Here is a 108,982-nt window from a genome sequence, read left to right on the forward strand (position 1 = left end):
CCGGGCTCATGGAACGGCTGGTGACCGAGATCACCGGGCGTGGGCTCACGGTGTCGACGGTGAAGCACGCGCATCACGTCTTCGACGTCGACCAGCCGGGCAAGGACAGCCATCGCCATCGGGAGGCCGGGGCCACCGAGGTGCTGCTTGCCTCGCGGAAACGCTTTGCCCTGATGCATGAGCTGCGCGGAGCAGAGGAGCCCACGCTGGAGACGCTGCTGGCCAAGCTGAGCCCGGTCGATCTGGTGCTGGTCGAGGGCTACAAGCGCGATGCGCACCCCAAGATCGAGGCGTTCCGGGCCGAGACCCGGAACCCGCTGATCGCTGCGGAAGACCCGACGGTCCGGGCCGTGGCGAGCGACAGTGCGGTCGAGATCGACAGGCCGGTCTTTGACCTCAATGACACGGTGGCCATTGCAGATTTCATCCTCGCCGAGGTGGGGTTGTGAAGGCGTTCGAGACGGTGGTGATGGTCGATTGGTCGGGTGGCAATGACACCGGGCCCGCGCCGCGCGCCGATGCGATCTGGGCATGCGTAGCGCGGGAGGGACGCGCCGAGGAGCCGGTCTATCTGCGCAATCGCGGGGTGGCCGAAGACTGGCTCACGGCGCTGTTTGAGACCGAGCGGGCGGCCGGGCGCCGGGTGCTGGCCGGGTTTGATTTCCCCTTTGGATATCCCGCCGGGTTTGCCGCGGCCATCACCGGGCAGGCCGACCCTTTTGCGCTGTGGGACTGGCTGGAGGCGCGGATCGAGGACAGCCCCAAGGCCAACAACCGCTTTGACCTTGCGGCTGAGATCAATCTGGGGTTCGGCGGGCGCGGGCCCTTCTGGTTCAACGGGTTGAAGCGCGAGATTGACGGGCTACCACGCCGCAAGACGGATTATCACAACCCGTTTCCCGAGCGGCGCGCGGCGGAGGAGCAGGCCAAGGGTGCGTTTTCGTGCTGGCAGCTGGGGGGCACGGGGGCCGTCGGGTCGCAGGTGCTCATGGGGCTGCCGGTTCTGGCGCGGTTGCGCAAGCGGTTTGACGCCGCCATCTGGCCGTTTGAGCCTCTGGATAAGTCGATTGCGCTTGTTGAGATTTGGCCATCCCTGACACTTGGGGTGGCGCCCAAAGATCGCATTAAGGATGCCTGGCAAGTTCAAGAGATTGCGCGAACTGTGTCGGCTCTCGATGTTGAGGTGCTGCACCGCATGCTTGCTGTGGAGGAGCGGGACGAAGGTTGGATATTTGGTATCGGCCATGAAGACGTGTTGCGCGAAGCCGCTCGGCAACCACCGCGGTTGTCCAACAGCTGCTTCGCGCTGCCACCGGGCGTGCATTGGACGCCGGTGCGCGAGGCACTGGATCTGCTGAACGCAAGGCTTGCGCCGATCACCAAGATCTCCCGGTGCCCGGTGACGGATGCCGCAGGCCAGGTGTTGGCTGAGGATGTCACAGCCAAACGGTCGAACCCACCGCTGTCCAACACCGCCGTTGATGGATACGGCTTTGCGGGCGGCAAAGAGGCGGGCGTGCACAGCATGCCGCTGGCGGGGGGCCGCGCGGCAGCGGGTGACAGGCCCGGAACAGTTGATGCGGGCAGTGCGGTGCGCATCCTCACCGGAGCGGCCCTGCCCGAGGGCGTGGACACGGTTGTCTTGCAGGAAGACGTGACACTGCAGGAGGGCGAAATCGCGTTTCGCGGCCCGATCAAACAGGGGGCCAACACGCGCGCCGCGGGCGAAGACGTGGTCGCAGGCGATGTGGCACTGGTCAGCGGAACGCGGGTTGGGCCCGCGGAAGCTGCGCTGCTGGCCGCGGTGGGCGTGCAGGAGGTCGAGGTGCGCGCGCCCCTGCGCGTCGCGGTCATCTCCACCGGCGCGGAATTGGTCGAGGCCGGGGCGGCGGCTGGTCCGGGTCAGATTTTTGACGCGAACCGACCCATGTTGCTCGAGATCATCCGCCGTCTTGGCCATGAGCCTGTTGACATGGGGATCGTGCCTGATGACGGGGCCGCGCTGTCGAACCGGCTTGACCAGGCGGCAGCACGGGCGGATCTGATCCTGACCAGCGGGGGCGCCTCTGCGGGGGACGAAGACCATGTCTCGGCGCTGCTCAAACAGGCCGGTGCGATGACGCTCTGGCGCATCGCCGTCAAACCGGGCCGTCCGCTGGCGCTCGGGTTCTGGTCGGGCGTGCCGGTCTTCGGCCTGCCCGGAAACCCGGTGGCGGCGATGACCTGCGCCTTGATCTTTGCGCGCCCGGCGATGGCCCGCCTCGCGGGGATGCCCTGGGTGGAGCCGCAGGGGTTCGCCGTGCCCGCGGCCTTCCGCAAGGCCAAGAAGCCGGGCCGGTCAGAGTTCCTGCGCGCGCGCATCCGCGAGGGTCGGGCGGAGGTGTTCCCTTCGGAAGGCTCGGGCCGGGTGTCGGGGCTCAGTTGGGCCGAGGGTCTGGTGGAACTGCCGCATGAGGCGATGGAGATCACACCCGGCACGCCGGTGCGCTATATCCCCTTCGGCAGCTTCGGGCTATAACCTCGAGGCTTTCCACTGGCCCGTCGCGCTCTACGTCCGCTGCGAAGACAAGCTTTCAGAGAGGTCCTCCGTGCTTCCATCCAAACTCCTATGTGCCGGGGTGATCGGCCTTTTCGCGGCGCAGGCGCAGGCCGAGTGTGTCCAGGCGCTGACCGTGAAATTCGTCGAAAGCGCGCCGCGCGACCGGTTCGAGATCATTCACACGGCGACGGGGGTCTTCGTGTCGGACCTCCGCATCGATTTGCGCGGCTCATCCGGGGGGCTGATCTTTGATACCGCGGCGGGCGGCGCCGGGGTCGAGGTGTTTCAGCCCTTTGCCGCCGGTGACGGGGTGGGCGATGCGCAGATCGCTGATGGTGCGGATCAGCTCAGCATTCGGCTCGACGCGCTCTCGGCCGGGCAGCGCACCGGTTTCACCATCGACGTGGACGACCGACAGGCGCACTCCGATCTGGGCCAGATCCGGGTCACGGGCGCCGAGATTGCGGGTGCGCGGGTGACCTTCACGCTGGTTGATGGCGCTGAACTTGAGGCGGAGTTTGACGCAGAGAGCCGCGCCAAGGTCTGCACCTGACCTGCGCGTATCGGATGGCACGGTGCCACATCTGGATATCGCATAGAGGGCAGGGCGCGCCGACAAACCCATGATCTGACGCGGATGGCGCGCTAGTCGAAGGTGCCCGCGACGCGGCCCAGCAGCATGAAGGCGCGGGCCGTTCGCGTCTCGGCTAGCGCGGAGATTTCGCTGTCTGACGCGGTGGTTTCGAACTCCGCGAAGGTCTTGTCGAAACGGCGCAGAAAGTGATGCGCCGCGTCGCGAAAGATCGGGTCCTGCTTCATGCGGCCCGCCGTCAGAGCGAGTGAGGAGCGGTCGCGCACGCCGCCCAATGCGGCGATGGGGCGGCCCCGTGCCCCTTGCCCGAACTGGCGCCAAATCTCGGGGCGCGCGCGGTCCGGGCGCAGATCGTCCATGTAGATGCCGTCCTGGCTGAGCAGGGTCAGCACGTCTTGCGCGGCCTGGATCAGCTGTGCGGCGGAGCGGTCCTTCAGCGCGCGACGCAGGGCGGCGAAACCCGCTTCGTCCTCTGCCGTTTCGGGGAAGTTGAGCGCGCGGATGAAGTCTTCGACCGCCAGCGGAGGGGCCATATCGCCCACCTGTGTGCCAAGCGCCAGCCGGGGCTGATCATCGACTGCGGGGTCTGGCGCCGGCGCCGGCGCAGGGGCACGCTCATTTTCGCGGCGCGAGGTGAAGGTGGCGAGCGCTGTTTCGGTCTTGCGCGCGGCTTCGGCGATCTCGTCGAGCTTGCGCGCCACCGAGGCGGGCTCCGGGCCCATCGCACCGCTCTGGTTCTGGGCAATATAAGCGTGGCGGATCGCATCGATGGCGGTCTGCAGACGCTGGCTTTCCTCGCGCATGATCCGGCTGGAGCGCGCGGCGGTGGCGGCGACCCAGATCATGCCAACAGGCATGAAAATCGCCAGCATGACCATGATGAAGCGCAGCCCGTCGAGCCCCTCGCCTGCTGTCGGTGCGAAGAGAAAGAAGAGCGCCGCTGCGAGCAGCCACAGCCCCGAGAGCGCCAGCGCGACCACCTCGATGCTGGTGATCCCATCGGTGCCGGGCCGGTCATAGATGCCCAGCGGCGTCGGGCGCGTGCTCGGCTCTGCGCGCTCTGATGTGTCTGTCGTGTCCGTCATCGTCGCAATTCCCGTCAGGCGTAGACGATCTTGAGCACCTCATAGGATTTCTCACCGCCCGGCGTGCGCACTTCTACGCTGTCGCCTTCGTCCTTGCCAATCAAAGCGCGGGCGATCGGCGATTTTATGTTCAGCAGGCCCTGTTCGATGTTGGCCTCATGCTCGCCCACGATCTGCCAGGTCTTCTCCTCGTCGGTGTCTTCGTCGACCAGTGTGACGGTGGCGCCGAACTTGATGGTGCCGGACATTTTCGACGGATCGATGACCTCGGCCAGACCCAGCACGCCCTCCAGCTCCTTGATGCGGCCTTCGATAAAGGACTGCTTTTCGCGGGCGGAATGATACTCGGCGTTCTCCGACAGATCGCCGTGCTCGCGCGCCTCGGCGATGGCGGCGATGATGGCGGGGCGCTCGACGGATTTCAGCTGTTTCAGCTCCGCTTCCAGATCGGCGTGGCCCTTGCGGGTCATGGGTATCTTGTCCATCTGTACTCGTCCACGAAATGATGCGGCCCGCCGGGCAAGCCGGGGGCCGCTGGTGAAGGTTGGCAGATAGCTGACCCAAATACGGAGGAAAATGCAAGAGGATCGTTCGGCTTTGCCAGCCTCTGTCAGTCGTATTGCACCACCTCGTATTCAATGTTGTCGTGATCATGGAAGTAGAACCGACGCCCAGGCTCATAGTCGCCATGGTTGCCGGGGGTGAAGCCCGCGGATTTGACCGCGTCCTCCATCGCGTCGATGTCGTCGACCACCACCGCGATATGGTTGAGCCCGCCACGTGTGACGTAGCTGCTGGGCCCGTGTGTGGTGTCCGCGCCAGGCGTGTAGAGCGCCAGGTACTGGCTGTCTGTGCCCACGTGGATTGAATGCCCGCCGTCCTTGGCTTCGCCTTGCCAACGGATGTGCCAGCCAAAGAGGTCCTGCATCCAGGCGGCGGTCGCGGCCCCATCGGAGACGGTGTAATTGGCATGTTCAAGCTGTGCGGTCATCGGGTGTCTCCTCTTGAATTTCTCTCGATGACCTGTACCGTAATTTCTAAACCTAACTTTAGGTCAAGGGGTTTTTTGCATGGCATTGAACGACGGGCTGTCAATTGGCGCGCTGGCCTCTCGGACCGGGCTCGCCGTCTCGGCGATCCGCTATTATGAAGCGCAAGGCTTGATCAAACCCTGGCGCAATCCGGGCGGGCAGCGGCGGTTTGAACGCTCCGATCTGCGGCGGCTCAGCTTCGTGATGATCGCGCAGCAGTTCGGCTTCACCCTGCCGGAGATTCGCGCTGAGTTGGACCGGCTGCCCGGGGGGCGCACGCCCACCAAGGCCGACTGGGCGCGGATCAGTGCCGGGTTCCGGGATCGGCTCGACGAAAAGATCGAGACGCTCACCCGGCTGCGCGACAATCTCGACGGCTGCATTGGCTGCGGATGCCTGTCGCTGCCCAATTGCGCGCTCTACAATCCGACCGACCGGGCGGCGGAAAAAGGGGCCGGGCCGCGCTATCTGATGGGCGACTGGCCCGAAGCGTAAGCACATCACATGAATTTTTGTTGATTTTTTTCACGAAGCACCTTTATGACGTCTCGTTGCGATTGCATTGGCTGGGCGCGTGGTTTAGCCAATCGCGAACGATTGTTGCGCGGGTGGGGCCGCGCCCCGATGGAATGTGAGGGAGCCGGAGATGTCCGAGACAGAACGCGAAGCAATGGAATACGATGTCGTCATCGTTGGCGCGGGCCCGGCGGGCCTGTCGGCGGCGATCCGGCTGAAACAATTGGACGCCGATTGCAACGTGGTTGTGCTCGAGAAGGGCTCCGAGGTGGGCGCGCATATTCTGTCTGGCGCGGTGCTGGACCCGGTCGGGCTCGACACGCTGATCCCGGACTGGAAAGCGAAAGGCGCGCCGCTCAACGTGCCGGTGGTGGAAGACAACTTCTACATGCTCGGCGAAGCGGGCAAGCTGCGTATCCCGAACTTCCCGATGCCGCCGCTGATGAACAACCACGGCAATTACATCGTCTCCATGGGCAACGTCTGCCGCTGGATGGCGGAGCAGGCCGAAGAGTTGGGTGTGGAAATCTTCCCCGGTATGTCCTGTTCGGAGCTGGTTTTCGACGACAATGGCGGGATAAAGGGCGTCGTTGCGGGCGAATTCGGCAAGAATGCCGATGGCAGCAAGGGCGATGGCTACGAGCCGGGCATGGAGCTGCATGGCAAATACGTCTTCCTCAGTGAAGGCGTGCGCGGGTCGCTCTCAAAGCAGGTGATCGCGAAATACAGCCTCTCCGATGGGCATGAGCCGCAGAAATACGGCCTCGGCATGAAGGAGATCTGGGAGATCGATCCGGCCAAGCACCGCGAAGGGGCTGTGACCCACACAATGGGCTGGCCGCTGAACAGCAACGCGGGTGGTGGCTCATTCATCTATCACCTTGAGAACAATCAGGTTTACGTGGGTTTCGTGGTGCACCTGAACTACAAGAACCCACATCTCTTCCCTTACATGGAGTTCCAGCGGTTCAAGCACCACCCGATGGTCGCCGAGCTCTTGGAGGGCGGCAAACGCGTCGCCTACGGCGCGCGCGCGATTTCCGAAGGTGGCTTCCAGTCGATGCCCAAGATGGTGGCGCCGGGCGTGGCCCTGCTCGGCTGTTCCGTCGGCATGGTCAACGTGCCGCGGATCAAGGGTAACCACAACGCGATGCTCTCGGGCATCGCCGCCGCTGAGGCCGCGATTGCCGCCATCGCCGAGGGGCGCAGCGGCGACGAGCTGACCGCCTACGAGACAGATGTACGGACCGGAAAGATCGGCCAGGATCTGAAAAAAGTCCGCAACGTCAAGCCCTTGTGGTCGAAGTATGGCCTCACCGCCAGCCTGACCTTGGGCGGGCTCGACATGTGGACCAACACGATGGGCTTCTCGCTCTTCGGCACCATCGGTCACGGCAAATCCGACGCCGAGGCGACCGAAGAAGCCGCCAAGCATCAGGTTATCGACTATCCCAAACCCGACGGCAAACTGTCCTTCGACCGGCTGACCAACGTCGCCTTCTCCTTCACCAATCACGAGGAAAGCCAGCCCGCGCATCTGACGCTGAAAGACGCGGAGGTGCCGGTGAAGGAAAACCTGCCGAAATACGCGGGCCCCTCGGCGCGCTATTGCCCGGCGGGGGTCTATGAATTCGTCGAGGAAGAGGGCAAGGACGCGCGGTTTGTGATCAACTTCCAGAACTGCGTGCACTGCAAGACCTGCGACATCAAGGACCCGGCGCAGAACATCGTCTGGACCACGCCGCAGGGGGGCGACGGGCCGAATTATCCCAATATGTAAGGCCGCTGCCTGGCCGCACGGTTGCCGCTAAGGGGCGCTTAAGGATCGCGCAGTATCAGTGGAATATGGCCGCGCGGCGCGCCGCAGGATTGCGCTTGGTCCCGAACCTGTTAGCCTGAGGCAAAATAGAAACTTCCCGAGGGAGCAGCCCCTGTGTTTCGACTGATGACCACCACCGCCGCACTGGCCTTGTCCGTGACGGTTGCGATGCCGTTGGCCGCGCAATCCATTGCCGGGCCGTATCTTGCCGCGCGCTCCGCCGCTATGCAGAGCGATTATGAGCAGGCGGCCACCTATTTCATCCAGGCGCTGGCGCGCGATCCGGGCAACCCGGCGTTGATGGAAAGCGTCGTGGCGGCGCAATTGGCGCTTGGTCGGGTCGAGCGGGTGGTCCCCGTGGCCGAAGCGCTCGCCAGTCTTGTCGAGGACAGCCAGATCGCCGAACTGGTGCTCACCGCCGATATGATCCTCGAGGAGGAGTATGACGCGCTGCTGGCCAGCACGCCGAGCGGGCAGGGTGTCGGTCCGCTCGTCGACGGGTTGATCAAGGCCTGGGCGATGCTGGGAGCCGGGCGCGCGAATGATGCGCTGGCCGCCTTTGACGAGGTGGCCCAGGAGCCCGGGCTTCAGGGATTTGCACTGTATCACAAGGCGATGGCCTTGGCATCCGTGGGTGATTTTGAAGGCGCGGAAGAGATTTTCGCTGGCGATACCACTGGTTCGATCGTGCAGACGCGGCGCGGCGTTCTAGCGCGTGCCGAGGTCCTGTCACAGCTGGAGCGCAACGCGGAAGCGCTGGCGCTGCTGGAGCGGATGTTCAGCGGGGCCACGGACCCCGAGATCGAAGAGATGATCGAGACGCTGAACAGCGAAGAAGCTGTGCCTTTCCGGCATATCACCTCGGTGAAAGACGGTTTTGCCGAGGTGTTCTATTCCGTTGCCGCGGCGCTGCGCAGCGAGGCGGGGCCCGAATACACGATCCTTTATGCGCAGATCGCCCTGGCGCTGCGGCCGGAGCATGTGGACGGGCTGTTGCTGACGGCGGACCTCTTCGAGACGCTGGAACAGTATGAACAGGCCATCGCGGTCTACCGGGAGGTGCCGCAGAACGATCCCGCCTATCATGCGGCTGAGCTCGGGCGCGCCGAAGCGCTGCGCCGCTGGGGCAAGCCGGATGCGTCGATCGAGGTCCTCGAACAGCTCACCCGCAGTCACGGCCACCTCGCCTCGGTGCACTCCTCGCTGGGCGATGCCCTGCGCCAGGAAGACCGCTTTGCCGAGGCCGTTGTCGCCTACAACCGGGCTGCGGCGCTGGTCGAAGATCATGGCGGGCCGAGCTGGTTCCTCTATTATGCCCGTGCCATCTCGCATGAACGGCAGGGCAATTGGGATGAGGCCGAGGCGGATTTCCGCGCCGCGCTCGAGATCAACCCGGGCCAGCCGCAGGTGCTGAACTACCTCGGGTATTCGCTGGTGGAGAAACAGATCAAGCTGGAAGAGGCGCTCGAGATGATCGAGCGCGCGGTCGCGGCCAGCCCTGACAGCGGCTATATCATCGACTCGCTGGGCTGGGCGCTCTACCGATTGGGCCGCTATGAAGAGGCGGTGCCGCATATGGAGCGCGCGGTTGAGCTGATGGCCGTCGATCCGGTGGTGAACGATCACCTCGGCGATGTCTACTGGGCCGTGGGTCGCAAGCGCGAGGCCGAGTTCCAATGGGCGCGCGCGCTGTCTTTCGTCGATGAGGACGACCCGATTAGCGAGGCCAAGCCCGAGCGGATCCGGCGCAAGCTCGAGGTCGGGCTCGATGTGGTTCTGGCCGAGGAAGGCGCGGAGCCGCTGCATCTTGCCCGCGACTGACCCGAGGCTGCCCGACACCATCCGCTGTTTCGCCCCGGCCAAGATCAACCTGACCCTGCATGTCACCGGCCAGCGCGCCGATGGCTATCACCTGCTCGACAGCCTGGTGATGTTCGCCGATGTCGGCGATCAGCTGCATTTGACGCCGGGCCCGCGCCTGGCCCTGCAAGTGACGGGGCCTTTTGCGGCTGGCGTGCCAACGGATGAGCGCAACCTCGTCTGGCAGGCCGCGGAACTGGCGGGCTGGCGCGGGCGGATCGATCTGGAGAAACACCTGCCCCATGGCGGCGGCATCGGCGGCGGATCGGCGGATGCAGGCGCGGTGCTGCGCGCGCTCAACTGGAGCCAAAGCGCCGTCTCGCTCGGCGCCGATGTTCCGGTGTGCCACTACGGTCAAGCTGCCTGGATGTCCGGCATCGGCGATCAGGTCACGCCCGCCGCCAATGTCCCCGCCTTCCATGCTGTTCTGGTCAATCCGCGCAGGCCTGTTGGCACGCCAGCGGTTTTTGAACGCCTTGCCAGAAAGGACAATGCGCCCATGCAGCCCGCGCCGCAAGGGTCGGAAGCTACCGACTGGATCGCCTGGCTGCGCGCGCAGCGCAACGATCTGGGCGCGGCGGCGCAGGCCGTGGCACCGGTGATCGCGGAGGTTCTGAAGGCGTTGGACCAGACCGAGGCAGTGCTCTTGACCAGAATGTCGGGCTCTGGCGCCACTTGCTTCGGTCTCTATCCGACAGAGGCGGCAGCCCAGGCCGCCGCCCGTGTGCTGTCAGACACGCACCCGGACTGGTGGAGTGTGGCGACGGTGCTCAGGTGATCCGCTCGACCACATAGTCGGCCAGATCGCTGAGCATGTCCTTGACGTCATGCGCGGGCAGGGGGGCGAGCGCGGCTTTCGCCTTGGCGGCCCACGCGCGCGCCTCTGCGGCGGTGTCGGTCAGCGCGCCATACTTGCGCAGCAGGGCCTGCGCGGTGTCCAAGTCGCCCTCGGTCTGTTTACCCTTCTCGATGGTGCGCTCCCAGAACTCGCGCTCCTCCGCATCGGCCTGCGCCACAGCCTTGAGCAGCGGGAAAGTGAGCTTCCGCTCGCGGAAATCATCGCCGAGGTTCTTGCCGATCGCCCCCGGATCCCCTTGAAAATCAAGCAGATCATCCACGATCTGGAAAGCGATCCCGAGGGCATCACCATAATCGAAGAGCGCGCGCACATGCGCCTCGGGCGCATCGGCGATGACGCCGCCCACCTCGGTCGCTGCGGAAAACAGCGCTGCCGTTTTGCCGCGGATCACCTGCATGTAGATCGCTTCGGTGGTGCCCAAATCCTGGCTCGCCGTGAGCTGCAAAACCTCGCCTTCCGCAATGGTTGCCGAGGCGTTCGACAGGATGTCGAGCACGCGCAGCGAGCCGGTTTCCACCATCAGCTGGAAGCTGCGGGAAAAGAGATAGTCGCCCACCAGCACCGAGGATTTGTTGTCCCACAGCAGATTCGCCGTGGGCCGCCCGCGCCGCTGTCCGCTTTCATCGACCACATCGTCATGCAGCAGGGTCGCGGTGTGGATGAACTCCACCGTGGCGGCAAGGTTGATGTGAAACCGCCCCTCATAGCCGCAAAGATGCGCCGCGGCGAGCGTCAGCATCGGGCGCAGCCGCTTGCCGCCTGCTTCGACCAGATGCGCTGTCACCTCGGGGATGCGCGGCGCATGTTCGGAGGCCATCCGCGCGCGGATCAGGGTGTTCACCGCGTCGAGGTCGGCAGCCAGATAGGCGGCCATCCGGTCATGCGGTTTTTGCGAATTCTCGGTCTTCGGCATCAACTTCCCGTTTGCAGGCTCGACATCGCGGCCGGCTTGCCCTTACATCCCTGATATGAAGGAACTTTTGCGCAGCACAGACCCGACGATCATCGCCTTTGCCACGGCCCTTCTCCAAGGCGAGGATATAGACTGCTTTGAGTTGGACGTAAACATGAGCGTGCTCGAAGGCGGCATCGGAATCTTCCCGCGCAGGCTCATGGTGCGGACCGAAGATCACGAGGTCGCAGCCCGGGTCATGCTGGACAATGACATCCCCCTGGGGAAATGACCGACAACATCACACGGGACGCGTTTCTGGGCGGGCGCGTGCGGCTTTATCAGCCTCGCACAGGCTACCGCGCGGGCGTTGATCCGGTGCTGCTCGCGGCCAGCGTCAAGGCCGCCCCGGGGCAATCGGTGCTCGACCTCGGCTGTGGCGTTGGTGCGGCGATGTTGTGCTTGGCCGCGCGGGTGCCGGGCCTTTCACTGACCGGGGTCGAGGTGCAGGACGACTATGCGACACTTGCCCGCCGCAACGGTGGAGGCGCGGCGGAGGTGATCACCGCTGATATCACGGATCTGCCTGCTGATTTGCGCCAGCGCCAGTTTGATCACGTGCTGGCAAACCCGCCCTATTTCGACCGCGCCGCGAGCCGCGCGGCGCATGACACGGGCCGCGAAGCCGCGCTGGGTGAACGGGCGCCGCTGGCAGATTGGGTGCGTGTCGCAGCGAAACGTCTGAAACCAAAGGGTCTGGCGCATATTATCCACCGGGCCGAGCGTTTGCCCGACATCCTCGGCGCCTGGCCAAGCGGGATGGGCAGCATCGAGGTGCTGCCGCTTTCGCCCCGTGTCGGCCGCCGCGCTGAGCTTGTGATCGTGCGGGCGCGCAAGAACGGACGGGGCGCCTTCAAGCTGCATGCACCGCTCGTCTTGCATGCCGGAGCGCGGCATACGACAGACGCCGATGACTATGTTCCAGAGGTCAAAGCCGTGCTGCGTGACGGCGCTGCGCTGGAATTCTAGCCGCCGTTAATACAATTTTAACGAGTATCGCCCCCATGCTGCTTGTGCGGCGTGACTTGAATCACCATCTGTGATTCACTCGACACCGTACCGTTGCAACAGGAGGAATGAATGAGCGTCACTGCACATGTCGACCAGCTGAAGAAGAAGCATCAGTCCCTGAGCGAAGCCGTCGAAGAGGCCCAACGCTCGCCCGGTATGGACGATCTCGCAATTGCCGACCTGAAAAAGCAGAAACTCCGTCTCAAAGAAGAAATCACGCGCCTGTCGAGCTAGGGCTCGACCCGAAGCTGGCGTAAGCGGCTACAACGGCCCCGCCGGTGACCAGCAGTGCCGCGACGCCCAACGTTGTTGAGAGCGGCGCGACGCCAGCCAGTACCAAGACGCATGTCGACAAGAGCGGTGCCGCATAAGAGGCCGCACCGAGCAATTGAATGTCGCCGCGTTTGACACCGATGTCCCAGACGAAAAATGCCAGGCCCACGGGGCCGAGGCCCAAGAGAGCTGTGGCCGCCCAACCAGTGGCGTCTTGAGGCAGGACCGTTTGTTCAAAGAGCAGATGCAGCGGCAAAGACAGGGCCGCCGCGCCCAGGCAGAAGACGGTGACCGATTGGGTCGGCGCGTCGCCCACCAGGCGCGAGAGCACCGAATAGCTTGACCAGGTCAGCGCGCAGATCAGCGCCAGCGCATAGCCTGGCAGATATGCGGCCTGAAATCCTTGCCCGCCGCCCGAGATGATCAGGGCGGCCCCGGCAAAGCCCACCACAGCCCCGATCACGTGACCGCGCCGGAGCCGCTCGCCCGGCAACAGGCCGGACAGCAGGACGATCAGTAGAGGCCAGAGATAGGCGATCAGCCCGGCCTCCGCGGCGGGCGCCAGTCGCAGGGCGGAGAAATAGAGCGCGTGATACCCGAAAAGACCAAGTGTGCCAAAGAGATACACGCGCCAGGACACCTGCCGCAGAACGCCGAAGCCCCCCGACAGAGCCGTCCAGATCAGGCCGCAGGTGCCACCGATCGCGAAGCAGATGGTGTTGAGCAGAAGCGGCGGGGTCGGGGCCGAGCCCACGGTCAGCACCGCCAGCAGCGCCCAGAGGATCACCGCGATGAAGCCGATGGCAGTAGCCTGTGCCTTGCTCATGCGGCCCGCTCGCCCGGCGCGACCACCTGCAAGCTCTCGGTGATATGGGTCGTCTTGTCGATCTCGCTCAGGATCCACTCGCGAAACGCCTTGACCTGCGGGCGGTTCTCGCTGCCCTCGGGGCAGAGGAAGCGGAACTTCGCACCGGTGGACAGCGCAACCCCATAGGGCGTGACGAGGCGGCCTTCGTCGATGTCCTTCACCACCAACGCGCGCCGCCCCAGCACAACGCCAACGCCCGCCAGCGCCGCATCGACCGCGTGATCGGCTTGGCTGAAATGCGGGCCGTGGGTCGGGTTGAAGTCGACACCCATGGCGGCAAACCACGCCCCCCAGTCGCAGGGCGGGCTGAGGAAATTGATCGAATCGTCGAAGATCAACGGCGCCTCGGTCAGGCTTTGCGGATCGGGGTAGCGCGCGGCAAAGGCGGGGGTCATGACCGGCGCGATCCATTCCTCGGCCAGCGGCAGGCAATAGAGCCCGTCGCCGCCCTCCTTGCCAAAGCGGATGGCCACGTCAATCGCATCGCGCCCGAAGTCCATGATCCGCAAGGCCGCCGAGAAGCGCAGCTCGATCTCGGGATGCGCCTTGGCAAATTCATAGAGGCGGGGTGCCAGCCACTTGGCGGTAAAGGCGGGCCCTGCGGTGACAGTCAGCGAATGATCGTCCTGCAGGCGTTGAGTGTTGCGCCAGGCGTTGACCAGCGTCTGAAAGCCTTCCGTCACGCCCGGTGCCAGCGTTTCGCCGGCTTCCGTTAGCTCCACCGCACGGTTCAGGCGGCGGAACAGGGGCGCGCCCAGATGCTCTTCCAGCGACTTGATCTGAAAGCTGAGCGCGGCGGGGGTGACCGCAAGCTCATCCGCAGCCTTTGCAAAAGACATGTGCCGGGCGGCCGCTTCAAAGGCGCGCAGGGCTGTGAGAGGAGGCAATCTGTTAACCATATTCGCTTAAGTACAGCTTAACTGAGGTCTTGGAAAGTCTCGTTTGTCAGCTTTGTTAGCGGCTGTCATAGTCATCTCAGATCAGATGACCTTTTGCAAACAAGGAGCCCCCCATGTTTGAGGCCACGACCCGCCGCGATACCCGCAATGCCATGCAACGTGCGCATGAAGAGCGCGCACAGGCCATGAAAAACGCCTGGCATTGGCTGTTTTCCTCTTCCCGCTGATCGGCTGCAGCGATCTTACGGGAAAAAAAGGGCCGGTCGTCATGACCGGCCCTTTTCTGTCGGATGGCCCTGCGGCTCAGACGAAGAACTGCGCGCCGTTGGCCGAGATGGTCGAGCCGTTGATGAAGCCCGAATCGTCCGACGCGAGGAACACAACGCAGCGCGCGATCTCTTCCGGCTCGCCCAAACGTCCCGCCGGGATCTGCGCAATGATCGACTCGCGCACCTTTTCTGGCACTGCCATCACCATATCGGTCGCGATGTAGCCTGGGCAGATCGCGTTGGCGGTGATGCCCGCGCGCGCGCCTTCTTGCGCCAGGGACTTCACGATGCCCAGATCGCCCGCCTTGGTCGCGGCATAGTTCACCTGTGCGAACTGACCCTTCTGGCCGTTGATCGAGCTGATCACGATGACGCGCCCGAACTTGCGCTCGCGCATGCCGGGCCAGATCGGGTGCACGGTGTTGAAGACGCCGGTGAGGTTGGTGTCGATGACTTCCTGCCACTGTTCCGGCGTCATCCGGTGGAACGGTGCGTCGCGGGTGATGCCCGCGTTGGCCACGACGATCTCGATGGGCCCAAGGTCGGCCTCGACGCCCGCGATGCCCTCTTTGCAGGCGTTGTAATCCGCAACGTTCCACTTGTAGGTCTTGATGCCCGTCTCATCGGTGAATTTCGCGGCGGCTTCATCGTTGCCGGCATAGGTGGCGGCGACGGTGTAACCGGCGTCCTTCAGAGCGTTGGAAATCGAAGCGCCGATACCTCGGCTGCCTCCGGTGACAAGGGCGACGCGGGACATGAGGGTTCCTCCATAGTGTTTCTGATAATCTTGTTACGCAAGGAAATCTGGATGCGCAATATTATTGCGTGTCCATCTCGCGTATTCTTCGGATGAAAGGCGAGGCGGCGCTGGGACGCGCCGCCTTGATCTTGATCAGGGGCGCTCAAGGCACATGGCAACACCCATGCCGCCGCCGATGCAAAGGGTGGCGAGCCCTTTCTTGGCGTCGCGCCGCTTCATCTCGAAGAGCAGGGTGTTGAGGATGCGTGCGCCCGAGGCGCCGATGGGATGCCCAATGGCGATGGCGCCGCCGTTCACGTTCACGATCTCGGGGTTCCAGCCCATGTCCTTGTTCACCGCGCAGGCCTGTGCGGCGAAGGCCTCATTCGCCTCGACCAGATCGAGATCTTCGGCTTTCCAGCCCGCCTTTTCCAACGCCTTGCGGCTGGCGTAGATCGGGCCCGCGCCCATGATCGACGGGTCAAGGCCGACGGTGGCGTAGCTGGCAATGCGCGCCAACGGCTCGATCCCGCGTTTCTCCGCCTCATCTGCCGACATCATCAGTGCCGCTGCGGCGCCATCGTTCAGGCCGGAGGCGTTGGCCGCTGTGACCGAACCATCCTTGGTGAAGGCGGGGCGCAGCTTCTGCATCGCTTCGATGGTGGCCCCATGTCGGATGTACTCGTCCTGTTCGACCACCGTGTCGCCTTTGCGGCCCTTTACGGTGAAAGCCACGATCTCGTCCGCAAAGTTCCCCGCCTTCTGGGCCGCTTCGGCCTTGTTCTGCGAGGCGACGGCGAATTCGTCCTGCTGCTCGCGGTTGATCTGCCACTTTTCGGCAACGTTTTCAGCGGTCTGACCCATGTGATAGCCGTTGAACGCGTCCCACAGACCGTCGCGGATCATCGTGTCGATATACTTGATATCGCCCATCTTGTGACCGGCGCGCAGAGGGGCGGCGTGCGGCGAAAGGGTCATGTTTTCCTGGCCACCAGCGGCAACAATGTCCGCATCGCCCAGCTGGATGTGCTGTGCCGCCAGGGCGACCGATCGCAGGCCCGAGCCACAGACCTGGTTGATCGTCCAAGCCGCGCTGTCCTGCGGCAGGCCCGCGTTGATATGCGCCTGGCGGGCCGGGTTCTGGCCCTGGGCCGCGGTCAGCACCTGGCCGAGAATGGTTTCGGACACTTCCGAGGCATCGACACCTGCGCGCGCCACCACTTCCTTCAGGACGGCTGCGCCCAGATCATGGGCGGGGATGGTTGCGAAGGAGCCGCCGAAACTGCCAACGGCGGTCCGGGCGGCGGATGCGATAACGACATTCGTCATGTGGTTGGTCCTTTACCAGCTCTGGCAAAGGGGCGTTCTCGCCGGGCCCCGGTTCAAAGGGCCCTGACCCCCTCACCTTTCATGGTTCGGTCCATACCGCATTCACATCTGGGCAGCAACCAAGTGGCCGCCGGGGTGGGCCGCTCAGATGGCTTTCTGTTTTTCGGCAGGCCGCAGCCAGTGGGGCCGGGTCGAGGCCGCCGCAAAGTAGAAGCCCTGCAGGCAGTCCACACCCAGCCGGATCAGGGTTTCGGCGTCTTCCTTGTTCTCGACGAATTCGGCCACGGTCAGCATGTCGAAATGCCGCGCGATCGAGACCAGCGCGGCGGTGAGCGCCTGGTTGTCAGGATCTTGCGCGATGCCCTGGATGAACTGCCCGTCAATTTTCAGGATGTCGAAGTAGAAGTCCTTGAAGTAGCGCAGCGCCGTGTAGCCCGCGCCGAAATCATCCATCGCAAAGCTGATGCCTTCGATTTGCAACCGGTCCATGAAGTCCACGACCAGTTCTGGCACCAGCATGGCCGAGCTTTCGGTGATTTCCAGGATCAGCCGCTCGGCGATCAGCGGGTTTCGCGTGAGCCAACGGTCGAGCGTGCGGTTCCACTGCCGATAGCCGATGGAGCGCGCCGACATGTTGACCGACAGGCGCAGGCTGGGGTTGTCGTTCAGCGCGCGCAGGCCCAGGCCCAGGGCGAGCGTGTCGAGCTGGCGCCCGAGTTCCGTATTCTCGATGGTGCCCATGAAATCGCTGGCCGGGATCACCCGGCCGGTGGAATCAAGCACCCGGATCAACCCCTCGTAAAAGGCGACCTTGTCGGGCGCGCGGGCCTGCATCACCGGCTGGAAGGCCAGCAGAACCTGCTTGTGCTTGATCGCCTCTTCCACCATCCCCACGGTGTTCCGGTCGCGCTGCGACAGGGCGAATTGCAACGGGTTCTCCGCGCCCGGGGGGACATCTGCCAACCGCTTTTTTCTTCCGCCGGACATCGCAACCTCACAGTGTTCTGACGTTGCCACTTTGCGGGCAAACTTGCTAAAATCGCGTAAATATTCTCATTTTGTTCTAATTTAGATCATATTTAACCCTTTGAAAAATATGGTAAACAAATCGGAAACCAGAATGCCGGTGTTCTGGCGCGACCCGGCCCGTTTGAGGCCATCAGACCATGCGCGTGCTGCGCGGCCTAGTGCGCGCTCCAAAGAGGCGTTGACTCTGTCTTGGGGCACAGTATAAGCGCGGCTTCATTGGTGTTGGTGGCCCCCGCAAGGGGATGCCTGTCGGGCCCCGGAAACGGATCAAGGCCAGAGGACAACGCCCTTCATCGCCCCATCCGGGCCACATAAGAAGGATATCAGCCGTGACCAAACGCACCGCTGCCAAGTACAAGATCGACCGTCGCATGGGCGAAAACATCTGGGGTCGTCCGAAATCTCCCGTCAACCGCCGGGAATATGGCCCCGGCCAGCACGGGCAGCGCCGCAAGGGCAAGCTCAGCGATTTCGGCATCCAGCTGCGTGCCAAGCAGAAGCTCAAGGGCTACTATGGCGACCTGACCGAGAAGCAGTTCCGCCGCATCTACGCCGAAGCCGAGCGTGTGAAGGGCGACACCGGTGAGAACCTGATCGGTCTGCTCGAGCGCCGCCTCGACGCCGTGGTCTACCGCGCGAAATTCGTGCCCACCGTCTTTGCGGCGCGCCAGTTCGTGAACCACAAGCACGTGCGTGTGAACGGCAAGATCGTGAACATCCCGTCCTACCGCGTGAAAGAGGGCGACGTGATCGAGGTCCGCGACCGGTCCAAGCAGATGGCGACGCTGATCGAAGCGACACAGCTGCCCGAGCGTGACGTGCCGGATTACATCGAGGCGGACCACTCCAAGATGAGCGCCACCTTCGTGCGCACACCGGCTCTGGGCGATGTGCCTTACCCGGTGATGATGGAGCCGAACCTCGTCGTTGAATTCTACGCGAAGAACTAAGCCTCTTCGCCTCCGACAGTCTGAGAACCGCGCCGCATACGCTGGCGCGGTTTTTTCGTTCAGACCGCCCGCGCGACGACGCCAAAACTGGTACGCGAGGGCGGGCCGGAGGGGAAGCGATACTGCGTCTCTACCTCGAACCCGGCGCGGCGCATCAGATCGGTGATCTCATCCGGCCGAAAGGTGCGATGACGCCATTGCAGCCAGATGATCACGTTGCACCAATGCGGCTTCGACACCACCAGCAGCAGCCGCGCGCCGGGGCGGGCGAGGCGGCGCATGGCGGTCAGCGCGGTCATCGGATCGTCGAAATGCTCGATCACGTGCGCGGCCAGCAGCACGTCGAAGCCGTCCGGCTGCACGTCTTCCAGCGCTCCATGGTGGGTCTCGGCCACTACCTCGCGGCGCAGCAGCGCGCCGCGTGCCACGTCCAGCATCGCCTCGGAAGGGTCGAGCAACGCCATGCGCCCGGGTGCGCCGTGGATGGCGACCCAGGCCTCGGCCAGCGCCCCGGTCCCGGTGCCAATGTCGATGACCTGCTGCCCCGCGGTCTCCTCGCGGCCCTGATCGGCGATGAACCCGAGGTAGCCGTCGAAATACCCCAGAGCGCGCATCTTGTCGGACCACCGAGGTGCGGCGGTCGTATAGCGCTCGGCAAGATCGGTGGCGTTCTGGGTCATGCGGGCAGCGTGGCACGGTGCAGCAGCGCCCGCAAGCTGCTGGAGCGGCGCGGAGGGATGGTGAGGCCGTCAAGTGACGCTACGTTGGAAACAGTCTGTTCGGCGGAAATCCGCTTGACCATGTGGCTGACGCCAGTTAGCACCAAGCCTGAAAAATTGATTAAAATTGTGGAGAGAGTAATGAGTATCTGGAAAGTGGCTGGCGCCGTTGCGCTGACCCTTGCTGGCACCATCGGTGCCCATGCCGCCACCATCAAAGTCACCACATTCGACGCTGCCGCCTACAATAGCGGTTTCGGCAGCGGCAACACTGTCGGCGAAGACTTCGAAACGCTGGGCGGCACCCAAGGTGAAGGTGAGGTTGGCCCGTCGCTGTCGACCGCGGTCGGCACATTCGAATCGCTGGGTGGCCAGGGCACTGGCAACTCGGTCATCGGCACCGGCACCGAGCTGGCGTTGCGCGATGGCAAGGTCTTTGGCCGTACGAACACCGTGCCGCAGGGCGGGACATGGTTCCTCGACAGCAACGACACGGCTGGCATCAAGTGGACGGTGGACACCGGAAGCCTGTTCAACAAGATCGCCTTTGTGCTGAATGACGGCAGCGACCAGGGTGCCTTCCTGCGCATCACCGCGGGCGGCGAGTCGAAGGAGCTGCGCACCGGCGGCAGACTTCCGAACGGCAACGCGCGGACCATCGAGATCAGCTTTGGCGAGAAGGTCTCCACTGCCGAGATCACGCTGGGCAACTTCTTCTCCGCTGGCGGCGACGAGGTGCGCTTCAACGATGGGTTCTCCATCGACGGGATCGCGGTTTCCGCAGTTCCGCTGCCCGCCTCCGTCCTGTTCCTGGGCGCGGCCATCGGTGGGCTCGGCTGGGCCGGGCGTCGCAAGGCAAAGAAGGCCTGACGCCACCGCAGATTCGATTGCAAAGGGCTCGGGCGACCGGACCCTTTTTCGTGTGCCTGCCCGGAAGATCTTGCTCGGATGCGCGCAGACCGCGGTTTGGTGGTGGCACAGCCTGCGGCACCTCGCTAATGTCCGCCGGACAGGAGACCACCCGATGACCACAGCCATGCGCGCCCAGCCCGGAATCATGGATATCGCCTTCTACCAGGGCGGTGCCTCCCGGATTGAGGGGCACGAAAACCCGCTCAAGCTGAGCTCCAATGAAAACCCCCTTGGCGCAAGCCCCAAGGCGATACAGGCGGTGACCGAGGCCGCGCTGTCGCTGCACCGCTATCCGCCGACCGATCACGCCGGCCTGCGCAGCGCCATCGCCGAGGTGCATGGGCTCGATGCGGACCGCATCATCTGTGGCGTGGGTTCGGACGAGGTGCTGACCCTGCTGGCCATGGCCTTCGCCGGCCCGGGCGACGAGGTGCTCTACACCGAGCACGGCTTCGGGCTCTACCGCATCTTCGCGCTTTCGGCAGGGGCCACGCCGGTGGTGGCACCCGAACGCGACCGCCGTGTGGACGTGGAGGCGCTGCTCGACCATGTGACGCCTGCCACGCGGCTGATCTACATCGCCAACCCGGCCAACCCCACGGGCACCGCACTCGAAATGGCGGAGCTGGAAGGTCTCGCCGACGCGCTGCCCCCGCAATGCTTGCTGGTGCTCGACGGTGCCTATGCCGAGTTCTACGGCGGCTACGACGGCGGCGCGGCGCTGGTCACCGAACGCGATAACGTGGTGATGACCCGCACCTTCTCCAAGCTCTATGGCTTGGGCGGGCTGCGTGTGGGCTGGGGGTATGCCAGCCAGCACATCATCGACGTGCTCAACCGCATCCGCGGGCCCTTCAACATGTCAACGGTCGCCCTCGCCGGGGCCGAGGCCGCCGTGCGCGACCGCAATTTTGTCGAAACCTGCCTGACCGTGAACGCCGAACAGCGCGCGCGGCTCACCGGCGGGCTGCGCCAGCTGGGCATTGCCTGCGACGACAGCGAGGCCAACTTCGTGATGGCGCGGTTTGCCGATGAGGCGGAGGCGCTGGCCGCCGACGCGCATCTGAAATCCGCGGGTATCCTGGTGCGGCTGGTCAAGGGCTATGGCTTCCCCGAAGCGCTGCGCATCACTGTCGGCAGCGCCGAGGACACGACCCGCGTGCTTGACGCCCTCGCCAGCTTCCGGCGTGCGGCATGAGCGTGATCTACAACCGTGTCGCGCTGGTCGGGCTGGGGCTGATCGCCTCCTCGATGTTCTGGGCGATGAAGCGGCGCGGGCTCGCGGGCGAGGTCACCGGCTTTGCGCGCTCCGAGGCCACGCGGGAAACCGCCCGTCGGATCGGCCTCTGTGACCGGGTCTGCAACAGCGTCGCCGAGGCGGTGGCCGAAGCTGACCTCGTGGTGCTGGCCGTGCCCGTCGGCGTGATGGGGGCGGTCGCGGCCGAGATCGCGCCCGCGCTGAAACCGGGCGCCACGGTCACCGATGTGGGCTCGGTCAAGCGGGATGTGATCGACAGCGTCGGGCCGCATCTGCCCGACACGGTGCATTTCATCCCCGGCCATCCGCTGGCGGGTACTGAGCATTCCGGGCCCGAATCCGGTTTTGCCGAGCTCTTTGACAACCGCTGGTGCCTGCTGGTCCCGCCCGAGGGCGCAGACCCGGCGGCGGTGGCGCAGCTGCGCCGCCTCTGGGAGGGTCTGGGTAGCAACGTGGAAGAGATGGCGGCGGATCACCACGATCTCGTCCTCGCGGTCACGAGCCACGCGCCGCACCTTATCGCCTACACGATGGTCGGCGTGGCCGATGATCTGCGCCGGGTGACGGACAGCGAGGTGATCAAGTACTCGGCGGCAGGCTTTCGCGACTTCACCCGCATCGCGGCGAGCGATCCGACCATGTGGCGTGACGTCTTCCTCACCAACAAGGATGCGACGCTCGAGATCCTCGGGCGCTTCACCGAGGAACTCTTTGCCCTGCAGCGCGCCATTCGCACCGGTGATGGCGATCACCTGCATGACTATTTCACCCGCACACGCGCCATTCGCCGCGGCATCATCGAGGCGGGGCAGGACACGGACGCGCCGGACTTCGGGCGCGCGCAGAAGCCAACGTGATGCGCTGGCTTCTGGCGTTCACGCTGCTCGCGGGTACGGCTGCGGCCAATGTGCCCGACAGCTCCAAGCGCCCGGTCCTGCGCCCCGAGAGCCTGTCCAAACCGCCTGTCCTGCAAAGCTCGGGCGCCATCGCGACCGCTGAGGCACGCGCCGCGACAGTGCGCGGCACCGCGCCCGGTGTCTCGCTCCGGCCACAACAGCGCACCCGCGCGGTGCGCCGTCTGATCCGCACCTATCAGAAACAGCGCGCCGAAGGTGCTGTCTGCAATGACCCGGATCTCCAGGGAGAGTTCGTGGGCGCCGTGCCGGGCCGGATTGCAGGCTGTGGCGTGGCCGAAGCGGTGCGCCTGCGCGCGGTCTCGGACGTGCTGCTCAGCCAGCAGGCGGTGATGGATTGCCCGACCGCGCAGGCCTTGAAAAGCTGGATCGAAAACTCGGTCCAGCCCACGCTGGCCAACAAGGGCGGCGGTCTCAAGGGGTTGCGCGTGGCCGGTCACTATGTCTGCCGCACGCGCAACCACAAGCGGGGCGCGCGCATCTCCGAACATGGCAAGGGCCGCGCCATCGACATCTCGGCCTTCGTGCTGCAAGACGGCACCACGATCACCGTGCTGAAGGGATGGACATCGCGCGATCACGGGCAGGCACTGCGCGACATGCACAAGGGCGCCTGCGGGCCCTTCGGCACCGTGCTCGGCCCCAATGCCGACAGCTTCCACCGGGATCACTTCCATTTCGACACCGCGCGCTATCGCAGCGGCACCTACTGCCGTTAGCGCAGCACCAGCCGCGGGGCAGAGCCCAGCGGCACGAACCCCAGCAGCACCAGCCCGTCGCGCAGGGTCAGCGTCACGTCAATGGCGCGCGGGTCACCGGAGGCGCCCGCCAAGGCGCGCAATACGCTCTGGGCCTGCGGCGCAAGGGCAGGGGGCAGCACTCCCGCCCGTTCAGCCAGTGCCAGCATCTCCTGCCAGTTCCGCGCCTGCAGCGACAGGGTCCCGTCCGGCACCCCCTCCGCATCGACGGTCACATCCGTGGCCGCGCGCAGCTCCAGCTTGCCCCAGACCGCCTCGGCAAGGTCGATCTTGATCCGGCGCGGCTGCGGGCGCGCCACCTCGACCGCGCGCCTGTCCCAGACCTGGTCGAATGTCACCTGCATCCGCAGCGCAAAGCTGTCAAAACTCACCGGCCAGCTCTCGGGCACCCGCAGCGCCGCGCGCGGCGCCGGGCCCGGCTGCAGCGCCGCTGCCCCCGCGGTCAGCGCATAGCGCAGCGGGTCGGCCGCGTCCTGTGTGACCGCCACGCGCAGGTCCTCGGCCTGCAGCACCTCGCCCTGCGGCCCGGCCAGTGACCAGGGCCCGGACGCAAATTCCAGCCGCTCCAGCTCCAGCGCATTGCCCGGTTGCAGCTCCATCTGGGCCGTGGCGGCCTGCATCAGAAGCGTCGCACGCGCCTCGGGGCTCGCCAGCGTGATCGCGTCTTCGGGCAGGGTCACGGTGATGTCGCCCGGCCACCACGCGGGTGCTGAAACCTCCACTGCGCTGGTCGTGAGGGCCACGCCGGTCTCGGGATCAGCGAGCGCCGGCAGCACCATCTCCGCATCAAATCGCAGGGGAAACCCACCCACGTCGAGACGCCCATACTCCGCCTGCCAGCCTTCGGCCCGCCGCGCCTCGAACCAGTCGGCAGTGGCCGTCTTGACCGCTTGCGCCGCCCAGAGCCACCAGCCTGCCCAGACCAGCGCCACCAGCCCCACTGCCCATATGATCCGAGGCATCGCCGACCTCTTTGCCTTTTGCCCTGAATTGAGGTTTACGCAATGCAGGCAAGGAGAACCAGTCATATGACCATGTGGGTGTTCGGCTATGGCAGCTTGTTGTGGAAACCCGGCTTTGACGTCTACGAACAGGTCGTCGCAACCCTGCCGGGCTACGCGCGGTCCTTCTGCATGTGGTCGATCCACCACCGCGGCACCGAGGACGACCCCGGCCTCGTGCTGGCGCTCGATGAAGACCCGGGCCACGCCTGCGAAGGGGTCGCCCTCGCCGTGCAACCCGGCACTGAAGAAGCCACGCTCACCTACCTGCGCGAACGCGAGCTGATCTCTTCGGCCTATCTCGAACGCACGCTCGATGTCGATCTGGTGGACGGGCGACGCGTGCAGGCGCTGGCCTATGTGATCAACCGGGCCAACCGGCAATATTGCGGCGGCCTGCCGCTGGAACAGCAGGCGCAGATCATCGCCAAGGCCAAGGGCGGCATGGGGCCGAACACCGAATATCTCTACAACACCACGCGGCATCTTGCCGAGATCGGCCTGCACGATCCCGATCTGGAGTGGCTGAGCCAGCGGGTGCGGCACCTGACCTCATAAATCCTTGGCGCAAGGGGCAGTTTTCAGGTTAAACTGCGCCCGGGGCAGAACAATAACGCGCGGGGACCAGCGCATGGCATTGCCAGTTCGACAGGCAAGACCGGTGTTTTCACAGCCGGTGCGGCAGATTTCCATGATGCTCATCGTGCTGGCGCTGTCGGGCTTCGGCAGCTTTCTGGCACTGCCACGGGTGTTGCCCGTGTTCGAGGCCAACCCCTATCTGAACGGCTTCATCCTCTTCGTCTTCGCAATTGGCGTGCTGGCCTGTTTCTACCAGGTCTTTCAACTGATCGGCTCGGTCCGCTGGATCGAGCGTTTCGCCTCCGACCGGCTCGACCGGTCGACCCAGGCGCCGCTGCTTCTGGCGCCTCTGGCGACACTGCTGCGCTCGCGCGGGGCCCGCATGCAGGTCAGCGCCACCTCCACGCGCTCCATTCTGGATTCCGTTGCCACGCGCATAGACGAGGCGCGCGAGATCACGCGCTACATCGTCAACATGCTGATTTTCCTTGGTCTTCTGGGCACTTTCTATGGGCTCGCAACCACTGTCCCGGCGGTTGTCGACACCATCCGCAGCCTCGCCCCGCAGGACGGCGAGGGCGGCGTGCAGGTCTTCAACCGCCTGATGACCGGGCTCGAGGCGCAGCTGGGTGGCATGGGCGTGGCCTTCGCCTCCTCGCTGCTGGGTCTTGCCGGGTCGCTCATCGTGGGGCTTCTGGAACTCTTTGCCGGGCACGGCCAGAACCGCTTCTACCGCGAGCTCGAGGAATGGCTGAGCACCATCACCCGCGTCGGCTTCAGCTCCGGCGATGAGGCGGCGGGCGATCAGGGCGCACTGGCGGGCGTAGTGGAACATATGGTGGACCAGATGGAGCGCCTGCAGGAGATGTTCCAGAACTCCGATGTCAGCCGCTCGGAGATCAACGAGAACCTCAGCACGCTCGCAGGCTCCATCGAGCGCATGACCCAGAAGATGGACGGGATGGACCCGGCCAGTGCCGCGCTTGAGCGGGTGGCCGCCGGACAGGAGCGGCTGATCTCCGCTCTGGAAAACCAGGGGGCAGGTGACGGGATCGATGCGGAAAGCCGGATGCGCCTGCGCTCGATCGATGTGCAGATGCTGCGCATCCTCGAGGAAATCTCCGCCGGTCGGCAGGAGAGCATGGCCGAGCTGCGGATGGATCTGTCCCGGCTGACCGAGGCGCTGCGCAGCACCCCACCACGCGCCAACACGCGCCTCACCTCCGAGGACGGCTGATCATGGCGCTGTCGCGACGCACGGGCACACGGTTCCAGGCGTCGATCTGGCCTGGCTTTGTCGATGCGATGACGGGCCTGTTGCTGGTGCTGATGTTCGTGCTGACGATCTTCATGGTGGTGCAATTCGTGTTGACCGAACGGATCACCGGGCAGGAAACTGAGCTGGATCAGTTGGCTGGCGAGGTTGCGGCGCTGGCGCAGGCCCTGGGTCTGGAACGGCAGACAAATGCGGATCTGGAAGGCCAGGTGGGCACGTTGCAGACAACCCTGTCGGACGCGGAGGAACGTATCGCGACGCTCACCGTGACCCGCGACGCGCAGGCCGCAGCTTTGGACGCTGCGACCTCGCAAATCACCCGTTTTGAGGCCCAGGTCGCCGCGCTGATCGCACAGCGCGACAGCGCGCGCGACAATGTGGCCGCGCTCACCGCGGAGCGTGACACCGCCTTGGGGGATGTGGCACAGCTGGAGGCCGAACAAGCCGAGTTGCTGAGCGAGCAAGAGGCGCTCAACCTCGCGCTGGCCGCCGCGCGGGGTGAGATCGATGCGCAGGCCGAGGCGGCGCGTCTGGCCGCTGCCCGGCGCGAGGCGCTCGACGCCCTCGTGGCCGATCTGCGCGCGCGCAACGCCGAGGCGGAGGGGCAGGCTGCGGCTTTGGCGTCGGATCTCGATGCGGCCCGCGCCGCGCTCAGCGAAGAAGAAGCCGCGCGTCTCGCCGAGGCCGCGGCGGCGGAAGCGCTGCGGGCGCGGCTCGAAAATGCGGATGCCGAGCTCACCGCGATGACGCTGGCGCTCGAAGCGCAGCGCAAGGAGGCCGAAGACACCTTGACCCTTCTGGCCGCAGCCCGGGCGGCGCAACAGGATCTCGATGCCGAGCTTGCGGCCGCACTTTTGCAGGTCGATGGGCTGGCGGCCTCTCTCGATGCGGCGGGCACCGAGGCCGAGGCCTTGCGGGCCGCTGAAGAGGCCCTGCGCGCCGAGCTTGAGACCGCAGAGCGCTCGGCGGCGGATCAGGAGGCCTTGCGCGCGCAGTTGGCGGAGGCATTGGCGGCCAGGCTCGCCGCGGAAACGCTGGCCGAAGACACCAGTACCGAGGCTGAGCGGCGCGCGGCTCTGCTCGCCCAAGCCCAGCAGGCGTTGGCTGAGGAGGAGGAAATCAGCGCCGATGCACAGCGCCAGGCCGAGCTTCTGAACCAGCAGGTCGCGGCGCTTCGGGGGCAGCTGGGCGATCTGCAGGCGCTGCTCGATGATGCAGCAGACCGGGACGCCGCCTCGGAGATCCGCCTGCAGTCGCTCGGGTCCGATCTCAACACTGCGTTGGCGCGGCTTGCAGCGGAAGAACGGCGCCGGTCAGCGCTGGAAGAGGCCGAACGCAAGCGGTTGGAAGAAGAGGCTGCGCGGCTGGCGGCGGAGACAAAGGATCTCGAGCAGTATCGCTCGGAGTTCTTTGGTCGGCTCCGCGATGTGCTGGGGCGGCAAGACGGTGTGCGGATCGAAGGAGACCGGTTCGTGTTCTCCTCCGAGGTGCTCTTTGCCCCGGCGAACGCCGAGCTGTCGCAGGAAGGCCAGGCGGAAGTGGCAAAGGTTGCCGAGATCATTTCCAGCGTCGCCGATGACATCCCGCCCGAGATCAACTGGGTCTTGCGGGTCGATGGCCATACCGATGATGTGCCGCTGTCGGGCACCGGACGCTACGCAGACAACTGGGAGCTCAGCCAGGGGAGGGCGTTGTCCGTCGTGAAATACATGGTGGAGGTCCTGGGGCTGCCGCCAGACCGTCTCGCGGCGAATGGCTTCGGCCAGTACCAACCGGTGGCGACGGGCGACACCGAGGCCGCCCGCGCACAAAACCGGCGCATCGAGTTGAAGTTCACCGAACGGTAGAGCGGAGGGGCCCCGCGCGGCCGGGTCAGCCATGGCTGACCCGGCCGCGCGGGCCGCGCCAGCTCAACCCTATCCGCGCGGTGTCAGTTGTGGCGCTTGCTCTCTGATGACTACGGATAAAAAAGGCCCCGTCGGTTGGTGCCGACGGGACCATTCTATCTTTTCGACCGCGTTACTCTGCGGTCAGCAGCGGCGGTTTGTCACCGGAGAGGCGCGGTTTGTCGGGGCCTTCGATCTTGAGATCGATCTCGCCGCCTTTCACGCCCACTTTCACGATGCCGCCCTTGGCAAGCTTGCCGAAGAGCAGGTCTTCCGCCAGCGGCTTCTTAATATGCTCCTGGATCACGCGACCCAACGGACGTGCGCCCATCTTGCTGTCATAGCCCTTATCCGCCAGCCATTCGGCAGCGGGTTTGGTGAGCTCGATGGTCACGTTGCGATCCATCAGCTGCGCTTCAAGCTGTAGCACGAACTTCTCGACCACCCGCAGGATGACCTCCTTCGGCAGCGGCGCGAAGCTGATCACCGCGTCGAGACGGTTGCGGAACTCCGGTGTGAACGTCCGCTCGATCGCGGCGGTATCTTCGCCTTCGCGGCGGTCGCGACCAAAGCCGATGGCCTCTTTCGCCTGCTCAGCCGCCCCGGCGTTCGAGGTCATGATCAGCACCACGTTGCGGAAATCCACCGTGCGGCCGTTGTGATCGGTGAGCTTGCCGTGGTCCATCACCTGCAGCAGGATGTTGTAGACATCCGGATGCGCCTTCTCGATCTCGTCAAGCAGCAGCACGCAGTGCGGATGCTGGTCCACACCATCGGTCAGCATGCCACCCTGATCAAAGCCCACATAGCCCGGAGGCGCGCCGATCAGGCGGCTGACCGCGTGTTTCTCCATATACTCCGACATGTCGAAACGGAGCAGTTCAACGCCCAGCGTATCCGCGAGCTGTTTGGCGACTTCCGTCTTGCCCACACCGGTTGGCCCGGCAAAGAGATAGTTACCAATGGGCTTCTCGGGCTCACGCAGACCGGCGCGCGCCAGCTTGATCGCCGACGACAGCGCCTCGATGGCGCTGTCCTGCCCAAAGACCACGCGTTTCAGCGAGCCTTCGAGGTCCTTCAGCACCTCGGCATCGTCTTTCGAGACGTTCTTCGGCGGAATGCGGGCTATCTTCGCGACCACATTCTCGATCTCCTTGGTGCCGATGGTCTTACGCCGTTTCGCGGCGACCACCAGATGTTGCGCGGCACCCGCCTCGTCGATCACGTCGATGGCCGAATCCGGCAGCTTGCGGTCGTTGATATAGCGCGAGGCCAACTCCACCGAGGTCTTGATCGCATCGGCGGTGTATTTCACCGAGTGGTGATCCTCGAAATAGGGTTTGAGCCCGCGCAGGATTTTCACCGCATCTTCGACCGACGGCTCGTTCACGTCGATCTTCTGGAACCGGCGGCTCAGCGCGCGGTCCTTCTCGAAATGCTGGCGGAATTCCTTGTAAGTGGTCGAGCCCATGGTGCGCAGCTTGCCGCCCGCGAGCGCGGGTTTCAGCAGGTTCGAGGCATCCATCGCCCCGCCCGAAGTTGCACCAGCCCCGATCACCGTATGGATTTCATCGATGAAGAGCACTGCATCTTCATGCTGCTCCAGCTCCGCCACCACGGCCTTCAACCGCTCTTCGAAATCACCGCGATAGCGGGTCCCGGCCAACAGTGCGCCCATATCGAGCGAATAGATCGTTGTGCCTTCCAGCACCTCCGGTGTCTCACCCGCGACGATCTTGCGCGCCAGACCTTCCGCAATTGCGGTCTTGCCGACACCCGGGTCACCCACCAGCAGCGGGTTGTTCTTACGGCGACGGCAGAGCACCTGAATACAGCGCTCGACTTCGGCATCGCGCCCGATCAGCGGGTCGATATCGCCTTCGCGGGACTTTGCGTTCAAATCCACGCAGTATTTCTCAAGCGCGCTCTCTTTCTTTTCGCCCTCGGTCACGCCCTGCGCTTCCTCTTCATGCTCCGGCGCACCGGAAACCGGGCGCTGTTCGCCATAAGCGGGGTCCTTGGCGACCCCATGGGCAATGAAATTCACCGCGTCATAGCGCGTCATGTCCTGCTCTTGCAGGAAGTAGGCCGCGTTGCTCTCGCGCTCGGCAAAGATGGCGACCAGCACATTGGCGCCGGTCACCTCCGTGCGCCCGGAGGACTGCACATGGATGGCGGCCCGCTGGATGACCCGCTGAAAGGCCGCCGTCGGCACCGCTTCGGAGCCGTCCACGTCCGTCACCAGATTGCTCAGGTCCTCGTCGACAAATTCCACAAGGGTGGCGCGCAGATCGTCGATATCGACGCTGCAGGCCTTCATGACGCGCGTGGCGTCCGGTTCGTCGATCAGCGCCAGCAGCAGGTGCTCAAGCGTCGCGAATTCGTGGCGGCGGGCATTGGCCAGCGCCAGCGCGGAATGGATTGCCTGTTCCAGTGTGGTCGAAAATGAAGGCACGGGCTGTGCTCCTTCTGATCGGGGTCGGTTGGGGATCTGATTGATGCCGATCCGTAAGCCGACCATGGCCTCATAGTATTAGAGTTTGGTTGATCGCAGGCCCGCTTCAAGTTTTTTCTGCACTTTCACGGTCACAAATTGTGTGATCCCGACATGAAAGACTGCGATTTCGGCGTTAGAAGGCGTCCTTGCGGGCGCGGATTTCAGCAAAGACCTGGACATCGCTCGCGTCTGTCATGCCCAGACGGGCGCGGATATCCGGATCTGAGGCGCGCAGAAACGGATTTGTGGCCATTTCAAGCGCCAAGGTGGAAGGAACGGTGGCCTCACCCGCCGCACGGGCGGCATCGATGGCCGTGCTCCGCGATATAAGATCAGGATTATCCGGGTCAATGGTTAACGCAAACTTAGCGTTGGACGCGGTGTATTCATGGCCCGAGCAGACGGTGGTCTCGGGCGGCAGCTGCATCAATTGGCTCAGCGAGCCCCACATTTGCTCTGCTGTGCCCTCGAAAAGCCGCCCGCACCCCAGCGCCATGAGGCTGTCGGCGGTGAAAACGGTGTCGGCGTCGGGAACATAATAGGCGATATGCCCGGTGGTGTGCCCCGGCACGTCCATGACCTGCACCTGATGCCCCGCAAACTCAAAGCTGTCCTCGCCCTTGTGCGCATGATCCAGCGGCGGCAGCCGGTGCGCATCCGCGGCACCTCCGCGCACCACGGCCTGATGCGTGGCCAGGATCTCGGGCAGCCCCTGCGAATGGTCCGCGTGATGATGCGTGATCCAGACCTCGCTGATCGCCCAGCCGCGCGCCTCCGCGGCAGTGAGAACCGGTGCCGCCTCGGGCACATCGACCAGCGCCGTGGCACCGCTCTCCTCATCATGCAGCAGAAACGCATAGTTGTCCGTGAGGCAGGGCACGGTGACGAGTTCAAGGGCCATGGTCATTCTCCAAGAGGTTTGCGACACTATCTTCAGAGTGACCCAAGACGAGACGGGCTGCAATGCATCTGGACGTGCAGGATCTGCGCAACTTCTACTACCGCTCGCCGCTGGGGCGCGCAGCGCAGGCCAGCCTGCGCGGGCGCATTCTCGAGCTCTGGCCCGAGGCCAAGGGCCAGACGGTGGTGGGCTATGGCTTTGCCGCCCCGCTGCTGCGCCCTTACCTGAAAGACGCCCGCCGCGTGATCGCGCTCATGCCGGGCCCGCAGGGGGTGATGCCCTGGCCCGCCAATATGCCCAATGTCTCGGTGCTCACCGAGGAGACCTGCTGGCCGTTGGAGACCGGCCATGTGGACAAGCTGGTGATGCTGCACGGTCTCGAGACCTCCGAACGCGTCTCGGATCTTCTCGAGGAATGCTGGCGCGTGCTGGGGCCGGGGGGCAGGGCGCTCTTCATCGTGCCGAACCGCGCAGGCCTCTGGGCCCGGCGCGACCGCACGCCCTTCGGCTTTGGCCGGCCGTACTCTCCCGGACAGCTGGAAACGCAACTGCGCAAGCACCAGTTCCTGCCCGAACGCCACGTCGGCGCGCTTTACCAGGTGCCCTCGACCAAGCGGATCTGGATGAAGGCGGGCCCTGCGTTTGAGAAATTCGGTCGCCGGGTGCCCACGATGATGGCCGGGGGCGCCTTCATGGTGGAGGCCACCAAGCTGGTCTATCCGCCGAAGGGCAAGATCGAACCCGCGCGTTCCCTGCGCCCCAGCGCGGTGCTCGAGCCCACGGCCAAGCCGGTTTAGCCATTAAACGGTCCGGTCCATTTCAAGCTTTTTTGTGGTTTTGCTGAAAAACCCGGCGCGGGAATCGCAAAATTCATTAATAATTGCGCCGTTTCGCAAACTTTCTGAGACGCCAAACGGTCGCACCCGGCCCAAGCGCCTGAAAACACGGGAAAAGAGGTTTGAACGCTCTACAGTATCTCATGTTGCGGGGTGGGAGGCTCTCTGCTACATCACCGCTGATTTCGACGTCTTGAGTTAATTCAAGTCGCGCCAACACGCCCGGTGACGCGATGTTTTCGCATACCCGGGGCCAGAACATCGGAAGGGTGGACGTGTCAGAACCAGCTTCGATTTCCACGAGTATTGCCGCGCGTTATGCCACCGCGGTCTATGAGATCGCCAAGGATGGCAACGCCGTCAAAGCTCTTGAAACCGACCTTGATGCCCTGAAAACCGCGCTCGGAGAGAGCGAAGATTTCCGCGCCCTGATCCACTCCCCGATCTACTCGCGCGATGAACAGGGCGCCGCGATCAGCGCCATCGCCAAGAAAATGGAGCTGTCCGACACCATGGCGAACACGCTGGCGCTGATGGCCCAGAACCGCCGCCTCTTTGTGTTGCCGCAGCTGGTCACAACCCTGCGCGACATCATCGCCGCCGAAAAAGGCGAAGTGACCGCCGAGGTAATCTCGGCCAAGGCGCTGACCAAGGGCCAGGCCGACAAGCTCGCCAAGACATTGAAAGCCTCCACAGGCAAAACCGTGACACTCGATACAACCGTCGATGAAAGCCTCATCGGCGGTCTGATCGTCAAAGTTGGTTCGCGCATGGTCGATACCTCGATCCGCGCGAAGCTGAATTCCCTCCAGAATGCAATGAAAGAGGTCGGATAAATGGGTATCCAAGCAGCAGAGATTTCTGCGATCCTGAAAGACCAGATCAAGAACTTCGGTCAGGAAGCCGAAGTCGCCGAAGTGGGCCGCGTGCTCTCCGTCGGGGACGGTATCGCGCGCGTCTACGGTCTGGACAATGTGCAGGCCGGTGAAATGGTCGAATTTCCCGGTGGCATTCAGGGCATGGCGCTGAACCTCGAATCCGACAACGTGGGTGTCGTGATCTTCGGCTCCGACCGCGACATCAAGGAAGGCGACACCGTCAAGCGCACGAACTCCATCGTGTCGGTGCCGACGGGTGACGAGCTGCTCGGCCGCGTTGTCGACGGTCTGGGCAACCCGATCGACGGCAAGGGTCCGATCAACGCCAAGACCTCCTCTCAGGCGGACGTGAAAGCGCCGGGCATCATCCCGCGCAAATCCGTGCACGAGCCGATGGCGACCGGCCTCAAGGCCGTTGACTCGATGATCCCGATTGGCCGTGGCCAGCGGGAGCTGATCATCGGCGACCGTCAGACCGGCAAGACCGCCGTGGCGCTCGACGCGATCCTGAACCAGAAATCCTACAACGATGCCGCAGGCGACGATGAGAGCAAGAAGCTCTACTGCATCTATGTTGCCGTCGGCCAGAAGCGCTCCACCGTGGCGCAGCTGGTGAAGAAGCTCGAAGAGACCGGCGCGATTGACTACTCCATCGTGGTCGCCGCCACTGCCTCCGAGCCTGCGCCGATGCAGTTCCTCGCGCCGTACTCCGCCACCGCGATGGCCGAGCACTTCCGTGACAATGGCCGCCACGCGCTGATCATCTATGATGACCTGTCGAAACAGGCCGTGTCCTATCGTCAGATGTCGCTGCTGCTGCGTCGTCCGCCCGGACGTGAAGCCTACCCGGGTGACGTCTTCTATCTGCACTCCCGCCTTCTGGAACGCTCGGCGAAGCTGGGTGATGACGCGGGCAACGGCTCGCTGACGGCCCTGCCGATCATTGAAACCCAAGGTGGTGACGTGTCGGCCTTTATTCCGACCAACGTGATTTCGATCACCGACGGCCAGATCTTCCTTGAAACCGAGCTGTTCTACCAGGGCATCCGCCCCGCCGTGAACACCGGTCTGTCGGTCTCCCGCGTGGGCTCCTCGGCTCAGACCAAGGCGATGTCCTCCGTGGCGGGCCCGGTGAAGCTGTCCCTCGCGCAGTACCGCGAAATGGCGGCCTTTGCCCAGTTTGGCTCCGACCTTGATGCCTCCACCCAGCAGCTGCTGGCCCGGGGCGCGCGTCTGACCGAGATCATGAAGCAGCCCCAGTATTCGCCGCTGACCAACGCGGAAATCGTCTGCGTCATCTTCGCAGGCACCAATGGTTTCCTCGACAAGATCGACGTGAGCGAGGTCGGCCGCTTCGAGAAGGGCCTCCTGGGTCACATGCACTCCAAGCACAGCGACATTCTCGACTGGATCACCAACGAAGATCCCAAAATCAAGGACGATGCAGCAGACCGGCTGAAGGCTGCGATCAGTGAATTCGCCGCTGATTTCGCTTAAGAGGTAGGCCCAATGCCCAGTCTTAAGGATCTCAAAAACAGGATCGAGTCGGTCAAATCGACCCGCAAGATCACCAAGGCGATGCAGATGGTCGCCGCCGCGAAACTGCGCCGTGCGCAGGAAGCGGCGGAGCAGGCCCGCCCCTACACCGAGCGTTTCAACGCGGTGATGGCGGGGCTTGCGGCCTCCGTCGGCGGCTCGGATTCAGCACCCAAACTGCTGTCGGGCACAGGCTCCGACAAGGTGCAGCTGCTGATCGTTATGACCTCTGAACGCGGCCTCTGCGGCGGCTTCAACTCGAACATCGCCAAGCTCGCCAAGACCCACGCGGCCAAGCTGCAAGCCGAGGGCAAAGAGGTGAAAATCCTCACCGTCGGCAAGAAGGGGCGTGACCAGCTCAAGCGCGACTTCGGATCGCTCTTCATCGACCACGTGGACCTCACCGAGGTGAAACGCGTGGGCTATGCGGATGCGCAGAGCATCGCCAAGGACGTGCTCGCACGCTTTGACGCGGGCGAGTTCGACGTGGCCACGCTTTTCTATTCGAAGTTCGTGAACGTGGTCAGCCAGATCCCCACCGCACAACAGATCATCCCGGCGAAATTCGAGGAAGAGGAGGGCGACGAGGCCTCCACTCTCTTCGACTACGAGCCATCCGAGGAAGCGATCCTCGCCGATCTGCTGCCCCGCGGTGTGGCCACGCAGATCTTCGCAGGGCTCTTGGAAAACGGCGCCTCCGAGCAGGGCGCGCGCATGTCCGCGATGGACAACGCAACCCGCAACGCAGGTGAGATGATCGACCAGCTGACCATCGAGTTCAACCGCTCGCGTCAGGCTGTGATCACCAACGAGCTGATCGAAATCATTTCCGGCGCGGAAGCGCTGTAAGACAAACCGGAGAAACGACATGGCAAATGCAGTCGGCAAAGTCACCCAAGTCATCGGCGCGGTCGTTGACGTTCAATTCGAGGATCACCTGCCGGAGATCCTGAACGCGCTGGAAACGGACAACAACGGCAACCGCCTCGTGCTCGAAGTCGCACAGCACCTCGGCGAGAATACCGTGCGCACCATCGCGATGGACAGCTCCGAAGGTCTCGTGCGCGGCCAGAAGGTCACCGACACCGACGGCCCGATCTCGATCCCCGTGGGCAACGCCACGCTGGGCCGGATTCTGAACGTGGTGGGCGAGCCTGTGGACGAAAAAGGCCCTGTCACATCGGACGAAACCCGGCCCATTCACCAGCCCGCGCCCGAGTTTGCGGCCCAAGCGACCGAATCCGAAGTCCTGGAAACCGGCATCAAGGTGATCGACTTGCTGGCGCCTTATGCCAAGGGTGGTAAGATTGGCCTCTTCGGCGGTGCGGGCGTGGGCAAGACCGTTCTGATCATGGAGCTGATCAACAACATCGCCAAGGTGCACTCGGGCTACTCCGTGTTCGCCGGTGTGGGCGAGCGGACCCGTGAAGGGAACGACCTCTACCACGAGATGATCGAATCCAACGTGATCAAGCCCGACAATCTCGAGGATTCTCAGGTGGCGCTGGTCTACGGCCAGATGAATGAGCCTCCCGGAGCGCGCGCGCGCGTGGCGCTGACCGGTCTCACACTGGCCGAGCAGTTCCGCGACCAGTCCGGGACAGACGTGCTCTTCTTCGTCGACAACATCTTCCGCTTCACGCAAGCGGGCTCCGAGGTGTCGGCCCTTCTGGGTCGTATCCCCTCCGCTGTGGGCTACCAGCCGACACTGGCGACCGACATGGGCGCGATGCAGGAGCGCATCACCTCCACCAAAGCGGGTTCGATTACCTCGATCCAAGCGGTCTACGTGCCTGCGGACGACCTCACCGACCCCGCGCCTGCAACCACCTTTGCGCACCTCGACGCCACAACCGTGCTGTCGCGCGCGATCTCCGAGCTGGGCATCTACCCCGCCGTGGACCCGCTCGACTCGACCTCGCGTCTGATGGACCCGGGCATTGTGGGCGAAGAGCACTACAAGGTGGCGCGCGACGTGCAGGGGATCCTCCAGCGCTACAAGTCGCTGCAGGACATCATCGCGATCCTCGGCATGGACGAGCTTTCCGAAGAGGACAAGCTCACCGTGGCCCGTGCCCGCAAGATCCAGCGCTTCCTCAGCCAGCCCTTCGACGTGGCCAAAGTCTTCACCGGCTCCGACGGGGTGCAGGTGCCTCTGACCGAGACCATCGAGAGCTTCAAGGCGGTTGTGGCCGGTGAGTACGACCACCTGCCCGAAGGCGCCTTCTACATGGTCGGCGGCATCGAGGAAGTGAAAGCCAAAGCCGAGAAAATGGCGGCCGACGCCGCCTAAGGAGGCCCCCGATGGCAGACACAACCCAATTTGACCTGGTCTCGCCTGAACGGCGGCTGGCCTCGGCCGCCGTCACCGCGGTGCAGATCCCGGGTGCTGATGGCGACATGACGGCGATGGCAGGGCATGCGCCCACCATCACCACCCTGCGCCCCGGTGTGCTGAGCGCCGAAGGCCCCGATGGCACCTCCGACTACGTGGTCACCGGCGGGTTCGCCGAGATCACCGCGTACGGCGTGACGGTCCTGGCCGAACGCGCCATGCCGAAAGGTGAGGTCACCGCCGACGACATGGCGGCCCTGATCAAGGAAGCCGAGGACGCGCTGGCGCAGGCCAAGGAAACCTTCGTGAACGAGCCGGGCCCCGTCGATGACGCGGCCAAGCTGCTCGCCGATATGGTGGCCGTGGGCGATCACATCCGCGTCTGACCTGGCACCTTCAAGACCTACAGGAAGCCCCCGCAGCGCCGGGGGCTTTTTGCGTTTCAAGATCCTGCCGCGCCACTTTGCGCAGCCAGGCCATGAAGGTCCGCAGATGCGGCGTGCAGCGCCCCGGCACCGTCACCATGTGATAGCCCAGCCCATTGTCCTTCAACTCAAAGAGCTTCACCAGCTGCCCGCTGCGGACATCCCGTTCGATGATCGAGCTGGGCTGCACCGTCACCCCAAGCCCTGCCAGCGCCGCTGAGAGCGCAAGGTCATTGGTGCTGAGCAAGGTCACGTTCAGCCCTGCGATATCAATGCCTTCGCCCTCCAATACCCGATGCTGTTCGCGCTCATAGCTGTCCATCACCCAGGGCAGGTCGGTCAGGTCGTGCAGGCTGCGCGCCTCCCGCCCGGCGATCAGATCGGGATGTGCCACCGCGCAATAGGCGGCTGCGGTCAGCATCTCCGCCTCCAGTTTCGGCCAGTCGCCCGCGCCATAGCGCACGCCCATGTCGAACCCCTCCTGCCGCAGGTCCATGACCGAGCAACTGGGGTTGATGTTCACCTGGATCTCCGGGTGCTTTGACCAGAACTCCCCGATGCGCGGCATCAACCAGCTGCCCGCAAACCCCGGTGTGACGGTGATATTGATCGGGCGGTCGGCGTTTCGGTCGCGCAGATCGGCCACCGCCTCGGCAATGGTCTGGAACCCGTCGCCCAGCTGCTCGGCCAACGCGCGCCCCGCCGCCGTGGCGGCAACGCCGCGCCCCTGCCGCACCAGCAGAGTGTCCGCAAACTCCTGTTCCAAGCTCCGCACATGCTGTGCCACAGCCGCATGGGTCACGTTCAACTCGCGTGCCGCAGCGCTCAGGCTCTGATGCCGGGCCGCGGCCTCAAAAGCGCGCAGGGCGGCGAGCGAGGGGATATGATGCCAATCCATACTGTTAGTTCAACTTATATATAGAAAACCATATTTCTTTGCAGACTATCATATGAGGCTCCTATGTTGATGCCAGACTACAAAGTCAGGAGATCAACATGTTCGCCATACTTTCAGATACAATCAGAATTGCAACCCTGCAAGACGCCTGGAGCAGCCGCCGCGACTACCCGGAAGTCACCGGCCTGATGTCCGAGATGGACCGCCGCGCAGGGCGCAAAACGGGGCGGTGGGCGCGGTCTGACGGGCGCACCCGGCGCTGAGGCGTGAGCAGCGTGACTGATTGGGTGGTGGGGCGTTACTCGACGGTGTCGATGTAGAGCTTCACCGCCGCATACCAATCGGCATAGGTGCGGATCTCCTCATTTGTGAGGTCAGCGGCGATACTGCTCATGATCTCGTGCTCCCGCTGCCCTGAGCGGAACGCCTTGAGCTGCGTGTCGATGTAAATGTTGGTCTCACCGGCGAGGTTCGGCACATCCTCGGCCAGATGCATCCCATCCGCGCCGTGACAGGCCACGCAGAGCTCCGGCGCGCCTTCAGGGTCCGCCGTCAACTCGGCCCGCGCCTCATGGCCTCCGTACCAGGCCGCCAGGTCAGCGATCTGCTGATCGCTCAGGTTGGCGGCCACGATAGTCATCATCTCATGCTCGCGCGTGCCGTCGCGAAAGGCGGTGAGCTGCGCGCGCAAATAACTCTCGGGCTCGCCGCCGATATGCGGGGCAATTGGGATGGTCGCATAGCCATCCGCCCCGTGGCATGTCCGGCACTGACCGGAAATCTTGCGTCCTGCATCCCGGTCGCCCACGATTTCTGCCGCAAGGGGCCCGGCGCACAGAAGCGCGCCGGACAGGGCCATCAAAAGCCTCACCGCGTGTAAGCGATGCGCCAGATGGCACCCGCAAAGTCATCCGAGACCAGCATCGAGCCGTCCTTCAGGAAGGCGATGTCCATCGGCCGCCCACGGTACTCGCCCGTCTCCTCGTTGAGCCAGCCATCGGCAAAGACCTGCGCCTCGACCGCATCGCCGGTTTCGGGATCAAGGGCGGTGAACATCACCCGCGCACCCACGGGCGTGGTGCGGTTCCACGAGCCATGCTGCGCCCAGAAGATGCCGCCCTGATAAGCATCGGGGAAGCTCGACCCTTCATAGAACTTCATGCCGAGGTCGGCGGCATGGGCGGTCAGCTCCAGCTGCGGTTCAATGAAGGTTACGCCCTCAGGCCGTGGATGCTCCGCTTCGGACATGATCTCGACGCGGCTGTTGGTCCAGGGAAAGCCGAAGTGCTGGCCCGCCTCGGTCTGGCGGTTCAACTCGCCCGGCGGGATATCATCCCCCATGCCGTCGACCTGATTGTCCGTCCACCACAGCTCGCCCGTCTCGGGGTGGAAATCCTGCCCCACCGAGTTGCGCACCCCACGGGTAAAGACCTCTCGGCCCGTGCCGTCCGTGTTGATGCGGATGATACCGCCGATGCCGATCTTGTCGTACAGCTCGACCTTCTCCGCAGGCTGCACGTTGTGCGGTTGGCCGAGCGAGATGTAAAGCTTGCCGTCCGGGCCTACGTCACAGACCCGCGCGGTGTGGTTGAAGCTCTCTTCCTCCACCGGCACCAGATCACCCTGTTCGACCACAACGGCCACCGCCGGGTCGGGCCCTTCAAAGAAGAACTCCGCCGCCGGGAAATTTAGCACCCGGTTGCGCTCGGCAATGAACAGGAAGCCATCCTTCGAGAAGCAGGGCCCGTTGGGAATGTCGAAGGTGATCGAGGGTGCGAAATCTTTGACCTCATCCGCCACCCGGTTGCGGTCGCGGTCCACCACGGACCAGACCTTGTCCTTGCGGGTGCCCACGAAGGTCACCGTTCCCTGTGGTGCTACGGCCATCGAGCGGGCGTCGGGCACCACCGCGTAGAGGCTCACCTCGAACCCGTCGGGGACGTTGATGTGTGGAATAATCTGCTTCAGGGCGTCGGCCCGGTCGCCGGTCTGATCGATCGTGGTAAAGGTCGCATCGGTGCGCTGCATGTTGGACAATTTGTCCATATTGTCCTGCGCTGCCGCACCCCCCGCCATCGCAACGCCGAGAACGGCGCCGGTGGCAAATTGCTTCACTGTCATGAAATTCCTCCCAGATTTCGTGTGTCAGATGTCCTGCTCGCTCAGGCTTTGCCTCCCTGGTTCAACTGCCATCGGGAAATAACAGCAACAAAGGTTAACGCTGTCAACAACCGCTGCGTGTGGCGGGCGCACGCTCGGTTCAGACTTTGGTCGCAAAGAGGGGGCTGGCGCGGCGAAAACCACCCGCACCGATGCATCCACCGACAAAATACCGACGTGATACCGACGTGATACCGACACGCCAAAACGCCTTGTTTTAAACGGGGCGCGGCGGTTCGGGCCGACCGGCGGCGTATTTCGGGAAAACCGTTGCGCGTGCGCTCTGTTTACTCAGCGGCGTAAGTGCCGTCGTAGATCGGGCTGAGCGTTTCCGCTTCAAAGAGGGAGGAGACCGAAGTGCCGTTCCAGATGTTCAGGATCGCCTGCGCAAAGACGGGTGCCGTCGGCACGACGCGGATGTTGCGGGCCTTCTGGATGGCCTCAGTGGGGGCGATGGAGTCGGTGATCACAAGCGACTTCATCACCGAGTTCGTGACCCGTTCCACTGCCGGGCCGGACATGATCCCGTGCGTGATGTAGGAGTGCACTTCCTTGGCGCCGTTTTCCATCAGCACCTCCGCCGCCTTGCAGAGCGTACCGGCCGTATCGCACATGTCATCCACGATGAGGCAGGTTTTCCCCTTCACATTGCCGATGACTGTCATCTCCGCAACCTCACCGGGCTTTTCGCGGCGTTTGTCCACAATGGCCAGCGGCGAGTTGATCCGCTTGGCGAGCTCCCGCGCCCGCGCCACACCGCCCACGTCCGGCGAGACCACCATCAGCTCACCCATGCGCTTCTTGAACGCTGTCTGGATGTCCAGCGCGAAGATCGGTGAGGCATACAAGTTATCCACCGGGATGTCGAAAAACCCTTGAATCTGAGCAGCATGCAGGTCCATCGTCAGGACCCGCTCGATTCCCGTGCCGACGAGCATATTGGCCACCAGCTTGGCGGTGATCGGCGTGCGCGCCTTGGTGCGCCGGTCCTGCCGGGCATAGCCGAAATAGGGCAGCACCGCCGTCACCCGCGCGGCCGACGAGCGCCGCAGCGCGTCGGCCATGATCAGAAGCTCCATCAGGTTGTCATTGGCCGGGTTCGAGGTCGACTGCAGGATGAACATATCCTCGCCGCGGACGTTCTCGAACACCTCGACGAAAATCTCGCCATCGTTGAACCGCTCGACCCGCGCGTCCACCAACCCGACCTGCTTGCCCCGATGCATCGACATGCGCCGCGCGATGGCGTTGGCCAAGGGCATATTGGCATTACCAGCGATCAGTTTTGGTTCTTGGACTTGGGGCATGAGGCGATTTCCTGGAGAGCAGCTGGGAACGAAATTGTGACAGATTCGTGATGTTGACTCCCCCTACCACGGCCTTACCAATCGGCAAAGAACCCACACCTGTCAGGAGCCGCAAAATGGCGCATATTGATCTCTTTTTCTCCACTCTGTCTCCCTATGCCTACCTGGCCGGGAATCGTGCCGAAGAGGTCGCCGCCAAACATGGTGCAACGCTTACCTACAAGCCCTTCGACATCATGGCGCTGTTTCCGCGCACCGGCGGTACCCCGCCCAAGGACCGGCATGCCAGCCGCGTTGAGTACCGGGCACAGGAGTTGGTGCGGCAGGCCAAGAAGCTGAAGGTGCCCTTCAACCTCACGCCTGCGCATTGGCCCACCAATGGGGCGCCGTCGTCTTATGCCTTCATCGCGGCACAGAATGCGGGCGGCGGCGATCTCGGCAAGCTCATGCACGCGATCTGCCGCGCGGTCTGGGCCGAGGAGAAGGACATCGCCGAAGATGTGGTTGTGCGCGCCTGTCTCGACGAGGCTGGATTTGACCCTGGCCTTGCCGATAGCGGCCTCTTGCAGGGCGCTGAGACCTATGCGGCCAACCTCGAAGAGGCGGTGGAGCGGGGGGTCTTCGGCTCGCCCTTCTACATCACCGATGATGGCCAGCGCTTCTGGGGCCAGGACCGGATCGAGGATCTCGACCTGCATCTGTCCGGGGCTGTGTGACGGCGCGATTTCACACGCATGTCCGGACGTTCGGAGCGGGGCCGCAACCGGCGCTCGCTCTGCATTGCACGCTGGCCCACGCCGGTGCATGGCGGGATGTTGGGGCTGCGCTTGCGGATCTGTTGACCCTGCAGGCCATTGATCTGCCGGGCCACGGGCAAAGCGATGGCTGGGATCCTCAGATGGACCTGCACGATCAGAGCACCGATGCGGCGCGGGACCAGCTGACCGGTCCGATGCATGTCATCGGTCACTCGTTCGGGGCGACGGTCGCTCTGCGACTGGCTGTCGAACAGCCTGATCTGCTGCGCAGCCTGACGCTGATTGAACCGGTGTTCTTCGCCGCCGCGATTGCCGACGCGCCCGACCGGATGGCCGCCCATGAGGTCGAGGCGGCCCCCTATTTTGATGCGCTTGCGCAGGGCGATCACCCTCTGGCCGCCCGGCTCTTCAACCGGTTCTGGGGAGACGGCACGCGGTGGGACGACATGCCTGACAGTACGCGGCGCTATCTGGCCGAGCGGGTGCATCTGGTGCCACAACAGGCGGAGGCGATCGTGAACGACAGCGCAGGGATCATGCGGCCCGGTGGGCTGGCGCAGGTGCAGATGCCAGCGCTGCTGATCCAGGGCGATCAGACGGCGGACATATGCGATGCGATCAACGCCAGCCTCGCGGCGCGCCTGCCCGACGCGCGGCGCGCTTGGATTGCCGGGGCAGGGCACATGTCACCGCTGACCCAGCCGTCAGACGTCGCCCGCGAGATCCGAGCGCTCGTTGAAATGGCTGAGGAACAGGTCGATCTGCGCGGCATCGATTGACCAGTCACAGACTAGCCGCGCCGCGAGCATCTCCTCCGGGTCCGCGCCCTCCAGCGCCCCTTCCCAGACATAGTACTTCGCACCAGCCTCATGCAGCCGCTGATGGATGCGACGTGGGAACCGGGCAAAGATCATATTGGCCTGCGGCGGGTGCATGAACTCGCCGCCGCGCGCCTCGAGACCCGCCGCCAGCCGTGCAGCATTGGCGTTTGCCGCCCGGGCCGCGTCCAGCCAGGTGTCATCCTCCAGATACCCCGCCATCTGGGCCGACAGATACCGATGTTTGGAGAAGAGATGCGCGCCCCGCTTGCGCCGCAGCTCGAACTCCCAGGCTTTTTTCGGATCAAAGAACACCACCGCCTCGACGCCAAGACAGCCGTTCTTCGTGCCGCCGAAACTCACCACATCGACACCCGCCTTCCAGGTCATCTCGGCGGGGGTGCAGCCCAACGAGACCAGCGCATTGGCAAACCGCGCGCCATCCAGATGCACCGGCAAGCCAAAGCCCCTGGCAACCTCGGTCAGCGCTTGCAGCTCCTCAAGGCTATAGACCTGACCGCGTTCGGTCACCTGCGTGATCGACACCGGACCGCGCTGTGGCCCATGCACACCGCGCACTTCTTCGGCCATGATCCGCGACCGCAAGGCATCGGGGGTCATCTTGTCGCCACCCCCCACGAGGCTCAGCTTGGCGCCGCCGCTGTAGAACTCTGGTGCGTTGCACTCGTCTTCCTGGATATGCGCGAGCTCCGAACAGAACACCGTCTGCCAGGGATGCGCATAGCAGGCGAGTGCCAGCGCATTGGCCGCGGTGCCGGTGGCCAACAGATAGATCGCCGCCTCCGGCGCCTCGAAGGTCTCGCGCAGGCGCGCGCGCACCTCCTCCATGATCGTGTCCGCGCCGTAAGGCATCGCATAGCCATCGTTGGCCTCAGCCAGCCGCCGCATCACGTTCGGCAGCGCCGGTCCCGCATTGTCCGAGGCGAAAAACATCAGACCGGCTCCTCGATGACATGCTCTTCCCAGTCGTCTTCGGGCACGTCGAACTCGCTCAGCGTCCACCCCTGCACCGAGACGCCCGCATCATGCACTGACTGCGCCGTGCCGCTGATCAGCGGGTGCCAGTCGTAGAGCGGCTTGCCCTCCCAGAGCAGCCGGTAGGCGCAGGTCTCCGGCATCCAGTAAGCGTGCGTGTCCAGGTTGTCGGGCTTCAGTACGATGCAATCCGGCACGAATTGATGGCGGTTGTCGTAATGCGCACAGCGGCAGGTGGAATCGTCCAGCAACCGGCAGGCGATCCGCGTCAGCGCCACCGCGCCGCTGTCTTCGTCCTCGAGCTTGTTGAGACAGCATTTGCCGCAGCCATCGCAGAGCGCTTCCCACTCCTTCTGGTTCATCTTGGCCAGCGGTTTGCGCTCCCAGTATCTTTTGCCCAAGGCGTGCCGGTCAATCGGATCGCTCACACCGCCTCCAGGATCTTGCGGGCCTGGGCGCTGTCCGCATCCATCTGGGTGATCAGCGCGTCCAACCCGTCGAACTTTTCCTCCGGCCGCAGGTGCTCGACCAGGCCGACCGACAAGGGCGTGCCGTAGAGATCGCCTTTGAAATCGAAAAGGAAGGTTTCGAGGTTGGGCCGGTTCTCGCCAAACATCGGGCGCACGCCCAGCGAGGCGACACCGTGATAGCTGCCCCGATGCGGGCCCTCCAGCACATCGACCAGCACCGCATAGACCCCGAAGGCGGGCGGGTGCAGCCCCTCGATGGACATGTTCGCCGTCGGATAGCCGAGTTCGCGCCCGCGTTGCTCGCCGCTGATCACGGGGCCTTCGATCCGGTGCCAGTGCCCCAGCATCTCGGCGGCCAATCGTGGGTCGCCATCGCTCAGCGCCTGCCGGATCGCTGTGGAGGATACGGTCTTGTTGGTGTGAGCCATCAGCGGCGCGATGGTGACGCCAAAGCCCATCTTCGCGCCATAGTCTTGCAGATGTTGCGCCGTGCCCGCCCGCGCTTTGCCAAAGCAGAAATCCGCGCCCACGATCACATGCCGCAGGCCAAACCCATCGGCGATGACCTTCTGCGCGAATTCCTCCGGCGAGAGGGCAGCGAGGGCGGCGTTGAAATTCAGCTCATAGAGCCGCTCCACCCCCAGCTTTTCCAACCGGCTCGCCCGGGCGTCGCGCCCCATCAGGCGAAAGGCGGGGGCGCCCGGAGCAAAGAAACTGCGCGGGTGCGGCTCGAATGTGACGATCCCCAAGGGCGCGCCCGGTTCCGCCCGGCGTGCCAGTTCGATGACCGATTGATGGCCCAGATGCACGCCATCGAAGTTCCCGATCGCGGCGCTGGCGCCTCGATATTCCGGTGCCACGAATTGGTAGTCTCGGATGATCTGCATGACGCCTTGCGTAGCCTCCGCAGACGCCTGACGCAAGCAGCGTACGCTGGCTTAACCCATCGCCGGTCTGATTGGTGTAGAGTTCAGTCGAACTTGCGCGATGGCGCCATCACGGTCGCTTCGCCCACCAGAACTTTCTTGCCGTCGACTTCGCAATGGCATTCGAGTTTCACGCGGCGTTTCGACATTTCGATGTCGATCACCTTGACCTCGGCATGCACGAGATCACCAGGGCGCACCGGCGCGAGGAACTTGAGAGACTGACCCATGTAGACGGTGCCGTGGCCGGGCAGCTGTTCACCGATCACGGCCGAGATCAGCCCAGCGGTCAGCATCCCGTGCGCGATACGCCCCTGAAAGATTGTGTCGCGGGCGTAGTCGTCGTCGAGATGCACCGGGTTCCGGTCCGTCGAAATCTGCGCGAACATCTCGATGTCTTCGTCGGTCACCACCTTCTGGAGATAGCGCGACATGCCCATCTCGATGTCTTCGATGCAGATGGTTCCGCGGGGCAGATTGTCCAACATGATGACCCTTCCGGTAATTTTCTAATCATTACGCCGTAATCGTTGAAACTTAATTACTTTGCAATTGCAGAAAATCAAGCAAAAAATAGGTCAGCGTAGATACCCTATCGCATAGGTCGGGTTGGACATTTCCTTTTCCAGATAAGCGCTTAGCGCATCCGGATCGGGCTGGCTGCGGGTTTTGGTTTCTGCGGCGGCAAGCCCGCCCGAGATAAAGAGCGAATCGATGTCTTCGCCCATGGCGCCCGCGATATCGGTCAGAACCCCGTCGCCGATTGCCAGAATGCGGGTGTCGGGCACATCCACGCCGAGCGCAGACAGCCGCCGCCGCGCCAGATCATAGATTGGTGGATGCGGCTTGCCGAAGTAGAGGCTCTCGCCCCCCATCTCGGTATAGAGCTGCGCCAGCGCGCCCGCGCACCACTCGCGCTGTTCGCCCCGGTCCACGATGATATCGGGGTTGGCGCAGAGCAGCTTCAACCCGCGTTGCTTGGCCATCAGGAACTCGGGCCGCATCACCGCCGGGTCGGCTAGCGGATCGCGCGGGCCGGTGCAGACAATCCCCTCCGCCTCATCAAGCTGCACCGCGCGGACATCAACCGGATTCTGCACCACGCCAATGGGTTCGAAAAAACGCTCATCGCCTGGATAGCCGATGTGCCAGACCTTTTCGCCCACCACGCCGCGGAACATGGCCGAGCGTGCGCTGTCGCCTGAGGTCGCAATCGTGTCCCAGCTGTCCTCCGGCACGTTGAAGGCGGTCAGCTGCTTTTCGACCCCGGCGCGCGGACGCGGCGAGTTGGTGACGAGAACGACCTTGCCGCCATTTTCGCGATAGGCCTTCAGCGCGGCGACCGCCTCGGGCAGGGCGCTCACCCCATTGTGCACGCAACCCCAGAGATCGACAAACAGGGCGTCATACTGCGCGGCAATCTCGGACAGTTGGGTGATGATCCGGGTCATGGGCCAATTCCTTCAACGATGGCGAGGGCCCACCGGCCCGGAGGCGCCCGCCGCTTGGACAGCAGCGGGCGGGGGGCGCTCAGACCTTGAGGTTCGGAATGATCTGCTTCTTGCGGCTCATGATGCCGGGCAGCACGACCGTGTCGCCTGCAACCTGCGCGTCAAAGCTCTTCTCAGCCACCGATTTCACCAGATCGTTCGGGACCAGCAGGGTCGCTTCTTCCTCAAGGATGTCGATCACGAAGAGCAGCACCTGATCCGCCCCGTCTTCCTCGGCGACGCCGGGCATCGCGGAGACCAGCGCTTCCTTGCGGTCCAGGATTTGGCTGGGCGATGTGGTTTCCAGCACGGAGACGCGGAACTGCTTGCCGCCGACCTCATATTCCTTGCTGTCCATGCGCAGAAGCTCGGCTTCGGAGAAGGCCGAGACATCCGACTTCGCCGCGAACATCTCGGCGGCATAGGCGCTGATATCGACACCCAGATCCTTGGCCAGATCGTGGGCGATGGCGGTGTCTTCCTGCGTGGTGGTCGGGCTGCGGAACTCCAGCGTATCGCTGAGGATGCAGGACAGCATGGCGCCTTTCACCTCGGTCGGCATTTGCGCCATGTCCTTGCCGATCATCTTCCACATGATGGTCGCGGTGCAGGCCAAGGGCTCGATGCGGATATCGATGGGGCCCTTGGTCTCCAGCCCGCCCACCAGCTTGTGGTGGTCGATGATGCCCTGGATATCGGCGTCGTTGATGCCAGCAGGCAGCTCGGCAGGGTTGTTGGTGTCCACAATCACCACCGGCGTGCCGGCGGCCACGTCCGAGATGATCTCGGGTTTGTCGAGCGACCAGCGGTCCAGCACAAACAGCGCCTCGGTGTTGGGCTCGCCCAGCAGCACGGGCTTGGCTTCGACGCCCTTGATCTGGTTGAGGTACCAGGACCAGATGATCGGAGAGCCGGTGCTGTCAGTGTCGGGAGATTTGTGGCCAAAAACGAGCGTGGTCATAAGGGAATCCTAAGGTATGAAGGGTCATTTTGCGCGCCTTATAGGAGGGGTGGCAGGGGTTGTCACGCCCTCAGACCAACGCGCTTAACGCGCCGGGCCACTTGGCGCGGGATGTTGCGCGGTGTTAGGCTCGGCCCATGTCGAAGCCGCGCGAAACCGACCTCTATCCGCCCGTGAAAGCCTTCCTCGAAGCGCAGGGGTATGTGGTGAAATCCGAGGTCGGCGCGGTGGATGTGATGGCCGTGCGCGGGAGCGAGCCACCGGTTGTGGTAGAGTTGAAGCTCGGGTTTTCCCTGTCACTGTTTCACCAGTGCATTGCCCGCCAGTCCCTGACCGAAGACGTCTACCTCGCGGTCCCTCGGCAACCGGGCAAGCGGTTTGCCAAGGCGGTGAAAGACAACCTGAAGCTCGCGCGACGGCTGGGGCTGGGGCTGATCACCGTGCGGCTCACAGATGGGCTCGTGCAGGTGCACTGCGATCCCGGCCCGTTCCAGCCGCGTCTTGCGAAAGCGCGTCAGGGTGCCCTGCTGCGCGAGTTTGCGCGTCGGCAAGGGGACCCCAACGACGGGGGGCAAACGCGTGTCGGCTTGATCACCGCCTATCGGCAGGATGCGCTGAAACTCGCGCTCTACCTGTTTGAGGCCGGGGCCACCAAGGGGGCCGACGTGGCGCGCGAAACGGGCGTGGACAAAGCAACGCGCATGATGGCAGATGACCACTACGGTTGGTTCGAGCGGGTTGAGACGGGGGTCTACGGGCTGACGCCTGCGGGAGCTGAAGCCGTCGGGGCCAGCGCAAAGGTATTGGGCGCGGATTAGGCCCGCCAGACAATGCTGCTGTGCGGCGGAGAAAAATCGCGCAAAGCGCCAGATTTTCACAAAACGATTGGTTGACAGGCCCCGGGCGCTTGCCTAGCTATGCGCCGTTAGCACTCAGATCACACGAGTGCTAACGGTTCGGGTGCAAGTCAATGTCGCTCGGACCTATTGGGAGTAACTTTGAGCCTTAAGGAGCTACAAAGATGGCATTGAAACCGCTTCATGACCGGGTGCTGGTGCGCCGCACAGAAAGCGAAGAGAAAACTGCTGGTGGGCTGATCATCCCCGACAGCGCGAAGGAAAAGCCTTCCGAAGGCGAGGTTGTCGCCGTGGGTGCAGGCGCGCGCAAGGACAGCGGCGAGCTGATCGAGATGGCGGTAAAGGCCGGCGACAAGATCCTGTTCGGCAAGTGGTCCGGCACCGAGGTGACCCTCGATGGCGAAGAGCTGCTGATGATGAAGGAAAGCGACATCATGGGGATCATCGAGTAAGCCGCCGCGCTGCTCTGATCCGATCTCGCTGAACGCGACATAAAAATTCTCAAGAGGAGAAAAAGACATGAGTGCTAAGGACGTCAAATTCGACACCGATGCCCGCAACCGTATGCTCAAGGGTGTGAACATCCTGGCAGACGCGGTCAAAGTCACGCTGGGCCCGAAAGGCCGTAACGTGGTTCTCGACAAATCCTTCGGCGCGCCGCGCATCACCAAAGACGGTGTGTCCGTGGCCAAGGAAATCGAACTGGAAGACAAGTTCGAGAACATGGGCGCGCAGATGGTCAAGGAAGTGGCCAACCGCACCAATGACGAAGCCGGTGACGGCACCACCACCGCGACCGTTCTGGCCCAAGCCATCGTGAAAGAAGGCATGAAGTCGGTGGCCGCGGGCATGAACCCGATGGACCTCAAGCGCGGCATCGACCTTGCGACGACCAAAGTGGTTGAAGCGATCAAAACTGCGGCCCGCGAAGTCAGCGACAGCGCAGAGGTTGCGCAGGTCGGTACCATCTCGGCAAACGGCGAAGCGGAAATCGGTAATCAGATCGCCGATGCGATGCAAAAGGTCGGCAACGAGGGCGTGATCACCGTCGAGGAAAACAAGGGTCTGGAAACAGAGACCGATGTTGTCGAAGGCATGCAGTTCGACCGTGGCTACCTGAGCCCTTACTTCGTGACCAACTCCGACAAGATGACCACCGAGCTGGAAGACGCGATCGTGCTGCTGCACGAGAAGAAGCTCAGCTCGCTGCAGCCGATGGTTCCGCTGCTCGAGCAGGTCATCCAGTCGCAAAAGCCGCTGCTGATCGTGGCCGAGGACGTGGAAGGCGAAGCGCTGGCGACCCTCGTGGTCAACAAGCTCCGCGGTGGTCTGAAGATCGCTGCCGTGAAGGCGCCGGGCTTCGGTGACCGTCGCAAGGCGATGCTGCAAGACCTCGCGATCCTGACCGGTGGTCAGGTTATCTCCGAAGATCTGGGCATGAAGCTTGAGTCCGTGACAATGGACATGCTGGGCTCGGCCAAGAAAGTGCAGATCACCAAGGATGAGACAACCATCGTCGACGGTGCTGGCGAGAAAGCCGAGATTGAAGCGCGTGTCGCTCAGATCCGCACACAGATCGAAGAGACCACATCCGACTACGACCGTGAAAAGCTGCAAGAACGCGTTGCTAAACTGGCAGGCGGCGTTGCGGTGATCCGCGTCGGCGGCATGACCGAAGTGGAAGTGAAAGAGCGCAAGGACCGTGTGGACGACGCTCTGAACGCGACCCGTGCGGCCGTTCAGGAAGGCATCGTCGTTGGTGGCGGTGTGGCTCTGGTTCAGGCGGGCAAGACACTTGAAGCTCTGACCGGCGAGAACAACGATCAAGGCGTCGGCATCGGCATCGTGCGCAAGGCGCTGGAAGCGCCTCTGCGTCAGATTGCTGAGAACGCAGGCGTTGACGGATCGGTCGTTGCGGGCAAGATCCGTGAGAGCGATGACGCGGCCTTCGGCTTCAACGCACAGACCGAAGAGTACGGCGACATGTTCGCCTTCGGTGTGATCGATCCGGCCAAAGTCGTGCGGACCGCTCTGCAGGACGCCGCCTCGATTGCGGGTCTGCTGATCACAACCGAAGCGATGGTTGCTGACAAGCCGGCGAAAGAGGGCGCAGCGCCCGCCGGTGGTATGCCCGACATGGGCGGCATGGGCGGCATGATGTAAGCTCTGCCCTTAGGCTAGTAGAGGAGAGGCGCGCCAGCTGGTGCGCCTCTTTTCTTTTGAATCGGGGCCGTTCATACCGTCAGGCTGGCAGTTCCACGATGCGGGAATAGCTGCCCAGCATGTCCAACGCCTGGGCGAAGGTTTCGCTCGGGTTGTCCTTCACCAGATATCCCGCGACGTTCTTGCTGTAGGCCGATTGGATGTCAGCAGGCATATCGGATGTCGTGAAGACAAAAACGACAAGCCTGTGCAGACGCGGATCGCTGCGCACGGCTTCAAGAAACTCCAGCCCGTTCATGCGCGGCATGTTCAGATCCAGCGTCACGATAAACGGGGGCAACTGCCCATCGGCCGTTTGCGCCGCCGCATTCAGGATCTCGAGGGCGTCCTGGCCGTCCTTCGCAACCAGGGTCTTGTTCACGATTTTGAGTTTCTTCAGAGCGCGTTTCATGGCCATGATGCTGATGGCATCGTCGTCCACAAGCAGGAAGGTTGCTGCTTTGGTCTGATCCTGTATCGCAGTGTCGTGCATGACCCCATCACCTCTCTATGCTGCGTCTGCGTGGTTGGTGGCCGCCGTCTCGACAATCTCTTCGGCAGGCAAATCAAAACTGAAGGTCGATCCGCGCGCGACCTCCGGATCTGATCGCAAGATCAGCTCAGCGCGGTACCGGTCGAGAATTTTCCGGATGATAGCCAGCCCAAGGCCACTGCCTTCGACCTCATCCCGTGGCTTCAGCGTTTGGAAAAGCTCGTAGATGCGCTCCTGATAGGCCAGTGGAATGCCAGGCCCATCATCTGCGACCTCGACCCGCAGGCGGCCCTTCTCGAAGCTGGCGGAAACGGTAATCTCACCCCCCGATCGATCATGGTGCTTGATGGCGTTCGAGATCAGGTTGATCAGGATCTGTTTCAGCGGCGTTGGGTAGGTCCGAACGGATCGGGTTGGTCCGGTGAACGTGACCGTGAAGCTGTCAGCGGGCGCGAGCAGATGGATGATTTGATCGATCACCATATCGATATCGACGTCCGCCAGCCCCTGATCCTCCTGTCCCGCGCGCGCATAGTCGAGCAGGTCGATAAGCAGGCGATCCAGCCGTTGCGTCCGGCTCTGCATCATCGTCAGATACGATCGGCTTTCGTCGGTCAGCACGTTCTCGCAGTCATCAAGGGTCCACTCACTCAGGTCGTGCACTGCCCGGAGAGGTGCGCGCAGATCGTGGGCCGCAACATAGGCAAAGCGCTCAAGGTCGATGTTCGACCGGCGCAGCTCTTCCGCGTTTTGTTTGAACACATGCAGCGCGCGCGCAATATCGCCGAGCTCGTCCTTGCCTTTGATGTCAATCGGATGATCGAGGTCTCCATTGGCGATGGCCTTCACGGCATCACTCAGGCGGCCCATGCGCCGATTGATCTGCTGTTCAATGATGATGGTGTGTCCGATCAGCGTGATCGTCGCGGCCAGGAACAGGCACAGTATCAGGAAGATCGAGAGCAGCCGCGTGGCTTCGTCGAGGGTCTGTGAACGTGCGGCCACGGATGTCTTGGCTTCCGAGAGCATGTCATCGATGAACCGAGACACTTCCCCGGTCATGTCGAGTTTGGCCTGCCGCAGCGCCATAAGCTCCTCTTCATGCAGCAGTTTCGCTTCGCCAATGGCGATCAGCCCGCGGTCTCCGAGGACCAGATCGTTCAGCTCCAGCGTCAGGCCCGCGAGATCGGTGCGATGCACACTGGGGTTGAGCTGTGCCAGCAGCGCGGCGGTGCGCCGCAACCTCGCCTCCACATCGGCACGGATCTCATCGAAACCGCCAGAGTTTTCAGGGCGCCTGTCGATGCGCGCCAGATCGATGATCGTGTCGATGTCGGTGGACAGGCTTGTCAGATTGAGAGACGCGAGAAAGAGATCGGAGAACAGCTGGTCGATCGTATCGGCTTCTGGCGCGGCTCCCGACCGTGCCTGTTCCAAAAGTGTTTCGATCCTGATCGTCGCATCATAGCGCAATGTGCGCAGCGCTTCCTGCGCGCTAGAGCCGACCCGCGCCAAATCGCGCTCCAGCGCGTCGATCTGGCTTTCGGTTTCAAAGAGCATCTCCTGTCGTGCAAGCAGCTGATGCACGGAGGCTTCAAGCTCGGACAACTCGGTGAGCAGGCGGCTGGTGAGCCCGGTGTTGCCCTGCGACTGCGTTGCCGCCACAACCTGCGCGCGGAAGGTCTCGATCCGTTCGATCAGATCACGTTTCGCCTCAACCAGTTGCGAGGTTTCCTGTGCAAAGGTCGCCCGCTCCAGCGCAATGAACATGTCGCCCAGCTCGCGCTCGACGGATTGCGTCTGGATCAGAACCGGAAGGGCACCATTGGTCAGCGCCTCATTGGCCGAAGAGATATGGCGCAGCTGTGTGAACCCGGCAAAACACGCCGCCACCGTGACCGCACCCATGACAAGCAACAGCAGCCTCAGCCGGGCTACGATCCCTGAAAAGAAGCTGCGTTCTGCAGAAAGAAGTGTTGTCCGGTCGGTCACAAGTCACAGATAAGCCGTAAGGATTAAGTCCATCTTAAGTGCGTACCGGTAGCGTCGGAATTCCAAGAGGAGAGACGTCGCTTATGACGGGTGCTGACACTAGCCGAGCATCACATCTGACCCGCCGCAGGGTGCTGCAGTCGGGTGCGGCGCTGGGGCTGGCTTCGGCTCTGCCGGGCGCATCTTTCGCTGCCAGCTCCGCCAATCTGCACGAAGATGTTGCGCGCTGGGTCCGCGAGCTTGTCGGAGACGCGTCGGGCGCGCTCTCTGTTCTCTGTCCGAACGGCTCCCAGCGCAATCTGGATCCGATTGCCCGCGCATTCACCGATATGACCGGCGTCAGCATCGAATTGCGCAGCATCGCTTCAGAAAGCCTGACCACACAAATCGCGCTCGAGGTGATTGCTGGCAACAGCCAGTTCGACGTGGCGCTGCCAGCAACCTACGGCCTTCCGGATCTTGCCGCGTCCGGCGTCATCCTGCCGCTTGACCAATTCGTGGACATCTACGAGCCACCCGGATTCCGCGAGGGCGCGATCTACAACATCGGCGATACGGTCGAGGGTCGAACCTACGGCTTTCAGACCGACGGCGATGCTTATGTAATGTTTTACAACAAGGCCTTGCTGGAAAACCCTGACGAGATGGCGGGTTACGAGGACACCTATGGCACACCTCTGACCGTCCCGTTGACCTGGGCCGAGCTTGATCGCCAGATGGCGTGGTTCCACCGTCCGGATATGAACCAATGGGGCGGTCTCCTGCTGCGGTCTCAGGGGTACCTCGGGTGGGAATTCTGGTTGCGGCTGCACAGCTATGGCATATGGCCGTTCTCCGAAGATATGGTCTGCCAGATCGATGCGCCGGAAGGGCATGCGGCACTGGCCGACATGATCCGCTCCGGGCAACACCTGCATCCGGGCGTCAGCAGCCTTAAATTCGTCGAGAACTGGGATGTTTTTTCCAAAGGGCGGACCTATTGCAATGTTGGATGGGGTGGGGCCCAGAAGTCTTTCAACGCGGTAGGCTCTCCACTGCGCGGCAAGCTTTGCTATGGTCCGACGCCCGGAGGCCCGTTGGGCCCTGATGGTGCTGCGATGGCGCTACCCTACTTCAACTGGGGCTGGAGCTATGTGGTTAATCGCGAATCCAAGCGCCCTCGTGTGAGCTACCTTTTCTCGCTTTTCGCCGCGAGCCCGGAGATGTCGACCCGAGCGGTGCGTGAGGTCGGAGGGTTCTTCGACCCCAACCGCCCGGAGCACTATGCCGATCCCACCATCCAGGATGTCTACTCCAAACCCTTTCTCGATGTTCATCGCGCAAGTCTGGAACAGGCGATACCTGATCTATATCTCAAGGGGCAGTCCGAGTATTTTCGCGTGCTCAATGAGGCGCTGGTGGAGGTGATCGCGGGCGATGTCGATCCGCAACGTGGGCTGATCCGGGCCGCGCAACTCTGGGAGATGATCACGAGCAGGTCCGGTCGCGCCGAGCAGATCGAGCGGTGGCGACACCTGCGCGCCCAGTATCCCATAGCCGTGTCACGCAGCCTCCGCGATCATCGCAGTGCCTGACCTGCGCGCGTCTTAACGGTGTCTTCAACGATAACGGCCTAGAGTGGCGCGACCAGAAAGTCTCGGAGTCCCAGAATGACCGCAAATGCTTTTCAGGCCAGCGATGCCGCTAGCGTAAATCGCGCGACCACACCGTCGCCGTCGACAGATTTCGAGGACTTCATCTATCTGATCAGCCATGACGTCCGCAATTCGGTGCGTGCCCTGATCGAACTGCCGCAATGGATCGAGGAAGACCTCGCCGAGGCGGGCGTACGGCTCGACGGATCAGTTGGCGAAAGCATTGAGTTGATGAACCGCCATACCGGTCGCCTGGACCGTATGCTCGTCGATCTGCTGACGTTTTCGCGGGTGGGACGGATGCAGTCCACCATTGAGGTGGACCTTGACCAGGCCCTTGACGAGGTCTTGGACGAGATTGGGGTGCCAGCTGGGTTCACGGTGGAGCGCGCGTTGGATCACGACCATTTCAAATTCGGCGAGCGCGATATCCTGACCCTTCTGACCGCGCTGATTTCGAACGCCATCAAGCATCATGATCGGACAGTGGGCAAAGTGCTGGTCAGCTGCCAGAAGGAAGGTGGCGAGGTCGTCTTGGCGGTCTCCGACAATGGGCCTGGCATTCCGCCGAAATTCCACGAACGCATATTTGGCGCTATGACAACCCTGCGTCCGAGGGATGAGGTCGAAGGCAGCGGAATGGGGTTGGCGATCACCCGAAAGATCGCGCAGCTTTACGGCGGTGATGTCAAGATTCTCGAGGGCGAAGGCTCTCGTGGCGCCGTCTTCGAGGTGCGTTGGCCCGACTGAACGATTGGGCTTCAGCCTTGGCCAGAAGTCCGAAGTCGTGTGAGCTGATCGCGACGATGCGCTAGAGCTTCGGACCGGGTGCGTTGTCTTTCTTGAACGCTGGAACGTGTGAATGGACCGAAAGGGGGCTTCCGATGCCTTCCGTGAGCAGAACTGCTCCGCTGCGGCATAAGCTCCTCTTTTGATGGTCTGCGTGACGCGCCGAAGGCGTAACATCTTTAGGCTCATCGGCCCGCCGACTAAGCCGCTAGAGGCTGAGCGTCACCTCGGGCAGGGACTTCACCATCCCGTGCGCTTGGCAAATTACCTCCGCGGCAGCCCTTGGCGCGGTGTGAGAGACAAGCTATTGCGCCGAAATGCGGCTCCTTTTGCTCACCACCCTCACCATGATGGCCTTCGCGGCCAATTCCGTTCTGACGCGCCTGGCTGTCGACGGTGGTCATATCGACCCTAACAGCTTTGCCATCATTCGTGTTCTGGCGGGCGCTTTGACGCTTGGTCTGATCATGCGGGTTCGCAAAGGCCGGTTGCTTCTCCGCCATCGCAGCCGCGCCGTCGGAGCCATCAGCCTCGCGGTTTACATGGCAGGTTTTTCCCTCGCCTACCTGACGCTGGACGCAGGGCTCGGCGCCTTGATCCTCTTTGGTGTCGTGCAAATCTCGATGTTTGGTCATGCGACGGCCACAGGCGCCAGACCTTCGGCGCGACAGGTTTTTGGCGCGAGCGTCGCGTTTCTTGGCCTGATGCTTGCGCTCTGGCCGGGGTCGGGCGGGCAAGCTGACGTCTTTGGCGCCGGTTTCATGACCATCGCTGGGCTAGGATGGGCCGCCTACACGATCTCGGGTAGAGCCGAAACTGACCCTCTGGCGGCGACAACGGCGAACTTTATCCTTTGCCTGCCGATCGTCGCCGTTGTCTTGTTTGCCTTTACGAGCACGACATCAGCCGCAGGATGGGCGCTTGCGGTCCTCTGCGGCGGCGTAACCTCGGGCGTGGGCTATGCGATGTGGTACTCCGTCTTGCCGAAACTGCCCCAAAACATGGCTCCCATTGTCCAACTGAGCGTGCCGATCATCGCCCTGATCGCCGGAGCTCTGCTACTCGGCGAGGCCATACACCTCACCGTCGCGGTCGCCGCCGCTATGGTGATTTGCGGGATCGCTTTGGCGATCACATCGCGACCGCGCCCCGGGCCCACGATTGATTAACGCTATTGCACGGGGACCTGCCTCAGGTCCGCCTGACCCACGCTCCCCAAACGTACGGCCGCTTCGAGGGTGAGAGCCGCAGGCGGTGATGCAGGAACCGAGATCGTAAAGCCCTGCCTTCCGAATTGGCCGTCACGTTCTTCTTTTGTCAAAGCGCACATGCCACTATCTCTGTCTGATATGACCGCGATTTTCAGGATTCTGCTGGCCGCCATGGCTTTTACGACCGCCGCCGCTCAAGCTGATGCGCGGTGTGCGGTGCTGTTGCACGGTCTGGCGCGCACCGAGTTTTCCTTTGCGCTCATGGAAGCGGCGTTGAATGCGGAGGGTTACACCGTGGTGCGGCCCGGTTACCCGTCAACGCAGGCGCCGGTGGCGGACCTGGCGGCGCAGGCGCTGCCGCGGGCGATGGCCCGGTGCGGGCCGCGTGAAACCATCGACTTCGTGACCCACTCGATGGGGGGCATCCTGTTGCGCCAGTGGGTTGCCGACACCAACCCGAACCGGGTGGGTCGCGTTGTGATGCTCGCGCCGCCGAACCAGGGCAGCGAGATCGTCGATGCCTTCGATGACATCGACGCCTTCGACTGGATCAGCGGGCCTGCAGGCGCGCAGCTTGGCACCGGCCCGGATGACCTGCCGCGCAACCTGCCGCCTGTCCCCTTTGACCTTGGGGTGATCGCAGGGGACCAGTCGCTGAACCCCTACTTTTCATCCCTGATCCCGGGGCGCGATGACGGGAAGGTCTCGGTCGCGTCCACGCGGGTGGCGGGCATGAACGATCATATCGTGCTGCCGGTCACGCACACCTTCATGATGAACAATCCGCGTGTCATCGCGCAGACGGTTGCCTTCCTGACAACCGGCCGGTTTGATCGCTCGCTAACGTGGTTCGATGCGGTGCTCTCACAGCTCGGGTGTCCGGATGGCAATTGCGTCCCCAGCGTGGGGGAGATGATTGGCCGACCTTAGTCTTCAAGGCGCACAGGTGCTGGGGCCCGATGGCTTGGATGTGCGGGAGCTGTCTATTGCGGATGGTCTGATTGCAGATCGATGCGCCGGGCGCGTCGTCCCACTACGCGGCTATATGGTTTTGCCAGGTATCGTTGATCTGCATGGCGACGGGTTCGAGCGTCACCTCGCTCCGCGTCGGGGCGCGATGAAGCAAATGGCCGAAGGTCTCGTGGCCGCAGAGGCCGAGCTTGCGGCAAACGGCATCACCACCGCTGTTCTGGCCCAATTCGTGAGTTGGGAAGGCGGGCTGCGGGGGCTGGAGTTCGCCAATCAGGTGTTTGACGCCATCCGCCAGACGGCCCCCACGCTTGTTACCGATTTGCAGGCCCAACTCCGGTTCGAAACCCATCTGCTGGACCTCTACGACAGCCTGCCCGAACGCGTTGCGGACTGGGGGGTGCAGTACATCGTTTTCAACGATCACCTGCCGCATGCGCGGCTTGCAGAGGGGCGCAAACCGCCACGGATGGTGGGGCAGGCTTTGAAAGCGGGGCGCAACCCGGAGGATCATTTTGCGCTGATGCAGGGGCTGCATGCACGGCGGGACGAGGTGCCAGCCGCACTTGATGATCTCTGCGCCCGGCTGAGCGCCGAGGGTCTGCGGATGGGAAGCCACGATGATGCGACGGATGCCGCCCGCAGTCGCTGGCACGGGCGCGGCGTCACCATCGCGGAGTTTCCCGAAACACAGGAGGCCGCAGAGGCGGCGCACGCGCAAGGCGACGCGATTGTACTCGGCGCGCCAAATGTAGTTCGCGGCGGATCGCACAACGGGAATGTCTCCGCGCTTGACCTGATCACAATGGGCCTCTGCGATGCGTTGGCCTCCGACTATCACTATCCCAGCCCGCGGCGCGCGGCGTTGATGCTGGCGCAGAGCGGCGTGGTGGATTTTGCGACCTCATGGCGGTTGATCTCGGAAGGGCCCGCGCGTGTGCTGGGACTGACTGATCGTGGCAGGCTCGTGCCGGGGCAGCGGGCTGACATCGTGATCCTCGACGAGGCCTCGCAGCGGGTTGCTGCAACCATGGTGGGCGGGCGCTTCAGCTATCTCTCGGGCGATGTCGCCGAGCGGTTTTTTGCGGCCTAGCCCGACTGCGATCGGACGATGCGGTTGATGTGACCCATCTTGCGCCCGGGCTTTGCCTCGGCCTTGCCATAGAAATGCAGCGCCGCGTTTGTCTCCTTGGCCAAGGTGCCAACATCGTCCACGTCGGCGCCGATCAGGTTCTCCATGGTGACATCCGCGTATCGCGCGCCGTCCCCCAAGGGCCAGCCCGCGACCGCGCGGATGTGTTGCTCGAACTGATCCACAGCACAGCCATTTTGTGTCCAATGACCGGAGTTGTGCACGCGCGGCGCGATTTCGTTCACGATCAACCCGGCCTCAGTGACGAAGAGCTCGACACCCAGGACGCCGACGTAGTCCAGCGCGTTGAGGATTTTCGCGGCGATCAAGATCGCATCGGTTCGCTGCGCCGCGCTCAACCGCGCGGGCACCGTGGTGGTGTGCAAGATGCCGTCGCGATGAATGTTTTCGCCGGGGTCAAAACAGGCGACATCACCCTGTGCGCTGCGCGCCGCGATCACCGAGACTTCGCGCGTGAACGCAACGAATCCTTCCAGAACGGCGGGCTGGTCGGCCATATCTGCCCAAGCCTGATCGAGGTCGTCCACAGATCGCAGCCGCGCCTGACCTTTTCCGTCATAGCCGAACCGGCGGGTCTTGAGGATCGACGGCACACCGACGCGGTCCACGGCCCCGGTCAACGCAAAGCGGTCCGCCACATCGGCGAAGGGGGCCACCGCAAGCCCGAGGTCTTGCAGATAGGCTTTCTCGGTCAACCGGTCCTGGCTGACCCGCAGCGCCTCACGCCCCGGACGAATGGGCACAATCGCCTCGATCACGTCCAGCGCGCTGGTGGGGATGTTCTCGAACTCATAGGTCACCACATCAACGCTCTGCGCGAACTGGGTCAGCGCGGTCGTGTCGTCGTAGGCGGCAGTGGTCAGCGCATGGGCAACGTGCCCCGCGGGCGGCTCGGCCCCAGGCTCGAAGATGTGCGTCTTCAGCCCCAGCCGCGCGGCCGCGACGGATAGCATCCGCCCGAGCTGTCCGCCGCCCAATATCCCGATGGTCGCGCCCATCGGCAGTGCGTCAGTCATCGCTGGGTTCCTCGGGGATCGAGGCCGACAGGGCGGCACGCCACGCATCCAGTCGTTCGGCGAGGGCTGGATCCTGCAGCGCAAGGATGCCTGCAGCCATGAGCCCCGCGTTGGCAGCGCCAGCCGCACCGATGGCCATCGTCGCCACCGGGTAACCCTTGGGCATCTGCACAATGGAATAGAGCGAGTCGACGCCGGACAGCGCCTTGGTCTGTACCGGCACTCCGATCACGGGCACGCGGGTTTTGGAGGCCATCATCCCAGGCAGGTGCGCGGCGCCTCCCGCTCCGGCGATAATCACCTGCAGGCCTCTGTCAACGGCGGTGCGGCCATAGTCCCACAGACGATCCGGCGTGCGATGTGCGGACACGATGCGTTTTTCGTAAGCGATCCCGAGGTCATCCAAAATGCCCGCTGCCTCGGACAGGGTGGGCCAGTCGGATTGGCTGCCCATGATGATCCCAACGGTGGGTGTGGTCATGTCTGAGGCTCCCTCGGCCCATCTTTGGAAGCGGCACTATAGCCAAACGCGCAAGGTGGGCAATGCGCTGCTTGGCTCTTTGTGGGGGGCCTCAGGCAATAATGTCAGGGGTCAGGCGATCTTCGATCTGGGCGATCAGATCCTTGAGCCGGAGTTTGCGCTTTTTCAGGCGCTGCAGCGTCAACTGGTCGCCCATGCCTTTCTCGGCCAGCGCTTGGATCGCCTCGTCCAGGTCCCGGTGTTCACGTTTGAACACCGCAAGCTCCACGCGCAACACGTCGTCCGTTTTCATCGACAGGTCGGTGGGGGCGTTCATATCTCTCGTGATTCCGTCTATCACCTGCGCTTTATAATAAGCATTCACCATCGCGCCGCAAAGCCCTTGCGTCCGGGGCCTTTGCTTCCCATATTTAATTCACGGGCCGCCGAAACGGGACCCAAAAGAGACTGTCGCTTGACTGATAAGGACGTGTCGCATGACGAAAATGACCCTGGCTTCTTATCCCCATATGTTGGGGTTCGAGCAGCTTGAACGCTTGCTGGAGCGCACCGCGAAATCCGGCAATGAGGGCTACCCGCCCTTCAACATCGAACAGACGTCTGATTATTCCTACCGGATCACGCTCGCCGTGGCCGGGTTTGCGGAAGATGATCTCTCGATCACCGTGGAGGACCGCCAATTGGTCATTCGCGGCCGCCAGACCGAAGACACGGAAGGCCGTGTTTTCCTGCACCGCGGTATCGCCGCGCGCCAGTTCCAGCGCAGCTTCGTGCTGGCCGATGGTGTCGATGTCGGCGAGGCGATCATGGAAAATGGTCTGCTGCACGTCGATCTCAGCCGCGCGAAACCACAGACCGTCGTTCAGACAATAAACATCAAGAAGGGGTGAGCACATGCAAGAACAGTTCGAAACACTGCCAGCAGAGAACCGCATCGTTTACGTCAAAGCCGTTGATGTGACTGATCTGCCGAGCGAAGTGCGCGATCAGGCAGGCGATCTGGATCAACTCTACGCGGTCCATGACAGCGACGGGCAACAGCTCGCGCTGGTGGCCGACCGAAATCTGGCCTTCCGCTTGGCGCGGCAGAACGACTATGCGCCTGTCGCCGTGCATTGACGCGGCGATAAACAAACGACACTCTGATCAAAGGCCGCACCTGCTTGCGGCCTTTTGCATGTGAGGAGAGTGGTTGTGGAGTTCGACTTCGACTGGGTGGATGCCTTTTCCGAGACACCGTTCGGTGGCAATGGCTGCGCGGTGGTGCATGGCGGGGCGGATGTTCCGGACGCGGTCTGCATGGCCTATGTGCGGGAAACCTCGCTGGTCGAATGCACCTTTACCGGGCCCTCTGACAGCGCAGACATCCGTGTGCGCTATTTCCTGGCCAGCCGCGAAATCCCGTTTGCCGGTCACCCGACGGTCGCCACCGTTGTTGCCATGCGCGCCCGCGGGTTCATCGAGGACGGCCCGCTGACACTGGAGACGGCGGCGGGGATCGTCCCGGTCGAGGTGTCGGGCACCAAGGTCAAGATGACCCAGATCGCGCCGGAGTTTGGGCCCGAGGTGCCGCCCGAACTTGTCGCCGGCATCGGCGGGCTCGCGACCGATGAGATCATTGCGCCGCCCCAGGTCGTCTCCACCGGCTTGCCGTTTTGCATCACGGTCCTGAAAGACCGCGCGGCGTTGGATCGCCTAGCGCTGAATGTCGAGGCATTGGAGGCGCTCGGAACCCATTTGCAAAAGCCTGACATCAACATGCTCGAGCCCTTCTGGGTCACGCTGTCCGGCGCGACCTCCGCAGGTGACACCTACAGCCGTCTGCTTCTGGCCCCGCCGAGCCCGCCGGAAGATGCCTTCACCGGCTCCGCGACCGGTGCGATGGCGTCTTACCTCTGGCGGCACGGGCTGCTCGAAAGCCCGGCGTTTGTGGCGGAGCAAGGGCACGGGATGGGTCGCCCGGGTCAGGCGCAGGTGCGCGTGCTCGGGCCGCGAGACGCGATCACCGGCGTCGAAGTCTCAGGTCACGGCGCGATTGTAATGTCGGGTACGGTGCATTTGCCCAAGAGCGTTTAACAAAAAAAGCCGCCGCCCGGGTTGGGCAGCGGCCAATGTCTCATTGCGACGGCTCTTAAGCGCGACCGGCGATCAACCCCATGCTTTCAAGCTTGAGCAACACCTGGTGCGCGCAGTTGTCGACGTCGACATTCTCGGTTTCGACACGCAACTCCGGTTCTTTCGGCACGTCATAGGGGTCCGAAATCCCGGTGAACTCCTTGATCTTGCCTTCCCGCGCCAGCTTGTAGAGGCCTTTGCGGTCGCGCCGTTCACACTCTTCGATGGAGGTGGCAACGTGCACTTCGACAAATGCACCGAAGGCTTCGATGTCCTCGCGGACCGCACGGCGTGTTGTCGCGTAGGGCGCGATGGGCGCGCAGATCGCGATACCACCGTTCTTGGTGATCTCGGAGGCCACGTAACCGATACGACGAATGTTCAGATCGCGGTGCTCTTTCGAGAAGCCCAGCTCGGAGCTGAGGTTCTTCCGCACGATATCGCCATCAAGCAGCGTGACTGGACGACCGCCCATTTCCATCAGCTTGACCATCAGCGCGTTGGCGATGGTCGACTTGCCAGAGCCGGAGAAGCCAGTGAAGAAGACGGTGAAGCCTTGTTGGCTGCGCGGCGGACGGGTGCGGCGCAGCTCGGCTACGACCTCGGGGAACGAGAACCATTCAGGAATTTCCAGACCCTCGGCGAGGCGGCGGCGCAGTTCGGTGCCCGAGATGTTCAGGATGGTGACCTTGTCCTTATCCTTGATCTCGTCCGCGGGCTCGTACTGCGCGCGCTCCTGGACCCAAACCATATGTTTGAAGTCCACCATCTCGATGCCCATTTCTTCCTGATGCTCGCGGAAGAGGTCCTGCGCGTCATAGGGCCCGTAAAAGTCTTCACCGGCGGAGTTCTTGCCGGGGCCCGCATGGTCGCGGCCCACGATGAAATGCGTGCAGCCGTGGTTCTTGCGGATGAGCCCGTGCCACACCGCCTCGCGCGGGCCAGCCATGCGCATCGCCAGGTTCAGGAGCGACATGGAAGTGGTGGCGGCGGGGTATTTATCGAGTACGGCTTCATAGCAGCGCACGCGGGTGAAGTGATCCACGTCACCCGGCTTGGTCATACCAACTACTGGGTGGATCAGCAGGTTGGCTTGGGCCTCACGTGCGGCGCGGAAGGTTAGCTCCTGGTGTGCGCGGTGCAGCGGGTTGCGGGTCTGGAACGCCACAACACGGTTCCAGCCAACCTTGCGGAAGAAGGCGCGCAGCTCGTTCGGCGTGTCACGACGGGCGCGGAAGTCATAGTGCACAGGCTGCTGGATGCCGGTAACCGGGCCGCCCAGATAGATGGCGCCCGCCTGATTGTGCAGGTAGTTGACCGCAGGGTGCGCGTCGTCATTCGCGCCAAAGACTTTCTCGGCCTCGCGTGCCTTGTCGGGCGACCAGCGATCCGTGACCGTCATCGTTGCGAGGATCACGCCTTCCTGATCGCGCAGCGCGATGTCCTGTCCGATCTCGAGCTTCTCGGCAAAGTCCTCACCGACGTCCAGCGTGATGGGCATCGGCCACAACGCGCCATCCGCCATCCGCATGTTTTCGACAACGCCGTTGTAATCGGCTTCGGAGAGGAAGCCTTTCAGCGGGCTGAAGCCGCCATTCATCAGCAGTTCAAGGTCGCAGATCTGGCGTGGGGTCAGGTCCCAGCTGATCAGGTTGCCCGCTTCGGCCTTCAGTTTCTGGGCCGAGTCGTAAGACACATAGAGTTCGGGGATCGGAGAGAGGTTGGCAGTGGTCATTCAATTTACTCGCATACAAAATTGCTCGGCATCTCCCCCCAAATGCCTTCCGCTGGCCTTTAACGCGTAAAGCGCGGCTCTTTCAAGCATAGAGTGTGACCAGCCTGCGCAATTCCTGTGGCGAGTTGCGGCAACCTGCCGACGGGTGCTGTGTCAGAGCCGTTGCAGGGTGATGTGCAGGCCGCCTTTGGGCTTCGGAATGGGCATGCGCTGCCACGAGGGCGGGGCACCCGCGAGTTGAACGCGGTGTTTGCGCAGCAGCGTTGCGATGAACAGCTTCACCTGAAGAGTGGAGAAATGCATGCCGATGCATTTATGCGCGCCGCCGCCGAAAGGCGTCCAGGCGAACTTGTGACTTCTGTCCTCCGCACGATCCGGCGTGTAGCGATCCGGGTCAAAAGCCGTCGGGTTGCTGAAATGCTCGGGCGAGAGCATCGTGACACCTGGGTTGAGGGCGAGCGAGGTGCCCGCCGGTATGTCATAGCCCTGCCACGTAAAATCACGCGTCGCCTGCCTCGGGATGAAGGGCACCGGCGGCACGAGCCGCAGCGCTTCGCGAAAGACATTGTTGGTCTGCGTCATCGTCGCAAGCGCATCCTCGTCGAGGGGGTCGTCCCCCAGGCTGGCCACTTCTGTGATCAGCCGCTCCTGCCAGTCGGGATGAGAGGCGAGCGCCTCGATCATCACCGAGAGCGATGTTGCCGTTGTGTCATGCGCGGCCATGATCAACAGGTTGAACTGGTCGAGGATCTGGTCTTCGTCCCAGCCGCGGCCCTCGTCGTCGCGGGCGAGGCACATCTGTGAAAAGAAGTCGTCCCCACCGGTCGCGCGTCGCTCCGGGATCATCTTGCGAAAGGTTTCGCGCAGGAAGTCCCGGCCCCGCACACCGCGCCACATCGGGGTTCCGGGGATCGGCCAACGGATCATGGCGAGTGACGCGCGAATCTCATCCTGGATAGCGCGGTTCACCTGTTTGGCGAGCGCACCATCCAGCGGCAGCCCCATGAAGACCGCGCCGCCCAGACGCAGGGTCAGATCCTTGATCGCTGTGTAGAAGTTGAACGGCGTATCCTCCGGCCAGCTGTCGAGCAGATCACCCATCGCGCCGGTCATCCGCAGCCGGTAATCTCGAATGGCGGAGGCGCGAAAGGCCGCCTGCATGATCCGGCGATTGGCGCGGTGATGATCGAAATCCTGCAACAGCAATCCACCGGGATAGATGCGTTTCAGCGCATCCCAACCCCTTTCCGATGAGAAGAGGTTTTCGCGGTCCAGAAGCACGCGCTCCATCGCATCCGCGCCGCAGAGGTTCACCCGCCAGACGCCCAGCATGTTGGTCTTGTAAACCGGGCCATAACGCCGAATGTATTCCTGCTGGGTGCCGTAGCTGTCGCGCACAATCTTCAGAGTATGACCGATCACCGGCAGAGCAGGCGGGCCGGGAATATGCGCAAGTGCGGCTTTGGTGGGCATGAAGGAACCTCGTGGACTGGAAGGGCAATGCGCGAAACTGGGCGCAAGGCGACTTATCCCGGTCCGAGGTGTGAGGGGTCTTAACTCACCGCACGCACGCAACACCCGGAGCTGGCCCGGATGTTGCGATCAGTGAAAGATGTTTGTTTTCAGAGAAGTGTTGTGGCGGAGCTATTCCGCGGCGCTGTTGGCAACCTCGGCACCGTAGCCTAGGGGCAGTGAGGTTTCGGCCCCTTCGTTCTCGGCAAGGAAACGCTCCGCCTCCAGTGCCGCCATGCACCCCATCCCGGCAGAGGTGACGGCTTGTCGGTATACATGATCGGTCAGATCACCAGCCGCAAAAACGCCGGGGATCGAGGTGGCAGTGCTGTCCGGCTTGGTGACCACATAACCGCCCATGTGCGTCTCCAGCACGTCCTTGACCAACTCATTGGCCGGGGCATGGCCGATCGCCACAAAGACGCCCTTCGCCGGGATCTCTGCGATCTCGCCGGTCTTGCTGTGCCGCAGGCGGACTGCTTCGACGCCCAGCGGGTTCTCGGTGCCCACCACTTCGTCCAACTCGTGGAACCACAGCGGCTCGATCTTGGGGTTCTTCATGAGCCGGTCGATCAGGATTTTCTCGGCCCGCAGCTCGTCGCGCCGGTGTACCAGCGTGACCTTCGAGGCGAAGTTGGTCAGAAACAGCGCCTCTTCCACCGCCGTGTTGCCACCGCCGATCACAACAATCTCCTGCCCGCGGTAGAAAAATCCGTCGCAGGTTGCACAGGCGGAGACACCGAAGCCTTTGAACTTCTCTTCCGACGGTAGGCCAAGCCACTTGGCGCGCGCGCCGGTGGCGAGGATCACCGCGTCCGCGATATACGTCGTGCCGCTGTCGCCCTTGGCGGTGAAGGGGCGTTGAGAGAGATCCAGATCAGTGATGATATCGCCGATGATCTCGGTTCCCATGGCCTTGGCATGGGCCTCCATCCGCACCATTAGGTCGGGGCCCTGCACTTCGGTGTCACCTGGCCAGTTCTCGACTTCGGTCGTGGTGGTCAGCTGCCCGCCCGGCTCGATCCCCTGCACGAGGATGGGATTGAGCATCGCACGACTGGCGTAAACACCGGCCGTGTAACCCGCTGGCCCGGAGCCAATGATCAGCACGCGTGTTTCTCTTGTCTCGGCCATCGGAATCCCCAATCCTTTTCAAAGCAGCTGTTGAGATATAGAGCGTCAAAGCCGAGACCGAAACCCCCGTCGTTACGGCACCAGCCGCAAGCCGGGGTTGTGCTGCGGTGACATCTCAGAAAGAATCTTGCGCTGTAGCGAAATATTATTGCGCGTACTTCGGTGGGTGGTATAACAACCGCAAAATCCGGGGGCGAGATGGCTGTAACGCGACTAGATCCGATTGACCGCAAGATACTGGCGGAACTGCAAGCTGACGGGCGCATGACCAACGTGGAATTGGCCAAGCGCGTGGGGATTTCCGCGCCGCCCTGCCTGCGCCGCGTCCGGACGCTCGAGGAGGCTGGGTACATCAGGGGTTATCACGCCGAGGTCGACGCCCGCGAGTTGGGCTTTGAAGTGCAGGTGTTTGCGATGGTTGGCCTGGCCAGCCAGGCCGAGGCCGATTTGACCGCATTCGAGAATCGCTGCCGTGCGTGGCCGCTGGTCCGCGAGTGTCACATGCTGAATGGTGAGGTCGATTTCATCCTCAAATGCGCCGCTCCCGATTTGTCGAGTTTCCAGCGGTTCCTGACCGGTGAGCTCCTGACCACACCCAATGTCGCGAGCGTGAAGACCTCGCTCGTTATCCGTGGCGCCAAGGACGAACCCGGCGTGCCCTTCGATGTTCTGGAAGAGCGGCTGAGCACCTCTGCCTAGGCGGCATCGAGGTCTGCATCATCGGTCACCCGCTCGTAGTTCAGCGGGCCGAACTCGTTCAGATGGGTCAGATGTGGAAACACTGACAACAAGACCGACTTGAGCGTGTGCGACAGAAGCCGCCCTGGGTTGGGTCCGGGATGGAAGGTTTCGATCTCCAACCCGCCCGCGATGACGGCGGCATGCTCCTCAAGGCAAAGATGGAACATCTGCACAGGCGTCTGTGGCACGACGTTGATCGCATTCACCCCGTCCACAAAGGCGCTTGCGGGCGTCATGATGCGCCGCTCGCCCGGCTCGGCGCGGCGATCGGGAGGGGTCTGCAGCACCCGCGCGGCTGGACCGAGGCTCAGGAAGCTGTCCGGGCGGTTGACGCCAAAGCTGTCGGCCATGAGCCGGGTCAACAGTTGACCATCCCGCGCATCCGATGGTGCAAAGGTCGCCGAGCCGATCCAGACAATCTGGCTTGGCGTGCCCCCCGCGGTCAGAACGCGATCGCCGGGTTGCAGGTCTTCGATGGCCACCGGGCCATGCTCCGTCTGCAGGGGTGTGCCCCGGGCGAGGGCCGAGAACGCGCTGTCGAAAAGGGGCATCGTCGGCACCTTGCGCTGACCGATGACAATGCTGCCGTCGGCCCGCAAGGCGGCGACATCCGCCAATCGCACGCCGAGGGTGCTTGACGCAGCGCTTCGAGGCTCACGCGATGAGTTCTCAAGCATCTCGGACGCGTTTGCGCCGTAGGGCGGGGTCGTCATGCGGGCTCCTTTGTTCGGTTCGCCGCATCCCGTGTCGGCCCCCACCGACGATCACGGAAAGGGCAGGTCAGCACTTTCCTTATTGAGATGCGTAGAGTTTGCCGGGTTAGCGGCGCAGCTGTCAAAGGGAGCACCCCATTGATGCCGCTGCCAGATCAAATCGTGCGATGGCCGTGCTTTGTTTCCAGGAGGGACGGGCCCATGGCCATATTTCAAAACAAAACCGCCCGCCGAATGACGAATCATCAGGCGGGCGGCTTCTTTGGAGGGAACTGCTTGTTTTTGGCGCGCTCAGCCAGTCTTGCGCGTGGGTTTTTGTGTGAGTGTGCGGTTTTCGATGAAGCGCGCGCGGCGCGCGCCCCGCGCCCAAGGCATCACGATCTTGCTGTCGTGTGTGGCTTGGGTGATCGACTGGATAAAGCGCGTATTGGTTTTCATTTTTGTCCTGCTCGATGGGTCTGCTTTGTTGCCTTTCGTTAACCATGAAGGTGGCTCGGCAATCTGGCTGCTTTTGGGCAATTGCCGCGAAAAATGAAAAAAAGATTCTGCCATGATCATCAAAATGCGGGGTTTTTGCCGCAATTCCAAAAATACCCGGTTTCTAAGGGGATTTTGCCAATGATCCCTCCGCACTTCTGCGCCAATCGCCCTTGGTAACACAGATTGTTCACGGCTATTGCGGCACCCGCATGGCAATGACTGTCTCATTCTCGCCCAGAACGCGGATTTGTCACAATGCGATGGCTGCAATGAGGCGACCGTAATCCGCCTCCTTGGCGTGGGTGGCGCGGCGATAGGAATAGAAGCGCTCCGCATCCGAATAGGTACAGTGACGGGTCCACTCTGCCGCGGCGACACCGGCGGCGCGCAGGCGGTGCAATCCGAAGGCCGGCAGATCGAAATGCATGCGATCACCTGCGCCACCGGCGAAAAAGCGAGCGTTGTCAGGGTCGTCTGCCATGAACACCTCGAAAAACTCTGGGCCAACCTCGTAGGCGCGCTGCGAGATAGACGGTCCAATCGCCACGGTGATCCGCTCCCGCTGCGCACCTAGGTTGATCATCGCGTCGAGCGTCGCCTCCAACACCCCGTCCAATGCACCGCGCCATCCCGCATGCGCCGCTCCGATCACACCAGCCTCGGCATCTGCAAAGAGCACTGGCTGGCAATCCGCGGTCAGGACCGACAGCGCGACCCCGGGTTGAGCTGTGACCAGCGCGTCTGCGCGTGGCTTCTCGGCGAAAGGCTCGGTCACTGTCACGGCTACGGATGAATGCACCTGATGTGCGCCCACAAGATGGCTGGCAGCCACGCCCATCGCGTCAGCGGCCCGCGCCCGGTTGATCGCAACGATTTCGGTCTGGTCCGAGCTGCCATGCCCACAATTGAGCCCGGCAAAAACACCGGAGGAGGCGCCCCCACGCCGGGTGAAAAAGCCGTGCCGGACAGGAGAGAGGACATCCGATGTCAGTATTTCAAGCGTCATGCATCCAATCCAGGCGGTGGGGTGCCGCCCATCGGAAACAGCCCCATCACTTTGAACAGGTTTCCCATTTCATCGGGGTGCGTCAAGCGCCGATGCGCAGCGATATGCGCCTCAAGCGCCGATCCGCGAAGACCTGCTGCGAGGGTCTGGGCGCGTTGCGTGATTCCCAGTCGTTCGAGAAACACGCCCTGCGGCGTGACGCGGCTGTGCGCGCATGGGCTGGCGATCGCCAGCGCTTCGAAATCCACATGCGCTGTCAGGTCCGCCATCCCCGGGTCTGCCAGCGGATCGACCTTCTGATGACCTTGCACCGCCTGAAAGGTGTCGCCGAGGCTGCGCCAGTCGCCGTAGTCGATGATCAGACCGGCGCCGCCGAACGTCGCGATCCGCCGCCCGATCTCATCGAGGATCGGCGCCGCGCTTGGTGCGTATTCGACAATGTCGCCCTGTTTCGTGTCGCCCAAACGCGGCTCGAGAGCAGGTTGCGGCAGCTCCGGGCCAAGCCCGCGCAGCAATCCGTCCGGGGTCGCATTGATCTGCGTCTCGCGCCAATGGCGCTCTGCCCGGATGAATTGCCGGATTGGCAGCGCGTCGAAAAACTCGTTCGCGATAACAAACAACGGCTGGTTCGGGAGATCGGTGACCGCTTCACAATGCGCAATCGTATGGGCCGAGAGCGCCTCTTTCTGCCGTTGCCGGAGGGCGCCTGACACCTCGACGAGAATAACTTGCGCACTGTTATGAAACCCTGGCACGCTCCGCGTCGCGCGCAGGACATCGGCCATGAGCGTGCCACGACCCGGCCCGAGTTCGGCCAGGGTGAAGGGGGAGGGACTGCCCTGATCCACCCAGGCCTGCGCGAGGCACAGGCCAAGTAGCTCTCCAAACATCTGGCTGATCTCGGGTGCCGTGATGAAATCTCCCTCGGCGCCGAAGGGCGCGCGCGTGGTGTAATAGCCATGATCGGGGTGCAGCAGGCATTCCGCCATATACTCGGCGAGCGAGATGGGTCCGGTCTGCGCGATCCGGGTGCAGAGCAGGTCGCGCAGGCTCATGTTTGCTGGCGGGCCCGTGCCATCAGCCAGAGCCCGAGCAGGATCATCGGCAGGGAGAGGACTTGCCCCATCGTCAGACCCCAGCCGCCGATGTGCCACGCGAGTCCCAACGGGTTGCCGTCGCTGATGAATTGCGCATCCGGCTGGCGCACGAATTCAACGAGGAATCGGGCGGCGCCGTAGCCTGCGAAAAACATGCCCGCGATCCGGCCCGGTGTCTTCAGCGCGCCCAGGCGCCAGACCATCCAGATCAACACCGCGCCGAGCAGCAGGCCTTCAAGCCCCGCCTCATAGAGCTGGGACGGATGCCGCCCGCAGAGGCCCACGACGCCCGGGCAATCCTGCGCGGCTTCGGTCGGGAAGGCGACGGCCCAGGGCAGATCAGTTGGTCGCCCCCAGAGCTCGGCGTTGATGAAATTGGCAAGCCGCCCCAGCAGAAGCCCGGGCGGCACACCAAGTGCCATGATGTCCGCAGCACTCAACCGAGGAATGGCGTGGCGCCAGGTGTAGATCAGCCCCGCGGCAATCACCCCGAGAAGGCCGCCGTGAAACGCCATGCCGCCCTGCCAGACAGCAAGGATTTCGCCGGGGTTTTCCAGGTAATAGGCGGGTTGGTAGAAGGCGACATAGCCCAGGCGCCCGCCAAGGATGACGCCGATGATCACCCAGGTCAGCAAATCCTCGATCTGCGCCTTGGTCATCACCGGTGTGTCGCCGGGCCAAAGCCGCGGTGTCTGCACGGCCAAAACTACCAGCCGCCAGCCGAGGACAATGCCGACGATATAGGCCAGCGCATACCAGCGCAGGGCAAACTCAACCCCAAAGATCGAGATCGAAAAGATCTCGGGCGAGATATCAGGGAAGGGCAGGAGCGCTTGCATGCCGCATCCTTTCCTGCGCCGGGTGGGGGAAGTCAACCTTGCAGCAGGCGCTCTTTCGCACCATATACCACTTGTGAACAGCCGGAGGCGACCAATGCAAACGCGGAACAAGATTTTCGACGATATCTCGCAGCTGATGACCAACGCGATGGGTGTCGCGCAGGGCGCGCGGGACGAGGCTGAGACGGCGATGAAAAGCATGATGGATCGTTGGTTGGCTGACCGCGATTTCGTCACTCGCGAAGAATTCGACGCTGTCCGCGCGATGGCTCAGAAAGCCCGCGAGGAAAATGAAGCGCTGAAAGCGCGGCTCGACGCGCTCGAATCCAAGGGCTGAACCTGCCAGCAAGTGGCGTGACAGGGGTGTGCGGCATCGTCTGCGCGCCCTTTTTCTATTAAGATCTGGTTAATCGCGATCACCAATCGTTACGATCGGTGACATTTTGCGGCGTATCCTCTCTCATCCACAACTTATTGCGGTTACCCACAAGAATAGGGGTTGCCACATGGGGATTCACGCCGCACCATATCTTGTATAGGCACGGGGGCTCGCCCCGGTCTGTAGAGCAGGCACCTAGCTTTGGGGGCCACCATCGGCCCAAACCGCTAGTGCGATAACAAGAGGTGGTACCATGGCCCTGTCCGAGCAGTTTCTTGAAGACGACATTCACCCCATCGACATCGTTGAGCATCTGGCAAATCATCACGAGTGGGATTTTGATCGCATTTCGGACGAACAGATCGCGATGGCCGTGGAAGGTCAGTGGCGGACCTATTCGCTGACGCTGGCGTGGTCGGCCTTCGATGAAACGCTGCGCATGATCTGCACCTTCGATATGGAGCCACCAGAAGAAAAACAATCCGAGCTCTATGAGTTGCTGAACCATGTGAACGATCAGTGTTGGGCCGGGGCCTTCACCTACTGGGATGAGCAGAAGCTCATGGTCTATCGTTATGGCCTCGTTCTGGCGGGTGGGCACGTGGCCAGCGCCGACCAGATCGACACGATGATCGGTGCGGCCGTGATGAGTGCCGAGCGCTATTACCCCGCGATGCAACTGTTGGTCTGGGGCAATCAAACCCCGGCCGAGGCGCTGCAGGTCGCCATTGCAGAGGCGTACGGTCGGGCGTAAACCTTCCCCCCGAAGCGACAGGTTTCGGGGGGAGGAGTTTCCATGCAAGACAGCCGCATTGCGCGCGAGGGCCTCGTTTTGCTGGGCTGCGGCAAGATGGGGTCCGCCATGCTGGCGGGCTGGCTGGCCCGGGGCCTTCCGGCATCCTCAGTCTGGGTTCAGGATCCAAACCCCTCTGACTGGCTCTCCGCCACCGGTGTGCATCTGAACGACGCGTTGCCGGCAACGCCCGCCGTGGTCCTGATCGCCGTGAAACCGCAGATGATGGCTGACGCACTGCCCACGCTCGCGGCCATGGGTGATGGTGAGACGGTCTTCGTCAGCGTGGCCGCCGGGATCACGATTGCCCGGCTGGAGGCGATTTTGGGCGCGCGCACGCCCGTGATCCGGGCCATGCCCAACACCCCTGCGGCGATCTCCCAAGGTATCACGGCGCTTGTCGGTAATGCGCATGCCGATGCGACCGCTCTCAATGAGGCCGAGGCCTTGCTCGCCGCAGTGGGCGAGGTGGTGCGCCTCACAGACGAAGCACAGATGGACGCAGTTACCGGCGTCAGCGGGTCCGGCCCGGCCTATGTCTTCCATATGATCGAAACCCTGGCCGCAGCCGGTGAAGCGCAGGGCCTGCCCGTTGATCTGGCCATGCAGTTGGCCAAGGCCACCGTGGCCGGGGCCGGGGCCCTGGCGCAACAGGCAGATGAGGACCCGTCTCAACTGCGGGTCAATGTCACCTCGCCCAATGGCACGACACAGGCCGCGCTCGACGTCCTGATGGACGCGGAGGCTGGGTTTCCTGCCCTGCTGAAGCGTGCCGTGGATGCAGCAACCGAAAGATCGAAAGAGCTGGCCAATGGATAACATCAGTTTCGACGACTTCATGAAGGTCGACATCCGCTGTGGGACAATCCTGCGCGCCGAACCCTTCCCCGAGGCGCGCAAACCCGCGATCAAGATGTGGGTCGACTTCGGGCCAGAGATTGGCGAGCGAAAGACCTCAGCGCAGATCACCGCCCATTACGAACCTGAGGCGCTGGTGGGCAAGCAGGTCCTCGCGGTGGTGAACTTCCCCGCCCGCCAGATCGGACCCTTCATGTCCGAGGTTCTGGTCCTGGGTCTGCCGGATGAAAACGGGGCCATCGTGCTGATCGGCCCTGATCACGAGGTGCCGCAGGGAGGGCGCATGCATTGACCAAGGTTCTGATGACACGGCCGCTGCCCGAGAAGGTGCAGGATGCCGCCCGCGCCGCCTTCGATGTGACCGTGCGCCCGATGACCTCACCTTTGACCGTCGAAGAGATGCGCAGCGCACTCTCTGACTATGACGGGGTCATCCCCACCTTGGGCGATCTCTTCTCTGCCGAGATTTTCCTTGCGGAAGAGCGTTGGCGCTGCCGGATCCTCGCCAACTTCGGCGTCGGCTATAATCACATTGACGTGGATGCGGCGAAGGCGGCGAGCATGACCGTGACCAACACCCCGGGGGCCGTGACCGATGCGACAGCGGACGTGGCGCTCACCCTGATGCTGATGAGCGCGCGCCGGGCAGGCGAAGGCGAACGCCTTGTGCGCGCCGGGCAGTGGGATGGTTGGCATCCGACGCAGCTTCTGGGAATGCATCTGGGTGGCAAGACCGTCGGCATCGTAGGGATGGGCCGCATTGGTCAGGCCATCGCGCGGCGCTGCCATTTCGGCTTTGGCATGAATGTGGCCTATCACAGCCGGTCGCCCAAAACGCTGGACTTTCCCGCCGAACGGAAGGGCGGCTTGTTGGAGCTGGCTGCTGCGGCGGATGTCCTTGTGATCGCCGTCCCGGGCGGCGATGAAACCCATCATCTGATCAATGCCGAGGTTCTCGACGCCATGGCGCCCCATGCGCATCTGATCAATATCGCCCGCGGCAACGTGGTCGAGGAAGTCGCGCTGATCCGCGCTCTGAACACCGGGCAGATCGGAGGCGCAGGTCTCGATGTCTACGAGTTCGAACCGGCGGTGCCTGACACCCTGCGCGCGATGGAGAACGTGGTGTTGCTGCCCCACATCGGAACCGCGGCTTTGGAAGTGCGGGAAGATATGGGGCTGATGTCGGTCCGCAATCTGCAGGCCTTCTTCGCCGGAGAGGAGCCGCCGAACCTGGTCTGAGTTCCTACCGGTCGCCCACCGCTTCGCGCCAATGGCGGCGGCACAGCGACACATAGGTCTCATTGCCGCCGATCTGCACCTGCGCTCCATCCAGCAGCACCTGACCTTTGTCGTCCTGACGAACAACCATCGTCGCTTTCTTGCCGCAGTGACAGATGGTGCGCACCTCGCGCATCTCGTCCGCCAGCGCCAGCAATGTGGCCGAACCGGGAAAGAGCTGGCCCCGGAAGTCCACCCGCAACCCGAAACACATGATCGGGACGGAGAGGTCATCGACCGCCCGCGCCAGCTGCCAGACCTGGTCTTTCGTGAGGAATTGCGCCTCGTCCACGAAGACGCAGGCGACGGGCCCTGCATTGAGACGCGCGGCGATCTTTGCGAAAAGGTCGTCTGTCGCACCGAATGTGTCTGCGGGTTCACCGATCCCGATCCGGGAGGCGATCCGGCCATCACCGGCGCGATTGTCGAGCTCGGCTGTCAGCAGATAGGGCACCATGCCGCGTTCGCGGTAGTTGTGCGCAGCCTGTAGCAGGACCGTCGATTTGCCGGCATTCATGGTAGAATAGTGGAAGTAGAGCTTGGCCATTTGCGTGTCATAGGGGCCGGAAAACCGCACCGCAAGCGCCTCTTGCCCCAGTACAAGAGCCTGTGCGCGGCTGCTGACGCGGGCGCCAACCTACCGGTCCCAAACCGGCAGAGCGCACAAAGGCTCCTAACCGAAACCGGCTTTGGGACTGCCGGCCACTCACTAGACTCCCGAACACTGGGAATGCTTTTATAAATGACATTTCCCTGACATCCGATTAATGGGGGACCATTGTGATGTCCGGTGTTTCGGGAATGCGAACGGCCTTGTTTCGAGAAGGATGATTATGGCGGCGATCGGCAGGTATCTGAAAAAGCACACAGAGGCGCTGGTGAAAGACGTCGGGATCGAACAGGCCTGTGAGTTGACCGGGAAGTCGAAAGCTACCTTGGGCCGATATTATTCGGATCATGACGAGCATGCGGACCGTTTCATGCCCATCGAGTCGGTCGCGCTTTTGGAGCAGGCGGCAGAATACCCGCATGTGACCGGGGCCTTGGCCGAACTGTCGGGCACGTCGCTGCAGTATGACGAACGCCGCCCGAATGCAGAACGGCCGGGCGGGGTGAACGCCGATGTGATCGCGCTCAGCCAGCGGTTTGCCATGCTGATGGCGGAGTATCAGCAGTCGATGGAAGACGGCAAAATCACGGTCAACGAGGCGAAACGTCTGTTAAAAGAGACCGGGCTACTTCAGCAGGTGCTGATCGATATGAAGCTGCATCTGGAGAACGATCACGGCGCGGCCTGAGGTCAGCCCTTGCGTTCGACCAGCACCGATCCGACGGAATAGCCGGCGCCGAACGAGCAGATCAGCCCTTTATCTCCGCGCTGCAAGTCATTGGAATACTGTGAAAAAGCGATGATCGAGCCTGCGGAGGACGTGTTCGCATAGTCCTGCAGAATGTTGGGCTGTTCGGCGGGATCAGGTGTGCGGCCCAGAACCTTCTTGCCAATGAAGTCATTCATCGTCCTGTTTGCCTGATGCAGCCAAAGCCGTTTCAGATCAGTGGCTTGCACGTCTTCGTCTGCCATGTGGCGCGCGATATGGTCTGAGACCATCGGCAGCACTTCCTTGAAGACCTTCCGCCCGTTCTGCATGAACTGCATGTCGCGCCGGTCGGCCATGCCTGCGGGGCGGGAGCGGCGCAGATAGCCGTTGTTGTTTCGGATATTGTTGGAGAACTCTGTCGCGCAGCGTGTTGAAATCACTTCGAAATACCCCCCTTCGGCATCCTCTGCCGTCTCCAGCAGAGTGGCGGTGGCGACGTCCCCGAAAATGAAGTGGCAGTCGCGGTCGCGCCATTCCAGATGCGCCGAGCAAATCTCGGGGTTGACCACAAGGGCGCTGCGGATGCTGCCAGATCGTATCATGTCTGCGGCCGCCTGAATTCCGAAGGTGGCCGAGGAGCAGGCGACATTCATGTCAAAGGCGAACCCATTGATTCCAAGAAGCTTTTGGATTTCGATGGCCACGGCAGGATAGGCGCGCTCCATATTGGAGGCGGCGCAGATGACCAGATCGACCTCACCCGTTGATTTCCCAGCCTGATCAAGAGCTTGCTGGGCAGCCTTCACGCCAATCTCGGCCATCAGCGACGGCTCGTCATCATCACGCTGGCGGAACAGCGGGTGCATCACTGTCGGATCGAGAATGCCTTCTTTATCAATCACATAGCGCTGCTCGATGCCCGACGCCTTGACGATGAACTCTTCGGAAGAATACGCCTTGGCCGCGACCGCTCCGGACGCGATGTCCTCGGCGTTTTCTGCGTTGTAGATATCGACATAAGCATTGAACGCAGTCACAAGCTCTGCGTTGGTGATCACCTCGGACGGTGTGAAAACACCGGTACCGGTGATGGCGGGGGTGGTCATGACAGTCTCTCCAAAACGGTCAATCACCTTGTTCGAATTCCCCGCCCGAGGTCAAGGCGCGCGACGCGACGTTTCGGCGTCGGTGGCCTGTCTGTATCGCGTCGGTAAAACGTCGGTATCACGTCGGTGCGAGGCGCACGCCCCGCATACCGGGTGTTAACGAACGGGCACCGAATAGAGCACATAGCCATCGCGGCGGGCGACCTCTTGCGCGCCGGTGTCGATCACGAAGACGCCGAGGTTCTCGGCATCTTCCGGGCAGGCCACCAGATCGGCGGCGTCATCAAGGAACTGATTGGTGAAATCATCTTCACCCACGCGGCGGCAGATATCGCCCTTGAACCGGTAGCCGTCGCCGAAAAGCGGCAGCGAACCCGTCACCGGTTCGGGCGCGGGGGCACAGGCGATCAGGGCAAGGGCGGGAGCCAAAATCAGGGGACGCATGGGAAACCTCCAGTATTGCTGAGATGGCCCACTATGGCATGGGCCCTGCGTTTTGGCGAGATTGCGCGATTTGGGCCTCAGATCAGCGGCCGCTGCTTGACCGGTTCGAGCTCCATATTCGCGACCGTTGCGAGCTCGGCCAGGTCGTGGATTTTCAGCTGCCCGTCGGCCCAGGCCATGAGCTGGCGCTCGCGCAGGCGGGCGAGGGTCTTGTTGGTGTGCACCAGCGACAGCCCCAGTGCATCGGCCACGTCCTGCTGTTTGAACGGGAAGTGCATGGTGCCATTGCGCACCATCCCAAGCGACTCGGCTCGCTGGAAGAGACGCACGAAGGCCCAGGAGATCGCCGAGGTCGCATCGCGCTGACCGACGGTGGCCAGCGTGTCGCCGAGGAAATGCTCCTCGGTCGCGGCGATCCAGGTGATATCGAAAGCCCGCGCGGTGGAGCTTTTGAAAAAATCGAAGAAATCGGTGCGGTCGAAGACGCAGAGTGTCATATGCGTGGTCGCCTCCACCGAGTGCCCCATCTCGCCCAACATGCCCGCCTGCAGGCCAATGAAATCGCCGGGGAAGATGAAATTGATCACCTGGCGTTCACCATCCGGCAGCGTCTTGTACCGCAGGCCCATACCCCGGAGCGCCGTATAGAGCTGTGGCGCGTTCGAGCCTTCCATCAGGATCGGTGTGCCCGGATCCACCGCAAGCTCACCGGATTTGAACTTCCGGGTCTTCTCCAGCTCGTCCTGGGTCATGTCGTCAAAGATGGCTTGGCTGCGCAGGGGGCAAGCCTTGCAGTCAGTGGTCATTTTCTACTCCTTGCTATGTCATAGTTTAATGCAAAGGGTCGCAATGGGTTCCATAGTCGGCATTTAATGCGAGGACCCCGTGTGGACAGACCAGTATTTATTGCCATCGTGATCAGCGACCCGCTGGTCTCGCAGGATGTGGCGGACACCTTCGCATTCTGGCATCCGGCGACGGTCAGCCGTGTCTTCGAGACCGTTGCGGACGCGCGCTCGGTCGCCGAGGAGGACTTTGACGCTACGCTGATCTTCGTGGCGGCGCAGGACGGGGTTTTGCTGCTCGATCCGCCAGATTTCGACTGGCTGCAGGCGCGCGCGGTGATCACGCTTGACCTGCGCGACCGGCGACTTTTCCCGCATTGGCAACACCTCGCACGGCCCTTCACGCAGGCGCAGGTGATCGAGGCCGCGCACCGGCTGATCGCAGGCGACGAGAGAGAGCGCGTCGAGGCGGAATAGGTCTGTGTCGCAGGGCCGTTCGGGGGCGGCCGCATCTGCCAGCGGTGGGTCCTGAAGGCTGTGCGGCCTCCCCTCCGCAACCCGTGACAAATATGCGACGCTGCTGTCCGAACATCGGGCAGGGCGCGCTGTACACCGGGTTTGCGTTGACACAAATCCGGTCAGATCGGACAAGGGTGCTGGGGGAGAAATCGAAGAGGTGATTATGAAAAAGATACAATATCTTGGGGCCGCCGTATTCGCCATGGCAGTGCCATTCGCAGCGCAGGCGGACGGGTTTTACATCGGCGTTCAGGCGGCGACGTTTGATGTCAGCACCGGCACGGTCGATGGTGACGGAAACGGGATCGGGGTTCTGGCCGGATACAGGTTCCAGCTGAGCAACGACTATTACGCGGAAGCTGAGATCGGGTATTCGACGCTCGATGGCGACACCGAGACCGGGCTGAGCGAGTATGACAGTCAGACCTTCATCGACTTCGGTGTGGGCCGTTACTTCAACGAGACCACGTCGATCTCCGCGCATATCGGTTATACCGAGATCGATTTTGACAACAGCGGCAACGACCTGACCAGCGATGGTGCGGTGATTGGTCTGCAGCTGGGCTATGACATCACGCCGGTGGATACCGTGGCCATTCGGGCCAGCTATTCCGACACCAACGACAGCACGTTTGACGAGGACAGCGATGGCCGCATCCTGTCGGTCCGCTACGTGCGCCGGTTCTGAGCAGGCCGACGCGGCGTCAGACATGTGAAAAAGGCAGGCCCTGGGGTCTGCCTTTTTTGTTGTGCTGTGCCAGCGGGCGGGGCTCGACCTGTCGGACCTTGTGTCGGGCTCTGCTCGAGTGGGCCTTGGCCTGGGCTCCGCCCTTTCGCGGCGGAACCGCTGCCCCGGAGCGTTTGCTAGGCGCCGCTCACCCCTGTAGCGCCTTCACGCCCACATCGCCCTCGGCCTGCGCGCGGATCGCAAGCGCCGCGGCATAGCTGCCGGCGGCGGTGGTGAAATAGGGGATCTTGTCGTAGAGCGCGATGGCGCGGATCGACTTGCTGTCTTCCACCGCCTGGGCACCTTCGGTGGTGTTCATGACCAGGTGGATCGCCTCGTCCTTCATCATGTCGGTCACGTCGGGGCGGCCTTCGTAGACCTTGTTGACGGTGCCGCAGGTCATGCCGTGTTCGTTGAGCCAGGCGGCGGTGCCACGGGTGGCGACCAGCGTAAAGCCTTGATCCAGAAGGATACGCGCGGTGTCGAGCATCTCGCCCGTTTTGTCCATGTCCTTGATCGAGATGAAGGCGCAGCCTTCGGAGGGCAGCACCATACCCGCGCCCATCTGCGCCTTGAGGAAGGCGCGGGGGAAGTCGCGGTCCCAGCCCATGACCTCGCCGGTGGAGCGCATTTCGGGGCCTAGCAGCGTATCGACACCCGGGAAGCGGGCGAAGGGCAGCACGGCTTCTTTCACGGAGAACCAGGGCATGTTGGGGTCGGCCAGCGTCATCGGATCGCCCAGGGGCAGGGTGGCGTCATAGGCGGCGTCAGCGTCATAAGGCGGGCGCTGCGGGAAGGCGCTGAGCTTCTCGCCCGCCATGATGCGCGCGGCGATGGAGGCGATGGCGGAATCCGTGGCCTTGGCGACGAAAGGCACAGTGCGCGAGGCGCGGGGGTTGACCTCGATCAGGTAGATCTCGCCGTCCTTGATCGCGAACTGGATGTTCATCAGGCCCACCACGTTGAGCGCCTTGGCGAGCGCGTGGGTCTGGGTCTCGATCTCGGCGATGATCTCGCGCGGAAGCGAGTAAGGCGGCAGGGAGCAGGCAGAATCGCCGGAGTGCACGCCCGCCTCTTCGATGTGCTGCATGATGCCGGAGACATGCACGTCGGTGCCGTCGCAGAGGGCGTCGACGTCGAGTTCGACCGCGCCGGCGAGATAGCTGTCGAGCAGCACGGGGCTGTCGCCCGACACCACAACGGCGGAGGTGATGTAGCGTTCGAGGCTCGCCTGATCGCGCACGATCTCCATGGCGCGGCCACCCAGCACGTAAGACGGGCGGATCACCAGCGGGAAGCCGATATCTTTTGCGATCTCAAGGGCTTCGGCGTCGGAGTGGGCGATGCCGTTCTTAGGTTGCTTGAGGCCCAGTTTTTGCACCAGCTGCTGAAAGCGCTCGCGGTCTTCGGCGAGGTCGATGGCATCGGGCGTGGTGCCGAGGATCGGAATGCCCTCGGCGTGTAAGGCCTGCGCGATCTTGAGCGGGGTCTGTCCGCCGAACTGCACGATGACGCCGTGCAGGGTTCCGTTCTCCTGCTCGACCCGCAGGATTTCCATCACATGCTCGAAGGTCAGCGGCTCGAAATAGAGCCGGTCGGAGGTGTCATAGTCGGTGCTGACCGTCTCGGGGTTGCAGTTGACCATGATGGTCTCATAGCCCGCATCGGTGAGCGCGTAGCAGGCGTGGCAGCAGCAGTAGTCGAACTCGATCCCTTGGCCGATGCGGTTGGGGCCACCGCCGAGGATCACCACCTTCTTGCGGTCGGAGGGGCGCGCCTCACATTCCACCTCGCCGAAGACCGGCGTTTCATAGGTGGAGTACATATAGGGTGTCTGGGCTTCGAATTCGGCAGCACAGGTGTCGATGCGTTTGAAGACGGCGGTGACGCCTTCCGCGTGGCGCAGGCTGCGCACCTCGGCTTCGGTCTGGCCGGTGAGTTCGGCAAGGCGGGCGTCGGTGAAGCCCATCATCTTCAGATGCCGCAGCCCGGCGGCCTCGCGGGGCAGGCCGTTCATGTGCACCTCGGCCTCGGCTTGCACGATCTCGCGGATGCGGGCGAGGAACCACGGGTCGAACATGGTCACTGCGTGGATGTCTTCGTCGCTCATCCCGTGGCGCATGGCCTGGGCGATCGTGCGCAGCCGGTCGGGCGTCTGCTGGCTGATTGCCTTGACGATCGCGGCTTTGTCCGGCGCGCCGGGGATGTCGATCTCGTTGAAACCGGTGAGGCCCTGCTCCATCGAGGCGAGGGCCTTTTGCATGGACTCGTGGATGGTGCGGCCGATGGACATGGCCTCGCCCACCGATTTCATCGCGGTGGTCAGATCCGGTGTGGAGCCGGGGAACTTCTCGAAGGCGAATTTCGGGATCTTGGTGACCACATAGTCAATGGTCGGCTCGAAGCTCGCCGGCGTGACCTTGGTGATGTCATTGTCGAGCTCATCCAGGGTGAAGCCCACGGCGAGCTTGGCGGCGATCTTGGCGATGGGAAAGCCTGTGGCCTTGGACGCGAGTGCCGAGGATCGGCTGACGCGCGGGTTCATTTCGATCACCACCATGCGGCCATCCGCGGGGTTCACCGCCCATTGCACGTTGGAGCCGCCCGTCTCTACCCCGATCTCGCGCAGCACCGCGATGGAGTGGTTGCGCATGATCTGATATTCTTTGTCGGTCAGCGTCAGCGCAGGCGCCACGGTGATGGAATCGCCCGTGTGCACGCCCATCGGGTCCACGTTTTCGATGGAGCAGACGATGATCGCGTTGTCAGCGGTGTCGCGCACCACCTCCATCTCGAACTCTTTCCAGCCAAGCAGCGATTCATCGACGAGGATCTGCCCCACCGGCGAGGCATCCATGCCGGAGCGGCAGATCGCCTCATAGTCGTCGCGGTTGTAGGCCACGCCACCACCGGTGCCGCCCATGGTAAAGGCGGGGCGAATGATTGCGGGCAGGCCGACCTCTTCCAGCGTCTCCAGCGCGAGGCGCACACCCTCGGCAAGGTCCTTCTTGCCGTTTGCGTCCTTGGGCGCGGTGACAATCGCCGCCTTTGGGTTTTCGATGCCGAGCCGGTCCATCGCCTCGCGGAAGAGCTTGCGGTCCTCGGCCATCTCGATGGCGGCGCGCTTGGCGCCGATCATCTCGACGTTGAACTTCTCCAGAACGCCCATCTCTTCCAGCGCCAGAGAGGTGTTCAGCCCGGTCTGGCCACCCATGGTGGGCAGCAGCGCGTCGGGGAGTTCTTTTTCGATGATCTTCGCGACCATCTCGGGGGTGATGGGCTCGATATAGGTGGCGTCGGCCAGCCCCGGGTCGGTCATGATGGTGGCTGGGTTGGAGTTGACGAGGATGACGCGGTAGCCTTCCTCTTTCAGCGCCTTGCAGGCTTGGGCGCCGGAGTAGTCGAATTCGCAGGCTTGGCCGATCACGATGGGACCCGCGCCGATGATCATGATCGATTTGATATCGGTTCTTTTTGGCATGGCGCGACCCCCGGGCAGACGGGCACGCGGGTGTGCCCAAATTGTCCTGCGTTATAGGGATCGAAGGGCGGGGCGCAAGGGGGATCGTCGGCCCAAGCGGCCAATCACGAGACAAAATGTCAAAGGCAAAAACCCGCACCACCACAGGTTGGGGCGGGTGCGGGCCGGCGGGCTGTCTTAGCTGGTTTTGCGGCGACGGTGCAGTGCACCCATGCCGAGCAGGGCGGTGCCCAACAGCAGCGCCGAAGCCGGAACCGGCACAGCGGTGACCGATGTTACGTCGATATCGTCGAGCAACAGGCGGCTGCTGTCGTCTTCGTCGTCGTCGAAGGCGAACTGGGTGATCTCGGCGGTGCCGTCACCACCGGTGCCCCCACCGCCGGAGCCGCCTGGATCAGCGAAGCCGCCGCCACTGGAGCCACCACCGCTGAAGCGCAGCAGGTCAACCGGCTGGTTCGCGAAGGCGCTGGGCGTGACCACGGCGGGCGTGTTGCCCGCGGTGAAGAGCTGCTTGGCGACCTCGACACCGTTCAACTGGCCAACCACGAGCAGCGGCGCGCCAAAAGGCCCATCACTGCTGAGCTCGAAGGCGTTGAACTGGAAGGGCGCATCAAGCGATTTCACCTCGAAGAAGGAGACGGTGGAATCAGGTGTGTGCGAGAGGCTGACCGAGATGTCGCCTGCGTCCGCTTCGAAGGCCGCGTTCTGGCCATCGAACTGGAAGCCAGCGCTCTGGGCACCTGCAACGCTGTCCGCGGAGGAGAAGCTGTTGAAATTGACCGAAGTGGCGCCCACCGCAGCAGCCAGGCCGAAGCCGGCAGAAAACACGAAGGTAAACAGGTTTCTCATAACATCTCACTGATTCGCATCGCTCGGCGAAAAACCGCGCAGACTTTAGTACGGCAAAAATGTGCCGATTGGCAAGCAGGAGGCTGATATTGCGTCAGAAATGTGGTTTTGACGCTGCGTCCTGGACCCAATGCCGTGGTCCGGGGGCGATTGTTTCGCCCCGCGCAACGACCTTGGCAGGCGCTACCGGTGGGTCAGGAACAACCGCACGGCGGCTTCGAATTCGCGCGGTTTGTCCGCGTGCAACCAGTGCCCCGCGTCCGGCAGCTTGGCAAAGCGCGCCTTCGGGAAGAGCGATTTGATCCTGGGGCGATGCTCGGCGGTCACGTAATCTGAGTTGGCGCCGGAGAGGAAAAGCGTGGGGCCGTCGAAGGGGGTGGTGAGCTCGGGGAAGCCGAGGATCTTGTCCATCTCGGCAGCGAGCGTGTCGAGGTTCAGCCGCCAGCGTTTCCCGGGCACGTCGAGCGATTGGGTGAAGAAGCTTTGCAGCGCGGGCTCGACCCCCTGTTCGGCCAGCTGCGCCTCGGCCTCGGAGCGGCGTGTCACGGTGCTGAGGTCGACCGCGCGCATGGCGGTGATGAACTGTATCTGGCTGTGGCTGTAGGCGACAGGGGCGATGTCGGCGATGACCAGTCGCGCGACGAGGTCAGGGTGCTGGCTGGCGAGCACCATCGACGCCTTGCCGCCCATGGAATGGCCCACCACATGGGCGGGCGCGCCGAGATGGGTGATCAGCTCGGCCAGATCGCTGGCCATGTCGTGATAGCTGTGGCTGTCGGTCCAGGCGCTCTGGCCGTGATTGCGCAGATCGACCGTGACCACGCGCAGGTCATCGCTCAGCCGTTTGGCGATGACGCCCCAATTGCGCCCGGAGCCGTAGAGCCCATGCACGATCAGGGTGAGCGGGGCGTCGGCGGCACCGGTTTCGGAATAGGTCAGCATGGGGCAGGGGCTAGCGGATTCGGCAGGCCTGCGCCAGTGCTATTGCGCTGGGGGGCACACGCCGGATAGGGTCCGCGCCATGGGTGAGATCGAGGCAAAACTGCCCGCGCTGCGCGAGGCGATGGAGCGGCATCTGGGCGTCAAGGGGCGGTCGCTGGCGCATCAGGTCCGGCGCGCGGGGCGGCGCCTGCCGCGGCGGGTGCGGGCGCAGGCGGTGCTGCTGGGCGAGGCCGAGGCGCTGGCAGGCAACCCCAGGCTGCTGCGTCAGCTCGATGACAGGCGCCTGGCGCACGCGCTTGAAGATGTGAGCGCGCATCTGGCGGGCATCGACCGGGCAGAGGCCCGGCGCACGCGGATCATTTCGGTGCTCGCCGTGATCGCCTTCAACCTGATCCTGCTCTTTACGGCAGTTGTCGTGCTGTTGCGGATGCGCGGTACTATTTGATCGGCGCGGTCTGGACGGCCTGCGCGCAGCTGTGAGTGGGCTGGGCCGTGGTGTCGGCCTCGGCCAGCTTGGTCGAGATCAGAACCGCCAGTACAACCAGCACAATCAGAACGGTGGGGGGAGCCTGGAATGGCAAACGCATGAAAACCTCTCCTGTCGGTCGCGGACATCTGTTGTACGCTGCAGGAGAACGTTTCCGTCGCGGTCTTATTCCGCCGGATCTGCGCTTTTGGCAGAGCAGAGGTGGCCTGAAGCCCACCTGACCTGCTGGTGTGCAGGGGCCCGCCCAGCCGAGAGACGGCGGGTCAGGCAGGTGGGGTGGGCCTTGGGCCGCCCCTGGCCCGCGCCGCTCAGAGGTTCGGGTAGAGCGGGAAGCGCGCGCAGAGCTCGGCGACCTCCGCCTTGACCTTGGCCTCGACCGCGCCATTGCCGTCTTCGCCGTGGGCTGCGAGGCCGTCGACCACCTCGATGATCCAATCGGCAATCTGGCGGAATTCGGGCTCACCGAAACCCCGGGTGGTGCCTGCGGGCGAGCCGAGGCGGATGCCGGAAGTGACCATCGGTTTTTCGGGATCGAAGGGCACACCGTTCTTGTTGCAAGTGATGTGCGCGCGGCCCAGAGCCTTTTCGGTCGCGTTGCCTTTTACGCCCTTGGGGCGCAGATCGACCAGCAGCACGTGGGTGTCGGTGCCATGGGTTACGGTGTCGAGCCCGCCCTTGATCAGTTGGTCCGACAGCGCCTGCGCATTGGTGATGACCTGTTGGATGTAGCTCTTGAACTCTGGCCGCAGCGCCTCGCCAAAGGCCACCGCCTTGGCCGCGATCACATGCATGAGCGGACCACCCTGAATGCCGGGGAAGATCGCCGAGTTGAACTTCTTCGCCAGCGCCTCGTCATTGGTCAGGATCATCCCGCCGCGCGGCCCGCGCAGCGTCTTGTGGGTGGTGGTCGTTGCCACATGCGCGTGCGGGAAGGGCGAGGGGTGCTCACCCGCCGCCACGAGCCCTGCGAAATGCGCCATGTCCACGTGCAGGTAGGCGCCCACGCTGTCCGCAATTTCGCGCATCTTTGCAAAGTCGATCTGCCGCGGGATGGCCGAGCCCCCGGCAATGATCATCTTCGGCTGATGCTCTTTCGCCAGGGCTGCCACCTGGTCGTAGTCAAGCATATTGTCCTGTTTGCGCACACCATATTGCACCGCGTTGAACCACTTGCCCGACTGGTTCGGCTTGGCGCCATGGGTCAGGTGCCCACCGGCGTCGAGCGACATGCCGAGGATCGTGTCGCCGGGCTGCAGCAGTGCCTGGAAGACCCCCTGGTTGGCCTGAGACCCGGAGTTCGGCTGCACATTTGCAAAGTCACATGCAAAGAGTTTGCAGGCCCGCTCGATCGCCAGTTCCTCGGCAACATCGACAAACTGACAGCCGCCGTAATAGCGCCGCCCCGGATACCCTTCGGCGTATTTGTTCGTCATCACCGAACCCTGCGCCTCCATCACCGCAGCCGAGACGATGTTCTCGGAGGCGATGAGCTCGATCTCGTCGCGCTGACGGCCCAATTCCTTTGTGACGGCGCCGAAGATCTCCGGGTCGCTCTCGGCCAGCGATTGCGTGAAAAATCCGGGGGCGCGGTGCGGGGCGTTCATGGGGGTGTCTCCCTCTCGAATGAGCAAATGATGCGGTTTCCTATCGGAAACACAACCGCCGGGAAAGTCTGGAAAACGACCATTGGGCGGATCTCTGCGGCACTCATACGCGGCGCGAGGGCGGGGTGCAATCTGGCAGGCCCGGGCATTTTGGCGCAATGCTGGTCAGCGGGTCGGATATGTGCTTGTTTCGGATCACAAAGTCCCGGATCGGAAACATCGATGCCTGAAAAGATTGCCTTCACCGCAGCCCATGCCGAGGTGGCCCAGACCGCGCGCGCCGCGCTGATCACGCGCTATGGCAACGTGGCCCCGGAGGCGGCGGACGTGATCGTGGCGCTGGGTGGCGACGGGTTCATGCTGCAGACATTGCACGACGCGCAACATCTGAACGCGCCGGTCTATGGCATGAATCGGGGCACCATCGGGTTCCTGATGAACACCTATTCCGAGACCGATCTGCCCGCCCGCCTCGCCGCCGCGGAGGAGGCGGAGCTCAATCCGCTGAGCATGGTGGCCACAGGCGCGGACGGGACGCTCACCCAGGCGCTGGCGATCAACGAGGTCTCGCTGCTGCGCACTGGGCCGCAGGCGGCCAAGCTCAAGATCACCGTGGACGGGCGGTTGCGTATGGAGGAGCTGGTGTGCGACGGCGCGCTGGTGAGCACACCGGCGGGCTCGACGGCCTATAACTATTCAGCGCACGGGCCGATCCTGCCGATTGGTTCGGAGGTGCTGGCGCTGACCGCGATGAGCGCGTTTCGGCCCCGGCGCTGGCGTGGCGCGTTGCTGCCCAAATCGGCGGTGGTGGAGATCGAAGTGCTGGAGCCCGAAAAGCGGCCGGTGATGGCCGAGGCCGATGCCAATTCCGTGACAGATGTGGTGCGCGTCAAGATCCAGTCAGACCCCTCGGTGGTGCACCGCATCCTCTTTGATCCGGGCCACGGGCTGGAGGAGCGGCTGATCAACGAGCAGTTCACGTGATCCTGACGCCGCAGGTCGGACCGGCCGCCCCGCGCGGGCTCTGCACCGACTGCGGCGTCTCGCGGATGAGCAACGCCAAGGCCTGCGGCTATGCCTGCCAGTTCATCGCGCCGGACTATCCCGGGCTGGAGGCCCGCGTGCACGGGCGGGCGCGGGGCGCGGGCGACGAGCAGTTCTTTGGCCCGTTCCAGGCGATGTATCGCGCCGAGATGGTTGCGCCGCGGGAGGGTGCGCAGTGGACCGGCATCACCACATCGCTGGGCGCGCGGCTGCTGGAGCAGGGGCAGGTGCAGGCGGTGCTGACCATGGTGCCGGATGCCGAGGACCGCTGGCGTCCGCGGCCTGCGCTGATCACGCAAGCCGCCGATATGGTCCAGGCCCGGGGGATGCGCATGGGCTATGCGCCGCTGCTGGCCCTGTTGGAAGATGCGCAGGCGCAGGGGTTCACGCGGCTGGCGGTGATCGGCATCCCGTGCCAGATCTACGCGCTGCGCTGTCTCGAGGCAGAGCTGGGGTTCGAGCGGCTCTATGTCATCGGAACGCCCTGTTCGGACAATACAACGACAGAGAATTTCCATCATTTTCTCAGCCTGTTGGAAGACGATCCTCATGCGATAGATTACCTTGAGTTCCGGGCGGATTTCCGGGTGGAGCTGCGGTATACCGATGGGCGGCAGCGGCTGATCCCGTTCCTGTCGTTGCCGATCTCGGACCTGCCGCGGGATTTCTTCCCGCTGACCTGCCGGACCTGCGTGGACTACACCAACGTGCTCGCCGATATCACCGTGGGGTACATGGGCGGCGAGGGTCAGCAGTGGCTGCTGGTACGCAACGACCGCGGGGCCGAGATGTTGGACAGTCTCGGGGACGCAGTGCGTCTGAGCGCGCCGGGGAGTGCGGGCAAGCGGGCGAGTGCGGTCAAGGGGTTTATCGCGAACACCGAGCGCGCGGCGGGCGGGCTGCCGCTGCGGCGGATGCCGGATTGGCTGCGCCCGCTGGTCAGCTGGCTGCAGCCGCGCATCGGGCCGCGGGGGCTCGAGTTCGCCCGTGCGCGGGTCGAGATGAAGGCCGCCGAGACCATCCTGCACCTGCGTCGGGAGGCACCCGCCAAGATGAAGAACATGGTGCCGGCGCATGTTTGGATGATTGCAGCGCGATACGGGCTGCACGCCAAACCGGAAGAGGCGCCGCCGGCTTCTGGTAAGGAAAAGGACGCCGAAGACTGAGCCCGAGGGCTTGGGCGGCGTGCGTCAGCCGCGCGGGGCGAGATAGCCACGCACGATCTCGGCGGTGCGGTCGGCATCGAGAACGGGCGGCAACAGTGTCAGCATCTCGCCATCCCCGTCCAGCAGATGCACGAAGCTGCCATGAGCGTAGATCCAGCCATATTCCGGGTCCTGAAACAACGGCTCCACCTCTATTGCAAAAGCGTCATAGGCAGTTTGCAAAGCCTGTTCACTGCCCGTCAAGCCAATGAAGTCGCTGTGAATATCGGCGAGCGGCGCGCCCATGGTTGCGACCTGATCCTGCTCGGGCGCCACGGTTATCATCACCGGCGTGACGGTGATGCCCTCGTCGGCCAGCGCATCAACCACATCCGCCATCAGCGGCAGCGCCGCCGAGCAGATGTTGAGGCAATTGGCATAGCCGAAGAAGAGCAACTGCGCATGGCCATCCGGGTCGGCCTCGGTGCGCGTCTCACCGAATTGGTTGGTCAGCGTATAGGGCCCGCCGAGATCGAAAGGCAAGGGCGTCTCGGCCGCGGCGCCGCCGGCGAGGCAGACCGCGAGACAGGCGCCCCGCAGCATCAGAAGTTTTCTTCCGCGTAGGTGGCGTCCGCCTCCAGACCCAGGCCGAGATAGCCTTCGGAGGCGATCACCTCCTTCACGCGCGGATCGCGGCGGAACCAGGGGCCTTTGCCCTTGGCTTCGGGGTGCGCCTCGGCCCATTTCTTGGTCCAGCTGTTGGCCTTGATCCAGTCGGCGTCACCCGCCTTGATGCGCTGCACCAGATAGATGTTGCTGGCGCCTAGATCCTCATCCTCGATCATCAGGCCGTCGACCTCGATGACCTGATTGCAGAAGGGGGCCAACTCCTCTGCCGCGCCGGTGAAGGCGGGCTGGGAGTTCTTCATGGGCAGAACCATGACATCGTCGGCGCTGCGCACCAGCCCCAGCTGTCGCGCGCCATTGCCGCAGTTGTCGGGGCAATCGCCAGTGAGCTCGCAGAGCACATCGACGACCTTGGCCTCGAACCGGGCAGGCACCTCGGCATAGAGGTTCCAGGTCTTGGCCTCGGAGCCTTCGGAGAAATCCTGGGCTGCCAGAGGCGCGGCGATCAGGGCGAAGAGACAGGTCAATCTGCGCATCATTTCGGCTCCGGGAATGAGAAGGGCGGCACGGTGCCATAGTCTTCATGGGTGGGGTTCACGATGTCCATGTCGCTGACCACCTCGCTGACGACGAGGTAGTTGAGACCATCGCGCTCGTAGAGCATGCCGTCGGCGGTGACCGTGTGGGCGGCGAGGCTGAGTTGCGTGTCGCCGCTGGCGGAACTGGCGTCATCCTCGATCTTCAGGACCATGTAGACGGTGCCATCCTCGGCCAGCAGTCCCACCGGTATGCCGCCCGCCGAGCACCAGAGCGCGCAGGTGTGATGTGCCGAGCCCACCACCGCATCGGGCCCGCCCATCACGCCGGAGTAATAGCACCAGGTGTCGATGATCTCTCCGGTCACCTGAATTCGGGTGCCCTCGGTGGCGCCTGCGGGCAGCGCAAGGCCGCAGAAGATCAGTGGCAGAAGTCTTCGCATGGGTCATCTCCTCGGTGGTGCTTCGGAAACACTACGCAGAAGCATGTCCACCGATCAATGCGCGAGAAGCGGCCGGTCGATCACTTTTTTCGTGGAACCATTCGGCGCGCGGTGGCGTTCAGGTCACAAGAGCACGTGATGTGCATGTGCTTGGTTCAACGAGATCAACTGACACAGGAGAGACCAATGAACTGGGACATTATCAAAGGCAACTGGAAGCAGATGAAAGGTGAGGTCAAGTCCAAGTGGGGCGAGCTGACCGACGACGAGATCGATCAGGCGGAGGGCGACCGTGAGCGTCTGTCCGGGCTCATCCAGGAGCGTTACGGCGTGGCCAAGGACGAAGCCGAGCGCCAGATCGACGCGTTCGTTGCCAAGAATAAATCAGCCGCGTAATTACCTCGTCGAGGCTGATTTTTTTAAGGGCGGTCCCAAAAGGGGCCGCCCTTTTACCTGTGTTTGATTATGCTTTGCGACGGTTGAGCGGAGGAGGCGCCCACCGGGCCGGGCGGCGCCAGCGCCGCCCGGCCCGGTGGGCGCCCGCGCAGCGGCGCGGCTCAACTGGCGTAGCCGACGGTTTGCAGCGCGACCCGGATCTCGTCGAGGATCGCGGGGTCGTCGATGGTTGCGGGCATCTTGAAGTCCTGGCTGTCGGCGATTTTCACCACCGTGCCCCGCAGGATCTTGCCCGAGCGCGTCTTGGGCAGGCGGTCCACGACCACCGCCGTCTTGAAGGCCGCGACGGGTCCGATCTGGTCACGCACCAGTTTCACACACTCCTTGGTGATCTCATCATGTGGTCGGTTCACACCTGAGGTGAGGCACAGCAGCCCCAGCGGCGACTGGCCCTTCAGCGCATCCGACACGCCCACCACCGCGCATTCCGCCACATCGGGATGCGAGGCTAGCACCTCCTCCATCGCGCCCGTGGAGAGCCGGTGGCCCGCGACATTGATCACGTCATCGGTGCGCGCCATGATGTAGAGGTAGCCATCCTCGTCGATCATGCCGGCATCGCCGGTCTCATAATAACCGGGGAAGGTGGTCAGGTAGCTTTTGCGGAAACGATCCGCTGCGTTCCAGAGCGTGGGCAACGTGCCGGGTGGCAGGGGCAGCTTGATCGCGATGGCGCCAAGCTCGCCCGGTTTTTGCGGATGGCCGGCCTCGTCGAGGATCTGCACGTCATAGCCGGGCATCGCCACGGTGGGCGATCCGATCTTCACGGGCAGCGCCTCGAGCCCCGCGGGGTTGCCCGCGATGGTGTAGCCGGTTTCCGTCTGCCACCAGTGGTCGTAGACCGGGATGCCGAGCAGGTCCTGCGCCCATTCGATGGTGTCCGGGTCCGCCCGCTCGCCTGCGAGATAGAGCGCGCGCAGGCCGGAGAGGTCGTATTTCGCCTTGTAGGCGCCTTTCGGATCTTCGCGTTTCACGGCGCGGATCGCGGTGGGTGCGGTGAAGAAGCTGCGCACGTTATGCTCGGAGATCACGCGCCAGAAGGTACCGGGATCGGGCGTGCCGACGGGTTTGCCCTCGAAGACGATGGTGGTGTTGCCGTGAATCAGCGGCCCGTAGCAGATGTAACTGTGGCCGACGACCCAGCCCACGTCGGAGGCGGCCCAGAAGACATCGCCCGGGTCACACTGGTAGATGTTCTTCATCGTCCAGTTCAGCGCCACCAGGTGCCCGCCGGTGGCGCGCACGACGCCTTTGGGCGCGCCCGTGGTGCCGGAGGTATAGAGAATGTAAGCGGGGTGATTGCCTTCTACCGGCACACAGTCGGCGGGGGTCACCCCTTCTTGTGCCGCATGCCAGTCGAGGTCACGCCCGGGGATCAGCTCGGCGCGCTCCTGCTCTCTTTGCAAAATTATGCAAACATCCGGCGTGTGGTTTGCAAACTCGATGGCGCCGTCCAGAAGGGGTTTGTAGTGGATCACGCGGCCCGGCTCGATCCCGCAGGAGGCGGCGAGGATGGCCTTGGGCTGGCAATCGTCGATGCGGACCGCCAGTTCGTTGGCGGCAAAGCCACCGAAGACCACCGAGTGGATCGCACCGATGCGCGCGCAGGCCAGCATCGCCTCGAGCGCTTCGGGCACCATCGGCATGTAGATGATCACCCGGTCGCCTTTCGTGACGCCCTGCGCCACCAGGGCTCCGGCGAGGGAGGCGACGCGGATCTGCAGTTCGGCGTAGGTCAGGGTGGATTTGGTGCCGGTGATCGGGCTGTCATGGATGATCGCGGGCTGGTCCCCGCGCCCCTGTTCCACGTGGCGATCCACGGCGTTGTAGCAACCGTTGGTCAGCCCGTCGGCGAACCACTCGTAGAGGTCATCGCCGCGGTCAAACAGCGCCTTGCTGGGGGGCTTTGTCCAGTGGATGGCCTCCGCTGCCTGCATCCAGAACTGTTCCGGATCTGCCATGCTGGCCTCATACGTGGCGCGGTATGTCATGGACAAAACTCCCCCTTTGACGTCCTCGGCGCCATGGTTAAGCGCAAGCGACAGGGGCGCGCAAGACTGTGAGGGCTAACGGCGGCCGATAATCTCGCGGATCGGGCTGGCGCCGACCCCGCCGTTCGTGCTGATCGAGTCCGCGTTGAGGACGCGCTGGACGACGGCTTCGCAGTCGCCCGCTTCAAGCGGGTTGCAGCCCCAGCTGCGATTGTAGACGCGCACCTCGCCGGTCAGCACCGTGCTGCCGCGCTGCTGGAATTCGCGCGTGATGGTTTCATAGTCGCGGCCATGCACCGTCACGGTGCCGGATGTGGCCGCGGCGAAGGCGGTGGTGGTGTTGAGCGCGACGGCGGTCGCGAGGATCAGGGCGGAACGCCATGGATGTGTCATGCGGGCTCTCCTTTGTCTGAGCGCCCGGGCGGAATGGCCCGGGGTGTGTTCACCAGATTTAGGAAGCGGCGCGCGGGTTTGCGGGCAATGTGTCAGGCTCTCCGGCGCATGTGATGCGCCGTGACCGGAGGCGCGCTATTCGCGGTCGAAGGGGAAATAGTCGCGCCCGAAGCGCACGGCGGCGGCGCAGTCGCCGGGGCTGTCGAGCTTGCAGGGGTAGTAGGAATTGTAGACCTTGGCGCTGGTGGTCTGGTAGGTGCCTCCCGGGCCTTCGATGGTCCGGGTACGCAGAAGGTAGGGTTCGTCATCCACGATGATGGTTCTGAATTGCGTGTCGGTGACCGCCTCTCCGCAGGCGCCGAGCAGGACAAGAGGCAAACAGGCGAGCAAGCGGACCATCACGCGGTCTCCTTCTGATCAGAATCAGTCGCTGTCGAACCTACTACTTTCGCGTCCGATACGCACGGCGGCTTCGCAGTCGCCGGGGCTGTCGATCCTGCAGACAAAGGCCTTGCCACGGACGATGGCGCTGGTGGTCTCGAAGGAGCCGTTGGGGCCCTCTAGAGTGCGGGTGCGCAGGGTGTACTCCTCGCCGTTGACGACAAGGGTGCTGAGCCGTTCATCGGTCACCGTGGCGCAGGCGCCGAGGGTCAGGCAGGCAAGGGCGGGGAACACGCGAGAGGTCGACAACACGGGGTCAGGGTCCTTTCGACAGATGGCCCGGTCACGGTGCGCGGCGGGTCCTGTTCAACTAGATGTTGTCGGCATCCGGCAAATCAATGCATGGCGCTGTCACTGACAGAGCTGTGTTTGCGCGTCAGTTGGCGATGCGGCGCGCGCGGCCGAAGCCCCGCGCGCCGTCCGGGCCCTAGACCGGCGGGGTGTAGCCGCCGCCGGTGCTGACCCTGGCGCCATTTCCGGGGTGGTTGAGGTGATGCCCGCTCAGCAGCGCGCGGACGGTATCTTCGCAGCTGTCGCTGCCCTGATCATCGCAGTAATACCCGCGGCCATTGAAGATCACCTGGGTGCTGTCAAAGCCCGAGCCATCGGGGCGGGCATAGGTCCGGGTGCGGGTCTGATAGTCCATACCATCGACGGTGATCGTGTTCCTGACCTCTTCGACGAGGGCGGCGCAGGCGCCGAGACTGCAAAATGTCGCTACCATGAAAATACTCTTTGTTCGTGTCATATCCTGATCCGTTTGAAATGAGAGTGATGCGCCGCGTGGCGTGGCACGCGTGCTGCGGCGCTCTCTACGGATCAGGGCCGGGGTGGGTCCTGAAGGTTGTGTTAAGAAATCCTGAAAGCCGGTCAGCCGTAGTGGGCGACCGGCGTCCCAGCGATAGCGGACATGTTGAGCAGCCCGCGCGCGGTGATCGAGGGCGAGACGATATGGGCGCGGTTGCCCATGCCCATCAGGATCGGGCCGACCTCGAGCCCGCCGCCTTTCATTTTCAGGATGTTGCGCACGCCCGAGGCCGCATCGGCATGGGCGAAGACGAGCACATTGGCCGCCCCCTCGGGCATCCGGTTGCCGGGCAGGATGCGCGCGCGCAGTTCGGGATCGAGGGCGGTGTCGATGTTCATCTCGCCTTCGTAGCAGAAGTCGTGGCCCTGGGCGTCGAGCATCCGGATGGCGGCGCGCAGGCGCCCGCCGGTGCCGTCGCCGCGGTTGCCGAACTGCGACTGTGAGCAGAAGGCGATGCGCGGCTCGATCCCGAAGCGGCGCACGTGGCGGGCTGCCCCTATGGCGATCTCGGCGATCTCATTGGGGTCGGGATGCAGGTGCACCTGCGTGTCGGCGACGAAGAGCGGGCCGTCCTCGAGGATCATCATCGAGAGCGCGCCCACGGGGTGCAGGTCATCCCGCCCGAGGATCTGGTTGACGTAATTCAGGTGCCAGCTGAATTCGCCAAAGGTGCCGCAGATGAGGCTGTCAGCCTCGCCCCGGTGCACCATCACGGCGCCGATGGCGGTGGTGTTGGTGCGCATGATCGCGCGGGCGATATCGGGCGTGCCGCCGCGCCGGGCCATGAGCTCGTGGTAGGTCTCCCAATAATCGCGGTAGCGGGCGTCGTTTTCGGGGTTCACCAGGTCGACGTCTTGGTCGAGCTTGATCGTGAGGCCCGCGCGGGCGATGCGGGTTTCGATCACCTCGGGGCGGCCGATGATGATCGGGCGTTCGGTGGTTTCCTCGAGCATGGCCTGGGCGCAGCGCAGCACGCGCTCGTCCTCGCCTTCGGCGAAAACGATGCGGCGCGGGGCTTGGCGTGCGGCCTGGAAGACCGGGCGCATGAGCAGGGCGGATTTGAAGACCGAGCCGTCCAGTTTCTGGCGGTAGGCGTCGAGGTCTTCGATGGGGCGGGTGGCGACGCCGGTTTCCATCGCGGCGCGGGCCACGGAGGAGGACACAACGCCGACGAGGCGTGGATCGAAGGGTTTCGGAATGAGGTAGTCGGCGCCAAAGGTGAGCTGTTCGCCCTGGTAGGCGGCGGCGGCCTCGGCGGAGGTGGTGGCGCGCGCGAGCTCGGCGATGCCGTCGATACAGGCGAGTTGCATCTCGTCATTGATCGTGGTGGCACCCACATCGAGCGCGCCCCGGAAGATGAAGGGAAAGCAAAGCACGTTGTTGACCTGATTTGGAAAATCGCTGCGGCCCGTGGCGATGATCGCATCGGGGGCGACCTCGCGGGCGAGGTCGGGCAGGATTTCCGGCGTGGGATTGGCCAGCGCAAAGATGATCGGGCGTTTGGTCATTTTCTGGACCAGCTCGGGGCTGAGCACGCCCGGGCCGGAGAGGCCGAGGAACATGTCGGCCTCGGGGATCACATCCTCGAGCGTGCGCAGATCGGAGGGTTGCGCGAACTCGGCCTTGGAGGGGTTCATATCGACCCCGCGGCCCTCGTAGACGAGCCCGTGGATGTCGCAGAGCCAGACGTTTTCGCGTTTGACACCCAGCTTCAGCAGCATGTTGAGACAGGCGATACCCGCGGCGCCGCCGCCGGTAGAGACGATCTTGATGTCTTCGAATTTTTTTCCCGCCACATGCAGCGCGTTCTTCGCGGCAGCACCCACGACGATGGCGGTGCCGTGCTGATCGTCGTGGAAAACGGGGATGTTCATGCGCTCGCGGCAGATGCGCTCGACCGTGAAACAGTCGGGCGCCTTGATGTCTTCGAGGTTGATGGCGCCGAAGGTTGGGCCGAGGGCGCAGACGATATCGGCGAGCTTTTCGGGGTCGGTCTCGTCCACTTCGATGTCGAAACAGTCGATGCCTGCGAACTTCTTGAAGAGCACCGCCTTGCCCTCCATCACCGGTTTCGAGGCGAGTGCGCCAATGTTGCCCAAGCCCAGGACGGCGGAGCCATTGGAGACCACCGCCACCAGGTTACCGCGGGCGGTGTAGCGGGCGGCGGCGGCGGGATCTTCCTTGATCTCAAGGCAGGCCTCAGCCACGCCGGGCGAATAGGCGCGGGCCAGATCGCGCCCGTTGGCGAGCGGTTTGGTGGCGCGGATTTCGAGTTTTCCGGGTTTCGGGTGCTCGTGATAATCGAGCGCGGCCTGCCGCAGGTTCGTGGTGTCACTCATGGTCTGGCTGCCTCCTGCCCCGGAATAGTTTAGTGTTAAACCACTTGCGGGCAGGGGCCAAGGTGCTGATTTTTTGCGCGGCCCGTGTCTTGTCAATTGGCGCGCCTGGTCGCAGGATGCAGGGCGACCAAGGAGGGGACATGGGCGAGATCAGGGCCGAGGTGCTGTTGCCGACGCAGGAGCTGCGCGACGATATTCCGTTTTTCACCAAGGTGTTGGGGATGCGGATGGATATGATCTATCCGGCGGATGACCCGTCTGTCGCGGTGTTCTCGGGGCATGGCGTACGGGTGCGTGTTGAGACGGGGACCGAGGTGGCGCCGGGGGTCTTGCGGTTGCTGACTGATGCGCCAGAGGCGATTGCGGAGGGGCAGGCGGAGATCGTGGCGCCGAATGGCACGCGGGTCGAGGTGCGGCCGTTGTCCGAGCCGCTGGTGATGCCGGAGACGGTGCACAGTTTTGTGGTGCGGCGGCTGGCGGATCAAGCGCCGTGGATCATCGGGCGGGCGGGGATGCACTATCGCGACCTGATCCCGGACCGGCTGGGCGGGTCGATCATCGCCAGCCACATTCGCATTCCGGATGGCGGGCCGGTGCCGGATATGGTGCATTACCACACGGTCGGATTTCAGCTGATCTTCTGTTATCGCGGCTGGGTCGATCTGGTTTACGAGGACCAGGGAGAGCCCTTTCGGCTGCACGCGGGGAACTGCGTGATCCAGCCGCCGGAAATCCGGCACCGGGTGCTCTATGCCTCGGACAACATCGAGGTGATCGAGATCGGGGTGCCGGCAGAGCATGTGACGACGATTGATCATGAGATGGAGCTGCCCAATGGGCCGGCGAACCCCGAACGTATGTTTCAGGGGCAGCGGTTTGTGCATCACAAGGCGGAGGGCGCGGAATGGCGCGCGTTTCGGGTGCGGGGGTTTCAGAGCCGCGACACCACGATTGCCGAGCATACAGGCGATGTGGCGGGGGTGCATGTGGTGCGGCCCGATGGCGCCGAGAGCCCCTGGACGCGGCACGACAGCGATATCCTCTTCACCTTCGTGATGGAGGGCGGGATGGTGCTGCAGGGCGAGGGGCGGGCGCCGTTCACACTGGAAGCCGGCGATGCCTTCGTGATCCCGCCGGGGATGCCGGTCCGCTATGCGGATGTGACGGATAACCTGGAATTGCTGGAGGTGTCGCTGCCCGGCGCGTTCCGGACAGAGACGGTGCAGCCCTAGTCCAGATCGTGCAGCTCGCTCAGCGCGGCGATGCGCTTTTGCGCCTGCGCCTCGCTAAGGCTGGCGTCGAAAGGTTCGGATGTTGTCTCGCAGATCGCGCGCAGGCGGGCCGCGGTTTCCTCGGTCATCTCTGTCTCGCTCTGGGCGTCGGTGTCGAGGTCAATGGCCTGCGGGCCTGCGATGATATCACCGCCGGTTTTGGGGTCCATGGGGGATCTCCTTGACGATTGATGTAGGCGGAACGCACGGCTAAGAGTAAAAGTTCCGAAACGGGTGAGATGAGAGGGCGATGTCCGACCAGTTGAAAGAGGCCGCCACCGCGGTGCGCGGAAACGCCCATGCGCCCTATTCGAACTTCAAGGTTGGTGCGGCGATCCGCGGGGCCTCAGGCGCCGTCTATGTGGGCTGTAATGTCGAGAATGTCGCTTATCCCGAAGGCACCTGCGCCGAGGCGGGCGCGATTGCGGCGATGGTCGCGGCGGGCGAGACGCGGCTGACCGAGGCCTATGTGATCGCAGGCTCGCCGATGCCGGTGACCCCGTGCGGCGGCTGCCGTCAGAAGCTCGCGGAATTCGCAGACGGCGAGGTGCGGGTGACCATGGCGACCACCGGCGGTGTGGAGCAGGTCACCACCGTGGCCGAGCTTCTGCCCGGGGTCTTCAACGCGGACCACATGGCCTCATGACAGGTGTGACCGCGCGCGCTGTTCTGGCCCGTTTGCGGCATGGCGACCCGCTGGAGGCGGCGCAGCTTGAGTGGTTTGCCACAGGTCTGGCGGATGGCAGCGTCAGCGATGCGCAGGCGGGCGCCTTTGCCATGGGGATCTGTGCGCGCGGACTGGACGAGGCGGGGCGCGTGGCGCTGACCCGTGCGATGCGCGACAGCGGGCGCGTGCTGAGCTGGGACCTCGACGGCCCGGTGCTCGACAAACACTCGACCGGCGGGGTGGGGGATTGCGTCAGCCTGGTGCTGGCGCCCGCGCTTGCGGCCTGCGGCGCTTATGTGCCGATGATCTCGGGGCGCGGGCTGGGGCACACGGGCGGCACGCTTGACAAGCTCGACGCGATCCCGGGGCTGGTCACCCAGCTTGACGAGGCGCGGTTTCGCGACGTGGTGGGGCAGGCGGGCTGTGCCATCGTGGGCGCCACGGCGGATATTGCACCCGCGGACAAGCGGCTTTATGCGGTGCGCGATGTGACGTCGACCGTCGACAGCCTCGATTTGATCACCGCCTCGATCCTGTCCAAGAAGCTGGCGGCGGGTCTGGGCGGGCTGGTGCTCGACGTCAAAACCGGCAGTGGGGCGTTCATGAAGGATATCGAAGCCGCGCAGGCGCTGGCCCGGGCGCTGGTCGAGACCGCGAATGCCGCCGGGTGCAAGACCACGGCGGTGATCAGCGATATGAACCAGCCGCTAGCGCCAAGCCTCGGCAACGCGCTGGAGGTGGCCGAGGTCATGCAGGTGCTCTGTGGCGAGACGCGCGGCCCGCTGGTCGAGATCACCGCGGCCCTGGGCGGTGTGCTGCTGGCCAATGCGGGGCTTGCAGAGGATGTACAGGCGGGCGCGGAAGCCATTGACGCCACCCTTCAGGACGGGCGCGCCGCCGAGCGGTTCGGGCGCATGGTGGCCGCGATGGGCGGACCAGTGCAATTCGTCGAGAACTGGGCGCGGTTCCTGCCGGAGGCGACTGTCATTCGCGAGGTGAAGGCGCCGCAGGCCGGATATGTGAGCGCAATTGACGGCGAGGCGCTGGGGCTCGCTGTGGTGGCCCTGGGCGGCGGGCGCGTGGTGGAACACGATACGGTCGATCCCGCGGTGGGGCTCGGGCAGGTCGTCCGTCTGGGCGCGCGGGTTCACGCCGGGCAGCCTCTGGCGGTGGTACATGCGGCGCGACCGGATGCAGCGGACCGGGCGGCGGATGCCGTTCGCGCGGCCATCTCGGTGGTGCAGGAGGCGCCAGCCGCCGCACCGGATCTGATCAGGGAGCGTGTGGGCTGATGGCGCGGGCGTTTCTGGTGGTGATGGATTCGGTGGGGATCGGCGGGGCGCCCGATGCGATCCTCTATCACAATGGCGATGTGCCGGATGAAGGCGCCAACACCGTCGCGCATATCGCGCGGGCCTGTGCACAGGGCCTCGCACAGGAGGGGCGGGTCGGGCCTTTGCGCCTGCCGACGCTCGATCTGCTTGGGCTGGGCCGCGCGGTGCAGCTGGCCAGCGGCGAGATCGCGCTGGGCCTCGGACAGGAGCCGTCGGGCACCTGGGGGGTGGCGACAGAGGTTTCGAAGGGCAAGGACACGCCCTCGGGGCATTGGGAGCTTGCGGGCGTGCCGGTGCCCTGGGACTGGCATTACTTTCCGGACAAGGACCCGGCCTTTCCGGATGATCTGGCCGCAGCTGTGGCCGAACTCGCCCAGGTTGACCGCATCCTTGGCAATTGCCACGCCTCGGGCACCGCGATCATCGAGGCCTATGGCGCCGATCACATGGAGAGCGGGCGCCCCATTTGTTACACCTCGGCGGATTCGGTCTTTCAGATTGCCGCCCATGAAGAGACCTTTGGCCTCGACAAGCTGCTGGCGCTCTGCGAGGGGATCGCGCCGCGGCTGCATGCGATGAAAGTGGGCCGCGTGATTGCGCGGCCCTTCATCGGGCGCGCCGCCACCGGCTTTCAGCGCACGCCCAACCGGCGGGACTATGCCATCGCCCCACCGCGCCCGGTGCTGACCAACTGGGTGCAGGATGCGGGTGGCAAGGTCTATGCGGTCGGCAAGATCGGCGACATCTTTTCGATGCAGGGCATCGACCGGGTGCGCAAGGGGCCGGACAAGACCCTGATGCTGCATCTGGGCAATCTGATCGACACCGCCGAGGACGGCAGCCTGACCTTTGCCAATTTCGTCGAGTTCGACAGCCTCTATGGTCACCGCCGCGATGTGTCGGGCTATGCCCGCGCGCTGGAGTGGTTTGACCATGAGATCGGGCGTCTGATCAAGCGGCTGCGCCCGGGCGATATCATGGTGTTGACGGCGGATCACGGCAACGACCCCACCTGGGTGGGCACGGATCACACGCGCGAGCGGGTGCCGGTGCTGATCGCGGGCGCGGGGCCGCGGGCGCTGGGGCATATCGGATTCGAGGATGTGGCGGCGATTGTCGCGCGCCATCTTGGCGTGGCGCGGCCGAAGCGCTAGCGCCCAGGTCATCGGCTTGCGGCCCGGGCTGCTCCGGGTCTAAAGGAGGGGCAGGGTAGAAAGAGGTGTTTCATGTCCGATCACGTGACCGTCGTTGATCATCCGCTGGTTCAGCACAAACTCACCATCATGCGCGACAAGGAGACGCCCACCGCCGTCTTCCGCCAGCTTCTGCGCGAGATCAGCCAGCTGCTGGCCTATGAGGTCACGCGCGGCTTGCCGATGACCACCAAGCAGATCGAGACACCGATGCAGGCGATGGATGCGCCAACACTGGACGGCAAGAAGCTGGCGCTCATCTCGATTTTGCGGGCGGGCAACGGGTTGCTCGACGGGGTGCTGGAGCTGATCCCCTCGGCACGCGTGGGTTTTGTGGGGCTCTACCGCGACGAGGAGACGCTGCAGCCGGTGCAATATTACTTCAAGGTGCCCGAAGGCCTCGATGACCGCCTGGTCATCGCGGTCGATCCGATGCTGGCCACAGGCAATTCCTCGGTTGCCGCGATTGATCTGCTGAAAGAGGCCGGTGCGACCAACATTCGGTTTCTCTGTCTTCTGGCCGCGCCCGAGGGCATTGCCCGGATGAAGGAGGCGCACCCGGATGTGCCGATTGTCACCGCCTCGATCGACGAGAAGCTGAACGAGATCGGTTATATCGTGCCCGGTCTGGGCGATGCGGGCGACCGGATGTTCGGCACCAAGTGACCTGATCCGGAGCGCCGCAAATTCCCGGCAGTTTGGCTTGCGTTGATGGGCGTCTTCGGGCATCGTCACCCCTATATCTTGTGGGGGATACGATGAAGGTAACAAGGATTATCGCGATACTCGCCGCTGCCGCGTCTCTGAGCATCGCTGCGGATCCGGGGGCGGCACAGACCAGCGTCGTCCCCAAAGAGCTGCCGCCGCCGAGCTATACGGGCCGCCAATACGTGGACAGCACCGGCTGTGCGTTCATCCGCGCGGGTCTCGACGATGCAGTGCAGTGGGTGCCCCGGGTCACGCGGGACCGCAAGCTGGTCTGCGGCCTGCAACCGACCTTCACCGTGCGCGCGCCCGTCCCGCAACAGGCCCCAGCGCCTGCGGCTGAGTCGAGCGGTGTTCTGGTGTTGAGCCCGGCCCCCGCCGTCACCCGCCCCGGCGTGCCGCGCCGCGGATCAGAGCGCCGGGTCGAGCGCAGCAGCCTTGCGGGCACCGTGGTGACCCCCGCCAATGCCGCCTCAAAGGGGGTGACACAGACCATGCGGGTGATGCCGCGGCACGTGTATGAGACGCGCAGCAAGACGCTCGATGTGAAGGTGCCCAAGGGCTATCGCACCGTCTGGGAGGATGGCAGGTTGAACCCGCGCCGGGCCGAGCAGACCCTCGCGGGTCGGGCGCAGATGCAGCAGGTCTGGACCCAGACCACCCCGCGTCGCCTGGTGGACTGACCGGGCCGGTTCAGGTGCCGCAGATGCTCTGCAGGCGCAGCCAGTCCGCATCGCTCAACAGCGCCTTCGGAGGCTTGCCCCGCATCGGGTCCGCCTCGATCAGCGGCAGGACTGTCTCGCCGGTGATGTCGCGGGCATAGGCATAGGGCGTGCTGCGCAACTGGGCCGCGGCAAAGACGGGCAGCAGGCTCTCCGCCTCCGGAAGAATGGGGTCCTGCGTCAGGAGATGTTCGGCATAGCTGTCCAGCATCTCGCTCTCCAACTGCCCCGTGGTCAGCAATTGGAAGCTCGCCCAGGTGCCATTCACCTCCAGCAGGTCTCGCAGCGGGTCCTGCGCCCGTGCGAGGCTCTGCTCGACCATGGCGAACCCGGCGGCCACATCGGGTTCCTCGAAATCCTCGACCAGCGCCCGATTGAGCAGGATATGCCCGCCCGGAAGATGCAGGCTGGTCTGCCGCATGCCGGGCAGAATGCTGATCTGATCCGCACCGAGACGGGCGCGCAGGGTGCTGAGCGAGCGCTGGCCGGCCGCCGCCTGGCAGGCCGGGCCCGTCATCCGTTCGATCCGGCGCAGCAGGGCGTCACCGATCTCGGCGCGCTTAACCTGGGGCACCACGGCCACCGTGTGATCGGTCAGCGCCTGTGGCACCCAGAAGAGACCCGCGGCCACCACCGCGCCCGCCGACAGCGCCATGCCGAGCCAGCGCAGGCGGCCGGGGTGCGGGCGGTTGCGCTCGACCGCGCGGCGCAGCTTTTCGATCGCGTCGATCATCTGCGCCTCGGCCTCGGCCAGTTCCAAGGTCTCGCCGGGGTCGCCCTCGGGATAATAGATCGCGGGCCGCTTGCCCGGGTTGGCCCGTTGCAGCGCGGCCAGCGACCAATGTGTCAGCGGCTGGTCGCGGGTGTCCGCGATGATCAGCGTGGCATCCCCGATCGAGACCACGACCTCGCGCCGCTGATCCTCCGGCGTGGCGCGCCAGAGGCCGCTGGCTTCGAGCCGGGCGTATTTTTTCAGGGCCGTCATGGCGGGTATGGCTGCTCGTTTTGGCTTTGCCGCAACCTACCATCGGCGCGGCCACGCGGGCAACCGGCAGGTGCGGTGGGCTTTGTCGCGGTTTGACGTGGACGGTCTCCCCTTTCGCTGCCTGATATCTTGCGATGCCAACGCAAAAGGCGAGCGATCCTCCGAAGCTGACGTCAAACCGTTTTGGCCACCGCCTCCGGGATCAGGTCATTGCGCGCGCCCGTTTGCGCAGTTCGAACTTCTGGATCTTGCCCGTCGAGGTCTTGGGCAGCTCCTCGAAGACCACGTGTTTCGGCGTTTTGAAGCCTGCGAGGGTCTTGCGCGCAAAGGCGATCAGCGCCTCGGCATCGGGCTCGGCCCCCGGTTTCAACTCGATGAAGGCGCAGGGCACTTCGCCCCATTTCTCGTCCGGCTTGGCCACCACCGCCGCCAGCATCACGTCGTCATGGCCCATGAGCACCCCTTCCACCTCGACCGAGGAGATATTCTCGCCGCCCGAGATGATGATGTCCTTGGCCCGATCCGCGATCTGCATGTAGCCATCGCCATGCTGGACCGCGATGTCGCCGGAGTGGAAATAGCCCCCTTCGAACGCTTCCTGCGTGGCTTCGGGATTCTTGTAATATCCCTTCATCACGGAATTGCCGCGGATCATGATTTCGCCCTGCTCGGCGCCATTCATGGGCACCTGGGTCATCTGATCGTCCATCACGGTGATGTCCTCCATCATCGGGAAGGCCACGCCCTGGCGGGCCTTGATCGCCGCGCGCTCTGGCTTGTCCAGTTCGTCCCAGTCAGCCCCCCGCCACAGGCATTCGGTCACGTGGCCGTAGGTTTCGGTCAGCCCGTAAACCTGGGTCACGTTGAAGCCGAGCTGTTCGATCTTGGCCAGCGTCGCCGGGGCAGGCGGGGCGCCTGCGGTGAAGACCTGCACCTCATGGGTGAAGCTGCGCCGGTCCTCCTCGGGCGCGTTCACCAGCATGTTCAGCACGATGGGCGCGCCGCCCAGATGGGTGACGCCCTCATCGGCAATCGCGCCAAAGATCGCGGGCGCGGTGATGTCGCGGCAGCAGACAATCGTGCCGCCGACCAGCGGCATCATCCAGGTGTGGTTCCAGCCGTTGCAGTGAAAGAGCGGCACGATGGTGAGATACACCGGGTGCAGCACCATGCGCCAGCTCACCACCGTCCCCATGGTCATCAGATACGCGCCGCGATGGTGATAGACCACGCCCTTGGGCCGCCCGGTGGTGCCGGAGGTGTAGTTGAGCGCGAGGCTCTCCCACTCGTCCTGCGGCAGGATCCAGTCGAAACCCGGATCGGCCTCTGCCAGCATCTCCTCATAGGTCTCATGGCGGCCCGACGCGGGATGGCCTGCGGCGGCGTCCGGGGCTTCGATGAGCGTCGGGGCGGGGCCTTCCATCCGCGCGCAGGCGGCCTCGGCCAGATCGAGGAACTGGCTGTCGACCAGCGCCAGTTTTGCCGCGCCGTGATCCAAGATATAGGCGACCGTGTCCACGTCGAGCCGCGTGTTGATCGTGTTTAGCACCGCGCCACAGGCGGGCACGCCGAAGCTCGCCTCGACCTGCGCAGGGACATTCGGCAGCAGCGTCGCCACCACATCGCCGGGCGTCACGCCGCGCGCCGCCAGCGCCGAAGCAAGCCGGGTGCAGCGGTCGTGATACTGCGCATAGGTGACCCGATGCGCACCGTGGATCACCGCCGGATGGTCTGCGAAAACATGAGCTGCGCGGCGCAGATGCGACAGCGGGGTCAGCGGCACATAGTTGGCGGCACATTTGTCCAGCCCGGTTTCATCACTCATCCAGCCCATCATATCCTCCCGTTTGCCGTTGGCACTCTTCCTGCCGTGCGGCTATGACGGATATTGGTATCGCGATTTTTGGAAAGTCAATTGTCTTACATTTCGAATATGTCCCGGATGGTGGGGTTTAGCGTCAGGATCTTGCCGTGATCATCTCGCGCGGGCGCCGCTATATCTTCGTGCATATTCCGAAAACCGGGGGCACCTCGCTGGCAACCGCGCTCGAAGACCGGGCGATGAAGGACGATATCCTGATCGGCGACACGCCCAAAGCCACGCGCCGGAAGGGTCGGCTGAAGGATCTGCGCCCGCGCGGGCGGCTCTGGAAACACGCGACGCTTGCGGACATCGACGGGGTGGTGAGCGCGGAAGAGATCGCGCAGATGTTCACCTTCACACTGGTGCGCAACCCGTGGGACCGGGTGGTGAGCTATTACCACTGGCTGCAGAGCCAGAGCTTCGATCATCCGGCGGTGGGTCTGGCCCAATCGCGCAGCTTTGCCGCGTTTCTCGCGGAGCCGGTGATCCAGAGCAGCCTGCGCCAATCGCCCGCGCGCAGCTACATGCTGGATGCCGCGGGGGTGGAGCGCTGTGATCTCTACATCCGGCTCGAAGCCTTCGCCGCCGATGCTGCACCGCTGCTCGATCACCTGGGCATTGCGCTCCGCCTGCCGCATGTCAACGCCTCGGCGCGCCCGCAAGATTATCGCACGCTTTACACAGACGAGACGCGCGCGCGGGTTGCCGAGCTCTGCGCCGAGGATATCGCGCGATTTGGCTACCGGTTCGACCCCACGGAGTGATTCTCGCAAAGAGAGAAATGGTTAATGCATGATCGCGATTGCCCTGCAATCGGCGGATTTTTGTTTCTTTTCCGAGATCAATTTGCGTCTTGTAGAAAAATTTCATCTTTTTGTGGAAACAATGCCTTACATGCGCCGCATTGGTAGCAAAGCAGGGCCAAGCTTTGATCGTCGTGTGGCGGCAAGGACGGATGCGCCAGTCATAAGGCGCCAGGAAGACAAGATGGGGACGACAAAACGATGTACGGATGGAATGTGAATGTGGGGGCACAGCACCTCGCAAATAAGGCCGCGAGGGCGTCGAGGAAGACACTGCCGGTGAATGCCACGCATGGGCTGATGGCGGGCACGCGGGTCGCGTCGAACCTCGGGTGGCGCCCGGTCGAGGCGCTGGCCGTGGGCGACAAGGTGCTGACCTTCGACAATGGTGTGCAGCAGATCGTGGACATGAAGCGCACGATGCTCTGGGTCGATGCGACCTCGGTCTCGCGCGGGTGCTGGCCGGTGACGATCCCGAGCGGGGCGCTCGGCAATGTGAACGACGTGAGGCTGCTGCCCGATCAGGGCGTGATGCTGGAAACCGAAGCGGCGGCGGACCCGATGGGTGACCCGTTTGCCATCGTGCCCGCGCAGGCGCTGGACGGGCGCTGTGGCATCTACCGCGCCGAGCCACAGCAGCCGGTCGAGCTGATCACCCTCTATTTCGCCAATGAAGAGGTGATCTATGTGGACGGTGGCCTCATGGTGCACTGCCCGCGCAACCTCGGGATGGTGCATGACATGGCGGCTTCAGCCGAAGCGTTGTATTCGGTGGTGTCACTGGAAGAGGCGCTCGAGATGCTGGCAGAGACCGACGACATCTGTGACGCGCTGGTGCACAGCGCAGGCTATGTTTTTGGTGCCACCGAGACGGTGCTGGTGGCCTGACACCCCTCAACAAGGCAGCGTGCAGACGCTGAGCAGCAAAAAGGGGGGGCCGGCAGACCCCCCTTTCTTTTCATGTGGTTCAAATCAGGCGGCGGCGGAGGTTGTTCCGAAGCGGCCATAGAAGCTCTGACCCTTGGCCGCCATGTCGCGCAGCAGGTCGGGGCAGGCGAAACGGTCGCCATAGGTGGCGGTCAGCTGATTGCACCGTTCGGCGGCATAGGGCGCGCCGATCATGTCGAGCCAGCTCAAGGGACCGCCGGACCAGGGCGCAAAGCCCCAGCCGAGGATCGCGCCCACATCGCCTTCACGGATGTCCATGAGCACGCCCTCTTCCAGCGCGCGGACGGCCTCCAGCGATTGCGCAAAGAGCAGGCGATGCTGTACGTCTGTCAGCTCCGGCTGGTCGTCGGCCACGGGGTATTGTGCGGCCAGACCCTCCCACAGCCCCTGACGTTTGCCTTTGTCATCA

General features: G+C 63.7%; 118 protein-coding genes (2 of these 118 cut by a window edge). 60 read left to right on the forward strand and 58 right to left on the reverse strand.

The genetic code is table 11. The annotated features are described in order from the left end of the window. From mobB to ACVC7O_RS05445, 3 genes are all read left to right on the forward strand, one after another. Window positions 1-449, forward strand: the 3' portion of a protein-coding gene (mobB, locus tag ACVC7O_RS05435) for a molybdopterin-guanine dinucleotide biosynthesis protein B (protein WP_458325072.1). 43 nt of this gene lie to the left of the window's left edge; 449 of the gene's 492 nt are visible here — the last part of the coding sequence; its start codon lies off the left edge, out of view; it ends in the stop codon at window positions 447-449. Between the two features lie 20 nt (window positions 450-469). After that, a complete protein-coding gene (locus ACVC7O_RS05440; RefSeq protein WP_458326040.1) occupies window positions 470-2,518 on the forward strand; it encodes a molybdopterin-binding protein in 2,049 nt (682 codons plus the stop codon). Window positions 2,519-2,588: 70 nt separating this feature from the next. Beyond that, entirely contained in the window at window positions 2,589-3,092 is a 504-nt protein-coding gene (locus tag ACVC7O_RS05445) for an aggregation factor core (RefSeq protein ID WP_458325073.1), read from the forward strand. Between the two features lie 92 nt (window positions 3,093-3,184). On the opposite strand, the gene ACVC7O_RS05450 is transcribed toward ACVC7O_RS05445, so the two are convergent. The 3 genes from ACVC7O_RS05450 to ACVC7O_RS05460 form a co-directional block, all read right to left on the reverse strand. Then, entirely contained in the window at window positions 3,185-4,216 is a 1,032-nt protein-coding gene (locus ACVC7O_RS05450) for a hypothetical protein (RefSeq protein ID WP_458325074.1), read from the reverse strand. A gap of 14 nt (window positions 4,217-4,230) precedes the next feature. Then, window positions 4,231-4,701 (reverse strand): transcription elongation factor GreA, encoded by a 471-nt coding sequence (greA, locus tag ACVC7O_RS05455; RefSeq protein ID WP_458325075.1) that lies wholly within the window; start codon window positions 4,699-4,701, stop codon window positions 4,231-4,233. A gap of 125 nt (window positions 4,702-4,826) precedes the next feature. Beyond that, window positions 4,827-5,207 carry a VOC family protein gene (locus tag ACVC7O_RS05460; protein WP_458325076.1) on the reverse strand — a complete coding sequence of 127 codons (381 nt, stop codon included), beginning with the start codon at window positions 5,205-5,207 and terminating at the stop codon, window positions 4,827-4,829. A 79-nt stretch (window positions 5,208-5,286) separates the two neighbouring features. Here ACVC7O_RS05460 and soxR point away from each other — a divergent pair, with 79 nt between their 5' ends. The 4 genes from soxR to ACVC7O_RS05480 all read left to right on the forward strand — a co-directional run bounded on the left by soxR (window position 5,287) and on the right by ACVC7O_RS05480 (window position 10,220). Next, entirely contained in the window at window positions 5,287-5,742 is a 456-nt protein-coding gene (gene soxR, locus ACVC7O_RS05465; protein WP_458325077.1) for a redox-sensitive transcriptional activator SoxR, read from the forward strand. A gap of 151 nt (window positions 5,743-5,893) precedes the next feature. Next, the gene (locus tag ACVC7O_RS05470) at window positions 5,894-7,543 is read left to right on the forward strand and encodes a 4Fe-4S dicluster domain-containing protein (RefSeq protein WP_458325078.1); all 1,650 of its coding nucleotides are present in this window, start codon (window positions 5,894-5,896) and stop codon (window positions 7,541-7,543) included. A 153-nt stretch (window positions 7,544-7,696) separates the two neighbouring features. Further along, window positions 7,697-9,403 carry a tetratricopeptide repeat protein gene (locus tag ACVC7O_RS05475; RefSeq protein ID WP_458325079.1) on the forward strand — a complete coding sequence of 569 codons (1,707 nt, stop codon included), beginning with the start codon at window positions 7,697-7,699 and terminating at the stop codon, window positions 9,401-9,403. Next, window positions 9,390-10,220, forward strand: coding sequence for a 4-(cytidine 5'-diphospho)-2-C-methyl-D-erythritol kinase (locus ACVC7O_RS05480; protein ID WP_458325080.1), 831 nt, complete (start codon window positions 9,390-9,392; stop codon window positions 10,218-10,220). Before ACVC7O_RS05475 ends, ACVC7O_RS05480 begins: the two co-directional genes overlap by 14 nt. Here the strand turns inward: ACVC7O_RS05480 and ACVC7O_RS05485 are convergent. Further along, on the reverse strand, window positions 10,213-11,214 hold the full coding sequence (locus tag ACVC7O_RS05485) for a polyprenyl synthetase family protein (protein WP_458325081.1): 1,002 nt from the start codon (window positions 11,212-11,214) through the stop codon (window positions 10,213-10,215). The genes ACVC7O_RS05480 and ACVC7O_RS05485 overlap by 8 nt on opposite strands. A 55-nt stretch (window positions 11,215-11,269) precedes the next feature. Between ACVC7O_RS05485 and ACVC7O_RS05490 the strand changes: the two genes are divergently transcribed. From ACVC7O_RS05490 to ACVC7O_RS05500, 3 genes are all read left to right on the forward strand, one after another. Continuing rightward, a complete protein-coding gene (locus ACVC7O_RS05490) occupies window positions 11,270-11,485 on the forward strand; it encodes a putative signal transducing protein (protein WP_458325082.1) in 216 nt (71 codons plus the stop codon). Continuing rightward, window positions 11,482-12,222 carry a tRNA1(Val) (adenine(37)-N6)-methyltransferase gene (locus tag ACVC7O_RS05495; RefSeq protein ID WP_458325083.1) on the forward strand — a complete coding sequence of 247 codons (741 nt, stop codon included), beginning with the start codon at window positions 11,482-11,484 and terminating at the stop codon, window positions 12,220-12,222. Before ACVC7O_RS05490 ends, ACVC7O_RS05495 begins: the two co-directional genes overlap by 4 nt. 111 nt (window positions 12,223-12,333) lie before the next feature. Beyond that, entirely contained in the window at window positions 12,334-12,498 is a 165-nt protein-coding gene (locus tag ACVC7O_RS05500; RefSeq protein WP_263842963.1) for a YdcH family protein, read from the forward strand. On the opposite strand, the gene yddG is transcribed toward ACVC7O_RS05500, so the two are convergent. The 5 genes from yddG to ACVC7O_RS05525 form a co-directional block, all read right to left on the reverse strand. Beyond that, window positions 12,479-13,363, reverse strand: coding sequence for an aromatic amino acid exporter YddG (gene yddG, locus ACVC7O_RS05505; RefSeq protein WP_458325084.1), 885 nt, complete (start codon window positions 13,361-13,363; stop codon window positions 12,479-12,481). The genes ACVC7O_RS05500 and yddG overlap by 20 nt on opposite strands. Beyond that, window positions 13,360-14,304: a transcriptional regulator GcvA gene (locus ACVC7O_RS05510; RefSeq protein WP_458325085.1), complete on the reverse strand. Its 945-nt coding sequence runs from the start codon at window positions 14,302-14,304 to the stop codon at window positions 13,360-13,362. Before ACVC7O_RS05510 ends, yddG begins: the two co-directional genes overlap by 4 nt. Window positions 14,305-14,607: 303 nt before the next feature. Beyond that, on the reverse strand, window positions 14,608-15,330 hold the full coding sequence (gene phbB / locus ACVC7O_RS05515) for an acetoacetyl-CoA reductase (protein ID WP_299676269.1): 723 nt from the start codon (window positions 15,328-15,330) through the stop codon (window positions 14,608-14,610). A 135-nt stretch (window positions 15,331-15,465) separates the two neighbouring features. After that, the gene (locus tag ACVC7O_RS05520) at window positions 15,466-16,641 is read right to left on the reverse strand and encodes an acetyl-CoA C-acetyltransferase (protein ID WP_458325086.1); all 1,176 of its coding nucleotides are present in this window, start codon (window positions 16,639-16,641) and stop codon (window positions 15,466-15,468) included. Between the two features lie 144 nt (window positions 16,642-16,785). Further along, window positions 16,786-17,628, reverse strand: coding sequence for an EAL domain-containing protein (locus tag ACVC7O_RS05525; RefSeq protein WP_458325087.1), 843 nt, complete (start codon window positions 17,626-17,628; stop codon window positions 16,786-16,788). A gap of 371 nt (window positions 17,629-17,999) precedes the next feature. On the opposite strand from ACVC7O_RS05525, the gene rpsD reads away from it, so the two are divergent. Continuing rightward, window positions 18,000-18,620 carry a 30S ribosomal protein S4 gene (gene rpsD / locus ACVC7O_RS05530; RefSeq protein WP_458325088.1) on the forward strand — a complete coding sequence of 207 codons (621 nt, stop codon included), beginning with the start codon at window positions 18,000-18,002 and terminating at the stop codon, window positions 18,618-18,620. 59 nt (window positions 18,621-18,679) lie between these two features. Here rpsD and ACVC7O_RS05535 read toward each other — a convergent pair whose 3' ends face one another. After that, entirely contained in the window at window positions 18,680-19,300 is a 621-nt protein-coding gene (locus tag ACVC7O_RS05535) for a class I SAM-dependent methyltransferase (RefSeq protein WP_458325089.1), read from the reverse strand. Between the two features lie 180 nt (window positions 19,301-19,480). Between ACVC7O_RS05535 and ACVC7O_RS05540 the strand changes: the two genes are divergently transcribed. The 4 genes from ACVC7O_RS05540 (at window position 19,481) to ACVC7O_RS05555 (ending at window position 23,142) form a co-directional block, all read left to right on the forward strand. Next, window positions 19,481-20,209 (forward strand): VPLPA-CTERM sorting domain-containing protein, encoded by a 729-nt coding sequence (locus ACVC7O_RS05540; protein ID WP_458325090.1) that lies wholly within the window; start codon window positions 19,481-19,483, stop codon window positions 20,207-20,209. 154 nt (window positions 20,210-20,363) lie between these two features. Further along, window positions 20,364-21,449 carry a histidinol-phosphate transaminase gene (gene hisC, locus ACVC7O_RS05545; RefSeq protein ID WP_458325091.1) on the forward strand — a complete coding sequence of 362 codons (1,086 nt, stop codon included), beginning with the start codon at window positions 20,364-20,366 and terminating at the stop codon, window positions 21,447-21,449. Continuing rightward, entirely contained in the window at window positions 21,446-22,366 is a 921-nt protein-coding gene (locus ACVC7O_RS05550; protein ID WP_458325092.1) for a prephenate/arogenate dehydrogenase family protein, read from the forward strand. Before hisC ends, ACVC7O_RS05550 begins: the two co-directional genes overlap by 4 nt. Then, window positions 22,366-23,142 carry an extensin-like domain-containing protein gene (locus ACVC7O_RS05555; protein WP_458325093.1) on the forward strand — a complete coding sequence of 259 codons (777 nt, stop codon included), beginning with the start codon at window positions 22,366-22,368 and terminating at the stop codon, window positions 23,140-23,142. Before ACVC7O_RS05550 ends, ACVC7O_RS05555 begins: the two co-directional genes overlap by 1 nt. Here the strand turns inward: ACVC7O_RS05555 and ACVC7O_RS05560 are convergent. Continuing rightward, complete coding sequence (locus tag ACVC7O_RS05560; RefSeq protein ID WP_458325094.1) at window positions 23,139-24,143, reverse strand: DUF2125 domain-containing protein; 1,005 nt, start codon at window positions 24,141-24,143, stop codon at window positions 23,139-23,141. The genes ACVC7O_RS05555 and ACVC7O_RS05560 overlap by 4 nt on opposite strands. Before the next feature lie 66 nt (window positions 24,144-24,209). On the opposite strand from ACVC7O_RS05560, the gene ACVC7O_RS05565 reads away from it, so the two are divergent. The 3 genes from ACVC7O_RS05565 to ACVC7O_RS05575 all read left to right on the forward strand — a co-directional run bounded on the left by ACVC7O_RS05565 (window position 24,210) and on the right by ACVC7O_RS05575 (window position 27,884). Beyond that, on the forward strand, window positions 24,210-24,740 hold the full coding sequence (locus tag ACVC7O_RS05565; protein WP_458325095.1) for a gamma-glutamylcyclotransferase: 531 nt from the start codon (window positions 24,210-24,212) through the stop codon (window positions 24,738-24,740). Window positions 24,741-24,813: 73 nt separating this feature from the next. After that, window positions 24,814-25,998 carry a biopolymer transporter ExbB gene (locus ACVC7O_RS05570; RefSeq protein WP_458325096.1) on the forward strand — a complete coding sequence of 395 codons (1,185 nt, stop codon included), beginning with the start codon at window positions 24,814-24,816 and terminating at the stop codon, window positions 25,996-25,998. 2 nt (window positions 25,999-26,000) lie between these two features. After that, entirely contained in the window at window positions 26,001-27,884 is a 1,884-nt protein-coding gene (locus tag ACVC7O_RS05575; RefSeq protein WP_458325097.1) for a peptidoglycan -binding protein, read from the forward strand. Window positions 27,885-28,056: 172 nt separating this feature from the next. On the opposite strand, the gene clpA is transcribed toward ACVC7O_RS05575, so the two are convergent. After that, window positions 28,057-30,378 (reverse strand): ATP-dependent Clp protease ATP-binding subunit ClpA, encoded by a 2,322-nt coding sequence (gene clpA / locus ACVC7O_RS05580; RefSeq protein ID WP_458325098.1) that lies wholly within the window; start codon window positions 30,376-30,378, stop codon window positions 28,057-28,059. A 175-nt stretch (window positions 30,379-30,553) separates the two neighbouring features. Continuing rightward, entirely contained in the window at window positions 30,554-31,321 is a 768-nt protein-coding gene (gene gloB / locus ACVC7O_RS05585; RefSeq protein WP_458325099.1) for a hydroxyacylglutathione hydrolase, read from the reverse strand. Window positions 31,322-31,383: 62 nt separating this feature from the next. Between gloB and ACVC7O_RS05590 the strand changes: the two genes are divergently transcribed. The 6 genes from ACVC7O_RS05590 (at window position 31,384) to ACVC7O_RS05615 (ending at window position 37,292) form a co-directional block, all read left to right on the forward strand. Beyond that, complete coding sequence (locus tag ACVC7O_RS05590) at window positions 31,384-32,118, forward strand: methyltransferase domain-containing protein (protein WP_458325100.1); 735 nt, start codon at window positions 31,384-31,386, stop codon at window positions 32,116-32,118. 314 nt (window positions 32,119-32,432) lie between these two features. After that, window positions 32,433-32,993 (forward strand): F0F1 ATP synthase subunit delta, encoded by a 561-nt coding sequence (locus ACVC7O_RS05595; RefSeq protein ID WP_458325101.1) that lies wholly within the window; start codon window positions 32,433-32,435, stop codon window positions 32,991-32,993. Next, window positions 32,994-34,532 (forward strand): F0F1 ATP synthase subunit alpha, encoded by a 1,539-nt coding sequence (gene atpA, locus ACVC7O_RS05600; RefSeq protein WP_458325102.1) that lies wholly within the window; start codon window positions 32,994-32,996, stop codon window positions 34,530-34,532. A 12-nt stretch (window positions 34,533-34,544) separates the two neighbouring features. Then, a complete protein-coding gene (locus tag ACVC7O_RS05605; protein WP_458325103.1) occupies window positions 34,545-35,420 on the forward strand; it encodes a F0F1 ATP synthase subunit gamma in 876 nt (291 codons plus the stop codon). 19 nt (window positions 35,421-35,439) lie between these two features. Then, on the forward strand, window positions 35,440-36,864 hold the full coding sequence (gene atpD / locus ACVC7O_RS05610; RefSeq protein WP_458325104.1) for a F0F1 ATP synthase subunit beta: 1,425 nt from the start codon (window positions 35,440-35,442) through the stop codon (window positions 36,862-36,864). Between the two features lie 11 nt (window positions 36,865-36,875). After that, complete coding sequence (locus ACVC7O_RS05615; protein ID WP_458325105.1) at window positions 36,876-37,292, forward strand: F0F1 ATP synthase subunit epsilon; 417 nt, start codon at window positions 36,876-36,878, stop codon at window positions 37,290-37,292. Between the two features lie 10 nt (window positions 37,293-37,302). On the opposite strand, the gene ACVC7O_RS05620 is transcribed toward ACVC7O_RS05615, so the two are convergent. Continuing rightward, the gene (locus ACVC7O_RS05620) at window positions 37,303-38,229 is read right to left on the reverse strand and encodes a LysR family transcriptional regulator (protein ID WP_458325106.1); all 927 of its coding nucleotides are present in this window, start codon (window positions 38,227-38,229) and stop codon (window positions 37,303-37,305) included. A gap of 98 nt (window positions 38,230-38,327) precedes the next feature. Between ACVC7O_RS05620 and ACVC7O_RS05625 the strand changes: the two genes are divergently transcribed. After that, entirely contained in the window at window positions 38,328-38,492 is a 165-nt protein-coding gene (locus tag ACVC7O_RS05625) for a hypothetical protein (RefSeq protein WP_458325107.1), read from the forward strand. Window positions 38,493-38,527: 35 nt separating this feature from the next. On the opposite strand, the gene ACVC7O_RS05630 is transcribed toward ACVC7O_RS05625, so the two are convergent. The 3 genes from ACVC7O_RS05630 to ACVC7O_RS05640 all read right to left on the reverse strand — a co-directional run bounded on the left by ACVC7O_RS05630 (window position 38,528) and on the right by ACVC7O_RS05640 (window position 41,696). Continuing rightward, window positions 38,528-39,088: a c-type cytochrome gene (locus ACVC7O_RS05630; protein WP_458325108.1), complete on the reverse strand. Its 561-nt coding sequence runs from the start codon at window positions 39,086-39,088 to the stop codon at window positions 38,528-38,530. 8 nt (window positions 39,089-39,096) lie between these two features. Beyond that, window positions 39,097-40,350 carry a PQQ-dependent sugar dehydrogenase gene (locus ACVC7O_RS05635; RefSeq protein WP_458325109.1) on the reverse strand — a complete coding sequence of 418 codons (1,254 nt, stop codon included), beginning with the start codon at window positions 40,348-40,350 and terminating at the stop codon, window positions 39,097-39,099. Between the two features lie 326 nt (window positions 40,351-40,676). Next, complete coding sequence (locus ACVC7O_RS05640) at window positions 40,677-41,696, reverse strand: ribose-phosphate pyrophosphokinase (protein WP_458325110.1); 1,020 nt, start codon at window positions 41,694-41,696, stop codon at window positions 40,677-40,679. Between the two features lie 116 nt (window positions 41,697-41,812). Here ACVC7O_RS05640 and ACVC7O_RS05645 point away from each other — a divergent pair, with 116 nt between their 5' ends. Next, on the forward strand, window positions 41,813-42,412 hold the full coding sequence (locus ACVC7O_RS05645; RefSeq protein ID WP_458325111.1) for a DsbA family protein: 600 nt from the start codon (window positions 41,813-41,815) through the stop codon (window positions 42,410-42,412). After that, window positions 42,409-43,233: an alpha/beta fold hydrolase gene (locus ACVC7O_RS05650; protein ID WP_458325112.1), complete on the forward strand. Its 825-nt coding sequence runs from the start codon at window positions 42,409-42,411 to the stop codon at window positions 43,231-43,233. Before ACVC7O_RS05645 ends, ACVC7O_RS05650 begins: the two co-directional genes overlap by 4 nt. Here ACVC7O_RS05650 and ACVC7O_RS05655 read toward each other — a convergent pair. The 6 genes from ACVC7O_RS05655 to ACVC7O_RS05680 form a co-directional block, all read right to left on the reverse strand. Next, window positions 43,159-44,226 carry a threonine aldolase family protein gene (locus tag ACVC7O_RS05655; RefSeq protein WP_458325113.1) on the reverse strand — a complete coding sequence of 356 codons (1,068 nt, stop codon included), beginning with the start codon at window positions 44,224-44,226 and terminating at the stop codon, window positions 43,159-43,161. The genes ACVC7O_RS05650 and ACVC7O_RS05655 overlap by 75 nt on opposite strands. After that, window positions 44,226-44,696 carry a YcgN family cysteine cluster protein gene (locus tag ACVC7O_RS05660; protein ID WP_458325114.1) on the reverse strand — a complete coding sequence of 157 codons (471 nt, stop codon included), beginning with the start codon at window positions 44,694-44,696 and terminating at the stop codon, window positions 44,226-44,228. The genes ACVC7O_RS05655 and ACVC7O_RS05660 overlap by 1 nt, the downstream gene beginning before the upstream one ends. Further along, window positions 44,693-45,625, reverse strand: coding sequence for a bifunctional riboflavin kinase/FAD synthetase (locus tag ACVC7O_RS05665; protein WP_458325115.1), 933 nt, complete (start codon window positions 45,623-45,625; stop codon window positions 44,693-44,695). The genes ACVC7O_RS05660 and ACVC7O_RS05665 overlap by 4 nt, the downstream gene beginning before the upstream one ends. Before the next feature lie 83 nt (window positions 45,626-45,708). Continuing rightward, a complete protein-coding gene (locus ACVC7O_RS05670) occupies window positions 45,709-46,152 on the reverse strand; it encodes a MaoC family dehydratase (protein ID WP_458325116.1) in 444 nt (147 codons plus the stop codon). Window positions 46,153-46,242: 90 nt separating this feature from the next. Beyond that, window positions 46,243-47,115 (reverse strand): TIGR01459 family HAD-type hydrolase, encoded by an 873-nt coding sequence (locus ACVC7O_RS05675; RefSeq protein ID WP_458325117.1) that lies wholly within the window; start codon window positions 47,113-47,115, stop codon window positions 46,243-46,245. Between the two features lie 79 nt (window positions 47,116-47,194). Further along, entirely contained in the window at window positions 47,195-48,115 is a 921-nt protein-coding gene (locus ACVC7O_RS05680; RefSeq protein WP_458325118.1) for a manganese-dependent inorganic pyrophosphatase, read from the reverse strand. Between the two features lie 137 nt (window positions 48,116-48,252). On the opposite strand from ACVC7O_RS05680, the gene ACVC7O_RS05685 reads away from it, so the two are divergent. The 3 genes from ACVC7O_RS05685 to groL all read left to right on the forward strand — a co-directional run bounded on the left by ACVC7O_RS05685 (window position 48,253) and on the right by groL (window position 51,135). Then, complete coding sequence (locus ACVC7O_RS05685; RefSeq protein WP_458325119.1) at window positions 48,253-48,933, forward strand: DUF2161 domain-containing phosphodiesterase; 681 nt, start codon at window positions 48,253-48,255, stop codon at window positions 48,931-48,933. 203 nt (window positions 48,934-49,136) lie between these two features. Continuing rightward, window positions 49,137-49,424, forward strand: coding sequence for a co-chaperone GroES (groES, locus tag ACVC7O_RS05690; protein ID WP_159980541.1), 288 nt, complete (start codon window positions 49,137-49,139; stop codon window positions 49,422-49,424). A 67-nt stretch (window positions 49,425-49,491) separates the two neighbouring features. Further along, complete coding sequence (groL, locus tag ACVC7O_RS05695; RefSeq protein ID WP_458325120.1) at window positions 49,492-51,135, forward strand: chaperonin GroEL; 1,644 nt, start codon at window positions 49,492-49,494, stop codon at window positions 51,133-51,135. A 79-nt stretch (window positions 51,136-51,214) separates the two neighbouring features. Here the strand turns inward: groL and ACVC7O_RS05700 are convergent, their stop codons facing one another. Both ACVC7O_RS05700 and ACVC7O_RS05705 read right to left on the reverse strand, forming a co-directional pair. Next, window positions 51,215-51,667, reverse strand: a complete 453-nt coding sequence (locus ACVC7O_RS05700; protein ID WP_458325121.1) for a response regulator — start codon at window positions 51,665-51,667, stop codon at window positions 51,215-51,217. 15 nt (window positions 51,668-51,682) lie between these two features. Continuing rightward, entirely contained in the window at window positions 51,683-53,659 is a 1,977-nt protein-coding gene (locus tag ACVC7O_RS05705; RefSeq protein ID WP_458325122.1) for a sensor histidine kinase, read from the reverse strand. 83 nt (window positions 53,660-53,742) lie between these two features. Between ACVC7O_RS05705 and ACVC7O_RS05710 the strand changes: the two genes are divergently transcribed. From ACVC7O_RS05710 to ACVC7O_RS05730, 5 genes are all read left to right on the forward strand, one after another. After that, window positions 53,743-55,233, forward strand: a complete 1,491-nt coding sequence (locus tag ACVC7O_RS05710; protein WP_458325123.1) for an extracellular solute-binding protein — start codon at window positions 53,743-53,745, stop codon at window positions 55,231-55,233. Between the two features lie 75 nt (window positions 55,234-55,308). Continuing rightward, a complete protein-coding gene (locus tag ACVC7O_RS05715) occupies window positions 55,309-56,043 on the forward strand; it encodes a sensor histidine kinase (RefSeq protein ID WP_458325124.1) in 735 nt (244 codons plus the stop codon). Between the two features lie 356 nt (window positions 56,044-56,399). Further along, window positions 56,400-57,251 carry a DMT family transporter gene (locus ACVC7O_RS05720; protein ID WP_458325125.1) on the forward strand — a complete coding sequence of 284 codons (852 nt, stop codon included), beginning with the start codon at window positions 56,400-56,402 and terminating at the stop codon, window positions 57,249-57,251. 213 nt (window positions 57,252-57,464) lie between these two features. Beyond that, window positions 57,465-58,223 (forward strand): esterase/lipase family protein, encoded by a 759-nt coding sequence (locus tag ACVC7O_RS05725; protein ID WP_458325126.1) that lies wholly within the window; start codon window positions 57,465-57,467, stop codon window positions 58,221-58,223. Then, on the forward strand, window positions 58,210-59,355 hold the full coding sequence (locus ACVC7O_RS05730) for an alpha-D-ribose 1-methylphosphonate 5-triphosphate diphosphatase (RefSeq protein WP_458325127.1): 1,146 nt from the start codon (window positions 58,210-58,212) through the stop codon (window positions 59,353-59,355). The genes ACVC7O_RS05725 and ACVC7O_RS05730 overlap by 14 nt, the downstream gene beginning before the upstream one ends. On the opposite strand, the gene ACVC7O_RS05735 is transcribed toward ACVC7O_RS05730, so the two are convergent. The 3 genes from ACVC7O_RS05735 to ACVC7O_RS05745 all read right to left on the reverse strand — a co-directional run bounded on the left by ACVC7O_RS05735 (window position 59,352) and on the right by ACVC7O_RS05745 (window position 61,228). Further along, on the reverse strand, window positions 59,352-60,431 hold the full coding sequence (locus tag ACVC7O_RS05735; protein WP_458325128.1) for a 5-(carboxyamino)imidazole ribonucleotide synthase: 1,080 nt from the start codon (window positions 60,429-60,431) through the stop codon (window positions 59,352-59,354). The genes ACVC7O_RS05730 and ACVC7O_RS05735 overlap by 4 nt on opposite strands. Next, complete coding sequence (gene purE, locus ACVC7O_RS05740) at window positions 60,424-60,912, reverse strand: 5-(carboxyamino)imidazole ribonucleotide mutase (RefSeq protein WP_458325129.1); 489 nt, start codon at window positions 60,910-60,912, stop codon at window positions 60,424-60,426. The genes ACVC7O_RS05735 and purE overlap by 8 nt, the downstream gene beginning before the upstream one ends. A 91-nt stretch (window positions 60,913-61,003) precedes the next feature. Further along, window positions 61,004-61,228 (reverse strand): YdcH family protein, encoded by a 225-nt coding sequence (locus ACVC7O_RS05745; RefSeq protein ID WP_458326041.1) that lies wholly within the window; start codon window positions 61,226-61,228, stop codon window positions 61,004-61,006. Window positions 61,229-61,388: 160 nt separating this feature from the next. Here ACVC7O_RS05745 and ACVC7O_RS05750 point away from each other — a divergent pair, with 160 nt between their 5' ends. The 3 genes from ACVC7O_RS05750 to ACVC7O_RS05760 all read left to right on the forward strand — a co-directional run bounded on the left by ACVC7O_RS05750 (window position 61,389) and on the right by ACVC7O_RS05760 (window position 62,988). Then, entirely contained in the window at window positions 61,389-61,802 is a 414-nt protein-coding gene (locus ACVC7O_RS05750; RefSeq protein ID WP_458325130.1) for an Hsp20 family protein, read from the forward strand. A gap of 4 nt (window positions 61,803-61,806) precedes the next feature. After that, entirely contained in the window at window positions 61,807-62,031 is a 225-nt protein-coding gene (locus ACVC7O_RS05755) for a DUF1150 family protein (protein WP_458325131.1), read from the forward strand. Window positions 62,032-62,106: 75 nt separating this feature from the next. After that, entirely contained in the window at window positions 62,107-62,988 is an 882-nt protein-coding gene (locus ACVC7O_RS05760) for a PhzF family phenazine biosynthesis protein (protein WP_458325132.1), read from the forward strand. 55 nt (window positions 62,989-63,043) lie between these two features. Here the strand turns inward: ACVC7O_RS05760 and ACVC7O_RS05765 are convergent, their stop codons facing one another. From ACVC7O_RS05765 to trxB, 3 genes are all read right to left on the reverse strand, one after another. Further along, entirely contained in the window at window positions 63,044-64,762 is a 1,719-nt protein-coding gene (locus tag ACVC7O_RS05765; RefSeq protein WP_458325133.1) for a bifunctional sulfate adenylyltransferase/adenylylsulfate kinase, read from the reverse strand. A 153-nt stretch (window positions 64,763-64,915) separates the two neighbouring features. After that, on the reverse strand, window positions 64,916-66,235 hold the full coding sequence (locus ACVC7O_RS05770) for a cytochrome P450 (RefSeq protein WP_458325134.1): 1,320 nt from the start codon (window positions 66,233-66,235) through the stop codon (window positions 64,916-64,918). A 171-nt stretch (window positions 66,236-66,406) separates the two neighbouring features. Continuing rightward, on the reverse strand, window positions 66,407-67,408 hold the full coding sequence (gene trxB, locus ACVC7O_RS05775) for a thioredoxin-disulfide reductase (protein WP_458325135.1): 1,002 nt from the start codon (window positions 67,406-67,408) through the stop codon (window positions 66,407-66,409). 198 nt (window positions 67,409-67,606) lie between these two features. Between trxB and ACVC7O_RS05780 the strand changes: the two genes are divergently transcribed. After that, window positions 67,607-68,107 carry an Lrp/AsnC family transcriptional regulator gene (locus ACVC7O_RS05780; RefSeq protein WP_458325136.1) on the forward strand — a complete coding sequence of 167 codons (501 nt, stop codon included), beginning with the start codon at window positions 67,607-67,609 and terminating at the stop codon, window positions 68,105-68,107. Here ACVC7O_RS05780 and ACVC7O_RS05785 read toward each other — a convergent pair. The 5 genes from ACVC7O_RS05785 to lgt form a co-directional block, all read right to left on the reverse strand. After that, the gene (locus ACVC7O_RS05785) at window positions 68,104-68,862 is read right to left on the reverse strand and encodes a Hint domain-containing protein (protein ID WP_458325137.1); all 759 of its coding nucleotides are present in this window, start codon (window positions 68,860-68,862) and stop codon (window positions 68,104-68,106) included. The two genes, ACVC7O_RS05780 and ACVC7O_RS05785, sit on opposite strands and share 4 nt — an antisense overlap. A 291-nt stretch (window positions 68,863-69,153) precedes the next feature. Further along, window positions 69,154-69,420, reverse strand: coding sequence for a hypothetical protein (locus tag ACVC7O_RS05790; RefSeq protein WP_458325138.1), 267 nt, complete (start codon window positions 69,418-69,420; stop codon window positions 69,154-69,156). 172 nt (window positions 69,421-69,592) lie between these two features. Further along, complete coding sequence (gene pgeF / locus ACVC7O_RS05795; protein WP_458325139.1) at window positions 69,593-70,348, reverse strand: peptidoglycan editing factor PgeF; 756 nt, start codon at window positions 70,346-70,348, stop codon at window positions 69,593-69,595. Beyond that, on the reverse strand, window positions 70,345-71,403 hold the full coding sequence (locus ACVC7O_RS05800) for a class I SAM-dependent methyltransferase (protein ID WP_458325140.1): 1,059 nt from the start codon (window positions 71,401-71,403) through the stop codon (window positions 70,345-70,347). Before ACVC7O_RS05800 ends, pgeF begins: the two co-directional genes overlap by 4 nt. Then, the gene (lgt, locus tag ACVC7O_RS05805; RefSeq protein WP_458325141.1) at window positions 71,400-72,284 is read right to left on the reverse strand and encodes a prolipoprotein diacylglyceryl transferase; all 885 of its coding nucleotides are present in this window, start codon (window positions 72,282-72,284) and stop codon (window positions 71,400-71,402) included. The genes ACVC7O_RS05800 and lgt overlap by 4 nt, the downstream gene beginning before the upstream one ends. A 94-nt stretch (window positions 72,285-72,378) precedes the next feature. On the opposite strand from lgt, the gene ACVC7O_RS05810 reads away from it, so the two are divergent. The 5 genes from ACVC7O_RS05810 to ACVC7O_RS05830 all read left to right on the forward strand — a co-directional run bounded on the left by ACVC7O_RS05810 (window position 72,379) and on the right by ACVC7O_RS05830 (window position 75,556). After that, window positions 72,379-72,621, forward strand: coding sequence for an accessory factor UbiK family protein (locus ACVC7O_RS05810; RefSeq protein WP_458325142.1), 243 nt, complete (start codon window positions 72,379-72,381; stop codon window positions 72,619-72,621). Between the two features lie 295 nt (window positions 72,622-72,916). After that, window positions 72,917-73,417: a YbjN domain-containing protein gene (locus ACVC7O_RS05815; RefSeq protein ID WP_458325143.1), complete on the forward strand. Its 501-nt coding sequence runs from the start codon at window positions 72,917-72,919 to the stop codon at window positions 73,415-73,417. Window positions 73,418-73,459: 42 nt separating this feature from the next. Further along, window positions 73,460-74,275, forward strand: coding sequence for a pyrroline-5-carboxylate reductase (proC, locus tag ACVC7O_RS05820; RefSeq protein WP_458325144.1), 816 nt, complete (start codon window positions 73,460-73,462; stop codon window positions 74,273-74,275). Then, complete coding sequence (locus ACVC7O_RS05825) at window positions 74,268-74,606, forward strand: tRNA-binding protein (RefSeq protein ID WP_458325145.1); 339 nt, start codon at window positions 74,268-74,270, stop codon at window positions 74,604-74,606. Before proC ends, ACVC7O_RS05825 begins: the two co-directional genes overlap by 8 nt. Beyond that, entirely contained in the window at window positions 74,603-75,556 is a 954-nt protein-coding gene (locus ACVC7O_RS05830) for a 2-hydroxyacid dehydrogenase (RefSeq protein ID WP_458325146.1), read from the forward strand. The genes ACVC7O_RS05825 and ACVC7O_RS05830 overlap by 4 nt, the downstream gene beginning before the upstream one ends. Window positions 75,557-75,560: 4 nt before the next feature. Here the strand turns inward: ACVC7O_RS05830 and ACVC7O_RS05835 are convergent, their stop codons facing one another. Further along, on the reverse strand, window positions 75,561-76,142 hold the full coding sequence (locus ACVC7O_RS05835) for a thymidine kinase (RefSeq protein WP_458326042.1): 582 nt from the start codon (window positions 76,140-76,142) through the stop codon (window positions 75,561-75,563). Window positions 76,143-76,428: 286 nt separating this feature from the next. Between ACVC7O_RS05835 and ACVC7O_RS05840 the strand changes: the two genes are divergently transcribed. Further along, window positions 76,429-76,893 (forward strand): hypothetical protein, encoded by a 465-nt coding sequence (locus ACVC7O_RS05840; protein WP_458325147.1) that lies wholly within the window; start codon window positions 76,429-76,431, stop codon window positions 76,891-76,893. 2 nt (window positions 76,894-76,895) lie between these two features. Here ACVC7O_RS05840 and ACVC7O_RS05845 read toward each other — a convergent pair whose 3' ends face one another. The 3 genes from ACVC7O_RS05845 to ACVC7O_RS05855 form a co-directional block, all read right to left on the reverse strand. Next, the gene (locus ACVC7O_RS05845; protein ID WP_458325148.1) at window positions 76,896-78,020 is read right to left on the reverse strand and encodes a beta-ketoacyl-ACP synthase III; all 1,125 of its coding nucleotides are present in this window, start codon (window positions 78,018-78,020) and stop codon (window positions 76,896-76,898) included. Between the two features lie 156 nt (window positions 78,021-78,176). Further along, window positions 78,177-78,464 carry a hypothetical protein gene (locus ACVC7O_RS05850; protein WP_458325149.1) on the reverse strand — a complete coding sequence of 96 codons (288 nt, stop codon included), beginning with the start codon at window positions 78,462-78,464 and terminating at the stop codon, window positions 78,177-78,179. 77 nt (window positions 78,465-78,541) lie between these two features. Then, window positions 78,542-79,270 (reverse strand): Crp/Fnr family transcriptional regulator, encoded by a 729-nt coding sequence (locus ACVC7O_RS05855; RefSeq protein WP_458325150.1) that lies wholly within the window; start codon window positions 79,268-79,270, stop codon window positions 78,542-78,544. An 81-nt stretch (window positions 79,271-79,351) separates the two neighbouring features. Here ACVC7O_RS05855 and ACVC7O_RS05860 point away from each other — a divergent pair, with 81 nt between their 5' ends. Together ACVC7O_RS05860 and ACVC7O_RS05865 are read left to right on the forward strand one after the other, a co-directional pair. Next, window positions 79,352-79,726, forward strand: coding sequence for a hypothetical protein (locus tag ACVC7O_RS05860; protein WP_458325151.1), 375 nt, complete (start codon window positions 79,352-79,354; stop codon window positions 79,724-79,726). Between the two features lie 205 nt (window positions 79,727-79,931). After that, window positions 79,932-80,456 carry an outer membrane beta-barrel protein gene (locus tag ACVC7O_RS05865; RefSeq protein WP_458325152.1) on the forward strand — a complete coding sequence of 175 codons (525 nt, stop codon included), beginning with the start codon at window positions 79,932-79,934 and terminating at the stop codon, window positions 80,454-80,456. A gap of 187 nt (window positions 80,457-80,643) precedes the next feature. On the opposite strand, the gene carB is transcribed toward ACVC7O_RS05865, so the two are convergent. The 3 genes from carB to ACVC7O_RS05880 form a co-directional block, all read right to left on the reverse strand. Continuing rightward, window positions 80,644-83,976 carry a carbamoyl-phosphate synthase large subunit gene (gene carB, locus ACVC7O_RS05870; RefSeq protein WP_458325153.1) on the reverse strand — a complete coding sequence of 1,111 codons (3,333 nt, stop codon included), beginning with the start codon at window positions 83,974-83,976 and terminating at the stop codon, window positions 80,644-80,646. A gap of 177 nt (window positions 83,977-84,153) precedes the next feature. Further along, the gene (locus ACVC7O_RS05875; protein WP_458325154.1) at window positions 84,154-84,825 is read right to left on the reverse strand and encodes a VPLPA-CTERM sorting domain-containing protein; all 672 of its coding nucleotides are present in this window, start codon (window positions 84,823-84,825) and stop codon (window positions 84,154-84,156) included. Between the two features lie 183 nt (window positions 84,826-85,008). Next, window positions 85,009-85,767, reverse strand: coding sequence for an alpha/beta fold hydrolase (locus tag ACVC7O_RS05880; protein ID WP_458325155.1), 759 nt, complete (start codon window positions 85,765-85,767; stop codon window positions 85,009-85,011). Between the two features lie 79 nt (window positions 85,768-85,846). Here ACVC7O_RS05880 and ACVC7O_RS05885 point away from each other — a divergent pair, with 79 nt between their 5' ends. Further along, a complete protein-coding gene (locus ACVC7O_RS05885) occupies window positions 85,847-86,212 on the forward strand; it encodes a hypothetical protein (protein WP_458325156.1) in 366 nt (121 codons plus the stop codon). Here the strand turns inward: ACVC7O_RS05885 and ACVC7O_RS05890 are convergent. Both ACVC7O_RS05890 and glyA read right to left on the reverse strand, forming a co-directional pair. Beyond that, window positions 86,205-86,354 carry a hypothetical protein gene (locus tag ACVC7O_RS05890; protein ID WP_458325157.1) on the reverse strand — a complete coding sequence of 50 codons (150 nt, stop codon included), beginning with the start codon at window positions 86,352-86,354 and terminating at the stop codon, window positions 86,205-86,207. The genes ACVC7O_RS05885 and ACVC7O_RS05890 overlap by 8 nt on opposite strands. 208 nt (window positions 86,355-86,562) lie before the next feature. Beyond that, window positions 86,563-87,858: a serine hydroxymethyltransferase gene (gene glyA, locus ACVC7O_RS05895; RefSeq protein ID WP_458325158.1), complete on the reverse strand. Its 1,296-nt coding sequence runs from the start codon at window positions 87,856-87,858 to the stop codon at window positions 86,563-86,565. A 222-nt stretch (window positions 87,859-88,080) separates the two neighbouring features. Between glyA and ACVC7O_RS05900 the strand changes: the two genes are divergently transcribed. Then, complete coding sequence (locus ACVC7O_RS05900; protein ID WP_458325159.1) at window positions 88,081-88,842, forward strand: NAD kinase; 762 nt, start codon at window positions 88,081-88,083, stop codon at window positions 88,840-88,842. Then, window positions 88,839-90,068: a Coenzyme F420 hydrogenase/dehydrogenase, beta subunit C-terminal domain gene (locus ACVC7O_RS05905; protein ID WP_458325160.1), complete on the forward strand. Its 1,230-nt coding sequence runs from the start codon at window positions 88,839-88,841 to the stop codon at window positions 90,066-90,068. The genes ACVC7O_RS05900 and ACVC7O_RS05905 overlap by 4 nt, the downstream gene beginning before the upstream one ends. Before the next feature lie 24 nt (window positions 90,069-90,092). On the opposite strand, the gene ACVC7O_RS05910 is transcribed toward ACVC7O_RS05905, so the two are convergent. The 3 genes from ACVC7O_RS05910 to ACVC7O_RS05920 are packed head-to-tail and all read right to left on the reverse strand — an operon-like array spanning window position 90,093 to window position 91,653. Next, window positions 90,093-90,650, reverse strand: coding sequence for an SCO family protein (locus tag ACVC7O_RS05910; RefSeq protein WP_458325161.1), 558 nt, complete (start codon window positions 90,648-90,650; stop codon window positions 90,093-90,095). Further along, a complete protein-coding gene (locus ACVC7O_RS05915) occupies window positions 90,650-91,213 on the reverse strand; it encodes a hypothetical protein (RefSeq protein WP_458325162.1) in 564 nt (187 codons plus the stop codon). The genes ACVC7O_RS05910 and ACVC7O_RS05915 overlap by 1 nt, the downstream gene beginning before the upstream one ends. Next, the gene (locus ACVC7O_RS05920) at window positions 91,210-91,653 is read right to left on the reverse strand and encodes a hypothetical protein (protein ID WP_458325163.1); all 444 of its coding nucleotides are present in this window, start codon (window positions 91,651-91,653) and stop codon (window positions 91,210-91,212) included. The genes ACVC7O_RS05915 and ACVC7O_RS05920 overlap by 4 nt, the downstream gene beginning before the upstream one ends. 186 nt (window positions 91,654-91,839) lie before the next feature. Here ACVC7O_RS05920 and ACVC7O_RS05925 point away from each other — a divergent pair, with 186 nt between their 5' ends. Next, on the forward strand, window positions 91,840-92,049 hold the full coding sequence (locus ACVC7O_RS05925) for a CsbD family protein (protein ID WP_458325164.1): 210 nt from the start codon (window positions 91,840-91,842) through the stop codon (window positions 92,047-92,049). A 161-nt stretch (window positions 92,050-92,210) separates the two neighbouring features. Here the strand turns inward: ACVC7O_RS05925 and ACVC7O_RS05930 are convergent, their stop codons facing one another. The 6 genes from ACVC7O_RS05930 to ACVC7O_RS05955 form a co-directional block, all read right to left on the reverse strand. Next, complete coding sequence (locus ACVC7O_RS05930; protein WP_458325165.1) at window positions 92,211-94,100, reverse strand: propionyl-CoA synthetase; 1,890 nt, start codon at window positions 94,098-94,100, stop codon at window positions 92,211-92,213. Window positions 94,101-94,175: 75 nt separating this feature from the next. Continuing rightward, window positions 94,176-94,493, reverse strand: a complete 318-nt coding sequence (locus tag ACVC7O_RS05935; RefSeq protein WP_458325166.1) for a hypothetical protein — start codon at window positions 94,491-94,493, stop codon at window positions 94,176-94,178. A 135-nt stretch (window positions 94,494-94,628) separates the two neighbouring features. Then, window positions 94,629-94,892: a hypothetical protein gene (locus tag ACVC7O_RS05940; protein WP_458325167.1), complete on the reverse strand. Its 264-nt coding sequence runs from the start codon at window positions 94,890-94,892 to the stop codon at window positions 94,629-94,631. Window positions 94,893-94,916: 24 nt separating this feature from the next. Further along, window positions 94,917-95,186 carry a hypothetical protein gene (locus tag ACVC7O_RS05945; RefSeq protein WP_458325168.1) on the reverse strand — a complete coding sequence of 90 codons (270 nt, stop codon included), beginning with the start codon at window positions 95,184-95,186 and terminating at the stop codon, window positions 94,917-94,919. Window positions 95,187-95,361: 175 nt separating this feature from the next. After that, entirely contained in the window at window positions 95,362-95,658 is a 297-nt protein-coding gene (locus ACVC7O_RS05950; RefSeq protein ID WP_458325169.1) for a hypothetical protein, read from the reverse strand. A 146-nt stretch (window positions 95,659-95,804) separates the two neighbouring features. Continuing rightward, the gene (locus ACVC7O_RS05955) at window positions 95,805-98,081 is read right to left on the reverse strand and encodes an NADP-dependent malic enzyme (protein WP_458325170.1); all 2,277 of its coding nucleotides are present in this window, start codon (window positions 98,079-98,081) and stop codon (window positions 95,805-95,807) included. A 140-nt stretch (window positions 98,082-98,221) separates the two neighbouring features. Between ACVC7O_RS05955 and ACVC7O_RS05960 the strand changes: the two genes are divergently transcribed. Next, the gene (locus ACVC7O_RS05960) at window positions 98,222-99,313 is read left to right on the forward strand and encodes a cupin domain-containing protein (RefSeq protein ID WP_458325171.1); all 1,092 of its coding nucleotides are present in this window, start codon (window positions 98,222-98,224) and stop codon (window positions 99,311-99,313) included. Here the strand turns inward: ACVC7O_RS05960 and ACVC7O_RS05965 are convergent. Then, window positions 99,310-99,522, reverse strand: coding sequence for a hypothetical protein (locus ACVC7O_RS05965; RefSeq protein WP_458325172.1), 213 nt, complete (start codon window positions 99,520-99,522; stop codon window positions 99,310-99,312). The two genes, ACVC7O_RS05960 and ACVC7O_RS05965, sit on opposite strands and share 4 nt — an antisense overlap. Window positions 99,523-99,602: 80 nt before the next feature. On the opposite strand from ACVC7O_RS05965, the gene ACVC7O_RS05970 reads away from it, so the two are divergent. From ACVC7O_RS05970 to ACVC7O_RS05990, 5 genes are all read left to right on the forward strand, one after another. Continuing rightward, complete coding sequence (locus tag ACVC7O_RS05970; protein WP_458325173.1) at window positions 99,603-99,998, forward strand: cytidine deaminase; 396 nt, start codon at window positions 99,603-99,605, stop codon at window positions 99,996-99,998. 5 nt (window positions 99,999-100,003) lie between these two features. Continuing rightward, window positions 100,004-101,311, forward strand: coding sequence for a thymidine phosphorylase (locus ACVC7O_RS05975; protein ID WP_458326043.1), 1,308 nt, complete (start codon window positions 100,004-100,006; stop codon window positions 101,309-101,311). Continuing rightward, the gene (locus ACVC7O_RS05980; RefSeq protein ID WP_458325174.1) at window positions 101,311-102,507 is read left to right on the forward strand and encodes a phosphopentomutase; all 1,197 of its coding nucleotides are present in this window, start codon (window positions 101,311-101,313) and stop codon (window positions 102,505-102,507) included. The genes ACVC7O_RS05975 and ACVC7O_RS05980 overlap by 1 nt, the downstream gene beginning before the upstream one ends. A 72-nt stretch (window positions 102,508-102,579) precedes the next feature. Next, window positions 102,580-103,212: a uracil phosphoribosyltransferase gene (gene upp, locus ACVC7O_RS05985; protein WP_458325175.1), complete on the forward strand. Its 633-nt coding sequence runs from the start codon at window positions 102,580-102,582 to the stop codon at window positions 103,210-103,212. A gap of 92 nt (window positions 103,213-103,304) precedes the next feature. Further along, window positions 103,305-103,934 carry a hypothetical protein gene (locus ACVC7O_RS05990; RefSeq protein ID WP_458325176.1) on the forward strand — a complete coding sequence of 210 codons (630 nt, stop codon included), beginning with the start codon at window positions 103,305-103,307 and terminating at the stop codon, window positions 103,932-103,934. A 10-nt stretch (window positions 103,935-103,944) separates the two neighbouring features. Here the strand turns inward: ACVC7O_RS05990 and ACVC7O_RS05995 are convergent, their stop codons facing one another. Both ACVC7O_RS05995 and ACVC7O_RS06000 read right to left on the reverse strand, forming a co-directional pair. Next, window positions 103,945-104,958 carry a hypothetical protein gene (locus ACVC7O_RS05995; RefSeq protein WP_458325177.1) on the reverse strand — a complete coding sequence of 338 codons (1,014 nt, stop codon included), beginning with the start codon at window positions 104,956-104,958 and terminating at the stop codon, window positions 103,945-103,947. A gap of 202 nt (window positions 104,959-105,160) precedes the next feature. Further along, window positions 105,161-106,792 (reverse strand): AMP-binding protein, encoded by a 1,632-nt coding sequence (locus tag ACVC7O_RS06000; protein ID WP_458325178.1) that lies wholly within the window; start codon window positions 106,790-106,792, stop codon window positions 105,161-105,163. Window positions 106,793-106,929: 137 nt separating this feature from the next. On the opposite strand from ACVC7O_RS06000, the gene ACVC7O_RS06005 reads away from it, so the two are divergent. Genes ACVC7O_RS06005 through ACVC7O_RS06015 form a run of 3 tightly spaced genes read left to right on the forward strand, consistent with a single transcriptional unit; the run spans window position 106,930 to window position 108,513 of the window. Continuing rightward, window positions 106,930-107,586, forward strand: a complete 657-nt coding sequence (locus ACVC7O_RS06005) for a sulfotransferase family 2 domain-containing protein (protein ID WP_458325179.1) — start codon at window positions 106,930-106,932, stop codon at window positions 107,584-107,586. Window positions 107,587-107,614: 28 nt separating this feature from the next. Beyond that, window positions 107,615-107,845, forward strand: coding sequence for a hypothetical protein (locus ACVC7O_RS06010; protein ID WP_458325180.1), 231 nt, complete (start codon window positions 107,615-107,617; stop codon window positions 107,843-107,845). Window positions 107,846-107,904: 59 nt separating this feature from the next. Continuing rightward, complete coding sequence (locus tag ACVC7O_RS06015) at window positions 107,905-108,513, forward strand: Hint domain-containing protein (RefSeq protein ID WP_458325181.1); 609 nt, start codon at window positions 107,905-107,907, stop codon at window positions 108,511-108,513. Between the two features lie 84 nt (window positions 108,514-108,597). Here ACVC7O_RS06015 and ACVC7O_RS06020 read toward each other — a convergent pair whose 3' ends face one another. Next, window positions 108,598-108,982, reverse strand: partial view of a 3-hydroxyacyl-CoA dehydrogenase NAD-binding domain-containing protein gene (locus ACVC7O_RS06020; protein WP_458325182.1) — the end only. It continues 1,817 nt past the right edge of the window; the window shows 385 of its 2,202 coding nt (coding positions 1,818-2,202); its start codon lies beyond the right edge, outside the window — the gene reads right to left on this strand; the stop codon is at window positions 108,598-108,600.

This window comes from Roseobacter cerffii (assembly GCF_054226325.1).

Coding starts and splice junctions, on each gene's coding strand:
- ACVC7O_RS05950 (WP_458325169.1), bottom strand. CDS start 95,658: ATGGTAGCGACATTTTGCAGTCTCGGCGCCTGCGCCGCCCTCGTCGAA.
- ACVC7O_RS05840 (WP_458325147.1), top strand. CDS start 76,429: ATGGCGGCGATCGGCAGGTATCTGAAAAAGCACACAGAGGCGCTGGTG.
- ACVC7O_RS05925 (WP_458325164.1), top strand. CDS start 91,840: ATGAACTGGGACATTATCAAAGGCAACTGGAAGCAGATGAAAGGTGAG.
- ACVC7O_RS05670 (WP_458325116.1), bottom strand. CDS start 46,152: ATGTTGGACAATCTGCCCCGCGGAACCATCTGCATCGAAGACATCGAG.
- ACVC7O_RS05955 (WP_458325170.1), bottom strand. CDS start 98,081: ATGAGTGACACCACGAACCTGCGGCAGGCCGCGCTCGATTATCACGAG.
- ACVC7O_RS05810 (WP_458325142.1), top strand. CDS start 72,379: ATGCAAACGCGGAACAAGATTTTCGACGATATCTCGCAGCTGATGACC.
- glyA (WP_458325158.1), bottom strand. CDS start 87,858: ATGAACGCCCCGCACCGCGCCCCCGGATTTTTCACGCAATCGCTGGCC.
- ACVC7O_RS05640 (WP_458325110.1), bottom strand. CDS start 41,696: ATGCCCCAAGTCCAAGAACCAAAACTGATCGCTGGTAATGCCAATATG.
- ACVC7O_RS05865 (WP_458325152.1), top strand. CDS start 79,932: ATGAAAAAGATACAATATCTTGGGGCCGCCGTATTCGCCATGGCAGTG.
- ACVC7O_RS05930 (WP_458325165.1), bottom strand. CDS start 94,100: ATGACATACCGCGCCACGTATGAGGCCAGCATGGCAGATCCGGAACAG.
- ACVC7O_RS05470 (WP_458325078.1), top strand. CDS start 5,894: ATGTCCGAGACAGAACGCGAAGCAATGGAATACGATGTCGTCATCGTT.
- gloB (WP_458325099.1), bottom strand. CDS start 31,321: ATGGCCCTTGAACTCGTCACCGTGCCCTGCCTCACGGACAACTATGCG.
- greA (WP_458325075.1), bottom strand. CDS start 4,701: ATGGACAAGATACCCATGACCCGCAAGGGCCACGCCGATCTGGAAGCG.
- ACVC7O_RS05535 (WP_458325089.1), bottom strand. CDS start 19,300: ATGACCCAGAACGCCACCGATCTTGCCGAGCGCTATACGACCGCCGCA.
- groES (WP_159980541.1), top strand. CDS start 49,137: ATGGCATTGAAACCGCTTCATGACCGGGTGCTGGTGCGCCGCACAGAA.
- ACVC7O_RS05980 (WP_458325174.1), top strand. CDS start 101,311: ATGGCGCGGGCGTTTCTGGTGGTGATGGATTCGGTGGGGATCGGCGGG.
- ACVC7O_RS05940 (WP_458325167.1), bottom strand. CDS start 94,892: ATGGTCCGCTTGCTCGCCTGTTTGCCTCTTGTCCTGCTCGGCGCCTGC.
- ACVC7O_RS05920 (WP_458325163.1), bottom strand. CDS start 91,653: ATGCGAAGACTTCTGCCACTGATCTTCTGCGGCCTTGCGCTGCCCGCA.
- ACVC7O_RS05770 (WP_458325134.1), bottom strand. CDS start 66,235: ATGCCCACCAAAGCCGCACTTGCGCATATTCCCGGCCCGCCTGCTCTG.
- ACVC7O_RS05890 (WP_458325157.1), bottom strand. CDS start 86,354: ATGCGTTTGCCATTCCAGGCTCCCCCCACCGTTCTGATTGTGCTGGTT.
- ACVC7O_RS05450 (WP_458325074.1), bottom strand. CDS start 4,216: ATGACGGACACGACAGACACATCAGAGCGCGCAGAGCCGAGCACGCGC.
- ACVC7O_RS05700 (WP_458325121.1), bottom strand. CDS start 51,667: ATGCACGACACTGCGATACAGGATCAGACCAAAGCAGCAACCTTCCTG.
- ACVC7O_RS05790 (WP_458325138.1), bottom strand. CDS start 69,420: ATGATCATGGCAGAATCTTTTTTTCATTTTTCGCGGCAATTGCCCAAA.
- ACVC7O_RS05885 (WP_458325156.1), top strand. CDS start 85,847: ATGGGTGAGATCGAGGCAAAACTGCCCGCGCTGCGCGAGGCGATGGAG.
- ACVC7O_RS05725 (WP_458325126.1), top strand. CDS start 57,465: ATGGCTTTTACGACCGCCGCCGCTCAAGCTGATGCGCGGTGTGCGGTG.
- ACVC7O_RS05935 (WP_458325166.1), bottom strand. CDS start 94,493: ATGACACATCCATGGCGTTCCGCCCTGATCCTCGCGACCGCCGTCGCG.
- ACVC7O_RS05875 (WP_458325154.1), bottom strand. CDS start 84,825: ATGAGAAACCTGTTTACCTTCGTGTTTTCTGCCGGCTTCGGCCTGGCT.
- ACVC7O_RS05560 (WP_458325094.1), bottom strand. CDS start 24,143: ATGCCTCGGATCATATGGGCAGTGGGGCTGGTGGCGCTGGTCTGGGCA.
- ACVC7O_RS05630 (WP_458325108.1), bottom strand. CDS start 39,088: ATGGCCCTGTCCGGCGCGCTTCTGTGCGCCGGGCCCCTTGCGGCAGAA.
- ACVC7O_RS05750 (WP_458325130.1), top strand. CDS start 61,389: ATGACGAAAATGACCCTGGCTTCTTATCCCCATATGTTGGGGTTCGAG.
- ACVC7O_RS05485 (WP_458325081.1), bottom strand. CDS start 11,214: ATGCCGAAGACCGAGAATTCGCAAAAACCGCATGACCGGATGGCCGCC.
- ACVC7O_RS05490 (WP_458325082.1), top strand. CDS start 11,270: ATGAAGGAACTTTTGCGCAGCACAGACCCGACGATCATCGCCTTTGCC.
- ACVC7O_RS05460 (WP_458325076.1), bottom strand. CDS start 5,207: ATGACCGCACAGCTTGAACATGCCAATTACACCGTCTCCGATGGGGCC.
- ACVC7O_RS05570 (WP_458325096.1), top strand. CDS start 24,814: ATGGCATTGCCAGTTCGACAGGCAAGACCGGTGTTTTCACAGCCGGTG.
- ACVC7O_RS05510 (WP_458325085.1), bottom strand. CDS start 14,304: ATGGTTAACAGATTGCCTCCTCTCACAGCCCTGCGCGCCTTTGAAGCG.
- ACVC7O_RS05990 (WP_458325176.1), top strand. CDS start 103,305: ATGAAGGTAACAAGGATTATCGCGATACTCGCCGCTGCCGCGTCTCTG.
- ACVC7O_RS05960 (WP_458325171.1), top strand. CDS start 98,222: ATGGGCGAGATCAGGGCCGAGGTGCTGTTGCCGACGCAGGAGCTGCGC.
- ACVC7O_RS05655 (WP_458325113.1), bottom strand. CDS start 44,226: ATGTTTTTCGCCTCGGACAATGCGGGACCGGCGCTGCCGAACGTGATG.
- ACVC7O_RS05850 (WP_458325149.1), bottom strand. CDS start 78,464: ATGCGTCCCCTGATTTTGGCTCCCGCCCTTGCCCTGATCGCCTGTGCC.
- ACVC7O_RS05525 (WP_458325087.1), bottom strand. CDS start 17,628: ATGTCCGGCGGAAGAAAAAAGCGGTTGGCAGATGTCCCCCCGGGCGCG.
- atpA (WP_458325102.1), top strand. CDS start 32,994: ATGGGTATCCAAGCAGCAGAGATTTCTGCGATCCTGAAAGACCAGATC.
- ACVC7O_RS05620 (WP_458325106.1), bottom strand. CDS start 38,229: ATGGATTGGCATCATATCCCCTCGCTCGCCGCCCTGCGCGCTTTTGAG.
- ACVC7O_RS05915 (WP_458325162.1), bottom strand. CDS start 91,213: ATGATGCGCAGATTGACCTGTCTCTTCGCCCTGATCGCCGCGCCTCTG.
- ACVC7O_RS05715 (WP_458325124.1), top strand. CDS start 55,309: ATGACCGCAAATGCTTTTCAGGCCAGCGATGCCGCTAGCGTAAATCGC.
- ACVC7O_RS06000 (WP_458325178.1), bottom strand. CDS start 106,792: ATGGGCTGGATGAGTGATGAAACCGGGCTGGACAAATGTGCCGCCAAC.
- ACVC7O_RS06010 (WP_458325180.1), top strand. CDS start 107,615: ATGATCGCGATTGCCCTGCAATCGGCGGATTTTTGTTTCTTTTCCGAG.
- ACVC7O_RS05765 (WP_458325133.1), bottom strand. CDS start 64,762: ATGACCACTGCCAACCTCTCTCCGATCCCCGAACTCTATGTGTCTTAC.
- proC (WP_458325144.1), top strand. CDS start 73,460: ATGCAAGACAGCCGCATTGCGCGCGAGGGCCTCGTTTTGCTGGGCTGC.
- ACVC7O_RS05880 (WP_458325155.1), bottom strand. CDS start 85,767: ATGCTGACCTATTCCGAAACCGGTGCCGCCGACGCCCCGCTCACCCTG.
- ACVC7O_RS05615 (WP_458325105.1), top strand. CDS start 36,876: ATGGCAGACACAACCCAATTTGACCTGGTCTCGCCTGAACGGCGGCTG.
- ACVC7O_RS05685 (WP_458325119.1), top strand. CDS start 48,253: ATGTCGAAGCCGCGCGAAACCGACCTCTATCCGCCCGTGAAAGCCTTC.
- ACVC7O_RS05745 (WP_458326041.1), bottom strand. CDS start 61,228: ATGAACGCCCCCACCGACCTGTCGATGAAAACGGACGACGTGTTGCGC.
- ACVC7O_RS05565 (WP_458325095.1), top strand. CDS start 24,210: ATGACCATGTGGGTGTTCGGCTATGGCAGCTTGTTGTGGAAACCCGGC.
- yddG (WP_458325084.1), bottom strand. CDS start 13,363: ATGAGCAAGGCACAGGCTACTGCCATCGGCTTCATCGCGGTGATCCTC.
- ACVC7O_RS05720 (WP_458325125.1), top strand. CDS start 56,400: ATGCGGCTCCTTTTGCTCACCACCCTCACCATGATGGCCTTCGCGGCC.
- ACVC7O_RS05735 (WP_458325128.1), bottom strand. CDS start 60,431: ATGACTGACGCACTGCCGATGGGCGCGACCATCGGGATATTGGGCGGC.
- ACVC7O_RS05590 (WP_458325100.1), top strand. CDS start 31,384: ATGCATCTGGACGTGCAGGATCTGCGCAACTTCTACTACCGCTCGCCG.
- ACVC7O_RS05845 (WP_458325148.1), bottom strand. CDS start 78,020: ATGACCACCCCCGCCATCACCGGTACCGGTGTTTTCACACCGTCCGAG.
- ACVC7O_RS05965 (WP_458325172.1), bottom strand. CDS start 99,522: ATGGACCCCAAAACCGGCGGTGATATCATCGCAGGCCCGCAGGCCATT.
- ACVC7O_RS05665 (WP_458325115.1), bottom strand. CDS start 45,625: ATGCAGATCATCCGAGACTACCAATTCGTGGCACCGGAATATCGAGGC.
- ACVC7O_RS05440 (WP_458326040.1), top strand. CDS start 470: ATGGTCGATTGGTCGGGTGGCAATGACACCGGGCCCGCGCCGCGCGCC.
- atpD (WP_458325104.1), top strand. CDS start 35,440: ATGGCAAATGCAGTCGGCAAAGTCACCCAAGTCATCGGCGCGGTCGTT.
- ACVC7O_RS05995 (WP_458325177.1), bottom strand. CDS start 104,958: ATGACGGCCCTGAAAAAATACGCCCGGCTCGAAGCCAGCGGCCTCTGG.
- ACVC7O_RS05825 (WP_458325145.1), top strand. CDS start 74,268: ATGGATAACATCAGTTTCGACGACTTCATGAAGGTCGACATCCGCTGT.
- ACVC7O_RS05555 (WP_458325093.1), top strand. CDS start 22,366: ATGCGCTGGCTTCTGGCGTTCACGCTGCTCGCGGGTACGGCTGCGGCC.
- lgt (WP_458325141.1), bottom strand. CDS start 72,284: ATGCAAGCGCTCCTGCCCTTCCCTGATATCTCGCCCGAGATCTTTTCG.
- ACVC7O_RS05675 (WP_458325117.1), bottom strand. CDS start 47,115: ATGACCCGGATCATCACCCAACTGTCCGAGATTGCCGCGCAGTATGAC.
- ACVC7O_RS05495 (WP_458325083.1), top strand. CDS start 11,482: ATGACCGACAACATCACACGGGACGCGTTTCTGGGCGGGCGCGTGCGG.
- ACVC7O_RS05815 (WP_458325143.1), top strand. CDS start 72,917: ATGGCCCTGTCCGAGCAGTTTCTTGAAGACGACATTCACCCCATCGAC.
- ACVC7O_RS05540 (WP_458325090.1), top strand. CDS start 19,481: ATGAGTATCTGGAAAGTGGCTGGCGCCGTTGCGCTGACCCTTGCTGGC.
- pgeF (WP_458325139.1), bottom strand. CDS start 70,348: ATGACGCTTGAAATACTGACATCGGATGTCCTCTCTCCTGTCCGGCAC.
- hisC (WP_458325091.1), top strand. CDS start 20,364: ATGACCACAGCCATGCGCGCCCAGCCCGGAATCATGGATATCGCCTTC.
- ACVC7O_RS05755 (WP_458325131.1), top strand. CDS start 61,807: ATGCAAGAACAGTTCGAAACACTGCCAGCAGAGAACCGCATCGTTTAC.
- ACVC7O_RS05835 (WP_458326042.1), bottom strand. CDS start 76,142: ATGGCCAAGCTCTACTTCCACTATTCTACCATGAATGCCGGCAAATCG.
- soxR (WP_458325077.1), top strand. CDS start 5,287: ATGGCATTGAACGACGGGCTGTCAATTGGCGCGCTGGCCTCTCGGACC.
- ACVC7O_RS05520 (WP_458325086.1), bottom strand. CDS start 16,641: ATGACGAATGTCGTTATCGCATCCGCCGCCCGGACCGCCGTTGGCAGT.
- upp (WP_458325175.1), top strand. CDS start 102,580: ATGTCCGATCACGTGACCGTCGTTGATCATCCGCTGGTTCAGCACAAA.
- phbB (WP_299676269.1), bottom strand. CDS start 15,330: ATGTCCCGCGTCGCCCTTGTCACCGGAGGCAGCCGAGGTATCGGCGCT.
- ACVC7O_RS05900 (WP_458325159.1), top strand. CDS start 88,081: ATGCCTGAAAAGATTGCCTTCACCGCAGCCCATGCCGAGGTGGCCCAG.
- ACVC7O_RS05500 (WP_263842963.1), top strand. CDS start 12,334: ATGAGCGTCACTGCACATGTCGACCAGCTGAAGAAGAAGCATCAGTCC.
- ACVC7O_RS05645 (WP_458325111.1), top strand. CDS start 41,813: ATGGCGCATATTGATCTCTTTTTCTCCACTCTGTCTCCCTATGCCTAC.
- ACVC7O_RS05800 (WP_458325140.1), bottom strand. CDS start 71,403: ATGAGCCTGCGCGACCTGCTCTGCACCCGGATCGCGCAGACCGGACCC.
- ACVC7O_RS05625 (WP_458325107.1), top strand. CDS start 38,328: ATGTTCGCCATACTTTCAGATACAATCAGAATTGCAACCCTGCAAGAC.
- ACVC7O_RS05780 (WP_458325136.1), top strand. CDS start 67,607: ATGGCTGTAACGCGACTAGATCCGATTGACCGCAAGATACTGGCGGAA.
- ACVC7O_RS05910 (WP_458325161.1), bottom strand. CDS start 90,650: ATGCTGCGGGGCGCCTGTCTCGCGGTCTGCCTCGCCGGCGGCGCCGCG.
- carB (WP_458325153.1), bottom strand. CDS start 83,976: ATGCCAAAAAGAACCGATATCAAATCGATCATGATCATCGGCGCGGGT.
- ACVC7O_RS05680 (WP_458325118.1), bottom strand. CDS start 48,115: ATGACCACGCTCGTTTTTGGCCACAAATCTCCCGACACTGACAGCACC.
- ACVC7O_RS05550 (WP_458325092.1), top strand. CDS start 21,446: ATGAGCGTGATCTACAACCGTGTCGCGCTGGTCGGGCTGGGGCTGATC.
- groL (WP_458325120.1), top strand. CDS start 49,492: ATGAGTGCTAAGGACGTCAAATTCGACACCGATGCCCGCAACCGTATG.
- ACVC7O_RS05785 (WP_458325137.1), bottom strand. CDS start 68,862: ATGACGACCCCGCCCTACGGCGCAAACGCGTCCGAGATGCTTGAGAAC.
- ACVC7O_RS05605 (WP_458325103.1), top strand. CDS start 34,545: ATGCCCAGTCTTAAGGATCTCAAAAACAGGATCGAGTCGGTCAAATCG.
- ACVC7O_RS05635 (WP_458325109.1), bottom strand. CDS start 40,350: ATGACAGTGAAGCAATTTGCCACCGGCGCCGTTCTCGGCGTTGCGATG.
- trxB (WP_458325135.1), bottom strand. CDS start 67,408: ATGGCCGAGACAAGAGAAACACGCGTGCTGATCATTGGCTCCGGGCCA.
- ACVC7O_RS05575 (WP_458325097.1), top strand. CDS start 26,001: ATGGCGCTGTCGCGACGCACGGGCACACGGTTCCAGGCGTCGATCTGG.
- purE (WP_458325129.1), bottom strand. CDS start 60,912: ATGACCACACCCACCGTTGGGATCATCATGGGCAGCCAATCCGACTGG.
- ACVC7O_RS05710 (WP_458325123.1), top strand. CDS start 53,743: ATGACGGGTGCTGACACTAGCCGAGCATCACATCTGACCCGCCGCAGG.
- ACVC7O_RS05855 (WP_458325150.1), bottom strand. CDS start 79,270: ATGACCACTGACTGCAAGGCTTGCCCCCTGCGCAGCCAAGCCATCTTT.
- ACVC7O_RS05970 (WP_458325173.1), top strand. CDS start 99,603: ATGTCCGACCAGTTGAAAGAGGCCGCCACCGCGGTGCGCGGAAACGCC.